The sequence below is a fragment of the bacterium 336/3 genome (genome assembly GCA_001281695.1).
Taxonomy (GTDB): Bacteria; Bacteroidota; Bacteroidia; order Cytophagales; family Thermonemataceae; genus Raineya.
In genome coordinates this window covers 2543651-2658993 of the sequence record LJIE01000001.1, presented here as the reverse complement: position 1 = coordinate 2658993, position 115343 = coordinate 2543651, and the positions used below count along the sequence as shown (strand labels likewise).

The window sequence follows — 115343 nt, the reverse complement described above, 5'->3', positions numbered from 1 at the left end:
GAACTAGCTCCTTTTACGAGTGCAGCATTGCCTCATGCAACTATTGCAGCTATTTTTCTGATGACATCGGGGCTAATAGCAGGTTATTACGATAACAAAGTAGTTTATGATGATATCCCTGAACGTTTAAGGCGTTACTCTTGGCTCAGAAAGATACTTCCTAAACGTGTATTTTTGAAGTTTGTAGATTATATTGAGAAAAATCTGGGAGCTTTAGCAGGAAACTTCTATTTGGGACTTTTTTTAGGCTTTATGGGGAATATTGGCAAAATATTGGGACTCAATCTGGATATTCGACATGTGACTTTTGCAGCAGGGAATTTTGCTTTGGCATTGTTTACGTTAAAAAATGATGTATCGGCAGAAGTTATTACCATTACAGTTTTAGGTATTTTGCTGATTGGATTGGTAAACGTTTCTGTTAGCTTCGGGCTTTCGGTTGTAGTGGCTCTCAAATCAAGAAATATTACATTTACGGAAACAAGAAAGCTAACTTTATTTATCCTGAAAACCTTTTGGAAAAATCCTTGGCAATTCTTTTTGCCACTTGAACATAAAAACATAGATAATAAATTATGAATACAAACAAGGTTTTAGACGCCTTGATAGGCATGGCAGTAGGAGATGCTTTGGGCGTTCCTGTGGAGTTTCTAAGCAGAGAGCTTCTTAGAAATAGTCCTGTTGTTGAAATGACAGGTTATGGTACACACAACCAGCCTGCTGGTACATGGTCTGATGATAGTTCATTGGCTTTTTGTCTTGCCGAATCGCTTTGTGAAGGTTATGACGTAGATAAAATTGCTAAAAACTTCTTGAAATGGTATCAGGAAAATCATTGGACACCACATGGAAAGGTGTTTGATATAGGTGTGGCTACTTCGCAGGCTTTGAGGCGGGTACGAGATGGCGTCAATCCTCTTGTGGCTGGTGGTGTAACAGAGTACGACAACGGAAACGGCTCACTCATGCGTATTTTACCTTTGGCTTTTTATATCCAAAATATGCCTATTGATGAGCGTTTTGAACTGATTGCAAAAACATCATCTATCACACATGGGCATATTCGTTCTATCAACAGTTGTTTTATTTACATAGAATACGTTTTAGAGCTTTTGAAGGGCATAAATAAAATGGATGCCTTTAAAAATATGCAAAAAACGGTGAATGCGTTTTATAAAGAGTATTCGATATGCTCAGAACATGAAATTAGTAAATTTCATAGAATACTTGAAAATCCTATTGGAGATTACAATATTTACCCAATTTACGAATATCCAGAAAATGAAATTAGGTCTTCGGGCTATGTATTGCATACTTTAGAAGCGAGTTTTTGGTGTTTTCTGAAATCTATGAATTATGCAGAAGCAGTACAAAAGGCTGTAAATTTGGGCGAAGATACCGATACAACTGGCTGTGTGACAGGTGGGTTGGCAGGAATTTATTATGGTATAGAAAGTATCCCTGCTCATTGGGTGGAAGCATTAGCAAGAAAGAATGATATATTTTCATTAGCTGAGAAATTGTCTAAAGCAACTCAAAAATGATGAAAGTCAAAATTCCCACAGGTTACCATATTGCTCAGTTTTCTAAAAATGGAAAAATGTTGAGTATTTGTGGTTATTTGGGGAAAGTAAGAATATTAGATATTAAAACAGGTAAAACCCTTTACATTATGACTGTAAAGGGAATAGGAACTGGTACAGCTACGATTCTGCATCAGGATTTTAGCTTTGATAATCAGTATTTTGCATTTTCTTGTAATAGAAAGGTGTATGTTTTTACATTTGAAGAAACTGGAAAATATACACAAGAAGAATTAAAAGAACAGGGCTTAGAGGTAAAGGAAAAAAGTGTTAATTTTTTGAAACTGCATAAAATTATTGAAGTCAGCAATTTAGAAAGGCGTTATACAGTCAATATGCTGTTTCATTCTACATTACCAATATTGATTGTGCCAAATGGTAAAGAATTACATTTCCATGATTTAGAAAAAGATAAAGAGTCTGTTTTGCCAACACCCGAAAAGAAAGATTACACCAAATATCTGACTATGAGTGCTGATGGAAAATACTTGGCTTATCAGGCAATGGAGAATAAAATTTATATTTATGAAATAGCTAAAAATATTGAAAAAAGCCAGTTAATCAATACTTTAGAAATACCATATCAATATTTTGCAGGGAGAAGCATGGACGAAAATGTCTTTAATTTCATAGAAAATACAGAGAAACTGGCTGTATTTCAGAAAAGTGAGGGTTTTAGCGTTTATAATTTTCTGACAGGAAAAGAAGAACAATCTATTCTATTTACACAAATAGGTTGCCGAACCATTTTTAATTTATTTTCAAGTAAAATATCATCAGATGGGAAGTATTTATTTTTCAAATCAGAAAACCCTAAAAACCAAAATATTAATGAGTGGAGTGTAGGAGATAAAGATTTGGAGTGGGTTTTATATGATATTGAAAATAAACAAATTATTTGGAAGAAAGAGGGCTCTTTTCCTCAGGGAAATATTGATTTTAAAAATAAAATAGTGGCTATCTTACAAAATACTTGGGCAGGAAGGACGATAGAAAGTTTCGTAGAGCTTTTGCCTTTTTAAAATAAAAACACAGTATAAACATCGTTTATACTGTGTCTAAAACACAAACAACATCTCTTACAAGATATTTACACTTAATATTTATTTATTATGAGAAAGATTTTTACTCTGAGATAATGAATCACAGTACTCTATATAAAGTATTGTAATCAGAGGCTTATGAGTGATAAATTTTAGAAACATATCAGTGGTATTCTCTAATTCGGGTTTCTTGAGAACATCTCTTTTATATTTTAAAAATTCAAAAAACACGCTTTTATTTAAGTATTTAGCATTATAAATAAAACTCTCGATTTGTTGGGTTTGCTCTCTTGATAATTCGCTTGAAAAGGATTCATGAGACAGAAAACATTTGATATTCTTAGCTTCCAAAATGCCTAAAACCTCATACAGTTCTTTGATGCGTATATCCGTTACCAAATTATGATGCTCATGTAACTCTTTGGCTGTTTGAGCGGAAACCCATAAATTTTCCTGATGGCTACGTCCTGAAAATCTGTTAACGACTAATTCCTGTATCTTAATTTTTATTTTTTCTAAAACTTCTTCTAACGTCATAAAAAATAGTTTTGTAGTATTTTACTAACAAAAGCTCTTAGTATGTAAGCTACTAAGAGCTTGATGGTTAAATAAATATAAGGAACACATTGTAACTTTATGCACTAACAACAATAGTCTTTATGAATGTAAAACCATTGGTGGTCATAACATCTTCGTTATCTTTCTTCTTACACGAATCTAGTAGTGTAGGAACAACAACAAAAGAGCTTAAACCCATAAATCCTTTTCTTAAAAAATCTTTTCTTTTCATAGTTGTAGAGTTTAGAAAAAAATTGTTTTTTTCTGATAACAAAGAAATCATAACATAAAGAGAAAAACAAAAAAGTGATATGGATAAAATATGGACAAGGCTATTATTAAAATATAGATTTTATATGGACAAACAAAATAGATTTTTATATAAAATGTTGATATATAAAATATTATATGGAGTTGTATAGGTATAATCATAAAAAAATAAAATTCGTTATATAGGATTTAGAAAGTCTTTAACCATCAGAAAAAAAGAAATTATATCTGCCAAAGAAAATATAATTTTTTTAATTAATACGATTTTTTAACTTTGTTAGGTAGTCAAAAATTGTACATTTCAAGTAATGAAGAAATACCTATTTTTTATTTTTAACTTTATTCTTATCCAATACGCAACAGCTCAAAATGCTTATAATCAATTAGAAACGAAATTATTTCTGTGCAGACACGATTCGGTTTCCATTATTTTATATGAGATTCATGCAGAAGTAAAGAAATATACCATTGATGATGCCAAAGCTGCTTGGAAAAAGCTTTTAGATAAATCAAAACAATCTGGAAATGTGTATCTTACTATTCAGGTGTATTTAGAAATTTATCATTACTTTTTTTCTATTAAACAATATCAAGACGGATTATTGGTATCAGGGGATATGACTGATTACATGAAATCTCACGAATTAGGAAAAACAAAAGGAGAAGTTTTTTTGAAGCTAGGGGAAACATGTCTATACAATCACCTCGATGACAAGGCATTAGGGTATTATTTGAAAGCTTTGGACATTTTTAAAAAATACGATGACAAGAAAAATATTTATGCAACCTATTATGGGATAGGTAATAGTTATTTGAGGGCAAATACCAAAAAATCAAGGGATTATATGATTCAAGCTATAAAGTATAAAAATTATAATCCTAATCCTACTAATTATATTAGTAGCCTCAATACCATAGCCCTGACTTATCAGTATGAAGCAGATACAACCAATGCTCTTCAATATTTTAATAAAGCACTCGAGACAGCCATTATCTATGAAAATCAGGAATGGGAGGGGATAATCAGTGGCAATATTAGTGCAATTTTTTCTAAAAAACGAGCTTATGAAAAAGCACTGACTTATCTCTATAAAGAACTCAATTTGGTAAAAGATAAAGAAAATGTGGCAGTTACTTATTTTTCCATTGCAAAAATCTATACTCAACTCAATAACTTACAAAAAGCTAAAATATGCTTAGATAGTGGCTTGACCATTTCAAAAGGAAATAAGAATGTCTTTTTGCTGAAAAATAAATATGATGCCCTCAAAAACTATTATCAAACAACAAAAGATTATAAAAATGCTTATGAAATTTCGGAAAAGCTCAATGCCATTGACGACTCAATAGCTCGTATCAAGCATATTGCCAAATTTGAAAAAATGGATATTCAGAACGAATTTGAGAAACAGGAAATCAAAATACTTCATTTAGAAGAAAAAAATAAACTCCAGTCTCAAAGTTTATCAAGGCTACAATGGCTAATTGTTATGGCTTTGGTTTCGGTGGTAGCTATGTCTGTATTTTTATACTTTTTGTACAAATACAACCAGAATATCAAAAAGCTCAATGAAACCTTAAAAAATAATCATTCAGAAATTTTAGAAAAAAATAACCAGTTACAAAAACAACAAACTGATTTGGCAAATCTGAATGCCATACTTGAGTCGGAGATACAATTTAAACAACAACTCATTGAAAGTAAAAATCAGGAATTGCTGAATTATGCCTTAATTATTGCTGAAAACAACGATTTTTTAGACGATTTGAAGAAAAATATAGCTGATACTTCCCTAAAACCACAAGAAACAAGGCAGTTGTTACAGAAAATAGATGTAACTCAAACTAAAGATAAAGACTGGCAAACTTTCAAACAAATGTTTGATGCTGTCAATCCTGAGTTTTTTAAATTACTAATAGCTGAATATCCTGATTTATCAGCTCAAGAACTCAAACTCTGTGCCTTGATAAAACTCAATATCTCATCCAAAGAAATTGCGTCTATTCTGAGGATAGCCCCTGAAAGTGTTTATAAGGCTCGCTATCGTATTCGTAAAAAAATGAATATGGATTCAGAAAATAAACTCAACGATTATTTGTTTAAAATATAGACTATCAAGTATTTATATCGCATATTGAAAAATGGCTACTTATTACCAAACTGCTACCACTAAACCTGAAGAGCTTACATTTTATTATGTAGGAAGTGAAAAAGAACTTATTTCTGCTGAACAGGCTCAAAAGCTTGTGAATCTCACAAGTTTTGAATTTGTGTTTTCAAATGATTATCTGGAAAAAAAAACAAATCCTTTTTGGGATGTTTTTGATACTATTTGTCAATTACCATCTCTTAAAAAAATAAAAGTAGCGGGTTTTGAATCAAATACACCATTTTTGAAGAGTCTGAAAAAAGCAAAAGACCTGCGACACCTCATTCTGACAAACTCTCATGGAACACATAAAAAAGCGTTTAGATTTGAAGAAGATATATTTAAAACGCTTTTAAAATTACAAATTGTTGATATTGCTACAACTGTTCTTTTTGAAGATTTACCAACTTCTCTATTTGAATTACCTTTTTTAGAATATTTAAACTTAAATCTTGATTTTCAAAATATCAATTCCGTTACTGAAATAGAAGGTATGCATAAAATATTTGGGCAATTATCACCTTACCTCAAAAAAATTTATGTCAATACACAAAATGATAAAAATGAAGTTTTACAAAATTACTTGATAGATATCATAACCCAGAATACTCATATAGAGCATATATCCATAGGACCACAAGGATATATGAAAGAAACGCTTCAAGACCATGAACTCCATAAATCTGAACACACAAAATCCTTGTCTATCTCAGAACTCAATATAACGAAGCTACCTAAACATGTGAACAAGGAATATATTGAAAAAATTTTTCTAATTAATAATAACTTATCTTCATTAGGAGGGAGGTTTTCAAATTTAAAAGTTTTATATATTAAGGGTAATAAAAATCTTGATTTGGAGGAAGTTTTGAATGAATTTGATTTAGAAAAATTAGAAGTTTTGGATTTGAGTAATTGTAAAATCAAACAAATTCCAATACAATTTACGAGATTAAGTAATTTAAAAGAGTTGTATATAAGTTATAATAAAATAGAAACATTGCCTGTAGATTTTTATAAACTCGAAAATCTTCAGATTTTTAATATAGGAGGCTCAAATCCTATTACTAAAAATACGGAAGTAAAAAAAGGAAATCCTTTACTAACACTCTTTAAAAATTTTAAAAAACTAAATTTAACAGATACCGAAAAACAGATTCAGACGGGTGTTTTTGTTAATAATCAAGAATTTATAAGTAATAAAACACATATCGAACTGGTAGAAGGCTGTTTAAAACCTGCTCATAAGAGCATCGAACGCAATCTGATTGCTTATCTGGAAAAGAAAATTAAAAATCCACTGCAAAAAACAACTCCAGAAAACATCAAAATTGCATTTTGGGGAGGATGGGAGAGTATCACACTCAAAGAATTGAAAGAGTTCTGTAAAAAATATAATGCGAAAGTGGTAGATATTGAAAGTAAGGATGTTACACATATTTGTATTGGTGAGAACTTCAAAAAAGCAGACATCAAAACGCTTCAAAAAGTAGCTTCATTGCCTTGGGTATTGCCTTCGCATATCAAGCAATGGATGGAACAACTGGAAACTCCTTTCTTGAAACAATTAGATGAGAGTGCTTTAGAGAATTTGGAGGGCTTTTTAAGAAGTTCGGACATCGAAAATCAAAAAATGGCTCTCGAAATGATGAAAACAGGAGGCATTCCTGATAATTTGTTGTATGCTGTTATTTTAATTTCTCTCAAAAAAACGCTTATTTCTTTGGAGGTTCATAAACTCTTACAAAAATATGTAGATGCGGAGTTATATACTATTCTTGCAAGAATACGTGTCAAATTTAACTGGGAGAGAATGATGAATAACCTGCTCAAAAATCCACTTATCAATCGTGTGGAGCTTGCCAAGGCTGTTATCAAATTTGAGGATAAAAATTTTCTATTAGCCAATAATATACTAATTACAGAAGAACCCGACTGGATTATCCAATACTTTACAAGCAATAGTGAGCTCGAATGGCAGACACAGAGATATGTAAGCATTGGTAAAATCCTGAAAACCAAAGCAGATTTGAGCAATATCACAATATTACACATAGATTGGGGAGATTTAAAAGCACATATCAGTAAATTGAAGAAAATGTCTAATCTTAAAACCATCTACATTTATACAAGGTCTTATCATAAGAATTCTAAAGGGTATGAAGCTTTTCAGAAAGAGTGTGAAGAAAAATACACTCAATATACGTTTATAGAAAAAATGATTTAAACATCAGCTTTTAAAAACTACGAGATATATAAATGCAATAGTGTTGCAATTTTAATAATGTTTATTATTTTTGCATCATTGTTGCATTCTTTAATTGTGTTATTTCAATGTTTTTAAGATTCATCTATATTAGCTTGATTTTTCTTGTTTTTTCAAGTACAAGTCATCCCATTAAGCTTACATCTTCTTTGTTCGAATACAAACAAGCTACAGGAGAACTTTCTTATGAATGCAAGGTATTTATTGATGATTTTGAAAACGCAATCAATAAAACGCTCTCCAAAAAAATAGCTATTCAAAAACCCACTCAAGAAGATATTGCGGGTATCAACAGACATTTTGGAAACCATGTTAAAATTTTTATCAATGGAAAGGTTTTACCAATGGTGTATAAATCTTCTGAGGTCATAAAGTCTGCAAATGTGTATATCATTCGGTTCAAAGATATTCCCATTAAACTCAAAAAAGGAGATAAAATACAAATATCAAATAGTCTGTTTTTTGAAGAGTTTGAATATGCCCAAACTAATTTTATACTTGTCAGAATACCTCCTTTTGTCAAAGAAGAAAATTATGATTTAAGTCTTGATAATCGTACAGTTAATTTTAGTCTATAAACTATGTTTTCTAAATTCTCAACTTTTTTTATGAGTGGTTGGCATCATATCGCAGATATCAATGCCTACGACCACCTTTTATTTGTTATGACTTTGTGTGCTACTTTTCAGCTTGTGCAATGGAAACAAATACTTGTCATTATTACAGCTTTTACGATTGGGCATAGCATAACGCTGGTTTTGAGTGCATTAGATTACATTCCTTCTAATGCCAAACTCATAGACACGCTGATTCCTGCGACCATTATGCTAACAGCCATCTCAAATATTCTCAATTATAATAAAGAAACAAAATTCTCCAAAACAAACATCAAATATGCTATTGCACTCATTTTTGGCTTGATTCATGGATTGGCGTTTGCAAGCAATTTTAAATTCATGATGTTTGGAGGAAGTATCCTTTTGCCTTTATTTGCATTTAATCTGGGTATAGAAGTAGGACAAATCTTCATTGTGATACTTTTTATGCTTGCTCTTTGGGCATATACCAAATTTATCAAGGGCGAGCATCTGAAATGGAACTTGTTTGTATCAGGAGCTGGTTTTGGTATCGCCATCACAATTCTACTCAAAACCCTAAACACAGAATAAAAAATACTTGGTATAAAATATATGCTCCTTCATAAAGCCAATAGAGTTATTGGATAAATAGCTTTGAAAATAAGCTTATAAAATATTTAATTTTGAGTTGTTCTATTTTACTTAAAATTAATGTTATGAAGAAAGTACATTTTTTAATTGTGTTTTTCTATTTGGTTTCTTTGGGTACTTTTGCTCAGTTCAATTTCTCTGATGAACCATTTAAACCAAAAAAGGGGGCTTTAAACCTCACAAAAGCAGGCGAGAAAGTACAAATGAAAGTAGGGCAGAATGCCTATTATGCTTGGATACGTACCAGTGATGCTGATGCCTTTATGGTCAGTGTAGATGAAGGAGCTAATTTGTTTGATAAAGAAGAAACACACATTTATAAAAATCCTAAAACTGAAAAACGAACCACCACTTGGCAATGGGTGGCTAAAAAAGCAGGAACTGCCAAAATGGAAATAGAAAATGAAAAAGGTGAAAAACGAACCATCACCATAGAAATTGTGGAGAAAAAGAAGTAAGGCAAAAAAGCTACCATAATATTTACAAAATACTATGGTAGCTTTCTTTAAATAAAAGATTGATAAATATCTAAAAAAGATGGATAAGAAGGAGTTGAATTGCGTATTAAAACTAGATTTACGTCAGAAAATAAATGAGGATTGATGATACTTGAATGATAAAAGTTATGTAATACTACCAAATATGTTTCTATATTATTTTCTGATAGGAATAAATTATAAACATTTAAAAAACTACAAACATCTAGATAGATATTATCAGATATCAGAAAATCTTCTTCGATACTTACAGCAAAGAAAGCATCATGAGTGTCTGGAAAAATATGAAAAGCTGTTTCTTGATATTTAAAATACTTTTTTGAGAAGAACAAACTCCAAGATTCTTCTATTTTTCTTAATGCTGTTTCTGCATTTTGAGCTGTAAAATACATTTGTAAATAGCCTCCAAAATGAATAGCCTTAAATTCTGGATTACTAATAGAATTGAAAGAAATATCAGATGCTTTTAACATCTTATATTTTTTTAATTGAGTCTTCGTGATTTTTAAAAAACTCCTGTTATCATAAGTTATGGATAAACTGTAAGATAATTGGTTGATTAAATTTGTAGTATAAGAGTCATATTCAACTAAATTATAAGAATTATCTTGAAGTAAAACATTCAAACTTGTGTCAAAGATATCATAAAAGTCTTTGTTATTACATGTAATCATACAATAGTAAAATAATTCTTGTTGATGAGTTTTGAAGGTAAGAGTTTTACCATCATTCTCTTTAAGATATTGAAATAATAGACTTCTATGTAATAATTCAGTATTATTCTCTCTAAACTCACTAAAATCGAATTTTATAGTTATTTTTACAATGTATTCGTCATCAAAAGATGCTTTCAAGGAATTCTCTTTGGTAGATTTAGGGTTGATTTGGAATAGATCTTTAGGTATATGATTCTCATAATCAATATTTCTCCATTTTGGTTTTAAACTGGTCTTGGCAGAGTCATAATTGTTATTTTCAATGATGACATCTCTTGCCACAATGTAAAACTTTTTGCCTTGACTTTCTAATACAAATATGTTTTCATGTATAACAAAATCATCATCATAAGTTTCGATACAACTTCTTTGTCTAAAATACTCAATATCATGCTTATCGCCTAGTTTACTAATAGTTATATCTTCAAAAATTGTATCAAGTTCCAAATAAGCTACACCAGCAAAAATAATATCAGTATTGAGAGGTTCTACCTTATCAAAATTAAAATCCGATTTTCTGAGGAGTAGTAGTTTATGAGTTACAGAAAAATCTATTAAGGTAAAAAAGCCTTTTAATTCTATTTTTTCCATAGTTCAAGTAATTTAAAACTAAACAAAGAAATAATTTTTCCATTTTCTGAAAATATATGCTAAAAAAGAAAAATTCTAAATATTATCTTCATTTAAAATAGGTTTTATATTATTTTATAATCTCTATTTGAATATAACAGTTTATCATATAGCGTTCAAATCATAACTTTACAGATAATGAAATTACATACAACAAATTATTTTGACACATTTATTGAAGTTGCAGACGACTGTCCAACTGAAATTGGTGAAATCCCTAAATCAAAAGGTGATAATAAAACTGTTGCAGAAATACAGTATGAACTTTTGATAAAGAATCCTTATAAATTTACTTCTGATGATATTTTTTTCCAAGTGTATGCTGACAAAAACGACTTAACAAAAACTGAATATAAAAAAGCAAGAGAACAATTTTTCTCAAAAGGACAACCTTGTTTTAGAGCTTCACCATTGACAAAACGTTATGGTTTTGGTGTTCATTCAAATAGTGATGGGAAAATTGCAATATTTGGACAAGAAACAAAGGAATATGAACAATTTGTAAATGACCCAAAAATAAAGAAAGTTAAAGCAATGAAAAGTTCAAAAAAATAGAATATGCAAACACATTTTAAAATCGAATACAAGGCAATTGTTAATGCACCCATAGAAAAAGTTTGGGACGCATTAACAAATCCTGAAATTGTAAAGCAATACTTTTTTGGTACTGTATTATTTTCTACTTGGAAAGTTGGAGAAGACATAGTTTTTGAAGGAGAATGGGAAGGGCAGAAATACAAAGACAAAGGAGAAATTCTTGAATATATCCATAATGAAAAAGTGGCTTATTCATATCTGAGTAGTTGGAGTGGTATGGAAGATAAACCAGAAAATTATTTGTGGGTTTGTTATGAAGTTAAACCAACAGATAATGTAACAGAATTAATAATTTCTCAAACAAACTATGACGAAGAACGAGCAAAACATTCTGAAGGAAATTGGGCTTCACTCATAGATGGAATGAAAAAAATAATAGAATAAAGTATTTATAGTAATTAAAAAACTGACATGTATATTTAAAAAAAGAACATATTTAAAATGAAAAAATTCTTATTTTATTTTGCATTAATAGGTTGGATATTGGGGTTATTAGTTCATATTCTTTCACTAGCTGACATTGATGTTACAAAAACAGTACCTTTTGTTTGGCTTTTACATGTTGGAATCTTTGTAGTTTGGCTTCCTGTTATTCTTGATTTGAGAAAGAATGAGGAACTTCAAGAATATCAACAATCAGGGATGCTGAACAGAATGAACCCAATTAAATTTTTCAAAATAATATTTAAAGAAACACCAACTTGGCTGGTAATTATTGTGGTAGCAGGATTTTTTTATGCAATTATAAACTTTATGCTATTCCTTGCCTCACAAGGTGGTACACCAAGCATTAAAGATGGACAATTCATTCTACAGAACCACGGACAACTAATTAAAACATTAACAGAACAAGAGTATAACCATTATAAAGCAAACGTAATAAGAGGGTTTTCTGGACATTGGATACTCTTTTATGGTGTTGCGACAGCAGTTTTATATAAGTTCAGTGGACTAACAAAAACACACGAATAAATAATATAAATGAAAAAAATATACATATACATAGGAATTATAATAACTATAATGGGCTGTAATAATTCAACTTTTACAGAACAAGGAGTTGTAGGGGGATGGCATCCAGATAATGGAAAAATAATTTATAAAGGAGAAAATGTACAATTTAAACTCAAAAAAAATGATAATACAGTAATATTTAATAATGATAACACATGTGAACTGCCTGCATTGGAATACACAAGTAAACGTGGTACATGGGAAATTATTGAAGATGATGCTGTATGTTGGTGTAAAATACATATTAAAGCAGCCAATCCTATTTTTAATGGAATACATAGTATATATTTTGATAAATATGAACAAGATGGGTTGTTATCATATAAAATTATTTTGAAATCAAATGATTTATATTTTAAAGGTTTTAAAATAATATTATATTCTTTTGATGCAGATATGAACAACATAAACAAACTTTTATCTCAATGTGGTTCAGAAAAAGAGTGTGCAAATAGCAATTTCTATTCCCCAAAACTGCCATAACTTTACTTTTTTGATTTCCCCTAATGCTGGTACAAACTTTTAACTTGTATCAATATTTTAAAACTTATAGGTCTATAAATAAGCCCAATAAAAAAGTACTTTCATGTTTTCAAGCAAAACATTCTAAAGGAAATTGGGCTTCACTCATAGATGATAAACCAAAAATGACGAAGGATGATAAGTAAAATTTAGGTTGATGGTTTGTGGAATACCAACCACAAGAGAAAAACTAAAAAAGTTGTAGTTTTAATTATTATAATCTAAATTTACATAAACGTTAACAAAGACTTAAATAATTGTAAAAACACCTATTTTACCTATGAATAAGCGTATCATTATTTCTTTTATCATTTATACAGTTGCTATGCCATTTGCTTTGTTTTCGCAATCAAATGGTATTCCCGTTCCCTTAATCACAGGAAGTATAGGTGGTTTTAACCCTGAGTCGAGTGCTATTGTTTGCGAAAGTGAACATCGTATTTTTATTGTCAATCCAAAAACAAAAGAAAAGAAAAAAATATCTACACTCACTTGGGATGCCACCCCAAAATGGAGTCCCGATGGTAAAACTATTGTTTTTCAAAGTTATGGAAAATTGAGTAGCAGTTCAACTTTTGCTATATGGATGGTCAATCCTGATGGTACAAACTTGCGTCAGGTTTCTCCACTCAACACCGAAGTTGCAGGGCAACATCCGTATTGGTCGCCCGATAGCAAAAAAATAGCTTGGACACAAGGGAAGCAACTCTGGATAGCCAATGCTGACGGGAAAAACGCAAAACCTCTCACTATTTCACCTGCTATAGAATATGAAAACATCTTGGATTGGTCGAAGGATGGAAAAACAATTTTGTATGCCCGTCGTGATGGTTATATGGTTGAAGATAAACTTCAACTATGGACAATTGACGTTGATACACAACAGCAAACAAAAATAAATGACATCAGTGATATGAACGCCGCAAAGTTTAGCGAAGATGGCACAACTATTTATTTCTTAAAAAACGACAACTACATAAACAGTTATAATACCAAAACTAAGCAGATAGCCAAGTTTTTAGAACTCAAATGCAAAAATGGTGTGAGCAATTTCCAATTTTCGGCAGATTTCAAAACTGTTCTTTTCGATGACGAAGGTCCTAACGTTGACTCACGGGTGTATATTTTGAAAGCAAAATAAAACAATAACAGGCTATTCGCTTTTAATTTATTAGCCAATACATTAAAAATAAATATCGAATATTAACAATAGTGATATATTTCCTAATATTGGTGCGAGCTAAAAGCTCGCACCAATATTTTAAACCTTATAGGCCTATAAATAAGCCCAATAAAAAATAGGTTTTATATCATTGTAGTCATCATATTCTGAATAAAACCTATAAGAGTTGAGTTATTTTATTATCTGCATAAGCTTATTTTGGGTATCAATCGTAATCAAATGACTTTTGAAAAATTCGTAGCCAAAATTGATAGCAAAGAAAAAATCACCTGTAACCAAACTAATTTTCGGATTTGAAATTTTATAGCTACCAATTTCTATATCACCATCTAGCTCAGCGTTAAAGATGTCAAAATCTCCCATCGGCGTTCGTCCTTTTGCAAAAGCAACAGGCTCTGATTTTAGCTTGTAGATAGTATCCCAACCTTTTGGAATAGAGATATAACCTGCTCCGCCACAATCAAAATGAGCCAAAACCTCTTTGCCATTTAGTTTCACTTTAGCTTCCAAAATATGGTCAAGATTGATGGGAATAACATTGGGTTGTTGTGATAAACTACCTTTTTTCAATATTATCTTACTATTTTTATAGTCTATCGTAATCATATAACCCATAAAAGTCTGCATACCAATAATTCCAACGGCTTGTTTAGAAAATATCATCTGTTGTGGCATTTTAGTAGCTTCTTTATTTTTTAAGGTTAGTCCTGCAAAGCTTATTTTGGGTAGGAGCACTTTTTCTAATGTGCCTGCAAATTCGCCTTGTGGAGTTATCATACTATCTGTACCCGAAATTTTATATTGCTTGGCAATGTTTTCCGAAAGCATAATGTTCTTAGTGCCTGTATCAAAAATGAAATGATGTGATACTTTGCCGATTTCAGCCTTGATAATAATCAAGTTTCTATCCATCGTAAACGGAATTTCAATTTGCTTGTCTTTTTGAGCAAAAACTACCATTGAAACTAAAAAGCTGGTAATAAGTAATAAATTCTTTTTCATGTTATTATTTACAGTTAAGGATTAATTTTTCTAATTGTGTTTTCAAAGTATTTATCTCTTCAGTTGTTAAACCTGTAAGAGCCTGCTTTCTATTTTCTATTACTATAGGATAAATATCTTCAATAATTTTATTGCCTTTTTCTGTGATTTTTAGTTCAAATTTTCGCCTATCAGTAGTGTTAATTTCCCTGTTTATATACTGTTTTTGTACCAATAACTCAATAATTCTCGTAACAGAAGCAATATCTTTAAATACCAATTCTGCAATTTGATTTTGTGAAAGACTTTTGTTCTCTTGTAAGGTTTTTAACACAAGCCATTGGTCTATGGTAATATCATAGCCATCTTTATCAATTTGATTTTGAGCAAATTTCCTATATACCTTCATAGATTTCTCTAAGGTATAAAACAGTATTTCGTCTAGTTTTTCCATCTTGTTTTTATTTGACACAAATATAATTGATATATCAATTATATTAAAATATTTTAACAAATAAATTTTTATAATTTAGTAAAATACACTGAAATAAGCTTAATGAAGTATTATTTATACAGATAGGAGGGGCTATCGTTTCTGAAAAAAATCAAAAATCTAGATCACTCATGCTGGTGTGAGCTTTTAGCTTGTACCAATATTTTTAAATTTTTTATGCGAGAGGAAATTTTTGTAGATACGCACTGCAGTGCGTATCTACTTTATAGATTATTTATTTTAAACTTTTCACAATTTCTCTAAATTGATTGCCACGGTCTTCATAGTTTTTAAACAAATCGAAGCTGGCACAAGCAGGTGAAAGTAACACAATATCGCCTTTTTTTGCAGTTCTGAAAGCCTTTTTGATTGCTTTTTCAATATCATCTGTTTCGTAATGTTCTACATCATTCTTAAAGAAATTGAGCAATTTGGTATTGTCTTTTCCTAAGGCTATCATGTAGCGTACTTTTTCTTTTACCAAATCGTGAATTTGGGTGTAATCATTGCCTTTATCGATGCCTCCTGCAATCCAGATCAGATTAGGCTTTTCAGATGTAAAACTACCCAATGCATAAAATACGGAGTCCACGTTGGTGGCTTTGGAATCGTTGACAAATTTCACACCTCTGATTTCAGCTACTTCTTCAAGTCTGTGAGGTACACCCTCAAATGTTGCTAAGCCTTCTCTGATTTTCTCTTCCGAAACACCCAAAGTTTGAGCCACCAAAGCTGCAGCTATCGAATTGAATACATTGTGCATACCTTTAAGGGCAAGTTCACTTTCTTGCATAACAATCTGATAAGGGCGATTATAAGGCATACGAAGTGTTATTCTGCCATCCTGATAATACGATACCTTGGAAACATTCTTCAAATCATCATCAGACGAAAGTGTAATAGGCAACTGCTGAACAGAAGGCTTCAGTTTTAAAATTCTATTGGTAATAGGCTCGCTATCAGCATTGTAAATAAAAAAATCTTCGTCATTCTGATTTCTGACAATACGCATTTTAGAATCTGCATAGTTATCAAAATTATAGTTGTATCTGTCCAAATGGTCAGGAGTAATGTTTAAAACAACAGAAATATAAGGTTTGAATAAAAAACAACCATCTAACTGAAAACTACTCGTTTCCAAGACAAAATAATCATATTTATTTTCAATAACCTGTTTGGCGAAGCTTTCACCTATATTTCCAGCTAAACCTACATTCAAACCAGCATTTTTGAGTAAATGATAGGTGAGTAGGGTAGTAGTGGTTTTTCCATTACTACCTGTGATGGCTATAATTTTGGCTTTGGTATTTCTAAACCCAAATTCAATTTCTGAAACGATAGAAATTTGTTTTTCAATGGCTTGAACCACAATTTCTGCTGTATCGGGAATCCCTGGGCTTTTTACAATTTCATTGGCGGACAAGATTTTTTCGGGAGTATGACACTCTTCTTCAAAATCAATCTGATTGTCTAATAAAATTTGTTTGTAATGGTCTGAAATTTTAGATTTGTCTGATACAAAAACTTCATAGCTTTTGGATTTTGCAAGCAGAGCAGCACCGACGCCACTTTCACCTGCTCCCAAAATAACTACCTTTTTCATAGAAAGAATTAAATAAAAGTCTGTTTAACTACCTGATATATTAACTTGTGTGATTTCGTTGTCCTTTTTGGTAAAAAATAATGTTTCTATTTGATTTCGCTCTTTTAAATATGTCTGGTACTCATTACTATAAGCTATTCGTTTTGAAATGGTGTCATCATATACATCCTCAATACCCAACACCAATTCACAAATTTCCCTAACAGCATGCTGTCCGCTCTCTGAGCCTGTAATATAGTCGCAAATTTGGTGTTTTTTTGCATAATTTAAAAATAAAGGGTTAGATTTTCTTTTCACTAAAAATCTTGCACCAACGACTTCTGCCAAAGAAACATCTAATATATCATCAAAACAAAACAAAACTTGTTCATTTTCAATAATATGTCTTTGTTTAAGATGGCTCAATGCTTCAATTTTATGATTCACATGAAAATAAACAGCATCAAAATGTTCTCTTTGAGCAAGCTGAAAAGCTGAAAGATTATTTTCACCTGTGATGATGGCAATTAAAGGCATCTGCTTATTTTTGAGCCAATAAGCAAATCTGAGCATATTGATACCCATTGAGTCCACCTCTGAATATAAACTGGTTTGTCCATGCCCTTTTGTACCAGTATTGAACACTCCATCCCAGTCAAACAAGAAAGCTCTCGTGATGTTTAATTTTTTATGTAATTCAAAAGCGGAGGTTACAAATTCTCCTCCCAAATCTTCAAAAATGCGTGTGTATAGTTCGTCATTCATAGAGTAGTAGTTCGTATTGAGAGTACAAGCAATAAAATACTTATTACTCTGTACTAATATCTAAAATTACTAAAATGCTTTGACAGTTTCCACAAAACACTTCACTTTCTCAGGGTTAATATCTGGATACAAACCATGCCCTAAATTAGCGATATAACGCTGTTTTCCAAAGGCTTGCAACATAGTTTTGGTTTCTTTTTCTACTTCCAAAATACTTCCGTACAAAGCACAAGGATCTAAATTTCCTTGCAGGGTTTTGCTGGGAATTAGGCTTCTGCTTTCCGCAATGGGCATATTCCAATCTAAGCCTACTACATTACAATTCAGATTGTTCATTTCGGCTCTTGCAAAAAATGCACCTTTCGCAAAAACAGTTACAGGTACTTCTGTGATGGCTGTACAAATTTTTTGAATGTACTTTAAAGAAAACTCATTGTATTGCTCAGGTGATAAAATACCAGCCCAAGAGTCAAAAACTTGTACTAAATCAGCACCTGCTTTTATTTGAGCTTTTAAGTAAGCAATGGTACTTTCTGTAATCTTATCAAGTAGTTGATGTGATAAAATAGGGTGGGTATAAAGCATTTTTTTTGCCTTAGAGAACGTTTTTGAACCACTTCCTTCTGTCATATAGCAGAAAATAGTAAAAGGAGCTCCAGCAAAGCCAATCAGTGGTACTCTGCCTGCTAAACCTTGTTTGGTAAGTTTGATAGCATCAGTAACATAACTCAAATCTTCTTCAGGGCTTGCAATACGCAGAAGTTCTACATCTTCAATGCTTTCAATGGTTCTTGGAAAATAGGGACCACGTTTTTCTACCATTTCATAAGGTAACCCCATTGCTTCGGGTATGACCAAAATATCAGAAAAAATAATGGCTGCGTCCACACCCAAAATATCAACGGGTTGTATAGTTACTTCGGCTGCTGCTGAAGGGTTTTTCACAAACTCAACAAAATTAGGGAATTTCTCGCGTATAGCTCTGTATTCAGGCAAAATCCTGCCTGCTTGTCGCATCAACCAAACAGGAACTCTTTCTACTTGTTCGCCTTTGGCTGCTCTTATCAATAAATCATTTTTTAACATAACTGGGTAATTTTTACCTGCGAATTTCCAAAAAAAATGGCACAAACAAGCATATTTTCGGTTTTTTTATGAAACTTCTAAAAAAATAAAAAATTAAACTTGCAGTTTAGTTTTTTATATCTACCTTTGTATATCAAACCATTAGCTTATGAAATCTCTCAAGAAACTCGGTTATCTGATGCCTTTTATTTTGCCTACATTGTGGTTAACTGGATATTATGGAGGAGGCATTTGGAATTATGCTACACTGATTTTTGCCTTTGTGCTGATACCCATTTTGGATGCTGGGGTAGGTGTGGACACTCAAAATCCCGAAAAAGAAGAAGAAAAAAGCCTTTCTGATGAGAAATTTTACAAAATAGTTACATTTTCGTGGGCATTTTTACAAGTAGGGCTTGTTATTTGGGCTTGTTATGTAGTTTCACTGCAAACTTTGCAAACCTATGAACTTGTGGGTTTTGTACTCAGCACTATGACAGTTACTGGAGGGGTAGGAATTACGGTTGCTCATGAATTGGGGCATAAGAATACTAGAATTGAGCAGTTTTTAGCCAAAGTAATTCTTGCAACAGTTTGTTACAGACACTTTTATATAGAACACAACAGAGGGCATCATGTAAATGTGGCTACACCTTTAGATCCTGCCACCAGCAGAAAAAACCAGACTTTTTATGCTTTTTGGTGGCAAACTGTGGTAGGGAGTATCCGTAGTGCTTGGGACTTGGAGAAACGCCGTCTTCAAAAACAGAATCTAAGTGTGTGGCATTTTTCTAACGAAATGTGGGCTTGTATTTTTCAACCCATCTTGTTTATTGGAGTTATTACGCTTTTAATCAGTTATTTACAAGGATATTTCGTGTGGCAAGTACCAGTTTTTTTCTTGGTACAGAGTATTTTGGGTTTTTCGCTGTTAGAGGCTGTAAATTATATAGAACACTACGGAATTAAAAGAAAACTCTTGCCTTCGGGCAAATACCAAAGAGTTGAACATCTACACTCTTGGAATGCAAGTCATTTAATCAGTAATTTCTTTTTGTTTCAGCTTCAACGCCACTCTGACCATCATGCATTTGCAAATCGCAGGTATCAGGTTTTGAGGCACTTTGAGGAAAGCCCCCAACTACCCGCAGGTTATCCAACGATGATACTTACAGCTCTTGTACCTCCGTTGTGGTTTGCCATTATGAACAAACGCTTAGAAGCATGGGAAAATGAAGTGTATTTGGCTGAAAATGCTTAAAATGAAGCTCTTATTAGATATAATAAGAGCTTTTTTATTAAAAATTTACTCAATTGTTTTTTTTATTTAGGAATCCTAACTATATTTGTATCGGCAATATAGCCTATCACTTCAAAATTTTTAAAATTATGTCAAAATCAGTGTTTTATCATGCAGGTTGTCCTGTATGTGTGAGTGCAGAGCAGGAAATCATCACACTTATTGGAAAAGAAAATGTGGAAATTGTGCATTTGGGCGAAAGTAAAAATCGTATCTCAGAAGCAGAAAACAAAGGTGTAAAATCTGTTCCTGCCTTGCTTACACCAACTGGAAATGTTTTACACATCAATTATGGGGCTTCTTTGGCTGATGTAAAAGGTTAAAATTTTTTTACACACAAAAGTTAGGAATCCTAATTTTTATATTTATTTTCACAACATAAAACCAATTTATTCGAAATGAAAAAAATAACAGTAATTATTGTAATAGCATTTTTAGGTTTTATAAATGCTAATGCTTGTGATAAATGTGGAAATTACAACAATAGTAATTTTAAAATTAAGTCAGCGTCAGTAAAACATAACAAAGATTTAGGGGTAACCATTTGGGAAATAAAGGTAGATGGACTGGCTGGGAATACTACTCCTAAACCTGCTGGACAACTGAATGGAGCACCTGTTTTGGGCTATGTTTTTCCTACAACTCTAAAACCCACTGATGTTGGTTTTAATCAAACAGATGGAATCGTAGCTTTGGCTTTAACATCCCATCCCGATTTTGATGATAGCCCACTTTGGGATGAAAATACAGATGGAAAATTTGATAATGATGGTATCATTTGGCATCCACATTGGGTAATTCTTACTGAAGACAAAAGAGTAGCAGGTGGACTTTCTGTAAAAGAATTTAAAAAAGATGATAAAACAGTAGTCCTTCCCAAAACTGCTCCCAATATGCCCATGTATATGGACAGTCCAGGTTTTAACGTAACAACAAAGGGTAACACCATTAAGGTTGTAGTTCCGGATTATCGTATTAATAACAAAATAGACTTCAAATTTGATGCTGTTACTTGTTTTATGGAAGTGAACACTGGTGAAGGTGGTACACACACGGAAAGTGGAGCAAAACCTATGCTGGGAGTTTATAAAGTATATTCAGTAGCAAGTGGTAATCTTTCATTACCTTATTCCGTAAAATAAAGTTAAAATAGTCAGATTGCTGAACTATATCAAGCAATCTGACTGTTTATTTCAAAAGATAAAATCTAAATTTATGAAAGTTGCAGTTTGGGATACCTATGTAAAGAAAAAAGACGGAAATGTGCTGCATTTTGATATTGTAGTATCTGAAGAACTAAAAAATACAGAAGCTATTTATGCTTTTGGAAAACAATATGTAAATATGAAAAATGAAACTGATGTACAGATTAATCTACAAGAGTGTCAGTTTTGCCATATCGAAGAACCTACAGAAAATATACTTGCTGATATTACAAAACAGGGTTTTCATATTATTGAAATGGAAGAAATTCCTCAAGATTTCCCTGAGAATCCCAGTCGTAGAGATTTAATTTTACATCTGAGAGGGCATTATGAAGCCTATCGTTTTGCAAATTTTAAAGAAAAGTCATTAGAAGATTTGTGGAACGTTCTGGCAGATGCAAAGAAAGCATATACACCTATTAGCTGTAATTATCATGATATGTTGCTTGCAAAGGCAACCCAAAAAGAGTATTGTAAAATTCAGTATTTTACAGAAATACGAGAATTTATCACAACCAATGCAATAATTAAAGATGTATTTACAAAAAATAAAGAAGAATTTATGCAACTTGCCACAGGCGAAATCATTCGTTTGGATAGAATTGTTTCAGTAAATGGTGAAAAGTTGCCAGCAGGCAAAGAAATAGGAGATTTTAGTTGTGATTGTTAATGGAAAAATCAGTTTTTTTACCCGAAATACAAGAAAAAGAATTAGAAAGCAAGATTATAGTAGCTTTAGAACGCATTTCTGAGGCTTTCAGGGTTTTGCTTTGGAATGAAAGTAAGGAGTTTGGATTGAGTCCTATTCAAATTCAAATCCTTATTTTTATTGATTTTCACGAAGAAAAACTTTGTAAAGGAAGCTATTTGGCTGAGGAATTTAAACTTACCAAAGCCACTATCAGCGATTCTATCAAGGTGCTTTTACAGAAAAATCTGATAGAAAAGATTATAGATGAGCAAGATACAAGAAGCTATTCTATCAGACTGACACAAGAGGGCAGGGAGGTAAGTAAAAAACTATCATTATTTGCCAATACACTTAAAAAACCTCTGAATACACTTTCAGAGGCTCAAAAAAAAGATTTTTGGAATAGTTTAGTGGTGATGATACAGTCTTTACAACAGGCAAATATTATCAGTTTGCAAAGAATGTGTTTTAGTTGCCAAAATTACCAAAAAGAAAATGGAACACATTTTTGTAAACTTTTAGGGCAGGAGCTAACCCATGAAGCCCTCAGAATAGATTGCCCTGAACATCAGGCTATTCAATAACTCTGAAAAACTCTCTATCAAAAATACCAAAATAGGTTTTAGCATCAAATTCATCGTAATAGGGGACAAATTTTCGCAGGTTTTTCCTTACATTTTCCTCATAAGCCATCAAATATTTCATTTTTGTTTCTGCTACTTCTGTAATATCAACCTGAACATTTGGTTCAGGCATACCATCTATTCCATACAAACGGTTTGCTATTTGGCTTGCGTCAGGGTGTCCCCACTCTTTCAGATTATTTCCCAGCCATTTATCTACAATTTCTATTTCCATGTGATTTGTATAAACAGACTGATAAATCTTTTGAATATGTATTTTCTTTTCTTTAAATAAATTTTTAACCAACTGACTGATAAAAATATGCTCTGGATGTCCATAACCACCTTTTTGGTCATCTAATGTAAAAATAACAGAAGGAGAAAATGCTTTAATTTTTATAATAAGAGCATTGGAGACTTTCTCTGTCAAAAATTGTTCTTGTATTTTCTGATAAGGAATGGGCAAATAAGGTGTTTTCATGGTATCCAGTCCTTTTCTGTAAAAACCATCTGAAAGAATCATTTCATTCCCTTGGCAAATAATATCAGCAGGGTTTTTACCTGTTTTAGTTAAAATATGGCTTTGGAGACTCAACTGTTTGATAACCCAGCCTTTTGCTGTTAGTTTGGCAATAGTACCTGACATAGCACAATCATCGTCATCGTGAGCAACAATCACAAGGGCTTTTTTATTGGAAATTGTGTCTAAAAAAGTATCGTAAGGGTAGGTCTCTGTAGCTGCAAACTTCTGTAGAACAGCCAAAGAGGGTTTTTCGGAGCAAGCGTTGCCCAAGAGCAATATAACTATTGCCAGCATTAAGAAAGATGATTTCATAATTGTAAAGATTAGTTAGGCTTTAATTTTTTTGTAGGCTTAATAAATGGTTTTCATTGGATAAAATTTGTAATTGTATTTGTGTAAGTTTTAGTAAAAAAGATATTTGATTAATTTCTTGAGCATGCAGATTTGTAAGTCTGTATTGATCAGATCCTTGAGGAAAAAATATAGAAATAAGATGATTGTATTCTGATATTTCATTGCTTAAAGAATATTCCTCCATAATGACTGTTGGATGCTTGGAAGAATCTGTAATCTGTTTTTTAATTTTTATAATTTTAGCACTCAAAAACATTGATTTCTCATGAAAAGTCTGTATTTCTGGATTTTTTTTGAGTGTTTTGTAAAGATGTTGATTTGTTTGCTGAATACTCTGACAGGTTTGCTCTAATTGAATATGAGAGGCTTGTATATCTTGTATTAAAATGTCTTTTTCTTTGGAATTAGATAAACTAAAGAGCATTCCTCCAAAAACCATCATCAGAACGGCATGAATAGTTGTATTAAATTTTAACTCTGCTTTTTTTGCTCTTAAAATGTAGTATAGAGGCAAATAAATACATAAAAACAAAATACTACTACCTTGTATCAATACATTTGCATACGGGAAATGCATCAGCTTGAAGCCTATACCCACAGAAGCAAGGAGAGCCAAAAAGAAACCAAAAGATAAAATCCACTTATCCTGAGTTCTATCTTCATCTTTAAACTTCAAAACAATCATTAAAGGAATAAACACCAATCCAAATAACCAAGCTCCTAAAGATATTATCAAATTTGCCTGTTCCCACTCCAAAAATCGACTGAAAAGACCAGCAATAATCATCAAAACAGCCATCAAACCTGATATTTTGAGCAATTTTTGAATAATGGTATAATATTTAAACTGAAGCAACTGACGGGTTTCTGTTTGGATTTCTTTCAGGTTCGTATTGAAAAATGTAGGAATAATCTTTTGATAAAAACCATAAAAACTCTCATTTTCAGGCATTTCATTTTCAATGATACAGCAAATATGATCTAAAAGATTGTATTGCAAATCTTCTATTTGTATCCCTTGTGCTTTGATATCATTGAGGATAAAATCTACTTCTTCATTACTGATTTTATACATTGCCTAATTTGGGGTCTAAATCTAGAAGAACTTTCATGGTATTGACAAAATCAGCAAATTCGCTAACACGTTGATTAACAGAAGCTAAACCCTGTTCAGTAAGTGTATAATATTTGCGAACACGTTTGCCAATGTGTTCTGTTTCTGTAATAACCTCTCCAGCATCTTCCAATGCATGAAGAGTAGGGTACAAGGCTCCTTCAGTTATCTGAATTTTACCTTTACTAAGTTCTTTTACACGTTGTGTAATCTCATAGCCATACATTTTCCCTTGCTCCTTGAGCAAATTCAAAACAATGGTCTTTAGTGTGCCTTTTATAAGTTCTGATGAATACATAAGACAAATATACATAGAAGTCTTATGTATTACAAATAAAAAAATATATTTTTGAAAAAGTCTACTTTAATGTATTGATTAATAAGATTTTATTTTTTAAAATTTCGCATAACATCATCCAATGACTCTACAAAAATAATATGTCCTTGTTTATTACTTTCAAAGATAAAATCTTTTAGACTTTTGCTGATGTATTGACTGAAATCGCCAATAATTGCCAATTGAACACGATAATTTGAAAACTTCTGTAATATTTCGCCTGCTATGCCTGTTTTTAAATCGAAAAAATCAGGTGTAATATTGTTCTGGTGTATGATGATTTTATCAAAGCCTTGAAAATACAAACTAGCCAATACATCTAAACCATCTTCTGTAGTGGCAATAATCATGGACTCTGAAACAATCTCTGCAATTTTTGTTTCATTGTGCTGGTGTTCCCTGATTTCCATAGATATATTTTTTACAAATATAAAAAAGCCATTCTAAATTTAGAATGGCTTCGATAATCATAATTTTGGTTAAGGTATTTTTTTGATTAATCTAGGTTATAATATTCTTCATCAGACATTTCGCCATTAGCAATTCTTCTAAGTTCTTCTGCGTGTTGTCTGATATAAGCATCCATTTCTTCACTAAAGCCTTCTGGTTTTGCTTGGCGATAAGTACCATCCAAAACGCCCTGATAGTAATAGAAAAAGTTAGAGTCAAAACTTGTAGCTGTTAAATTATATTGACCAAGTAAGAATCCCAAACGAACAGCAGAACGTCTTTGTGGAGGTGTTCCATGGTGTCCAGGGTTTGTAGTAGCATAATCTCCAATAGAAGCAGCAAAATCGTAAGCAGCCGCAATTTCAGAGAAACTTGTTGCACCCCAACCTGTAGGTTTTCTTAAATAATATCCAGCATATCCATCTGCTTCAAGCTCGTTGGGTCTTGCTGTACTTTCTCTTACAGAAGGTAAATTATAAGTGTACTGCAATTGATGACCAAATTCGTGAGCCAAAACCATGGCATTTACAATGTTGTTAGAACCTTTTGCTTTACCAGCGTTGTAAATGGCTTCTCCATAATAAATCTTTTTAGAGCTATAAGAAATAGCATTAAAAGTAGAGCTAGGGTTAGAAGGGTCTTTTACAAATCTTAAAGTTACAGCAGGTCTTCCCCAAACAGCTGCAATTTTAGAGTTTTGGGTATTCATGAAATTTGTTTCTGCTGTAGTGCCAATAGTAGTACTCAAAACAGCTGTAGAACTCCAATTGCCATCTACATATTTACAATCAATTTCTTGAGTAGATGCTTGCTCCGATTGAGCATATTCTAATACTACTTCATTTTTTTTGTCGCAAGAAAATAGCACACTCAATGCTAATCCTGCCAATAAGCAAGTTTGTTTTGTTAATTTGTTCATGTTGTAATGTTTTATTAAGTTGATGCGTAAAACTATAAAATTTTATTTTAAAAAAAATAAAAAAAACAAAATTTTTTATATTTTTTTTAAAAAATATACTGAATCGTATATTTTGTTTAAAACATTGAAATCCAAACTTAAACAAAAGATATTATTACTATTATTGTCGATAGTATAAGTTATTATTGATTTGTACTATTTATAAAAATAGTACAAATTTTGTATTTTGATAATGCAACATTTGTAATGTAAGTTTTATGACAGAATATTAAATTTTATTAATTTCCCATAAGACCATAGATTTATCTCTAAAAGCTCCATTGCTTTCTGTGCAGTTTTCGTTGATAATAAATACAGGAGAAGGGAAATTGAAAGGAGGGAGTTCAAAATTGAGTGTACGCCACTGACCTGTAACAATATTTGTATTGGTAGTATGTGCTGTAAAAGAGGTAGTTAGTAAATATTTTGAACCAGAGGCTTTGATATTGTTGATCGCTTTGAAGATATTTTCATAAGAAAAGTGTACAAAACAATCTCTTACAATCACAAGGTCTGCTTTGGGTAATGGGCTGGTAATGAGGTCGAGGGTTTGAAATTCAATAAAAGGTGATTTTTGGTGTTTTTGAGTGTTGTTTTCAATGAGTTTTTCTACAATATCTGCACCTGTGTAGATAATACCTTCTAAATCAATTTTTTGCATCCAATGGAAATCGCCACATGGAATATCAAGAATGGATTTGATTTCAAATTTTTTGAGTAATGAAGGCAGCTCTTGAATCAGTGTTTGCGTTTGCAAAAGGGTAGAACCAGTACCCGAAACTGTATCTTTGTTGCCCCAGTAATGCTCCTGATAGATTTTTGTAAAAACTTCTTTGGGTGTCATTTTGGCAAATGCAGCAGCTTGCTTCTGGACTTTTTGTTGTCTATACCAATTTAAAAAAGACACAGGAAGAAGTTTTTTGAGAAGGGTTTTCATAGATATTATACTTCCACAAAAAATTATCTAATAAAGCTGATTTCAGATGCTTTGAAGCCTTCTGTTGCTAGTTTACTTATTTGTATTTGATTGAAAATTTGAGCACTCAGATTGTTTTCGTGAGGTTTAAACTTAATAATGCCATCATTATGTTGCTCAGTGAGAGCTCTCTCCAAGAGAGATTCTTCTTCTGATTTATCAAATAATACTATGCCTGTTACATAAGAACCATAGTTTTTATATGCGTTGGAAGTGGTAATAAAGTGTATTTGAATAGACCTTGCTCTCAAACCATAATGAAAGAAAATGTATTCAATAGAAAATAAAAGTTTTTGAGAATTTAAAAAATTAATTCTCTCCTCAATTTTAGAAATCATATCACTGAAGTAAGCAATATCTTGCCTTAACTTAGAAATACGAATATCTGATACATTTGGTTGTTTTTGCAACTCATCTAAATGATGTTCATAGTCAGACTTTACATTTATAAAACTAATATGTAATGATTGAAGACCTTGTAGGTCATACGTAGATATGTCTATCATAAATATTTAATACTTTTAAATAACAAAATTACATTTTCTACCTCATAAAGTCAAAATTAAACTTCAAAAGTTCTACTTTTATCAATAAAAGCTATAAATACTAGAAAAACAATGAATTAAAATCTAATGCTTATGACCCAACAAATCTATGATAACAGAATAAGCAAAAACAGGTAAAACAGTGAAAATAAGTCCTAAAAGAGCAATTCCAATCACTCTCCACCAGCTATAAAAAACACCACCATTCTCAACATGTTTGTTCATCAAAGGCTTTTGAAAATACAATCCAGCAGAATAAGCAATAGATGTATAACTAAGTGGAATAACCACAGGAGGAATTTTTACATTTTCTGGAATAAGAAAAACACCTCCAAAAATAATGATAGTACCAATAATGGCAATTATCCAAGTTTTATTAGCTTTTGGAGTATCATTAAAAACTTTGAAATTTTCTGCAATGAAATAACCTGCCACCAAAGGACCTCCTATAAATGAGCCTGTCCAGAGAGCTCTATCACTATAAATTTTCTCTTTAGGGATTTCAATATCAAAATGTTCTGTCATGTTTATCAATCATTTTATCTAAATTTTTACAAAACTAAATCCAATAAGCCACAAAATATAGCGTTTTGTTAAGAAAAAAACATATCTTTGCGAAAAAATTAAATTCTATGGCACGTAGAGGCAAACTGCAAGACACTGAAGACAATATTGATAAAAAAAGAAAACTTAACAAAGACGGATTTCAAAAATTCCTTCAAATTTTTTCTTATACACGCCCTTATCAGACATATTTTTGGATAGGGACACTATTTTTGGTAGTTTCTACACTTACAACGCTAAGCTTTCCAACACTTTCAGGGAAAATTGCTGATGTAGCTTCTGGTGAAAAAGACTGGATACTCAAAAGTGTAAACGATGTGGCTTTGGTATTTTTCGGGATATTACTTTTACAGGCAGTAGCCTCATTTTTTAGAGTATATCTGTTTGCCAATGTTACAGAACGCACTATGGCAGATTTGCGTTCAGGGCTTTACAATAAAATTATAACACTTCCTATCAGCTTTTTTGAGAAAAACAGAGTAGGAGATTTAATTAGCCGTATCAATACAGATATTTCGCAATTGGAAACAATGCTTTCGTTTGGACTTGCGGAGCTTTTCAGACAAATAGCAGTTCTTTTGATAGGTGTAAGCATTTTGCTGGTTCGTTATACAGAACTTGCCCTTGTGATGCTTGCTACATTCCCACTGATGATTATTGCAGCCATTTTATTTGGAAGATTTATCAGAAAACTATCTAAAAAAGCACAAGAAGAGCTTGCTCAAGCCAATACAATTGTAGAAGAAACTTTTCAAGCCATTCAGGTGGTAAAAGTATTTACCAACGAGTTTTTAGAACAAAAACGTTATAGAGGTAAAATTGATAATTTAGTAAAAATAGCCCTCAAAACATCTGTTTTTAGAGGTTTCTTTGTATCATTCTTGATTTTTGCCTTGTTTGGGGGAATTGTATTAGTTCTTTGGTATGGAGCAAACATGATTTCGGCTGGAACGCTTAAAACAGGCGAATTGATAGAGTTTATTCTCTATACCATTTTTATTGGGGCTTCTGTGGCTGGTATGGGCGATTTGTACGCTCAGCTACAAAAAACATTGGGAGCTTCTGAACGTATTTTGGAAATCTTAGGTGAAGAATCGGAAGTGAATAGCAGAAATTTGGAAAATGTACCCAAATTAGAAGGAAACATACAAATTGAAAATTTACACTTTTCATATCCAACTCGCTCAGATGTGGGAGTTCTCAAGGGTGTTGATTTGGAAATAAAGCAAGGTGAAAAAATAGCTTTGGTAGGGCATAGTGGGGCTGGTAAATCTACCATTGCCCAACTAATTATGAAACTATATCCAACTACTCAGAACAGTATTTGGGTTGATGGAAAAGATATTAATGATTGGGATACACTTGCAGTAAGAGCAAATATGGCATTTGTACCACAAGAACTTATCTTATTTGGTGGAACTATCAGAGAGAATATTGCTTATGGCAAACCTACTGCCACAGATGGTGAAATTATAGCAGCAGCTAAAAAAGCCCATGCTTTTGAATTTATAGATAAATTCCCTGAAAAATTGGATACAGTAGTGGGTGAAAGAGGTGTAAAACTTTCAGGTGGGCAACGCCAACGTGTAGCCATTGCAAGAGCTATTTTAAAAGACCCCAGTATTTTGATATTGGATGAGGCAACAAGCTCTTTGGATGCAGAATCTGAAAAATTGGTACAAGATGCTTTAAATGAACTCATGGAGGGTAGAACAACCATTATCATTGCTCACCGATTAGCAACCATTCGTAATGCAGATAAGATTTATGTACTTCACGAAGGTAAAATTGCAGAAAAAGGGACTCACGAAGAGCTTTTATTGAATGCAGATGGTATATATAGTAATTTGATACGTTTGCAAATGGAGAAAAACGAAGTTTTGATAAAAGATTGATGTTTTTTTGACAAAGGAAAAAGGATAAAAGAAGAAACTTCTAAATCCTTTTTCTGTACTCTTTTTTCCAAAAATTACATATACCAAAAATTATAATTTTTCTTCCATTTTCTTTTTGTGTTTTTGGGCAACAATACCAGCATATATAGAAAGCATACAATACACTAAAAAGAAATAAAATCCTATGAGTGTATCACTTTTGGTACTGATACCTGTATTGAAATTATTAAAAGACATGAAAGATAAGAAAATAGCCACTACAAATACATCTGCCATAGACCATTTGCCTATTTTCTGAATCCAGTTATCTATTTTTTCCTTTTGATAATAACCTGAAACAGACAATCCTCCCAAAATAAGTTTACCAAAAGGAATGACAAGACTAAACAGAAAAATACAAATGCCTACCAAATAATTTCCTTTTTCAAACAAAACTCCAATTACATCCAAAATAGATTTATTTTGGTGATAAAAAATAATCTCACCTTTTATGGGTAAATCAACAAAACTCAAAGCTTCTATTTTCAAATCATCTTCGAAGGCTAAAATCTCTAAAATAGGTGTGCTAATGCCTATCAGCAGACAAATCAATGAAACACCAAAAATTCCATACCAAAGCGTTTGATAATAATTGGGTGTCTGAAAAAATAAACGAATAATAGAAATTAAAAACCCTAAAGAAATAAGCCCCAATGCTATTCCTCCATACAAAACAATATCGGAAGCACTTTGAGCAGTGCTGGAGTACTCATCTGCTTGTGAACGAAGTGAACTCTGTTTGGAGGTTACAAGCTGAATTAGGCTTGGGAGTTTCAGAAAACGCTCCTCAAAGCTCAAGATGCGAGCATATTCATTCTTGTTTTTCTGGGCTATAAGGCTTTGACTGATAATTAGGTACATCAAAGGAATAGCCACCACAAAATAGATTAAAAATAAAGCCCTCAGAGAAAGGGCTTTAAAATTGAATTTGCTTGCCATCAGAATATAATTGAAACTGTGCCTTTGTAAGTTATATTTTTGTAATCTAAAATATAATAATAGACTCCACTAGGTAGATTATCCCCACTCCAATTAAAGTCTTTATTTTGAGACTCGTATACTTTTTTACCCCAACGATTATAAATTTTGATGTTAGTAAAACGGTAATAACAGTTTTCTTGAGGCAAATTAGGGAGGGTAAAAAACTCATTCACGCCATCTCCATTGGGTGTGAAGGCATTGGCTGGAATAAAACCACTCACATCTACTTTGGTATCTTCTAATGAAAGCTTAAAAGTAGTTTTAGTAGAATCATTTTGACACTCATTGGTAATTTCTTTTAAAACAAAATCAATGGTATATTCCTGAATTTCACCATTTTCTTTAATAGTTCTACAGTCTGGAAGCCAATAAAATTTCGAAATGACCAATCCTGCCTGTTTTACAGAATCTTGGAATGTAAAACCTAATAAATCTACAGGTTTTCCATCAATAAGAGCTTCCAAAGCCAATTCGTCATTGTTTACATCTGTACCCTGAAAAATAATCTCAACGGGTTCATTAATTTTTGCACTGATGGTTTTGCTGTTCACATTGACGTTACTTGTGGTTTTCAGAATTTGTAAATTGGGTGGAGCATTAAATTTAGGCAAAACACGTAGCCTAACCCGCATGGTATCTGCTCCTTGAAAGGGGCAGGCATCATCTCTGACTACAATATCAAAAACAAATAAATCATTGCTATTTTGGCTATAAGTACATGGTATCCAGCAGAATTGTACAGTTGCATCTCCATTTTCATTCAAACGAATAGAACTTACATTGAAAGGCGTATTTCTAAATGTATAATTTCCACTTACTTTTCTTGCTACAATACTTGTAATATTTTCTCTGGGTGCATCTTTAATTTTTACATCAAAACATAAATTGTTTTTATTGGCATCAATGGTTAAAATATCACCTTCTTGGTAGTTGGTGGTTGGGTTTTCAGGATTTGGAATGCTTACCACAGGATTAAAATTTTCTTTACATTCTCTCACCAAAAACTGAAAATCTCTTCTCACTTCACCAATTTTATTACCATTTCTAAATTCTTCGCAACGAATGGAAAAAACAAAAAGCCCTGTTCTACTGGGATTTACAGTAAGTAAACCATTATTTGTATTGATAGCCAATGGGCTTCCTGTACTACTTGGAATGGCATTATTTGCTGAAAAGCCTGGAAGCCAACTAATATTAGGAGGAGGAAATGTATAACTGTTGGGAATCGTAGAGGCTACACTGAAAGGAGAAGGGTTACCAGCACTTGAAGTACCATTGAAGGGAGGAACCAAAGAATAAACCAATTGGTCACCATCGCTGTCAGTAGCAGCAAAATTGCTCGTTGTAAAATCTTTTCCTAAACACAAATAATCACCAGCAGGAATGCTGAAGTTAGGAGTAGAATTGCGAAAAGGATTTCCATTTTGAGAAATAGCAGGAAACCACAAATAAAAAGCATTACCTGCCCCCCCAGGGTTAACAATATTGCTAATGGTTCCATTTCTACAACATCTTTCCCAAATAGCATAATAACCTTCTGCTTCGTTATAAATCGATGGGTCTAATACTACTTCTGTTGAATAACGAATAAGGCGTGTACTCAAAAACTGTGATTGACACTCACTATTCTGATATTGAACTAATTGCTCAGAAGTTTTAGAAATTCCAAGCGTTCCAACCAACGTGTTGTTTCTTCTTCGATAAATCCCCAGAATAACTGAAGCATCTTCTGCACCTGCATTTCCATTGATTTGGTCAAAATACAAATTAAGCGTGAAACGATAGCGATTGCCATTATTGAGGTATTGCATCTGGATTTCTCCACCTACAATATGAGTTGCCATCAAATCATAGGATAAAATACATAAGAGTATAAAAATAATTTTTTTCATGGTCTTTCATGTTATAAATCCAAATATAATATTTTTTTTGATTGGATTATATTTTTGGTTGTTGAATATTAACAGGAAATTTATAGCTTCGTTTTACGGAAAGTACATTTATGTATAAAATTATTACAAAACTTCTATTTTTTTTATTCATTCATATTGGCTCTTGTTTTGCACAGGAACCAGTTTTTAAACATTATGATAGAAGTAGTGGGCTTACAAGTGATTATGTAAATGCTATTTTTCAAGATAATAAAGGTTTTGTTTGGGTTTCTTCAGATAAAGGTGTCACTCGTTATGATGGTAAAGATTTTCTACACTTTAATACAGATAACGGACTAGCAGCCAATATGGTATATAATATTTGGGAAGATACACAAGGTTTGATTTGGTTTGAAGTATATGAAAAAAATCTTTGTTATTGGGATGGGAAACAAATCCATATCAGCAATATCCCAAAAATGGATTATAAAGTCTTTAAGTCATCTCACAGATCTCTGAATATCAAACAAATAAAAAAGCATCCGATTGCTCATCTTATTAGAGAGCTTGATACCACCAAAAGAATTGAAATAGATACACTTACTGATTATGAAGGCAATCGTTGGGCTTCTGTGTTTGGAAAAGGTGTTTATCGTTCAATACCCTATTTAAAAAACTGGCAAACAAATGATGAAATTGTAAATTGGTATAAAGATTCTCAAAATCAGGTGTATTTGATAGGAAGAAAAGCTGTTTATATCTATCAAGACAATTTATTAATTCAAAAAATCAATATTCCAGATATGAGAGCCATAGCTGAAGATAAAAATAAGCAATTTTGGATAGGAGGGCTCTATGATTGGACAATTACACAGCATCTAACAGATGTTTCCAATAAAAATCATTGCTCAGGCATTTCTGATATCATCATAGATAAAGAAAAAGCATGGATTTCTACTTTTGGGTCGGGAGTTATTATCAAAAATAACAATAAAACAGATTCTCTGAATATCAAAAATGGCTTGGTTAGCAATACTATTGAACGATTGATACAAACGCCTTCTTATTTTTGGGCTACCACATATGGCAATGGAGTAAGCCGAATTGATAAAAATGGAATAATACAGAATTTTAATCAAAAAATGGGCTTGCTTTCTAATATTACTTATTATGTACACGAACAAAATGCAAAAACTTTTTGGATAGCTTCTGAAGGAGGAATCAGCATTTTTGAAGACCAAAAACTGATTCAAAATATTACTACTCCTGAAAAAATATTAGCTATAACACAATACAAAGATATATTTTATGCTGTTTCAGAGAAAAATCTGTATGAAATTCAAAATTATACATTAAGAAAATTGGGAGCTGTTTATTTGCTTCCACCCAATATCCAAGCAGGTATCAATAGAGTATTTATTGAAAATAGTATCATATACATAGCTCACACTCAGGGATTAAGCACGATTGATTTAAACAAACTAATAATTCATACATCGAAACCTCAAATACAAATTTTAGAAATAAAATCTAAAAGCCAATTTTTAAATGCTCATCAGATTGTTTTAAAGCATGATGATAATTTTTTGCGTATGAGAGTGGCTGTTTTGAGTTTCTTGAATGAAAATGAGAATAAAATCAGCTATAGATTAAAAGGAGAGAATACAGAATGGTCTGAACCTAAAAATATAAAGGAGATAACATTGAGTAATTTGAGTTATCAGAAACATACACTTGAAATAAAGGCACTGAATGCTAATGGGACAGAATCTGAAATTTTTTCTATTTCAGTAGAAGTTATTGTTCCATTTTGGAGAGAAACATGGTTTTTAATGCTTATTACATTAATCAGTTTGGGTTTATTTACATTGTTGGTTCGATATATTTCTTATCGGAGACTTCGTAATAAATTGAAAGTTTTGGAGTTACAACAAAAAATACAACAAGAAAGAGAGAGAATAGCCAGAGATTTACACGACAATGTGGGTTCGCAACTTACATACATTATTGCCAATTTGGAACACACAGCCGAAAATTTAGCTGAAAAACCGAAAAACCAATTAGAAGAACTTTCAGATTTTACAAGACAGACTATCAATCAGTTAAGAGAAACTATTTGGGCTATCAACCAAACTGCTATTACATTTGAAAGTTTTGAATCGAAGGTAAGAGACTTGATTTGGAACTATACCAAGCGTTTCAAAGAGCCTAAAATTACAGTTCAAATTCATTTAGACCAAAATATTACGCTAAACTCTGTGCAAGCTCTTAATTTGTACAGAATTGTACAAGAATCCTTAAATAATGCGTTCAAACATAGCAAAGCACAAGAAATTGTAGTCAAAATACAAACAATACATGGGTACTTTAAGATGAGTATCAAAGATAATGGTGTGGGTTTTGATAAAACACAACCCGAAATTTTTCAGAATTATGGACTTGTAAGCCTTGAAACAAGAGCTAAAGAAATAGAGGCAAGCCTAAACATTGAAGCAGAAATGAAAAAAGGGGTTGAAATAATATTAGAAATGAAATTGGATTAATGTTTTATGAAAGATAATTTTTCTACAGGTTCCGATTTGTACGCCAAATACAGACCTACATATCCTCAAGAGCTTTTTGATGCACTTTTGGCTCATATTTCAAATAAAAAACTTGCTTTGGATGTAGGTACAGGCAACGGGCAGGTAGCAGAACAATTAGCCAAATATTTTGAAAAAGTGTATGCCACAGATATCAGCAATGAGCAAATAAAACAAGCCCAACCCAACGAAAAAATAGAATATTCAGTTCAGTCTGCCGAGAAAACAAATTTTGAAAACAACACCTTCGATTTGATTGTGGTGGCTCAAGCTGTTCATTGGTTCGATTTTGAGTCTTTTTATACAGAAATTGATAGAATACTCAAAAAAAATGGTGTTTTTGCGATGTGGGGCTACGGACTTATCAGAACATTTCCAGAGTTAGATAAAATAATAGATGATTTTTACTATAACCAAATCGGAAAATACTGGGATGCCGAACGCAAACACATAGATGATGCTTATCAAAATATACCTTTTCCATTCAAGAAAGCTCAAGTATTTAATTTTGAAAAAAAAATACTTTGGAATTTAGAGTATTTGATAGGCTATCTAAATACATGGTCTGCTGTAAAACATTACGAAAAACAAAATGGCAAGAACCCTGTACAAGCCATTGAAAATGAACTCAAACAGGCAATTGCCCAAAAGGAAAGCTTCGAAGTTACTTTTCCTATTTTTATGAAGGTGGGAGAGATGCCTAAAAATTAAAAGGGGCATTTGCCCCTTTTTGCTAAATTTCAATGTTTTTTTGATTAAACTTGATAGTTAATACTCACCCTCACCAAGCCATTTAAGTTTCTGCACCAAGTGTAAAGCAAGGGTCATATACTGCTTAACTTGTTCCTCTGTTGGTAAGCCATCTTCATAATTCCAAATGGCTTGAAGAGTATCGCAACCTGAACAGCTACCATAATAAGTGTTTGTCATCACATAATCTCCTATGCTTGGCTGATAAGTGACTCTTGGTATGATGAATATCTGTGTACCTTGGTAATGTCCATCATCAATAACAGTCATTTTACTTAAATCAAAGCCACTATGTTCATCTGCTTTTGGCAAACATAATTCAAACACTTTTGTAACTATTTGCTGATAGCTTGTTGAGTACTCTCCTTGCTTTGTAGTTCTGAAATACTCTTCAAGTTTTAACTTATTTTCTTCCCATTGTTTTACTAATTCTTGTATCATAATGTTAAATTTTAATTATTTGTACTAGACCTAAAAGCGATTGCCTTTAAGTTTATCTGTAAATTGAAGTCTTATGCAAGAAGTAAATAGACACAAAGCTACCAAACGTTATAGAAATTTAAAAATACTATACTCTTTTTAATATTTTAAAAAACAGGTAACAAACGAAAAGTCAACTATGGGCATTGCTGCTCCTTGTATCTTACTTTTATAGACGACCACTCCATAGGCGGAGGGGCAGGATTTGCACCTGCTTCTCAAGGTTTGGAACGAAGTAAGACTTTTCTACGACACTGTTTATGTCTTAATTTTTTAATAAAAGAGGCAATAAACGAAAAGAGACTGTTATTTTTAAGACGAAGTAACTCTATTCTACGGCACTCTTTGGTGTAGGAGGCAGGGCTCGAACCTACTTTCTTCCAAACTCCTTCAAGAAAACTATGAGGTAAAAAGCAAAAGAGAAATCGGGGCTTGCATGCAGGATTCGAACCTGATGGCTTCGCAATATGTAGGTTGCCATGCCATTCCTCCCCTGTTTATGGCTGCGAAGTAACTCTTTTTAACGACACTCAAATTTTCTTTGATGATACAAAGCAAATACAGTAATGCGTAATGTATTTGCGTAGTTAAAAATATTTTAAAAAAAATTAAAAAGTATTCTAGAATAGATAAATTTTGCTTTTAAAGGAAATTCACTTATTTGCAACTTTTAAATTAATTTAGAAAAACAGCTTCTCATGGATAAATTTAGACATTTGATTCTTGTATGTTTAGTGTTTTTATTAAAAAATATTGTTTTAGCTCAAAACAACGAAGAAATTACAAATACATACTATTCTAGAATAAAATACCAAAATGATAGTGCCAAAATAGCTGAATTTGTGGCATTCATGCCCAAAGGAGGAGATATTCATCATCATTATACAGGAGCCATTCCAGTAGAAGTATATTTAGACTGGGCTAAAAAGATGGGTAAATTCTACAATACAGATCCACAAGTGAAAAGCTTGTTTGTCAATACACCTTGTAAAAACTGTATTTCAATTGATGAATTACGTAAAAATACGACAATACTACAAAGATGGTCTATTGAGGGCTTTCCAATACCCTACAATAAACCGTTAGATGTGAAACAATCAAGTCATTATTTCTTTACAGCTCCCAATTTTGGAGCGGGTTTAGAGTTACGCAACGAAAAAGATGGTTTTCTGTATCTTAAAGAGCAGGCTTTGAAAGAGAAAGTTCAATACATTGAAACCATTTATGAAGCTCCCTCAACCCAAGAGTTAAAAGTCAAATTCCCAGATTTTTATGAAGATTCTTTACTTTTGTACCAAAGTAAAAAAGATTCTGTCGGAGCAATTCGTTTACTGACTGCTATGCTCAAAAAAATGGAATCGGAAAAATCTTATATCAAACACATTCAGCAGTATATTTTGCAAACTAAAAAATATCATGAAGGCATTGATGATTCACAATTTACATTGAGGTTTCAGACGTATGTGTTTCGTTTACAACAAAATGTAAAAGTTTTTAAAGACTTGTATTCTTGTTTTAAAACAACAGAACTTGATAAGGCAGGCTTATTTGTGGGTGTAAACATTGTAGGACCTGAAAATAACGAAAACGCCCTCAAAAACTACTGGTTACACATGCAAATGTTTAAGTTACTCAAGCAAAAATATCCTCGTGTAAGGCTTGCTTTGCATGCAGGCGAATTGGTTCCAGCACTAGCAAATGGCGAGTATTTACAATCCAATATCAAAAATGCTATTGAAATAGCAGGTGCAGAAAGAATAGGGCATGGTATGGATATTGCCTACGAGAAAGACATGGCAAATACCCTTAAAACAATGAAAAACAAAAATATCCCTGTCGAAATTAACATTACCAGCAACGAATTTATTTTGGGAGTGGGTATGAACGGAAACAGCCACCCTGTTATGTTGTACCACAAAGCAGGAGTTCCTATCATTATTTCGTCAGATGACCCTGGAGTTTCCAGATCAAGCCTGACAAACGAATATTTTAAATTAATTACTAGATATTCATTGAGTTATAAAGAAATTAAACAGTTTGTTTACAACAGCATTCAGTATTCCTTTATGGATGAAAGTAGGAAAAAAGAGTGTCTGAAACGTTTAGATATGCAATTTTCTGAATTTGAGAGACAAATATCATTAAAATAAGTATTAGAAATAAGAAAACCTCACAATAGCTAAATCATCTGTTAAATTGTAAAGCCACTTTTGTTCAATGAATCTAAGTTTTTTCTCAAAAAAATTAGGCAAACTAAAATCTTTATTGTCTGAAAGTAAAAATTTTATAAAATCAGCTTCTGTTTTCTCTATAATGGACTCTTTTTGTTTTTGAAAAGAAAATATTCCATCTGTACAAATAGCAATATTTTGAATATCTTTAATGCGAATTTTCTGATTTTGAGATATATACCACTCTTCAAAATTTTTATGTAGATGATAACCCAAATAATCAGGCGTGTTATTTTGCTCATATTCATAGATCTTTTCATTACAATAAATACAACCATCACCAACAACCAAACACAAAGTTTCTTGATTTTTAATATCAATGATGCTGATTATCAAGGTAGAAAGTAGTTCTTCGGTTTCTAAAAGCAACCTGTTTTTTTGATGTTTTAATTCTTGAAATAACTCTTTTAAGATTTGTTGAAGTATGTTTTCCAAATTGTTAGAAATAGGTTGAATTAAATCTTGATAAAACATTGTTTTACAGATTTTTCTCAAGATTTTACCTGCAATCAAAGAAGCAAACATCGATTCTTTTCCCATAGTACACCCATCCATCACAGCTAAAACTTGTATGTTGGGACTGATGGGTTCATATATTAAAAAATCTTCACAAAAATTTGTATGAAAAGAGCCTATCTGGAGAATGGAATGTATTTGAAAGGAGTTATTTATCATTTTACAAAAATATAGATATTTTAGGTGAAACAAAACTTTGATAATCAAATAAAAGAATGCATTTTTTTTGGAAACCTTTGTCTCTAAATTTGCCAAATGTGTTTTTTATTGTATATTTAGAGCCTAAAAACTCATTAAAAACTAAATACTCAATTGTTGTATGCAAGAAATTTTATTTGATACCGTACCTTCTTTGGATTTAGCAGATTTTATTTCTGGAGATCCTGTAAAAAAGAAGACTTTTGTAGAAAAATTAGGTGAAGCCTATAATAATATTGGTTTTGTAGCTATCAAAAATCATGGTTTAAATGATGAACTGACAGCTAAATTATACGAAAATGTCATGACTTTCTTCAAACTGCCCGATGAAGTGAAAACTCGTTATGAAATTGCAGGTTTGGCAGGACAAAGAGGCTATACAGGTAAAAATAAAGAACATGCCAAAGGCAGAAATGTAGGCGATTTGAAAGAGTTTTATCATGTTGGTCAAGAAATAGCAAATATTCCTTCTTCTGACCCTGTAAAACAAGAATATCCTGAAAATGTATTCCCTCAGGAAGTGGCAGACTTTAAAAGCTATACCTTAGAGGCTTATAAAATCCTTGAAAATACAGGAAAACTCATGTTACAAGCCATTGCTTTGTATTTGAATTTAGATGAACATTATTTTGATGACAAGATAGCTTACGGAAACAGCATTCTGAGAGCTTTGCATTATTTCCCTATCGAAGACCCAGATTCAGTACCTGCTGATGCTGTAAGAGCTGCTGCTCATGGAGATATTAACCTCATTACCTTACTCATGGGAGCAAGTGCTGAAGGTTTACAAGTATTGCGTAGAGATGGGAAATGGATTCCTATTACGGCTCTTCCTGACCAAATTGTAGTAAATGTGGGAGACATGCTTGATAGACTTACCAACAACAAACTTAAATCGACGATTCATAGAGTGGTAAACCCTCCAAGAGAGAAAATGAATACTTCTCGTTATTCTATTCCGTTCTTTATGCACCCTCGTTCCGAAATGGATTTGACTTGCTTAGAAGCTTGTATTGATGAAGACCATCCAAAATTATATTCTGATATGAATGCGGGAGAATTTTTAAATGAACGTTTGATAGAATTAGGTCTAAAAAAATAAACAAATATATCATATAATTTGTACTTGATACGGGCTATATGCCCGTATCTTTCTAATTGAATATACCTTCATGGTTTCATACGAAAAATTTACACTTAAAAATGGCTTAGAAGTGCTTGTACATCAAGATACAAGTATACCTACTGTAGCTTTTAACCTACTTTACAATGTAGGTGCTAAAGACGAAAGTGAACATAAAACAGGTTTTGCTCACCTTTTTGAACATCTGATGTTTGGAGGCTCTAAAAATATACCTTCTTATGATACTCCTTTACAAATGGTAGGTGGTGAAAATAATGCCTTCACAAGCAACGACATCACCAATTATTATATAACCTTGCCCTCAGCCAATTTAGAAACGGCTTTTTGGCTTGAGTCAGATAGAATGCTTTCACTTTCTTTTGACCCACAAGTTCTTGAAGTTCAAAGAAGTGTAGTGATAGAGGAGTTTAAACAACGCTATCTCAATCAGCCTTATGGAGATGCTTGGCTCAAATTACGTCCTTTGGCGTATGAGGTTCATCCATATCGTTGGGCTACGATTGGTAAGGAAATCAGCCACATAGAGCAGGCTACCATGGATGATGTAAAGAGTTTTTTCTATAAATTTTATATTCCAAATAATGCTTATTTATGTGTAGCGGGCAATGTAACAGTAGAAGAAGTAAAAAGGCTTTGTGAAAAATGGTTTGAGCCAATACCTGCTGGAGAGCCATACAAACGCAATTTGCCCAAAGAACCAACGCAAGAAAAAGCAAGATTTACAGAAACTTACGCAGATGTACCTTTGGATGCCATTTATAAGGCTTATAAAATGCCATCTCGTGTTCATTCCGATTTTTTCGCTACCGATTTGCTTAGCGATGTACTTGGTAGAGGCAAATCTTCTCGTTTAAACGAAAAATTAGTCAGAGAACTTCAATTGTTCAATAGTATCAATGCTTACATTACAGATTCAGTAGATGATGGTTTGCTGGTAGTGCAAGGCAATGTTAATCAGCATGTTAGTATTGAAGAGGCACATATAGCCCTTGAAAATGAAATCAAAAAACTTTTGCAAGAAGGTATTGAAAGTAAAGAGTTGGAAAAAGTGAAAAATAAAGCTCTTTCTACATACTTATTTTCAGAAATGGAAGTTTTAAATAGAGCCATGAATTTGTGCTATTTTACTATGCTTGGCAATACAGATATGATAAATGACGTTGAAAATCAGATACTTTCTGTAAATGTAGAACAAGTAGAACAAGTAGCTCAAAAAGTGCTTTCAGAGAATAATTGTTCTACTTTATTTTATCGAAGAAACAAAAACTAAAAACAAAAACTTACTGTTATAATAAGAGTATTGAATAAAAACTATGAAATATATTATTTTAGATTTAGAAGCAACATGTTGGGAGGAAAAGAACGTACAACCCAATGAAATTATAGAGATAGGTGCTGTTTGTATAGATGATGATTTAGATGTTATTGATGAAATTACTCTGTTTGTAAAACCTTCTGTACATCCCGAGCTTTCGAATTTTTGTAAAAAACTTACTACTATTTCACAAAAAATGGTAGATGATGCCCCTTTGTTTCCAAAGGCTCTCAAAGAATTTCAAGATTGGATAAAGAGCTTTAATGATGATTATATTCTTTGTTCTTGGGGTTTTTATGATAAAACGCAGTTTAAAAATGATTGCAATTTGCATAATTTAGACACTCGTTGGCTCAAAAACCATATCAGTCTTAAACATCAATATGCTGACATAAAAGGAATTAAAGGTGTGGGAATGCCCACAGCTCTTAAGATGGAAGGTTTAACGATGGAAGGAACGCATCACAGAGGTATTGATGATGCCAAAAATATTGCAAAAATTTTTATCAGTTGTTTTAATGAATGGGAATTCCCTATTTAATCCATAATTCATAACTATTTTGTTTTTTATACATGATTAACCTTACACCCACAGTACGAATATTATTGATTTTAAATGTAATTGCGTTTATACTTAGATTAATGTATCCTAAATATGCAGAGGCATTTGCATTATGTTATATTAATAATCCACCAGAAGATCCATTTCAACCTTATCAGTTGCTCACATATATGTTTTTGCACGCTAATTGGATGCATATTTTTAGTAATATGTTGGGGCTTCTATTTTTTGGAAGTATTTTAGAACAAGTATTGGGGCAAAATCGCTTTTTATTGTTATATTTGATGTGTGGATTGGGTTCAGGAGTGCTATCTTTAATAGCAAATTATGAGAATATAGGAGCTATGGTAGGAGCATCGGGGGCTATTTTTGGTATTGTAACAAGTTTTGCTTTGATATTCCCAAATATGCCTTTGCAAATGTTATTTCCTCCTATTAGCTTGAAAGCCAAATACATGGTTTTGTTGTATATTGTTTTTGAGGTGGGATTTTTGATGCAAAATTTACCTGGGGATAATGTTGCTCATGGAGCTCATTTGGCAGGAATGTTGTTTGGATTTATTATGATAAAATTGATTTGGAGAATTCCTAAAAGATATTAATTATGACAGATGTTTTTTCTGAATTGAAAGATGCCTTTCGTCAACGAAACAATGGTTTAATGAAACTCATTGTCATCAATGTAGTGGTATTTTTATTTCTGGCAATTGTAAATGTAATTCTTTGGTTTGCAGGTAAACAGTCTATTATTATTGATATAATGGATTGGATTATGCTTAGCTCAAACCCTATAAAATTTATTACAAGACCTTGGACACTTGTAACTTATGGTTTTGCCCATAGCTTGAATGATATTTTTCATATTTTGTTCAATATGCTCAATTTGTATTTTATGGGGCGTTTGGTACAAGATTTTGTAGGAAGTAGAAGAGTTTTATCTATTTATTTGTTGGGTGTTGTAGTTGGAGGGTTATTTTTCATGGGTATTTATAACTTTGTCCCCAGCCTTCTGATATATAAAGGTGCTCCTTTAGTAGGAGCGTCAGGTGGGGTATATGCACTTATTGTTGCAGCAGCAACTTTAGCCCCTAATATGATAGTTTCTATATTTGGAATATTTCCTGTACGACTGAAATATATTGCTTGGTTTTTTGTTTTACTTTCATTTTTAGAATTAGCAAATCGTAATCCAGGTGGCAATGCAGCCCATTTAGGAGGAGCTTTACTGGGCTATTTGTTTATCATTCAACTTAGAAAGGGAAGAGACTTGGGTAAATATATCAATCAGTTTTTGGAATGGTGGGCAGGTTTATTCCAACCAAAACCTAAAATGAAAGTTACCTACATCAAAGAAAAAGCAAAAGTAACCAAGGGTGCTACTCAAGCCAAACAAGGAAAACCCGAACAAACTATAGCTTCTGGTACAGTTCCCTCACAAGAAGAGTTGGATAAGATTTTGGATAAAATTTCTGAAAAAGGTTACGATAGTCTTACCAAAGAAGAAAAACAAAAACTATTCAATGCAAGTAGAGAAGATTAAAACATTGTACAATGAAGATGTATCAATGTACAATATATTTTTATAACTTATAACTCATCATTACCTTGAATCCGCTTATCATTTATAACACTCTTACACGTAAAAAAGAAATATTTGAACCTCTTAATCCTCCTTTTGTAGGTATTTATTTATGTGGACCTACTGTATATGGCGATGCTCATATAGGAAATGGCAGACCTGCCGTAATTTTTGATGTTTTAAGAAGATACCTCAAGCATAAAGGCTACAAAGTTCGTTTTGTAAGAAATATTACAGATGTTGGACACCTTTTGGGCGATACCAATGAGGGAGAAGACCGTATCACCAAACAAGCCAAACTCGAACAACTCGAGCCTATGGAAATTGTTCAGCGTTATACAATTCGTTACCATGATGTGATAGGTAGACTGGGTGTAATGCGTCCAGATGTAGAACCTACAGCTACTGGGCATATTGTTGAGCAAATTGAAATAACCAAAAGAATATTGGAAGCAGGGTTGGCTTATGAAGTGAATGGCTCTATATATTTTGATGTGAATGCTTACCATCAGAAATATACTTATGGAGAACTTTCGGGAAGAGTGATAGAAGAGTTGATAGCAGGGGCAGGTGAAGAGCGTAGAACGCTTGAAGGGCAAGACGAAAAGAAAAACTCAGCAGATTTTGCACTTTGGAAAAAAGCTCAACCTGAACATATTATGCGTTGGAATTCACCTTGGGGCGAGGGATTCCCTGGTTGGCATATTGAATGTACTGCTATGAGTACCAAATATTTAGGGGAAACCTTTGATATACATGGTGGTGGAATGGACTTGTCTTTCCCACACCACGAATGCGAAATAGCTCAAGCCAAAGCTGCCAATCAAGGTAAACAACCTGTTCGCTACTGGATGCACAACAACATGGTTACAGTAAATGGGCAAAAAATGAGTAAATCATTGGGCAATGTGATAAATCTAGGCGATTTATTTGATGGAGATAATAAAGATTTGTTTGAAGGAGAAAACCCTATTCTTTCTCAAACATACAGCCCTATGATTATTCGTCTGTTTATTTTGCAAGTACAATATCGTAGTACCATAGATTTTTCAGATAAAGCCTTAAAAGATACCCAGAAAAACTATTTCAAATTTATCAATGCTCTCAAAGGCTTGAAAAAAATGGAATACACAGAGTTTGTTGCTGAAAAACATGATAAAAAGCTTGAAGAAGAAATATATTCTGATTTTGAAAAAGTATATGATGCCTTAGATGATGATTTGAATACATCTCTTGCTCTTTCTCAGCTTTTCAATATCACCAAGAAAATCAATACTTTCCAAAACAATCCAGATAAAATAAGTACGATTTCAAAAGAGGCTTTTGAAACACTTAAAAATAAATTTATCTTGTTTTTTGAAGAAATATTAGGAATCCAAGAAGATAAGCCTCATGCTTTTGATGAGCTTTCTGCTAGTTTACTTAAAAATTATCAGGAAGCTAAAGCCAACAAACAATATGACAAAGTAGATGCCATTCGTGCTGACTTCAAGAAAGTTGGTATTACACTCAAAGATACCAAATTTGGTGTAGATTGGGCATATACAGAAGAGTAAATAGTTAAATTCATATTGAAATATAAAACAAATAAACCTCTTAAGTCATTAGGAGGTTTTTTGTTGGAAAGTATATAACCCAAAGTCCAATATTTTTCTAAGAATATTTTAATTTTTATAGCAAAAAAAATAAAAATATCGTACATTTGCCGAAATTTTATTATTTTTTAATAAATTCTATACACAAAATATATGCAAGAAATTGGTAAGAAATCTTTGGTAAGTGGCTTGGAAGCACTTGGTATTCAGAAAGTAACAAAAGCATACTGGAATCTTTCACCTGCGGAGCTTGTAGAACATGCTCTTGCTAATAAAGAAGGAGTGCTAACTGATACAGGGGCTTTGATGTGTGATACTGGAAAATTCACAGGTCGTTCGCCCAAAGATAAATTCACTGTATTAGATGAAAAAACAAAAGATTCTGTATGGTGGGGAGATATAAACCAGCCTTTTGAGCCTGCTAAATTTGATGCTTTACATGCTAAAATGGTGGCTTTCCTTGCTGATAAAACAGTTTATGTACGTGATGCTTATGCAGGAGCAGACCCTGACTATCAATTAAAACTGCGTGTAGTAAATACACAGGCTTGGCATAATATGTTCTGTAACAACTTGTTTTTAAGACCTAAACAAGAAGAACTTTCAAGTTTTGTTCCAAATTTCACAATTATTAATATTCCTGAATTTCAAGCAGACCCTGCTGTAGATGGAACTCGTCAAGCAAACTTTGCAGTTATCAATTTCACGAAAAAAATGATTTTGATTGGTGGTACAGGTTATGCTGGTGAAATGAAAAAAGGTATATTTACAGTATTAAACTATATTTTACCTCATGAAAAAAATACACTTTCTATGCACTGCTCTGCCAACGTAGGCAAAGAAGGTGATGTAGCTGTGTTCTTTGGTCTTTCTGGTACAGGTAAAACAACCCTTTCTGCTGATGCTAACAGAGGCTTGATTGGAGATGATGAACATGGCTGGACAGACAAAGGCGTTTTCAATTTTGAAGGTGGTTGTTATGCAAAAGTAATCAATATTACTCATGAAAGTGAGCCTGAAATCTGGGATGCAATTAAATTTGGTTCAGTATTAGAAAATACTCGTTTTATTGCTGATACTCGTACCCCTGACTACACAAATACCTCTGTAACAGAAAATACTCGTGTAGGTTATCCTATCAATTTTATAGCCAATGCAGTAGAGCCTTCTATGGCTGGTACTCCTAAGAATATTTTCTTCTTGACAGCAGATGCTTTTGGTGTACTTCCTCCTATTTCTAAACTCAACACAGGACAAGCAATGTATCACTTTATTTCTGGCTATACTGCTAAAGTTGCAGGTACAGAAATGGGTGTAACAGAGCCTCAGACTACTTTTTCTGCTTGTTTCGGAGCTGCTTTCTTACCTTTGCACCCAACCAAATATGCTGAACTTTTAGGCAAAAAAATGACTGAAAATAAGGTAAATGTGTGGTTGATTAACACAGGTTGGACAGGTGGACCTTACGGTGTGGGTTCTCGTATGAAATTGCGTTATACAAGAGCTATGCTTACAGCAGCTATGGAAGGTAAATTGGATAATGTTACTTTTATAAATCATCCAGTATTTGGTGTGGCTGTACCTCAGACATGCCCAGATGTTCCTTCTGAAGTTTTGAATCCTCGTGATACTTGGACTGACAAAACACAATATGATTTGAAGGCAAACGAACTTGCTCAGGCATTTGTGAAAAACTTCCAAAAATATGCAGATTTTGCAAACGAAGAAATTCTAGCGGGTGCTCCCAAAGTAGCTTCACAAATAAATTAAAATAAAAAAGGGCAGACTTAAAACCTGCCCTTTTTTATTTTTTCTTTTTAAAACGAATAGTATCCTTTATGAGTATTTCATCTTCTTTATTGAAAGTAATAAGTTCTTGAATATAATTACGATTTGTAAGAATTAAATCTGCAATAATTTCATAAGCTATTTCACGAGTGACTTGTTTTACAACTCCTTTTTTGTATTCGTGTTTAAGTATCTCTAAAAAAGTTGATTGATGAGTATCACGAACTTCATTTTTATAGATAAATTGTATTTCTTTTGCTAATTTATCAGAATCAGTAATATTGGCAAAATAGTTATTGAGGCAATTATAGGCATCTTGATCTTGTTTCCAGCCCTCTAATAAAATATTTTGTCCGTTTAAAGGTAGATACATTTTGTCTTTATAAATTAAAGAAGCTTTTACATATTGATTATTAGCAACATATTCATCAATTACTTTTTGATAATATACAAATGCTTCATCTTTTTGATTCAGTTTTATATATAAATCTCCCACTTTTTCATTCATAATCAATTCTTTATAGAGTTCAATAGCTTCTAAAGTCATATTGCCTTTCTCATAACATTCTGCTGCTTTGGATTTATTTTGTAAGTGTTTCAAATAAACAGATGCAGCATCCTGATACAAGTATCCATCTTCAAGAGCTTTTGCAGCCAATGAGTAATCCTTTAAAAGCTTCATATAGATAAAAGCAGCTTTCTGAAACTCTTTTTTGTTAATGAACTCTTCAGCAGTTTTTTTATATCTGTTTTCTAATTCAAAAAAGTCTTCTTGTTCCAAACCAACTTTTTTTGATGAATTAGAAGAATTAGATTGATTTATAGAAAAATTATCCCATATTTTTCGAAGCACCCAATTGTTTGATGATAATGTTTCTCCTCGCTGAATACCTTTATTATCAATAGGTATAGCGTATTTTAGAGCTTCTAAGGGGTTCTTATCCAATAAATCTAGTAATTGCTTAAGTGCTGACTGATTTCTTTGGTTCAATTGTTCATAATCCTTTTGCCAATGATTTAAGAAATTTTCTGATTTTTTAGAGAATTTCTTAAATATCTTATCTAAAAATGTATGTAAGCTTTTCTTTTTATGGGGTTCGGATAAGTTTTCACCAAAAAATCTTTTATAAAAATTTAATTTTATTTTCTCCTGTTTGTTTAAAGGTTTTTGAGTGAAGTCTTTCTTAGGAAAAGTGTTTTCTTCAATTAAAAGGAGAGACTCTTCTATGTCCAAAGGTTTAATTCTAAAGCTCTTTATTTTTGATGGAATGAAGACTGAAGAAACAGGCTTCAAAATATTGATTAAATTATGAATAGGTTCTTGAATAATCTTCTCCCAGAGAATAGGCTCAGATAACTCTACTAACCCAAAAGCAGGATGTAAAATATGTTTTCTAGAAAAAAAGAGGCTTTGTAGTTCATTATCAGATATTTTTGGAAAAACAGATGTCTTTTCTGGAATGAACAAAACATTTCCTATTAATTGACAATAGATGTTTTTCTCTAAATCTACATTATGAAAAGGCATTTCCGAAACTACAAAACATCCCCAAATGCTATTAGGTGTTTGGTTTGGTATGGCATATACTTCCGAGAAAAACAAGGATATTTGCATTCTTTGTATTTCTGAAAGCCAATATTTTACAGAGCTTCCTTCTATCAGTATCCCTTTAAGAGTGTTTTTATTTGGGGAGATAGAAGAAGGGATAATTTTAAGTTCCATAGTTTTTAATATTTTCAATAAATCCAATTAAATAACTTGCTAGCTCTTGTTGTGTTATGAGTTTTTGTTGTAAATGATTGATTTTATAATATGGATTTCCTATAAAAAAAGTTTCAGAAGCAAAAGCCAAAGGTTGTTCAAGTACACTTGGGCAATGAAAAACAGGAATATTAGGGTTTGAACTCTCAAAAGTAAGCATTCCTCCTGTATTGATGGTAATTTTACTACCATCACCAAATCTAAAAAAATTGATATTTGTTCTTTTAGATATAATCTTAGGTTTTAGGTGTTGAGAAGGATTTAATTTCCAACCATCTTGATTTATGCACAATTCATGTTTTGAAAATATTAAACTGTTGTATTCATTGATAAAGATTGTATCAATATTTTTTAAAACATTCATGCTTTTTTTAGACTCAGTAATATCCATATTGTTTTCTGCTTTCTGTAGATAGAAGTTTCTTAAAGAATTTAATTCTTCATAAGATTTTTGAAACTGCTCAATTATCCAAACTTCATCTTTTTGTTTAATAATCCATTGATAAGAATAATTCGTGCATATAAATTGATAGTTAGTATCATCAAAGAAAAAATCAAGATGATAATTATAATTAGGGAAGTTCAGCACAGTTTGTTGATCTGTATTAATATCAATTATATAAACAGCTCTTTCATGGATATTAAACATAAGCAAAATACATTCTGATTTTTCTGTAAAACCTATACAGTTTTTTCCATCGTAGAATGGTAAATGATCATAAATAAGTAACCAGCCTTTATCTGGAGCATTTAATAAAAATAGCTTTTTGTCTTTTGTGATTCTAAAGATACGCCCTATAGAATCTTTTAGTAAAATTTTTGCCTTTAATTCATTGTTTGGAAATAATATAGGATAAGAAGAGCTAATTTGATAATATTTTTTTTGAGGTGAATCAAAATGAATATTTTTTTTGTCTGTTTTCCAAATACTTTTTAGTTGTAAGAAAATATTTTGAATGAATATTTTACCTCTGTTTTGTTTCTTGTAAACAGAAATATTTCCATCAATATTAGTATGAATCCAGTAATTAAAAAAATGATGATGTTCCTGTATAATTTTTTGTATATAAGGTGTTTGATAGGTTTCATCAGATGCAATAAGAAATAGCTCTGCATTTTTTAAGAGAGGATTTTCTTTGAAAAGTAATTCTATCCCACTCCCAGCATGTAAACAAGCGTCTAAATAATTAAGCCCTTCTATCACATCTTCTTTAGAATCAAATTTTAAAGGGAAATATTTCTGACCTACACCATAAACAAATGTATCCATCTTATTTTTAGGGTGATGAATAAGAGCAAGAGTTATTGCAAAAGCTAAAACATGAGGAGTTCCCCAATTTTTGAGAGATACATCTATTAAAATAACTCTTTGTTTATCATTGCTTTGAGGAGGGATTTCTCTCAGTATATACAAAGCTTCTTGATTTGCGATACGAGAAAGAAAAAGAGTTTCTTCGTATGCAAATTCTGAAGTTAAAAGTTTATCAAAAGAACCCTTATTCGTTAAATCTGAAAAACCACCCAAAGGTTGTTGACTGGGTAGTTTGTTCTGTAGAGGGATGTGTAAACCACTCCAAATATGTTTTACCAGAGATCCAACATAAAAAGTCTTTTCGTCTTCAATTAATAATGAGATAAAATCTTTTTTTTCAGATGTTTCTAAGGGTATTTCTATGGTTTCTTCAAGAGTAGGGATTGCATCTACAGCATCCAAAATATCCTGAACAGTCTTAAACTTAGAGGATAAGATAGCTATTACCCTGAAATCATGATAAATAATATCAATGCTTGGAGATATCTTTTTTTGTTCATCAGGTGTAATGGGTCTATCTAAGGCTTTATAGATTCTTAAAATTTTTTCTGCTTGTTTTTGAGAAAGATTGTTGTGAGCATCTTTAAAAATAGTTTGAAGTAAAATCAGTTTTTTCTGTCCCTTGTAATATTCTGGAGGTAATGATGAAAGTATTTTTAAAAATTCTAGAGCTTGCTCTACAATCTTCATATGAGCTCCATTTTTACTTAAATTTTGGGTAATGGACTCTAAATGAGCATTATTATTAGTTGCTATGAGAGCTAATAATAATGCTCCAAAACGTGGTATTCCTTGTGGAGCAAGATATTCTAATATTTCTAAAATATAAGCCTTATAAGCAATTGTTTCTCCGTTAGGAATGGCTATTACTTCGCCATTATCTTCCCACTGCCAAAAATAATCTTCGGATGCTTGAAAATAGTGTGAAGCGTTATTATTCATAATTTTGGATAGTTTTTCTAAAAGAAGATATTGAGAGAGGTTCGAAATCTTTCTTTAAAATTAAAGAATATGAGTCATCAATATTCCATAAAATCCAATATTTTTCATCAGGGTTTATGGTCTTTTCCCAAACAAGTGCTATTTCAGGGAATTCAAAGCTGTACCCAACAGGTATAAGCATGTTTTGATATTTCCAATATACATTGCCATTGAGTGGAAGAAGGGGGAGGTCTACAATCAATGCTTTTGATGAGTTTACAATTGTCCAAAGAAGATTCTCTAATCTTATTTTTGGGGCTTTTTCGACATAATTTCCAAGTATAGCTAAACTACATAAAATAGCAAATGCTGTTTTTTCTTCATCAGATGGAATTATATGAATACTGATTTTTTCATGTATTCCAAAAAAATTATGATTAAATGAAGGCAGTTGAATAGGAAGAGCCCTTTGGATGGGTGTCCAAAGGAGAGAAGGTATACGTCTATTTGGTAGGAGACTATCTTTTAGAAATAAGTTACCTTCTACACTGTAATAAATAGATTTATAAGGTAAAGATTTTATTTCAATACTGTGAATTTGCTCTTCTGTAAAACCTGTAATCCATACAAATTCATCATCAAAAGCTATTTTAAGATTATCCCAAATACGTAAAATAGCAAGACTGTCTTTTTCTTCTTTGGCAATGGCTACATAGTATATCAGATGGTTTGTAACATTTTCTGCCATAGCTTATCAATTTCTTGTTGAATATGTATTTTATGTTCCTGATTTTTGATCCAATGACTTCTGGTTTGGATATATCGTAGCTTGTCTTTAATAATATTTTTCTCTTCCAAAGATAAATCTTCTTGTTCCCATTTATTCTGTAAATACAAAACCTCTTTAATAACTTCTTCAGAATTAGGAGTTTTATTGAAAAATGCTTGTGGATGAACAAAATCTTTATTTTCTTCTTTTTCAATAATTTGGTCTATCATGCCTGCTAAAATTTCTATTTGTTCTTCTGTATCCCAAATGTATTTCATGACCCAGAAATCTGAAGTAATCGCTTGTTTCCTGCCACATATAACGGAACTAGCTGCAATTAAATTCTGAATTTTAACAGCTCTTCTATCAGAAACATTAATCCCAGAAGTTCTTAGAGAGTGAATTAGGTGAATATACGTTTTACGAATATCTGATAAATCAACATTTTTGGCTTCTTGTTGTAAATGAATAATTTCATCAGGAAGAATAGAAGGATAGGTTGTTTCATGTTGCTTTTCAAAAGCCCAGCCAGCAAGTAAAACTTCTTCTAATAAGTCTGTATCTACATAATCACATTTTACTCGAATCAAAAACCTATCTAATAATGCTGCTAAAGTATCATCTTCAGGTAGTAAATTGCTAGCCCCCACAAACATCAAGGCAGGTAATTTCTTTGTTTCTTTTCCTCGTCTAAATATTTTTTCGTTAAGAGCCATCAATAAACTATTGAGAATAGCACTATTGGCATTGAAGATTTCATCTAAAAAAATTAAAGAAGCTTCTGGCATCATACCTTCTGTATTGGTTACCAATTCACCTTCTTTTAATTTACGAATATCAAAAGGGCCAAATATTTCATTGGGTTCAGTAAATCGGGTTAATAAATACTCAAAGTTTTTTCCATTTTCAATACAAGTAGATAACTGTTTGACAATCGCACTTTTAGCTGTACCAGGAGGCCCTAACAGAAATGTATTTTCTCTGGCTACTAAACCAATGGCAAGCAGGTCAATAATCTCATTTTTTCCTACAAAACATTTTTTTAAGTAGGAGAGGACTTGGTTAAGTTTTTCAATTGTATTCATAGTTTTAAATCTTTCCAAAAATCTTGATGATATAAACCTAAACTAGACTTTATGTGATGAATGATGGCTGGATGACAAGCCACAGATTTATTTTTGAACCTTATAATCCTATCAACATACAATTGAAGAAGACATGGGTCTGATGTTATTACAGAAAAGTCTAAATTTTCACTATCCAAAGAAGTATATTCAAGTCCTGAATAGTGCCAAATATGCAAAATATTTTCTAATTTTTTCTTTAAAGGATCTTCTATATCTATCAAATTAAGCTCATAAATAATTTGAGGAATAAATCTTAAACAGATATCAGCTGATAAAACTGATTCTGCTGTTATTCTATTTTGAAATTGAGTAAATAGTATATCCAAATCTTTACTCTTGTGTTCTCTATAAAGAATTAATTGAGTAGCAAAATAAGTTACATACATACCCCATTGAGCAGCATATTTATCAAATGGAGGAGCTGGATAAGGATAATCAATTTTTTCTCTATTGTACTCATCAGCCAAATATTCTAGTACTTCCTGAACATATTGTTGTGGAATGTCCAATAAGTTATTATATAAAATAACTTCTTCTTTTTCTCTTAAAGTTTTTAGCATGAGAAGCAGAGCGTTTTCCTGCATAGTTTATAATTTTATTGAATATTCAAGTTCAATTTGCTCTTATGTTTGGGTTATTAACTACAAATAAACAGTTTTTTTATGTTTTATAAAATAAACAGGCTATTAGATATATAAGCGAGTATCTTACTTACAATCCAAAGGAATCTCTAAAGTACATAAACCAAGTTGGCACAATAGTTGTAAACTCAATCTTATAATCTAAATTCATCATTACACACCTCAAAATCATTATTCTATGAAATTAAGAATTTTACTAATCGCATGTTTATTTACATTTTTTCAGAAAGCAAATGCTCAAAAATTGGCTTATCAATGGAAAGAAGGGGTTATTTATCGTTTTGCCGCTACACAAACAGATGAAATTTCCAGTTCTGGTGGTGGAAACGTAGGTGGTGTAAACATAGGAGGTATGATGCAAAGTGCAATGCCTACCATGAAATTCACTACAAAATCTACTTTTGTACTCAAAATTAATTCCAAAACACCCAATGGTGGTGCAAAAGGTACTTTTTATTTAGAAAATTTTAATGTAGTGGATGACAAAAAAAGAATCGTTGCCTCAATCATCAATCTCCCAAAATCAAGCTTAGAAGCTGATTTTTTGGTGGATGATCAGGGTAACTTTACCTTTTTGGAAACACCTTTTTTGGTAGTACGTGAGAGTGGAAGCATTTTGGTAGAAGCTAAAGTAAAAGAAGGTGGAATAGCAGCTTCTGCTGAAGCTGATGGAGAAAAACTTTCAGTCATGGCAGAGTTTAATCCAAAGACAGGGCAACTCAAAGCTGGTTATACAGTAACTACTATCAATAAACCCAAGCCTAAAACAGTTGAAATAAAAGAAACAGACAATACCATAGACCTTATTCCAACAGATTTTATTGACCTTTTGCAATTACCCCAAAATACTACAGTAGGCGAAGAAAATAAAATGAGCATGATGGGAATGGAGGTTATACAGAAAGTCAATTCTTTTACCAATCAGCAAGCATCTATTAAATTGAATCTGAAATCTTCGATTGACGCTCAAAAAATTGAGAAAGATACCAAACTTGAAGAAGATGATAAAGAAATGCTAGCCCCACAAATGGGACAGACAATGGTAGCTGATTTTAACTACTTATTTGATAATAAAGTGGGTATGCTCAATAACATTGCAGGTAATATTACTACTAAACAAAATATGATGGGAATGGAAATAAAACACGTTGGAACACTCGATATGAAGTTTGTGAAATAGTATTGATCATAAAGAAAGTTATTAAAATGAAAACCTTATAGGAGTGCTTTAAAAGCCTATAAGGTTTCTGTTTTTTTGATTTCAGATATAATTTTTTTATAATTTTCTCATTAAATCTACCACCATTTTATCTTTCCAAGCTTTGAAAGTTCCTAATCTGATTTGTTCTTTCGCTTGAGCAACCAGCCACAAATAAAAACGTAAATTATGAATACTGGCTATTTGAGCAGCTAAAATTTCTTTACTAATCATCAAATGCCTTAAATAAGCTTTTGAGTAAAAGCCACTTACTTCACCACCCAAAGTTTCATCAATAGGTGTAAAATCAGTTTTCCATTTTTCATTTCTAATATTGATAATGCCTTGTGTGGTAAACAACATACCATTTCGAGCATTACGAGTGGGCATTACACAATCAAACATATCTATACCTAAAGCAATTCCTTCCAAAATATTGGCAGGTGTACCTACACCCATCAGATAACGAGGTTTATCTTTGGGAAGAATATCACAAACAAACTCTGTCATTTCATACATCATTTCAGCAGGTTCACCTACTGAAAGTCCTCCAATGGCATTGCCTTCTCTACCCATAGAAGCAATAAATTCAGCCGATTCCTTTCTCAAGTCTTTGAAAACACTACCTTGTACAATCGGGAAAAGCGTTTGACTATATCCGTACAAGCCTTCTGTTTCATCTACACGTTTGCAACAACGTTCTAACCATCTGTGTGTGAGATGCATCGATTTCTTGGCATATGTATAATCACAAGGGTAGGGAGGGCATTCATCAAAAGCCATCATAATATCAGCTCCAATGATTCTTTCAATATCCATCACACTTTCAGGTGAAAAGAAATGATATGAGCCATCAATATGAGATTTAAACTTTACACCTTCTTCTGTAATCTTTCTGTTTTCTGCAAGCGAATATACTTGATAACCACCACTATCTGTAAGAATGGGTTTGTTCCAACCATTGAATTTATGCAATCCACCTGCTTGTTTGAGGACATCAAGCCCTGGGCGTAGATACAAATGGTAAGTATTTCCCAAAATAATTTGGGCTTGAATATCATTATGTAATTCTCTTGTATGTACAGCCTTTACTGTACCTGCTGTACCCACAGGCATAAAAATAGGGGTTTCTATGACTCCATGATCTGTTTCTATTTTTCCCAAACGAGCTTTTGTTTGAGAATCAGTATGTAATAATTCAAATTTCATGAAAAAACTAATTAGAATGCAAAAAAACAGAATCCCATAACAACAAACAAACTATTTTTCTCTAAAATTATAAAAAGAAAATTTTATCTTATCTAAAAAAAATATAGTTTTGGTAAGCACCATTTTAAACTATAAAATTATGGCAAATAAATACTCATCTATTTCGTTTAGAGAAGCAAATAAAAATGATGTAAAAGATATTCATGAACTGAATGAAAAAATTTGGAGAAAAATATATCATAACCTTACCACAGAAGAACAAATGGAATATATGCTTGCCAATGTTCACTCTGAAAAGAATATCAAAGAGTTAATGGATAGGAACTATCACTTTTTTGTGGGTGTAAAAGAAGAAAAGATTGTAGCCTATTCTTGCACTTACACCACAGATGGAAAAATTTATGATTTAAGTAGATTTTATATAGATACAGATTATCATGGGAATGGAATAGGAGAAGGCTTTTTGAATTATTTAGAAGAAAAAAATACACCAGAAATAGTATATGTAGATGTAAATAGAAAAAACTTCAAAGCAATTAATTTTTATTTTAAGAGTGGTTTTATCATAGAAAAACTTGAAGATAAAGAATTTGGAGAAGGTTTTGAAATGCATACTTTTATGATGGTAAAAAAGTTTGTAAAATAAAAATATTATAAAAACACTATATCAAAACATGTTATTCTGAAAAAACATTTTTAAGAAAATATAATATTAGGAATCATATAAACTAAGATAAAAGTGTTTTAAGAAGTAAAATTTGTATAAAAGTTGCATCTAAAGGAATTTCATTGTAAAATTTGCCAAGTAACTTTTAATTTGTAATTTAGCAACCAAAACACACCCAAATAATCTTTAAACGCAACTAAATAATATGGCTTTAGTAGAATTGGTTATGCCCAAAATGGGCGAAAGTGTCATGGAAGGCACTATCTTGAACTGGCTCAAAAAAGTTGGTGATAAAATAGAACAAGATGAGTCTATTTTGGAAGTAGCCACTGATAAAGTGGATACAGAAATACCTTCTACGCATGCGGGTGTATTGAAAGAAGTTTTGGTAAAAGAAGGTGATGTTGTACAAGTAGGTAAAACAATAGCTGTTATTGATACAGGAGGAGGAGCAAGCCAACCACAAACTACACCAACACAAGAAGTTGTAAAAGAAGCTCAAAAAATAGAAGCTAAAATCGAAGAAGTAAAAACACTTTCAGAACCTATTGCTGGTCGTTTTTATTCTCCATTGGTGTTAAATATTGCAAAAGAAGAAGGTATTTCAATGAGTGAACTTGAAACTATTGCAGGAACAGGACAAGAGGGGAGAGTTACTAAAAATGATATATTAGCTTATGTAAAAGCTAAGCAATCAGGGGGAACAGTTATACAACAACCTAAAACTGTTGAACCTGTGATTGAAGTAAAACCAGTTGAGGAAATACAAGTAACACCAGTACAAGAGGTAAAAGTTGTTCAGCCTGAGAAAAAATCTACACCAGTACCTATATTTGCTGGTGATGAAGTGATTGAAATGGATAGAATGCGTAAGATGATTGCCCAAAGAATGGTAGAATCGAAGCATACAGCTCCACATGTTACTTCATTTGTAGAAGCAGACGTAACTAATTTGGTTTACTGGCGAAGAAAAGTAAAAGATGAAATGCTTCAAAAAGAAGGAGAAGCTCTTACTTTCATGCCTATGTTTATAGAAGCTATTTCCAAAGCTCTCAAAGACTACCCCATGATGAATATTTCTGTGGATGGTGATAAAATCATCAAACGCAAAAATATCAATATTGGAATGGCTGTTGCTTTGCCTAGTGGCAATTTGATTGTGCCTGTCATCCAAAATACAGACCAATTGAATTTAGTAGGTTTGACTAAAAAAATCAATGATATTGCTCGTAGAGCTAGAGAAAATAAATTGAAACCAGATGAACTCGTAGGTGGAACTTACACCGTTTCCAATGTAGGTTCTTTTGGAAATGTATTGGGTACACCCATCATCATGCAACCACAAGTAGGTATTTTGGCTTTGGGTGCTATCAGAAAACAGGCTTCTGTTATTGAAACCCCATTTGGAGATACAATAGGAGTAAGACATATGATGTACCTATCGCATTCTTACGACCACAGAGTAGTAGATGGAGCATTAGGAGGGATGTTTGTACGCCGTGTAGCTGACTACCTTGAAGAATTTGATTTAAGTAAAAGCTTATTTTAAAAACTAAAAGCCCCGATTTTTTTCGGGGCTTTTTTATGATTCTTGTGTAATGAAACAATTCTATAATTCCATCAAAGAAATTAGTTATAGTACGCCCTCAAATAAATCATAACTTATAATTTATTGCTACTTAATCTATCTAAAAGTACTTTCTAACTCTTTTTTCTCTTCTGAGGATAATTGAACATCATTTTGAAAAGTATTGATATCCGCTTTTTGCAAAAGTAAAAATACCAATCCAGCACTCGCTAAACCCAAAAATGCAATTTGTTTACTCATAAAAAATCCCATCACCAACATGACACTACCTCCTTCAATCATTGCCCAACGAACAATATAAGCAACTCGATATTGGTTTAGTTTGTCTAATAATTTTTGATCTTTTATTTTAGCTAAAAATTGTTTACTTAGAAAAATACCAGTAGCTCCTACTACTATAGCAAAAACAGGGAAAATATACACAAGCATTTTGTTATCTTGAGTGAGAAGAGGTTCTGGTTGATTTTTACTCAAAACATAAAAAATGACAATGATTGCCAAAGTACCAAAACTAATTGCTAAATGTAAAATTCTAAGTGTAGAAAAGAAGTTTTTGGGTATCATAAGTATAAAATTTTGTAAATTTGTGCATCTCAAATATATTAAATTCTTATAATAACCAAAGCTATCTGACCAAATATCTCATGTTAAAGGGCGAAATCATCAATGGATATAAAATTTTGCAAGATTTTACCACAGCAGGTGGAGGCTTGAGCAAGTGGACTTTTGCCCAAAAAGGCGATAAAGTATATTTTATGAAGGAGTTTCTTGCTCCTAAATACCCCACAGAAGGCTCACCAGGGAGCGTGGCTTCCAAAGAACGAAAAAGAAAAGAATGCGAACGCTTTGAAGTACATCATAAAGCTCTGATGGAGCAAATCAATGAAAAATGTGGAGTAGGCGGAAATTTGGTATTTACGTTAGATTTCTTCAGATGTGGAAGTACTTATTACAAAGTAACAGAAAAAATTGATGTAGCCTCGCTTTCAACAGATGAAGTATATTCTTTGCCATTACCTAACAAAATCCTGATTTTAAAGACAATAGCTCATAGTTTAAATATTTTGCACAAAGCAGGTATTGTACATGGCGATTTAAAACCCGATAATGTGCTTATCAAGCAAACAAGAACAAATTTTTACACAACAAAACTTATAGATTTTGACAATAGTTATTTTTCGTCAAAACCTCCTGAGTTGCAAGAAGAAGTAGTAGGAGATATGGTTTTCTATTCACCTGAACTAGCAAGATATGTGCAAGGAAAAGAAAAGTCTGAAAACCTTACTATAAAATCTGATATTTTTGCTTTAGGACTTTTGTATTGTATTTACTTACAAGGAGATTTACCCGAATTTCCTAAAAAATATGTGTATGCATGTCAGGCTACTAACGAAGGAAAAGAGTTGAAAATTGTGGATACACGCTTGCCCAATAAACTAAAACGCCTCATCGGTTCCATGATGAACCATGATGCATCTCAACGCCCAGATGCTGAAGAAATATTTGACTTTCTCAAAAACTTAGATTTAAAAAAAGAAGAAGAACTCACCAAACTCGAAAAAGAACCTCGAAAATCGTATGTAGAAAGCTATTGGGAATCTAAAAAAGAAGAAGATGAAACAAAAGGGAGTTTAAAAATTAGTTTTTCTAAAAAGGAAGAAACAAAAGAAGAAAAAACTACAAGTAAACTGAAAGGAAAAGGATTAATAATTATAAAAAAAGATTGAAAAATTCAAAAGAAAAGGCTAAAAAGCCTTTTCTTTATTTGAAACTACAATTTAATGAACTTGAGGATTTTATAATTTTCTTTGGTTTGTATATGCAAATAATAAGTTCCTTTTGGAAAATTAGCAAGAGAAATGCCAATTTGAGCGTTATAAGGAATATTTTTATAAAAAGTCTTTCCCCAAATATCATAAATGCTGATTTTTTCATTGTCTTCTAAACCTTTTATCCAAACAATATCAGAAGCAGGATTTGGATATATTTCTACGGAATTTTTTTCGGGATAAGGTGTAAAATAAATAGGCTTTGAATAAATAATATTGCTACCATTTTCTACGATTTTAAGACGATAATAACATTCTTTAACCTGAAAATCGTGGTAACTATACTCATGGACAGGCTGATGATGTATTTTAGTAATAGTTTGAAAATTAGATAAATGCATGTCAGATTTTTCAATTTCTATATAACTGATATCTGAAGAATAAAGAGTCCATAACAATTCAACATATTTAGACTTTAATTGAGCTTTAAAACTGCCTAATTTGACAGCTAAAGGGGCATCGGCAATTACATAGGCACTTTTATAATTTTCCATAGCATTGCTGGCTCCTTCGTGGCATAGAGTAGTATAATCTCCTGAATCCTCGTTATTAATTTGGGCAGGAGAAAACCCTAAAATTCCTAAATAATATTTGTAAAGTTGAGAACGCAAAACAACTTTTTGTGTAAAAGCAACACCAGAGGTATTTCTACACTCCAAGCCACCATTGATGATATTATTGGTATGGGCGAATCCTTTTTTATACATTTTGTTAGTAACATACTCTCCATTCTGAGGCAACCATTTGTCATGCATCACCTGATGACAAGAGGGCTTAGGCCATTGAGGCATCATCCAAAACCAAATAGCTGACTTAAAAGCTAATACACCATCTTGTTGAATAGCATCAGGGTTATTGAGCAAAACGGTTTTGTCCTCATATAAAAACTTACTAAACTGTCCATAATTATAATTCCATGACAACTGAATCGGGCCTCTTCCATAATAACATTTATTAGAAACGGGTGGATATTCAGAATGTGGAGATGTATAAGCATTATTACAATTACTACTTGTATAACCCAATTCGTGTACAAAATATAAACCCCAAAGTGTATAATCTCCATCTAATCCACTACCAATGGGTTGCCATCCTCCAGTAGTTTCTTTAGAAATATTAGCTAAAAAAGCTGCTAACTCTCTTTTATTATTGATTTCTGAGGCTGTATTTACAAAATCTGCAAAATTGATATTGATAATTACTTCTGGAGTAGTGTTATTGTGCCAAGAAATATCCACATCACTATAATTATAAGTATGATTGGTTGAAACTCTTGTAATAGTAATCAGTTCGCCCCATACATTAGGTTTTTTTCGGATGTGAACTCTGTAATCAGAAAGTTCTTGAATGGCTTGTTTAAAATTGGCAAATGAATAAAAATCTAAAGTATATCCTTGTGGATGAGTTCCATAAGTGCCAGCTCTTCTAGGAAACATGGCATTCCATTGAGCATTTGTCAGAAGGTCATCAATGGCACGATAAGCTTGATTTTCCTGACTGTAACTTTCTGATAAACAACCAATAGTTGCGAGTAATACAAATAGAAAAAATTTCATAAATTTAATAGTTTAATTGTTTAAGCGTTGTTTGTGTTGAAAATCAGAGTGGTTTTACCCAAAATCTTTCTGTAAAAATGAATACGTAAGCATCATAAAATAGGTTTTAAAATGATGAAATATCATTCCAAAAGATTTTATTCACCGAATAGAAAAAATAGAATAGGACTATGAAGACTGAAAAGCAAAAATGCTCTTCAGACAAGCTAGAAGAGCATTTTAATATCAAAGAATAATGAAGTGCAAATTTTCTAACTTATCTTTCTCGAAATATTCGAGTTGAATTTGGCACCTTTTCATTGCTGATGGTTGCCAAGACTTCACAGGGTCAATTCCCTCCATCTTTCTGGATAAGTATCTGATGTAAATGAACGATGTGCAAAAATAATATTTTTTATATAAATCCAAATATTATTTTGAATATTTTGTGAAAATGTGTTTTTTATTGTTTCTGAAGAGTTCTTAAAGCTTTTTTGATAATATAGGCTGTTTCTTTGGTAGAACTTTCTTTTTCCCACTTTTTACACAAATCTTTTACAAATTCAGATTGTGTTTTGCTGGCATCGTTAAGCCAGTTGCCTACACTGTCTTGTACATATTTAGCTTTATCCGATTTAAGAGGCTCTAAAATATCAAGTGCTAGGGCAGGGGTTTTCTTGAGAATCTCAATATGCTCGCACCAGACACCTCTGGGGCGTGTAGCTTCACTGGCAAAACGTCTGATATTTTCATCTTGAGAGACAGACCATTTAGACAAAATTTCAATGCTTTTATCCAAACTTTTTGCAATATCTGGACGAGTTGCTAGCCAACTCACTTCTCGTACTCCAAAATGACTATCTGCTGCAAAAAAAGCTATTTGAGAAAGTTTTTGAGCAATTTCTAAAGTCGAATTCTGTCCTATCATATAAGCAGCCCAACACCTAACCGAATCGGAAGTATGTTTAGATAAGAGGCTAAAAAAGTCTTTATCATTATTTTCAGTAGCTAACTGATAAAAACTCAAACCAATCGTTTCATTGACAGTATTAATCGTTTTCTTTTTTAGAGCATCAATATTGCTGAGTATTGTTTTTAGATAATCTTGCCTTTTTAATTGATTCAAAAGATTTTTCAGCAGTTCTGAAGTATCAATGGCAAGCCACTCCATCAAATTGGCTGTTTCTATTTCTCCCAAATTGAGTTTTTTTAGAATATCCTGTGGAATATCTTTGATGGAGCGAGCCCCTTTACGTTTAGTTTGAGTTGTCATACCTGATTTTTTGATAACCCAATGTATGCAAAAATTATTTGCTTTTCAACAGATTTAAAGCCTGTACAAGCCAATCTTCATTATTATTGGCTCTTACTTGTGGAGGGATGCCAGTTTTTTCATAAATAAATCTATTGGGTGTTTTTTGAGTAGCTGTTTGCAAATTTAGTTTCAATTCAGGCGTAGGAATGGTCATCACATTGCCAAAAGTGATATATCCACCTGAATTTTCTCCAAAGGTTATTACTTTTTTACTATGCATCGCATCCAAAATAATCCCTTCGGCTGCACTACCACTATTCCGATTATACATCAATATAATCTTTTTAGGAGTAGGCTCAATTTGTTTCTGTTTTCGGTATTTGTTTTTTCCTTTGTACTTTCCTGCTAGCACAAATGTATTGAGAGGAGCTTTTTTCATCAAAGTAACTCTTTCTTTTGCCCATTTAATCATATCATCACCATAATCTTTTTGATTTTTCTGCATTTTTTCAAGTATTTCCTCATAGCGTTTAATAGTTTCGGTAGTGCAGAAAACATAGGTCTTATCATATTCGTAGGGAGTAGTATAAGCCAATTGTGCCAAAGGCTTCCAGTTATTATCACTACCACCACCATTGTCTCTAATATCAATGATCAGATAAGGCTTGGTTTTAATGACAGGAATGATTTGTTTGTAAACAGAATCAAATTTAGTTTGCAAAGCTCCATCAAAAGTTTTGATATGTACATAATGAGTGCTATCATTGAGAGCCTTGAACTGAAACCATTCACCTTCTGGTGCAACACTGAATTTTTGTTTTACAATTTCTTTAGACTCCTGTTTTGGGAAATTTTTTTGTACACCTCCAAAAATTTCAAAAATAGGAGATTCTGATGTAATATTCTGGATGTTCATGCTATGATTTCGCATATACACAATAGATTGGAAATAATTGCCATTTATCCGTTTTAAATCTAATTTTATTTGTCCTCTTTCCCAAAGAGAAGTGGTGCTTCTAATCATCACAGCATAATAATCCCTTAAACTATTCTGATTTTTTAGAACAGCAAATTCATAAACACTTGTTTTATAAATACCCTCAATAGGATCTTGACTTTTAGACAAATACTGATAAACACTCATAGAATCATATTGAATGCGTTCTCTATTTTTAAAAACATCACTTTCTTTGAATTTAGCAATAGATTCTGGTTTGTTTTCGTCCACATCTATGCTACTGCCCCAAATTTGTAAATGGTTATCCTTAAAAAATGCAAGGTATCTTTTCATAAATGCCAAACAAACCATATCAGGTGTTTGATGAGCCTGAATATCAGCCAAAATATCTTGTTTGAGCTTGTTATATTGTTCTTTATTGGCATCTATTACATTATCCTGAAAGCCAGAATAATGATTCTCAAGATAATTGATAGTATAATTAAAATCTTGCTCACATTTGCAAGGAGCTTTGGAATTTTGTCCCAATAAAATATTAAATGCCGAACAAAATACCATTAAAATAACGAGAGAACCTGATAGTTTCATAAAAGTAATGATTAAGATACATAACTTATATAAAAGATGCAGATTCTCTCAAAAGGTTGCATCAGAAACAGAAAAATTATGAATGAGCTTGATAAAAGATTTCTAATTCTTTTAAATGCTTTTGTTTTTCTGTTTCGGGTAGTAGCGAATACTGAAATGAGTTACGGACAAATTCATAAATATCAGATTCTCCTAAGTTTAAATTTTCTGCAATGGCTTCAAAATTTTTAGTGAGTTGTCCGCCAAAATAAGCAGGGTCATCAGAGTTTACAGTAACTTTTAAACCCAAATCAAGCATTTCTCTGATAGGATGCTGTTTTAAATCTTCAACTACTTTGAGTTCCAAATTAGATAAAGGACAAATTGTAAGAGCTATATCGTTTTTGATAATGTAATCTAAAAGTGTTTTGTCTTCTAAGCATCTATTTCCATGGTCAATACGATGAATTTTGAGAAGTTTTAATGCTTCCCACACATATTCGGCAGAACCTTCCTCACCTGCATGAGCAAGTGGAATATAACCTTCTTGAATGGAGGCAGCAAAAACTCTTTCAAATTTAGAAGGAGGATTATCTTTTTCAGAAGAATCAAGCCCTACAGCCTTGATATGCTCTTTAAAAGGTAAAGACTGTTTCAGTGTTTCAAAAGCAGATTCTTCTGATAAATGCCTTAAATATGACATAATTAAAAGAGATGAAATATTATATTTGCTCTGAGCTTCTTTTCGGGCTTTATTGATACCTGTGATAACAGTTTCAAAACTCACGCCTCTATCTGTATGGCTTTGTGGGTCAAACATGATTTCAGTATGGCGGATATTCTGTTCATGGCATTTTTCAAAATAAGCCATTGTCAAATCATAAAAGTCTTCTTCCTTGAGTAGTACGTTTGTACCTGTGTAATAAATATCCAAAAAATCTTGCAAACAAGAAAACTGATATGCTTTTCTGAGTTCCTCCACAGATTTATAAGGTAAATCTACTTTATTTCTTTGAGCAATAGCAAACATGAGTTCTGGCTCAAAAGTGCCTTCAATATGCAAGTGTAATTCTGCTTTAGGAATATTCTGAATAAAATTTTGAAGCGTTGTATCCATGATATGTTGGTTTATAATTCTAAGTAAATTATTTCGGAATGAACATGCAAGAATACTACAAAAAAATGTTAAATTTGTTGGTTTAGCACCTTACTACTATGTTTCAACTGACCAGTGAATTTAAGCCCACAGGCGACCAGCCACAAGCCATTATCAAATTGGTGGAAGGTTTACAAAATGGAGAGCAACACCAAACTCTTTTAGGTGTAACAGGTTCAGGAAAAACATTTACGATGGCAAATGTTATCCAAGAAGTTCAGAAACCAACCCTGATTCTAAGCCATAATAAAACGCTTGCTGCACAGCTTTATGGAGAATTTCAACAATTTTTTCCAAATAATGCTGTAGAGTACTTTATTTCGTATTACGACTACTATCAACCCGAAGCCTTCATCCCCAGCACCAATACCTATATCGAAAAGGATTTGGCAATCAATGATGAAATTGAAAAACTGCGTTTGAGAGCTACATCTGCATTGCTTTCAGGTAGAAGAGATGTTGTTGTTGTAGCTTCTGTTTCGTGTATTTATGGTATTGCCAATCCACAAGAGTTTGGTAAAAATGTACTACACCTCAAAATAGGGCAAAGGATTACAAGAAATCAGTTTTTATATGCTCTGACAAATATTTTATACAGCCGAACTGAAGTAGATTTCCAAAGAGGAAATTTCAGAGTAAAAGGCGATACAGTGGATGTATTTGTGGCGTATGCCGATTTCGCATACAGAATTTACTTTTTTGATGATGAAATCGAAAATATTCAAATCATTGACCCACCCACAGGCAAAAAACAGTCAGATGAGCAACAAATTGCTATTTATCCTGCCAATTTATTTGTAACAGGTCAAGAAACGCTCCATAGAGCCATTCAGGAAATTCAAGATGATTTGGTAGAGCAAATCAAACTTTTTGAACGAGAAGGTAAATCCGAAGAAGCCATGAGACTCAAAGAACGTACCGAATTCGATTTGGAAATGATGCGAGAATTGGGGTATTGTTCAGGTATTGAAAACTATTCTCGTTATTTTGATAACAGAAAAGTAGGGCAACGTCCTTTTTGTTTGTTGGATTATTTTCCTGAAGATTTTTTACTTATTATTGATGAAAGCCATGTAACCATTCCACAAATCAGGGCAATGTACGCTGGCGACCGTTCTCGTAAAACTTCGCTTGTAGAATATGGTTTCCGTCTGCCTGCTGCTTTGGATAACCGTCCACTGAAATTTGAAGAATTTGAGAGCCTTATCAATCAAATAGTATATGTAAGTGCTACACCTCAAAAATATGAGCTTCAAAATTCAGAAGGTGTTATCATAGAGCAAGTAATACGTCCTACGGGACTTTTAGACCCTGAAATTATCATCAGACCCAGTTTGCACCAAATTGATGATTTGTTGGATGAAATAGATAAAACTACCCAAAGAGGAGGGAGAGTACTTGTTACTACACTTACCAAACGTATGGCAGAAGAGCTTTCTAAGTATTTGGATAAAGTAGGTGTGAAGGGCAGATACATTCATTCGGAAGTAAAAACATTGGATAGAGTTGAGATTTTGAGAGAATTGCGTTTGGGCATTTTTGATGTATTGGTGGGTGTAAATTTGCTCCGAGAAGGACTCGATTTGCCAGAAGTATCATTAGTTGCTATTATGGATGCAGATAAAGAAGGCTTTTTGAGAGATGAGCGTTCTCTCATTCAAACAATTGGAAGGGCTGCTCGTAACTCTGAAGGGCGTGTGATTATGTACGCAGATAAAATCACAAACTCTATGGAGAAAGCCATCAACGAAACGCAACGCAGAAGAAAACTCCAAACCTTGTACAACGAAGCCAATGGCATTACGCCAACAACTGTTTTCAAGTCGAGAGAAGCAATTATGGAGCAAACCAAAATGGCAAATGCCAAGAAAACTGTTAAAAATTATTATGTAGAACCTGAAGAAGTAGATATTTTCGCTGACCCTGTGGTAAATAATATGAAAGAGCAAGATTTAGAAAAATTACTCAAAGAAACCCAAAAAGCGATGGAAAAAGCAGCTAAAGATTTAGATTTTGTCGAGGCAGCCCGATTACGTGATGAACTGAACTCTATCAAAAAGAAATTGGGAAAATAGGTTTTAGACTTGAGAAACGAGACATAAGATATTAGACTTTTCAAAGGGCTGGAAATTTCCAGCCCTTTGATTGTTTTAGAAGGAGTTCAAGTTTTTTAATTTAAGTGATAGAATTGGCAAACATTTTGAAAGGTAGTAAAGTTATAAGTCAAGATAGTAAAACTTTGAAAATATTTAAAATCATGAAAAGTCTCTTATTTATTTTTGTATGGTTGGTAGCATTCGAGGGTATTTTTGCTCAGAAAAAAGAGCCTTCATGGGTGCAGAGCCGTCCTAATAGCTCTCTGCATTATATTGGAGTAGCCTCTGCCACCAAACGAAATACGGATTATCAGAAAGTTGCTAAAAAAAACGCCCTGCAAGACCTATTGAGTGAAATTAGAGTTACGATTCAGAGTGTTTCTATTCTGAACCAGATGGATAAAAATGGTACATTTAGAGAAGAATATCAATCTACTATCAAATCGACAGTTGCTGATGAAATAGAAAATTTAGAACTAGTTGATACTTATGAAGATGAACAAAATTATTGGATTTATTACCGAATCCTAAAGTCTGAATATGCCAGCCAAAAACAAAGAAATTTGGAAAATGCTCGAAAAATGGCATTGCAATTCTATGAAAAGGCTCAAAATGCAGAAAAATTAAAATCTTATACCACAGCTATTGATTTTTATTTGCAATCTTTATTGGCTATAAAAGCATATTGGGGCGAAAACATAGAAACTACTTATCAAGGGAAATCAATCAATTTAGCTATAGAGGCATACACCAATATCCAAGAACTTTTAGATAAATTGAATATCATTACCAATGTATCCTCTTTGGCGTTTTCATCACGAAATGAGTCTAAAAGTCTTACCATTAAAGTAACAGATTTGAATAATCTGATTGTCCCCAAAATTCCATTACAAATAAGCTTTTTACCACAAAAAATCAATCAGAATAATTATTTTACCAATCAGAAAGGTGAGGCTTTGGTAGCAATTTCACCCTCCAATAACCCCGAAATGAAGCAAATAGAAGTAAAATTAGATTTGAAAAATTTCTCAAAAGGTAGCTCAGACGATCAATATTATAAATATTTGATGCAAAGCCTTCGTTGCCCAACACAAAGAATAGATGTTCAACTCAGTTTTAACACAAGTTCCAGTACAAATAATGCAGATACTGGTTTATTCCCTTTTAACTTGGAATATGTTACAGTAGATTTCAGCAATGCCAATCGTTATACGTATAAAAATTTAAGATTGATTCCTGTAAGAGCCAATAGTAACTTTAAACAAGTGGCGGGCAATATGGGCTATTATCTCACATTGCAAGAAGCCATTAATACAGATAAAGTTGTAATTAATGAAGTAAACAAGAGTGGTTCAGTGAATACACTACTCATACGCAACCTCTCAAACGATACCTTATTTGTGATGTCTGGTGAAGTTTTGATAGGTGGAAAGCAGGACAGAGTCATAGCCAGTGATATGCTCATTGCACCCAATAGTGGACAAGTAAAACTACCTGTTTTTTGTGTTGAAAAAGGACGTTGGCAATACAAAGGAGATGGAAGAAACGAGAAATTTCAAGAATATTATGGAATGGCTAATGAACATTTAAGAGATATTGTTGACCACAAAAAAGGTCAACAAGCTGTTTGGAATGAAGTTTCCAAAACCAACAAAAAAGACAATATTTATAGCAATACAGATGCTTACACAGCCCATGCTGAAAATAGAGAGTTTAGAAAACAAGAACAAGAATACATGAATTTCTTTGAGAAGGTTTTTCAGGGACAAGATGATATTGTAGGTGTGATAGCAGTAACAGGAAACCAAATAGAAGGAGCAGATTTGTTTATATCTAATAATCTTTTCAGACAAGAATATCAGAAAATTATATACTCGTATTTGGATGATGCCATCACTTATGGAGCACCTGTAAATGTAGAAAAAAGAACCATTGATAATTATATCAATCAACTTTTAGACCCCAATCAGCAAGTAAATTTTGTGAAAGAAAAAGGACAAGCTTTTACAAAGGATAACAGAGTGATTCATATTGCTGTTTATTAAAAATACAAAAGCCTGATAGCAATATCAGGCTTTTGATAAAAGATTACTAAATTATTTTACAGTCCAAAGGCATAGAAAAACGTACCAGACATATCTTCATAGACTCCCTCAATCATGACGCCATCTTGAGCGTTTTCTAAGATTTTTTGCAATTCAGCAACATTCTTTACAGGTTTTCTATCTACTTTGGTAATGATACATCCCTCACGCATGTTGGTATTTTTACTGAGTTTTCCATCACCCAATTCTACTACCTTCACACCACCAGTTATACCCAGTTTACGAGCAGTAGAGGCATCTATATCTTCAAATTTCGCTCCTAAAAGATTGGCTACATCTTTTGCAGAAGGTTTTGTAACTTTGTCAGTTCCACCACTTTGGTTTCTTAAAACTACTTTTAATTCTTTTTCAGTACCTTTTCTATTTATTTTTATTTTTATTTCATCACCAGGGCGTTTTCTTCCTATCATTTCTTGCACTTCCGAAACAGAGTTGGTTTTTTTACCCTCTACTTCTATAATGACATCATCTTCTTGGATACCAGCTTTCTGAGCAGCACTATTTTCATTGATTTTCGCTATCAAAGCACCAGCTGTCACCTTTAAACCTCTATCATTAGCTACATTACCATCTACATTTTGTAGTTGTACACCCAAGAAACCTCTTTGTACAACACCATGTTCTAATAAATCTTCAATGATTTTAGTTACAATATTAGAAGGGACTGCAAATCCATAACCAGAATAAGCACCCGTAGGGCTTGCAATAGCTGTATTGATACCAATTAAATCACCATTAAGGTTTACCAAAGCTCCACCACTATTGCCAGGGTTGATGGCTGCATCTGTTTGAATAAATGATTCAATGGCAAAATTTTCACGAACAATATTAATATTACGAGCTTTTGCACTCACAATACCTGCTGTAACTGTTGAATTCAAATTAAATGGATTGCCCACAGCAAGCACCCATTCACCCACTTTCACTTGGTCTGAGTTTACAAATTTCAAAAAGGGTAGGTCAGATGCTTCTATCTTGATAACAGCTAAATCTGTATTAGGGTCAGTGCCTATTACTTTGGCTTTGAAAGTTCTACCATCAGTCAATCCTACTTCTACTACATCAGCACCATTAATTACATGGTTATTCGTTACAATATGTCCTTTAGAATCTATAATTACACCTGAACCAGTTCCTACACTAGGTTGGTTTCGTCTGCGTCCACTTCCATCTCCAAAAAATTCTTCCAGCATATCCATCTCTCTGTTACCTCTAACTGTAGAATTTGTACTAGTAGATTTAATGAAGACAACAGCTTTGGTTACTTTTTCGGAGGTAATTGTAAAATCGATAGGAATTAAATTGCCTTCTGCATCTTTGGTATAAATAGCTGGTTTTGCAATGTTACCATTAGTAGTCTCTATACGGGTAACAGAAGCAGGCTTTTCAAATATTTTAACAATGCCCGCAGAAACGCCACCACCCAATAAAGCAGCTAAGGTTAATTTTTTTAAATCATTCATAGTAAAAAAAGTTTTTAGTTTGATGATAAAACGTGATTCTTTGAAAAATATTTTACAAAAAAAATGCCAATGACAAAATGACATTTTTTGATGCACCATTATCAAACAATTTTATAAGCATTCTAACTTGTAGCCTATGCCGTGACTATTGACAATTTTAATTTTTTCATCAAAAACAAGCTTCTTTCTCAAGCGAGATACCAACACATCCAGATTTTTTGGAACAACTACTATACCATTCTTACCCCATAATTCTTCAATAAGATGATCTTTACTTTGAACATCATTTATGTTTTTTAAAAATATGGACAATAAAAGTGTCTCTTTTTCTGTCAGTTCTACATTCTGAGAAAGGTGATAGAGTATTCTTTTTTGTTCGCAGAACTGATAATCACCTATTTGAATAAAATCGGCTTGGTTAATATCTTTTTGAATTTTAGTATTTTCTTTCTTTTTTAAAAAATAATACATGGCAATACTTAGAGGCAATATGAGGATACTTAACCATAACCACTTCACATTCTTTTTTTCTTGTAAAGTAATTTCAAGAGTATAACAATTTATAGGGAGTTCCCTGCCTGTACAGGGTGTCATAGAGTCTGTGGGAGAGTGTAAAAACGAAGCAAAAACTTTCTTAGAGTTACAATCTTTCAATTCAGCTACAAAATCAAATTCTCCATTTTTTTGTAATTCTTGGATTACTATCTTGTATAAAGAATCAGATACTATACTGAGTTTTTTTTCAAATGAAATGATGTAAGTATTGTCATTTTTCTTTTCTATGGGCAATACTCTTGAAGTAGAATCTCCCGAAAGCCATAAAATTCTGTTACCAATCTGTCTAAAAATAACTTGTTTTTCTTTTTCAGAAATATCATCATTCTTGGCAAATAGGTACAAAGGCAAACTTATAATACCTATCCAAAGTGTAATTAGTTTGATATTCATTCGAATAAATTTATCTCTAAAAATAAGTAATAATCATGTATTTACCATTTTTTACCTTCTTTTTACCACAAAAATAATCCAAGATATATGGTTGATGTTAATTTTGTTTAGTTATAAAGTTTACAAAAATAGCAAAACAAATATGAAGTGCCAAACCATTAATTTTATAAAAAAATGAATTTAAAAAATAAAAGGATATTTATTCAACTTACTTGGCTGACAATCTTGTTGAATCTATTTTCTTCTTGCAACAGACAAGTTAAAAAAGATTTGCCAAAAGAAAAGGAAGATCCAAAACTTATGAAAACTATAAGTGACCCCCAATTTGGCAACGTTCGATGTAGTTTACAAGACAATGAAGGTAATCTTTGGTTTGGAACAACTGAAAAAGGGCTTTATAAGTATGACGGAAAATCGTTCAACCAATTTACAGTAAAAGATGGGTTAGATTGTAATAATATTTATTGCATTTTGGAAGATAAAGATGGAAAATTGTGGATAGGTACTGAAAAGGGACTTTGTCTTTACAATGGTAAAACATTTGACAAAATCCAGATTCCTTTACCCAAAAACCTGCCTCCCAACAAAAATACCTACTATCAAAACCATTGGGTTTACAGTATGTTGCAAGCAAAAAGCGGAAAATTATGGTTTGTAACGATTGATGGTGTCTATATTTATGATGGCAAATCTTTTACACATTTTCCAATGAATGAAGTCCCAAATGGCTTTTTGACCAGTAATGATAAAGTGGAACGCATTTTAGAAGATAATGCAGGTAACATTTGGTTAGGTGGACGAACCAATAAAGGTGTTTTTCGTTACGATGGTAAATCTATAACCAATTTTAAACTACAAGAATTAATCCAAGGACAAAATGGATCAAGACCAAAACCTCATAGTTGGGGATGGCCTCAATTGCAGGACAAAAATGGGAATCTTTGGTTCAGCAATTGGGGTGGAGCTTACCGTTATGATGGAAAAACATTTACAAGCTTTTCAGCAAAAGAGGGTTTAACCGTTACAATGATTGCTAGAATTATCGAAGACAAAAAGGGAAACTTTTGGTTTTGTGGTGATGGACTTTTTCGTTACGATGGAAAATCTATTGCTCCTTTTACAACAAAAGATGGATTAGCCAATTTAGGTGGTTGGTCAATTTTGGAAGATGCAATTGGAAATCTTTGGGTGAGTACGAAAGAAAATGGTCTCTTCATTTTCGATGGAAAAGAATTTATTACTTATTCAGAATATAAACAATAACCTCCACGAACTTTAACTAAGACAACAATTCTTCGGCTATGAAGTGTCAAACCATTAATTTTTATAACAAAATGAATTTCAAAAATCAAATATTTATTCAATTAGCGTGGCTGATATTTTTTTTGACCTGAAACATAGCAAGAGTTTGGACAATGAATGAAGACAACGAAGGCAATCTTTTGATAGGAACAATTGATGCAGTATGGAAATTTGATAGAGTAAATTTAACGAATTACACTACTCAAGATGGGCTAACAGGAAATGCTATTTGGACAATTTATAAAGACAATAAAAATGAGTTATGGTTTGTAATCAACGGAGAAGCCATTTGTAAATTCAATGGGAAACAATTTGTAAAGTACACTTTTCATTAACAATAATCATAAATAATATGAAAAAATCTATTTGTCTAATACTTTTAACAACCATTTTTTTTGCTTCCTGTGATGGACAAGTAAAAAAGAAAACCTCAACTACTTATTCATTTTCTTGTGATGTACAGATAAATATGTTCAATCCGTTTCAGGTTCAAGCAATGAAAATGCCCATAGGTACACCAAAACTTAAAAAATTTGATGGAGCAACAATTCATAGCCATATTCTTTGCTCTTTAAAAGACAAAAACGGGCATCTTTGGTTTGGCTCAACAGGTGGAGGTGTTTATAGATATGATGGAAAAGAATTTTTGCAATTTACAACTCAAGAAGGATTAAGCCATAATGATGTTCTGTCTTTATGTGAGGACAAAAATGGACTTTTGTGGATTGGAACATCTGACGGAGTTTCTGTATGGAATGGCACTTCATTTAAAAATATTTCTATCACAACTATTAGAGGTAAAAATGCTATTCCATACAAACCACCATACAAAAACCCTGATTTTGGTACTGTAAGTTTAGATAATACCATAGACGAAATTATACAGGATTCAAAAGGAAACCTTTGGTTTGGAGGTGGAAAAGGGCTATTTCGTTATGATGGAAAAATATTTACAAATTTTACGATAAATGACGGTATTCCTAATAATACTGGCATAGAAATAAGCTGGGTGGAGAAAATTGTGGAAGACACAGAAGGCAATATTTGGTTTGGTGGTAGAATTATGAAAGGCTTATTCAAATATGATGGGAAAACATTAATCAATATCAAACCTAATAAAGAAGAATGGCTAAGGCCCTTATTGAGAGATGAAAACGGTATGATGTGGTTTGGAAATTGGGGAAGAATTTACAAATCTGACGGAAAAACATTTACACAAAGTATAGAGAAAGAAAATGCTTGTTTTTATAGTGTTTTTCAGGCTTTTAAAGACGGGAAAGGCAATATTTGGGTGGGAGGTGATAGCAAAGGAAATGAAAAAAGTGTATGCTTCTATGATGGCAAAACATTCAAATATATTCCAATTACTGAAGATAAAGGAAAAAGATTTATTGGTTCTATTACAGAAGATAATAAAGGGAATATTTGGATAACAAGTGGTCTTGAACTGTATCGTTATGATGGAAAAGAACTTATTAAATTCTCAGAATAAATTTTAATGAGAAAAAGTAGTTACAGATAGATATACAAAGCATCATGATAATTAGGATAAATATTTTAGATTTGCCTAATTATCATGAACATATTAAAAATGGATATACAAGAACAACTCCAGCATAAAATAAATTTTAAAACAAAACCTTTAGGAGCATTAGGTAAATTAGAAAAAATAGCCTTACAAATAGGAAAAATACAAAACACTCTTAGCCCGAGCCTTCAAAAGCCAACGATTGTCATATTTGCAGCAGATCATGGAATTGCTCATGAGGGTGTAAGTGCATATCCACAAGAAGTTACTTATCAGATGGTAATGAATTTTTTGGCAGGAGGGGCAGCCATCAATGTTTTTTCAAAACAAAATAACATTGATTTGAAAATTGTGGATGCAGGCGTTAATTTTGATTTTGAACCACATCCAAGTCTGATAAATGCTAAAATAGCCAAGCAAACACAAAGCTTTTTGCACACTCAAGCCATGACAGAAAACCAACTTAAAGAGTGTTTTCTGAAAGGTGAAGAAATTGTAGAAAAATTACATGAAGAAGGCTCAAATATCATTGGTTTTGGAGAAATGGGCATAGCCAATACTTCATCAGCGACTATGCTGATGAGTGTACTATGCGATTTGCCTATCTCAAAATGTGTAGGAAGAGGAACAGGGCTCAATGATGAACAATTCAATCATAAAATAGCAATTTTGGAAGAAGCCAAAGCTAAACATCAAATAGAAAACCCTATGGATGTTTTGCGAACATTTGGAGGCTTTGAGATAGCCCAAATGTGTGGTGCCATGATTACAGCCTTCAAAAAGAATATGATTATCTTGGTAGATGGTTTTATTGCTTCTAGTGCTTTTTTGGTGGCATATTCTATCAATCAAGAAATTTTAAACAATGCTATATTCTGCCATCTTTCTGATGAATACGGACATAAAAATATGCTTGACTTTATGGAAGTAGAGCCTTTGCTAAATCTACAAATGCGATTGGGAGAGGGAACAGGCTGTGCTGTGGCATATCCTATTATACAAAGTGCAGTGAATTTTTTAAATGAAATGGCAAGTTTTGAAAGTGCAGGCGTGAGCCAAAAAGAATCATGATTCGTAGAGAAATAACATATTTTTTGACAGCATTGATGTTTTTCACAAGAATACCATGTCCAAAAGGATTAGAATATTCAGACAAAAACATGCAAAAATCTCGAAAATACTTCCCATTCATTGGTTGGATAGTAGGAGCAATAGCTGTTTTGGTGTATTGGGGAGCATCTTATGTGTTTTCACCTGTTATTAGCATTATCTTATCTATGATAGCAAGTGTACTGACTACTGGAGCTTTTCATGAAGATGGTTTTACAGATGTCTGTGATGGATTTGGAGGTGGATGGGGAAAAGAAAAAATCCTAACCATCATGAAAGATAGTAGAATAGGAGCTTATGGTGGTATAGGAATTATCTTGCTTCTAGGCTTAAAATTCGCTGTATTGTACGAGTTAGATAAGAATAACAAGTGGTTGATGATGTTTACGCTTTTCAATGCTCACATCACCAGTCGATTTATAGCCTCTACAATGGTGCAAACCCACGAATATGTACAAGATATAGATCAAAGTAAATCGAAACCACTGGCTTCTCAGAAACTCTCGGGGCTAGAAATGATATATAGCTCATTATTTATGCTTATACCACTTGCTATATTTCAAAATCTATGGATTTTATTAGTTTTACCAACTACTTATCTATCCAAAATGTATTTGGGCTATTATTTTAAAAAGCATATTGGAGGTTACACAGGCGATTGTCTAGGAACTACCCAACAAATCAGTGAAATGGTGTTTTACTTAACAGTATTGGGAATATGGAAGTTTATATCGTAAGGCATACACAAGTAAACGTCCCTAAAAACATTTGTTATGGACAAACAGATATAGGTTTGGCAGATACTTTTTTGGAAGAAGCCAAAAATTTAAAGCTAAAACTACCTAAAAACATTGAATACATTTATACAAGCCCACTTTCAAGATGTAAGCAACTGGCTGAATACCTACACCCAAATTTAATTTTAGACGAAAATTTAATGGAAATGCATTTTGGTGATTGGGAAATGAAGACTTGGGATGAAATCAATGGAGAAGAATTAAACACTTGGATGAACGATTTTGTAAATATTTCTGCTCCAAATGGCGAAAATCTTCTACAATTGCATAAAAGAACAATCCTTTTTTTAGATGATTTGCGTAATAAACAGCATGAAAATGTACTTCTGGTAACACATGGAGGAGTAATACGTTGTATATGGGCATATGTACTTGAAATACCTCTCCAAAATATTTTCAAAATGCCTGTTCATTTTGGAGAAGTATTCAAACTCAAATTAGGAAAAGAGAAAAACAGAGATTCTATTCAGAAGATTTACTGATGCAAGGGTATGAAAAAAATAGAAAAGACAGTGAAAAAATCTTTCTTCTTTTCTCTATGTTCTTTTTTCTAAAAAATCAACCTCTATATACTTCAGAAAGCTTTTGAAGATATTTCCCAATCATATCAAATTCCAAATTTACTCTTGAGCCTACTTGCAACTGATGAAAATTTGTGTGTTCGTATGTATAAGGAATAATTGCCACAGAAAAACTATTTTTTTGAGAATTGACAACCGTTAAACTTGTTCCATTGATAGCAACAGAACCTTTTTCGATGGTGATATTTTTAGAATCAGAATTGTACTCAAATGTAAAAATCCAGCTTCCATTTTCATCTTTGATACTCACACAAGTACCAATCTCATCTACATGCCCCTGTACAATATGCCCATCCAAACGAGCATTCATTTGCATGGCTCTTTCCAAATTGACTTTATCTCCAATTTTCCAATCTGATAAATTTGTTTTTCGGAGAGTTTCTTGAATGGCTGTTACCTGATGAATAGAGTTTTTATCAGAATAGGTTATAGTTAAACATACACCATTATGCGATAGACTTTGGTCTATTTTTAGTTCAGGAGCTAATGAACTTTCTATGGTAAAAACAACATTAGATGCTTGATTTTCGATATTTTTGATAGTTCCTATCTGTTCTACAATGCCTGTAAACATAAAGATTTTGGAAGGTTAAAGGTTTTGATTGTAATTTTTTGTTATTTTGCAAAAATAAACAAAAAATAGAGATTATTGTGTTAGAAGATAATTTCCAACATAAAGGTTTACGCAAAAAACTCATAGAAGAGATACGTAAAAAAGGAATTCAAGACGAAAGTGTGCTGAAGGCGATTCAGGCAGTGCCTCGTCATTGGTTTTTAGATTCTGTATTTCTACAACATGCTTATCAGGATAAGGCTTTTCCTATTGATGAAGGGCAAACTATTTCACAGCCTTACACAGTTGCTTTTCAGACTGAATTATTAGAAATACAATCTTATCAATCTGTTTTAGAAATAGGTACAGGCTCTGCTTATCAGGCTTGTGTCCTTGCTGAAATGGGTGCAAAAGTCTATACCATAGAGTACAACGAAATATTACACCGAAAAGCCAAACGCATGATAGATATTTTGCGTTATGATAGAAAAATTCAATGTTTTTTGGGAGATGGCTCACAAGGACTCAAACAATTTGCCCCTTATGATGGTATTTTGGTAACTGCAGGAGCTCCTGCAGTACCCGAATCACTTTTATTTCAACTAAAAATAGGTGGAAAGCTGGTAATTCCTGTTGGTAACAACGATACTCAGAAAATGATGCGTATTACTCGAAAAGAAGAAAAGCATTTCACACAAGAAGAATTTGATAATTTTAGCTTTGTTCCACTTTTGGGCAAAAATGGTTGGAAAAATTAAGAAAAAATTAAGATTAAAATTATATTAAAAACTCAAAATCAATTTGTTAGTATATGAAAAAGAATCTAAGTTTCCTCATTACTTTAGGTTTCATTTTATCAATATTTGGTTGTACAACAAAAAAAGAATCCAGTATTGTGGGTATCTTAAAAGATACAACTATCAAAGGAAAAGTATATTTGGGAATAGCAGGAAAGCATAATTTGTACTTTTTAGACCCAATGACTAAAATAGATAGTGCAGAAGTAAAGGATGGCAAATTTAGCTTCCAATTAAAAGGGCAAGAACCTGATATTTACAGAATAACTTTTGCAAATAATGCTGATTTTAATATTTATGTAGTAGCTGGAGAAGGCACACTTACAGTCAAAGATATTACCCTTGACATCTCTAAAAAGCCTTATCAGTTGGAAGGAGGAAACCCTACAGATGTAAAACTCAATCACATGTTCTTGGACTTTTTGGATAAATATAACTCTGAACTGAAAAATAACCAAGAAATTGCAAATCTTGAAGGGCAGATTCATAATGCCAGAGAAGCATTTGAAATTTCTCAAAAACCAAATGATAAACAAAAATTAGATTCTCTTGAAACACTCTACACTCAAAAAGTAACAATATTTTTAAAGGCTCTGAATCAAACTATTTATAAGACTATTGAGGAAAATATGCCTTCTGTGGGCTCTATTTTACTTGCTGAGCAACTTGATGTACAACGTGATTATCTCTTTTTGAAAGATTTTGCTGATAAAGTAGCCCAACAAATGCCTAATTCGACACCCGCAAAGCACTTTGTAGAATTTATGAGTCGTGTGAAAAATGACGACCTTGATAAAAATCGAAAAGATAATAAATCTGCAAACACATCTGAAAATAGTGGGGGTAGTGTAGTAGGTTTGAATATTGGCAACACAGCACCTGATTTTACACTCAATACTCCTGAAGGAAAGCCCGTAAGCCTTGCCTCTTTGCGTGGAAAAGTCTTATTGATAGACTTTTGGGCTGCATGGTGTGGACCTTGCCGAAGAGAAAACCCAAATGTTGTAAGAGCCTATAATACATATAAATCAAAAGGTTTTGATATATTGGGAGTTTCTTTGGATGAAGAAAAAGATGCATGGTTGAAAGCTATCCAAAGAGATAAACTTACTTGGACACAGGTCTCAGACTTGAAAGGCTGGATATCTGATGTGGTTCCCTTGTATCGAGTAGAAGGTATTCCTATGAATTTCCTTTTGGATAAAGACGGAAAAATTATTGCAAAAAACTTGCGAGGCGAACAGTTAGAACAAGCGTTAGCTTCTGTACTCAAATAAAAGAAATTTATAAAGACTGCAAATTTTAGGAAGATTTTTATTTTACCGAGAAAAACAGGTATTTCAACGAGAAAGAATGAAAAATTCAGTTACTTTTTTGTTCAAATATATATAAATCTTAAAATAAAAAACTTAATTACCTAAAATTTAATGGCTCTACGTGTAATCTTATTTTCAGCAATATTTTTGTTGTCTTATTTAACTATTTTTGGTCAAACAACCATCAATGGTTATGCTCGTGTTACAACTTATATAGGAACAACACTCACTATTTCTGCAATTGAACAGTCAGAAGTTCCAACAACAGGGACCTTTACCAATGGTAGTAATATTATTATCATGCAAATGCAGGATAATGTAATAGGTACAAATACCAATGATGATGTTAATTTTGGAAATTTAGCAAATATTGAATCAGCAGGTTTGTATGAAGTAGCACAGATTTCGGCAGTTACGAGAGATGGTGGAGGAAGAGTTATTTCTATTACACTAACTTCTGTTTTATCTAATACCTACAACACAGGTGCTAATAGTACTTTGCAGATCATTACTTATCCAACTTTAGGTTCACCAAATTTTACAACAACTGATAACTTAACTGCTAGAGCTTGGGATGGTAATATTGGTGGTGTTTTAGCTTTTAATGTTAATGGGACACTCACTCTTCAACACAATCTCAATGTAGACAATAGGGGTTTTAGGGGTGGAAATAGAAGTAACAATTTTTATGATGGAACAACTACTTGTAAACCTAATGTTTTTGCATCCTCATCAACAAATTTAGGTTTCAAAGGAGAAGGTATTTATAGAGTAACATCTGCTACATATACCAATGCAAGAGGAAAAATCTTGAATGGAGGTGGAGGTGGAAATGAAATCAATGCTGGAGGTGGAGGTGGTGGAAATTTCTCGTTAGGTGGAGAAGGAGGAGTAGGTTGGAATAGCTCTGCTGTTGGATGTAGCCCAACAGCAGGAGGTCTTGGAGGTATTGCCCTTGCAGGTTCTATTAGTGCAAACAGAGTATTTATGGGAGGAGGAGGTGGTGGTGGCCAACAAAATAACTCTGGTGGGACTAATGGTGGAAATGGTGGTGGAATTATACTTGTTAGAGCAAATGAGCTTCGTACAACAGGAACTTGTGGTGGCATAAATATTTCAGCGAATGGTGCTGCTTCAAGTTTAGCAGGAAACGACGGTGGAGGAGGTGGTGGAGCAGGTGGAAGTATTATATTGCAAGTGATATCTTGGAATATCATAAGTAGTTGTCCTATTATAGTGGCTTCTAATGGTGGAAACGGTGCTAATGTAAATGCTGGAACCCACGGTGGAGGAGGCGGAGGTGGCCAAGGTGCTATTTTTTATTCTATCAATGAACCAACTTCCAATACAACTACTACTACAAATTTTGGTTCTGGTGGTTGTAATAATAATTCAAGCCCTTGCAACTCCCAAGCTCCCAGTGGAGGTGGACCTAATAATAGTGGTATATTTGATGATGCTAATACACCTTTACCTGTAAGATTAATTTATTTTTATGCTCAGAAACAAGATGATAATCAAATCAATGTACTATGGGCTATTGAAAGAGATGAGGTTGCTAAATTTGAATTAGAAAAATCAGTGGGAAATATTTTAAATTTCCAAACTATAGAAAAAATACCATCTCAAAATCAAAGACATTATCAGACAACAGATAATCATTTTACTAAAAATACAACCTATTATAGGCTAAAAATTTATTTTATAGACGGTAGGGTAGATTATTCAAAAATAATTTCCTTAAACAATCAAAATTCTTCATTTAATAATGATTTTATAACTTATCCTAACCCCTTTGAAAAAGAATTTTGGATACAAAATAATGAAAATACTGAAGCAATTATTGTTCAAGATTTATGGGGAAGGCAACTTTTAGAAATTAAAAACCCAAGTCAAAAACAAAATATTAACTTAGATAAATATCCAAAAGGTACATATATCATATTGATAATGAGTAAAGAAAGCACTTTGATTAAAAAGGTAATGAAATTATAAGATAGATAAAAAAAGAACTGTAAGATTATTTGAAACTTACAGTTCTTTTTTTGAAAAATAAATAATTTTATTCTTTTAGATTAGAACTATTTTATTTATATATTTTCAACATAATCATACTGTTATGAATGAAGAAAATAATATAGATGATTTTGTAAAAAAAGTCCTAGAAATACAAGAGGAGAATAAAACCTCTAAATTGAGCCACAAAGACCTTCATGCCATAGCTCAAGAGTTAGGTGTAAGTATTGAAACCTTAGAAGCAGAAATCAAAAAGCATCAACAAAGAGGAGAGGGATTCTTGAAGTTTAACAATATAGATGACGCTTTGAAGGCTTTGGAGCATGCGTATACCCTTAATCCTGAGAATCTAGATACACTCAAAATGCTCTCAAAGGCACATTTCTTAGGTTGGAAACAAAATAAAGAGACAACGTTTAAAACAAAAGTACTTGAAAAAGCTGAGGAAATCCTTGATTTGGATACCAGCAACGATTTTGCTTTTGCAATAATCTCCCATATCAAGAAAATTGATAAAAATCCAGCTTTGATAAACCAAGATGATAGTTTTTTGTGGAGTAGTACAGCAAAAGAAAATAAGCAAAATGAAGAAAAAGAAGAGTTAAAAGATCTTGATAAAGTAAAAGTAAAATACTCCAATCAATCATCTAAGAAAATTGAAAAAGCCAAATATGAAGAGGGTGGAAAAGGAAAATATAATGATTACGAGGTCATTATTTTAGAAAATAATGGAAAAGGAAAGTGCAAAATTAGATATGTAGGTTGGGGTAATACTTGGGATGAGTGGGTAAATGAAAAAGATATTCATTAAAATAGCAAAACAATGGATGAGGATAAAAATATAGAGGAATTTGTTAAAAAAATTCTCTCAATTAAAAATGAGCAAGAAAAAACACGCTTAAATCAAGATGATTTGAACGAAATTGCTCAAGAATTGGGTATAGACCAAGCTTCTCTTGAAAAAGAAGTTATAAAATATCAAGAAAGAGGAGAGGGTTTTTTAACTCATCAGAATTATGAAGATGCTATTGTGGCTTTGGAGCACGCATATATTTTAAATGCGGAAAATGTAGAAACACTTAAAATGCTTCTACAAGCTTATTTTGAAGCATGGAAGCAAGAAAAAAACGCAAATTACAAAGAAAAAGCTCTTTCTAAAGCTGAAGAAATATTAGAGCATATTCCTGATTATGAAAAGTCGTTTGAGGCGATTTCTGTTATCAAACAAAGTAATCAAGAGAAAAAAACTTTATCTCAAGTAAATATATCTTTAAAGAAAAGCAGAAAAGTTGGAGATACTATAAAAGTTCTTTGGAATGATAAAATATATGATGCGACTATCATTGATATAGAAGGGTTTCAGTATAAAATCCGTTATAAAGGGTATAGTGACTATTGGAATGAGTGGATTACAGAAAAAAGAATACCCTCTGAGGAGAAAATAAATATCCTAAAAACTCAAACTAAAAGAAATGTACTAAAAGTAGGAATTGCAATAACTATTTTAGGAGCGATTATTTTAATACTATTATTAAAAAAAAGTACAAATACTTATAAACCCTCAGATATAGAACCTATACAAAAAACAAACTCAAGTTATGGTACCGAAGACTCAAAAACCAATCTATTACCAACAGACTATAAAATAGGAGATAAGGTGCAAGTAAATTGGAAAGGATCTTATTATAAGGCCTCTATTATAGATAAAAGTGGCTCTCAATACAAAATATCATATGATGGTTATGGAAGCCAGTGGGATGAATGGGTAAATATAGAAAAAATAAAGCCTCTTTAAAAAATATTGTAAAAATATTTGGTTATATATTAAAAAAAAGCTAATATTGCAACCTGAAAATATAATAACACTAAAAGAATAAAAGAAATGCATCTTTCAAGCCAAGACAAAAAAGAAATATTCGCAAAATATAGCTTTTCTAAGAATGCAACAGATACAGGCTCTCCTGAATCTCAAATTGCTTTGTTTACAGATAGAATTAACTATTTGACACAGCACTTAAAAAGCAATAAGAAAGACCACTCTTCTCGCTTGGGTCTTTTGAAATTAGTTGGTAAGCGTAAAAGCTTATTAGGCTATTTACAAAAAACAAACTTAGAGCGTTATCGCCAAGTTTTGAATGACCTAAATTTGAGAAAGTAATTTTACTTTTCCTCTTGAAGAGCCTGCCTTTCAAGGCAGGTTTTTTCATTTTATTGAAAAAAGTCTTATATTTGCTTGGGTTTTAAAATTTTAAACTTTATGATTCAACGTATTCAGAGTGTTTTTTTAGGGTTGATAGCCATCCTGATGACACTTTTCTTGTTCTTGCCCATTTGGAAGAAAATAGATGCCCAAGCTGGAGAACATGTTCTCATCAACGCATTTGGTACAAGCCATATGAAAGGAGAAATAATGATTTCTGAAAAAGGAGCAGTTTATATCTTTATTTTGGCATTTTTCTCTGTGATTATCAGTGTGATTTCTTTACTCAATTACAGAAATCGTCCTCGCCAAATATTACTTAATCTTATAAATTCTCTTTTGATAGCTATTTCGGTAGTGGCTTCAGCATTACTAATTTCTGATGCAGAAAAAATCTTACTTCCTGCTCAAAAAGGAAATTTTCAAGTAGGATTGTTTTTGCCAGTCATTGCTCTTGTGTGTAATATGTTAGCCAACAGGTTTATCAGAAAAGACGAAAACTTGGTGCGTTCGGCAGATAGAATCCGATAATTATTCACAAACATAAAAATATTGTTCGGCTTTCCACTCACCCAAAGTGGCAGCCAAATGTAAATCTTGGCAAATAGTCTGTCTATCTGCCAAGATTTCAAATTTTATAAGAGCTCTCCAAAAATACAAACTTGCATCTCGGTATCCCTTTTTCTCTAAAACAGAAAATTCTTTCAATACTTCAGGTGCAATAATCTGCTTGGTCTGATAACGACACACCAATTCCCAGAATATGTATTCAGATTCATTTGTATGAGTGCTGTAATGTAGTTTTTTATAAGCCAAATCATATTTCCCTTGCTCAATGAGTATTTTTATAGATAATAGGTAGTATTTTTCATTTGTTGGCTTCTTATTGAGCAAAATATGTATAATAGAGTCCGATTTTTTTAATTGTTTGTTTTTATAATGTAATAGGGCATTTTGATATAAAATATTTCGTTCTCGAATATCTAAAAAGTTGATTATAACAACAAATATAGCAAAAAGCACCACAAATATCCCTATCCAGAAGTTTGCTTTCTTAACTGTTTGTTGTACTTCTATTTGTTTGGCTTGTCTTTCAGCTTTAAATTTTTTTATAAACTCTTGAAAAACAGCTTTTTTGACTTCTCTTTCTTCTTGTTCTTTTTTCTGATAGGTTTTATAATAATGAAAAGCATCTATATTTTGGCGTATGCCAATCTTCGCATCATAAAATTGTCGTTTACTGGAGTCAGAGAGGGTATGATAAGCTTCATTAATCAACTTAAAAGTTTCTTCGGCTTTTTTATCATTTAGATTTTGATCAGGGTGATATTTCCAAGCCAATTTTTTAAAAGCAAGTTTTATTTCTTTTTCTGTTGCTTGTGTAGATATGTTTAAAATTTCATAGTAATTCATAGTCAGTATCAACGAATAAACAATTTAGTTTTAAGATTAAATCTTTTACCAGGCAAGGCATTGATAAAATCCTGCATTTCTAAATTAAGCAAAATTACTGCCATTTGATTTAGTGGTATGTTTAATAGCAAACACATTTCGTCTAAGCTTGCTTCTTCTTTTTCAAATAGATATTTGATAACAGAAATTTCAGATTCAGAAAGTTCTAAATTATTTAAACTTAAAATCTTTTTTGAAGGAGTATCAGATATTTTTTCCCAATTCATGATATAAGCAATATCTTCAGCAGAAGTTATCAAATGAGCTTGATGAGTTTTGATGAGATGATTGCAACCTTCTGAAGTGGTCAGACCAATATTACCAGGTAGAGCAAAAACTTCTCGATTGTAGTCATTGGCATATTGAGCTGTAATCATTGCTCCACCTTTTTTCATAGATTCCACGACAATCACTACATCCGACAAGGCTGCTGTAATTCTATTTCTTGCAGGAAATCGGGGAGCATCTGGGCGTGTACCCAAAGGAAACTCTGAAATCAAAGATCCTTGATGAATCACCATTTGTTCGGCTGTATTTTGGTGAGAAGATGGATACATGGTATCCAAACCATTTGCCAAAACGCCCACAGTAGCCAATTCATTTTTAAGAGATTCTTTATGAGCAATGATGTCTATTCCATAAGCCATTCCACTGATAATGATGGGTTTATAGGCTTTGAGTTCAAGTAATAATTGCTCTATAAAGTTTTTACCATATTGAGTAGATTGCCGAGTACCCACGATGGCAATGGTTTTATCTTGATTGAGGTCAGTATTACCTTTTTTGTATAGAAGGATAGGAGCATCATCAATATACTTGAGGCGTTTGGGATAAGCTTCATCCGAAAAAAATAAAATTTGGATACCATTTTTTTCAGCATCCTTTATTTCTTTTTCAGCTTTTTCAAATAATTGACTTTGATTTTCTGTAATAGATTGACTTACTTTTGAACCGATTCCTTGTAATTGGAGGAGTTGATGCTTTTTTGCCTTAAAAATATTTTCTGCTGAACCAAAATGAATTAGTAAATTTCGAGCGGTTACTCCTCCAACACCTTCTATCAAATGTAACGCCATTTCGTATATATTTACACGAACAAATGAACTCATAAAAAACAATTTAGCTTTGCGAAGATACTAAGTTTGCGTTTATAAAGGAAGTTCATTTTTGAGCATTTGTAAAAAATCTTTGAGTCTGTACAAAGATTGTAATGTTTCTATTTTTTGTTTTACTTCTTTAGAGCGTTGCCTCATAATTTCTTTTGCTGCCTCTAATTTATATCCTTTCTCTTTCACTAAATGATAAATCGCTTTCAAATCCTCAATATCTTCTTGTGTGAATCTTCTGTCTCCTTTTTTATTTTTTTGAAAATGGAGCATATCAAATTCACTTTCCCAAAATCGTATGAGTGAAGTTGTAACATTCATCATTTCTGCGACTTCTCCTATAGTGTAGTACAATTTTGTACTTTTCTCATAAGTCGTCTCCATAAGCATCATTTTTTTTGAGATATAAAATGTCAATTTTCAATTTTTGATGAGATAAATTTAAAAAATAAAAAACTAAAAGTCAATAGTTTATGTGAAAAATATTAATAAAATTTTATGAAAAAATAATTTCAATTTTTTTGAAAAACTTGAAATTTACTTAAGTTCGATTTGTATTTTTTTTCTTTTGCTAACTCATATTTATAAATAGTTTGTCCTAACATTTTTAAGAAAGGCATTCCTTCAGTGGCATATTCATAAAGGTTATCGTTGAGTACACCATCCCGATTGGTATAAATGGCAGCCGTAAGAAAAAACTCAATATTGTTTTCAAAATCAACTATGTAAGCAGAATCAATCGCAAAACCATAAGCTAATCCTACGATATTAAAAATTCGGATATTCGGATTGATTTGTGCATTGGGGTCTTGCCCATAAAATAAATATTTTTTGTAAGTATCAAAATGACCTGTTTGGATAGAATATGCAGTTTTTATTCCTTCTCTGGGATAAGCCCCCATCAAACGCCATAAGAAAGTGTAGTCCTCTGCTGTTAGATTGAAACGTAATTTCTTCTCTAAGGTTTCAGGTAAAATTGTAGCAATGGTAATTTTATGCAATTGACTTAAAGCAAAAAAGTTATTGGTTGTGAAATCAAGTGGAAAATTCTGAAATCTACCAAAACCATCTAAATGAGTCTTACCCACTTCTATTTTTGAAAAAATGGGTTGAGGGAGAGAGTCATTGCAGATTTCATCCTGTTTATAAACCATTTGTAATTGATTATTATGAAACATCACAGGATTGGTACAAGCATTTTGTTGATCTGTATAGCAAAGACTTCCACCCAAACGCCTGACAATACGAATGCTGTCATAACCTTTCCCCTGTAAAGTTTCATGAATATAACGTTGCCCCAAAAATTCGTACAAACGAGCAAAAGAAGGATTATCACTGACAAGCAACATCCTTTCTGCGTACTGGGCTATACAAGGAGGGTTGGTATCTTGGGGTATAGTTGCCAAAACGCCTTCAGGACAAATGCTACTTGCCAAAGTACTCATACGAGTATTTTTGGTTAAAACAATTTCTTCTTTTAATTCGTTGATTTTGTTAACTTTTTCTAAAGATAGTAAAATTACAGGAAGTTTTACTGTGCTGGCAGGATAAATATAGTTACGATTATCTATGTTATAAGTATATGTTTTTAAACTGGGCTTATTATTCTTATCTCTCAGAACTTGAGTGTATAATATCTGGATATTGTAAGCGTCTTTGTTGTCAAGATAGGGTTTGAATTGGTCGTATTGCAAATACAGAATTTTTTCTAAAACGTTGTTTTCTTTACCCTGACTTTTTAGTACATGAGGTAAAATATACAAAACAAAAATATATAAAATTCTGATTTTCATGATTATAGAAGTGTTTATCAAAACTAAGCCTATAAGCGTGGGAGGCTTATAGGCTTAAAATTTAATTAAATAATTGAGTATTATTTATTATTTTTTTTTGAATCGTCTTTTTTAACCTCTTCTTTTGTTTCTTTTTTTGCAGGTTTAGTTTCTAAGTCTGCATCTGTTACTTCTCCAACTTTTTTAGCGAGCATCAAGTTAGAAGAACCTTCTCTAAATTGATAACCAATTCCGAAAGGAAGAGCACGAACTTGGTCTTTATTTTTGAAAGCTTCTCTCATGTCTGTCTGATAACGACCAGAGAATAAACTAATAGGACCTGCATACACCCCAAAAAAAGTTTTTTGCCATTTGCTATCATCAGCAAAGTTTTTCAAAGGCATTCCTGAATCGTCTTGTAAAACAAATTTGCTATTCTTTAAGATAACATGTTTCACTGTACTAAACACTTCATTATACATCAAATACGAAGCAGCTTTCAAATAAGTAGCTGTTGGACGAAGACTCTGTAAGTAAGCTTTGAATTCAGGTGTTTCTTTTTCTAAAGCCATGTTAATAATATTGACACTAAAATATGTCAATGACCTTACTTTGTTATCTCCTTTTTTCTTGAAATATATTTTATTTCCATAAACTACTTTCTTTTTGTTGCTATCATCAACTTTGTAATCGTTGGCAAGTACAACTTTCCCTTCTTTATTGATGGCTACTTTTTCGTAGTATGTAATTTCGTTATCCAATTGAGCCATGTATAACATAATCAAGTGAATAGTTCCATCAACCTCTATGGAGCGTTGCCCAGTCAAATCCACAGCCATATCAATCGTTCTGAAAAAGCTAAATTCAGCTAAAAAATAACCTGCTTTATTGAGAGCATTGAAATAATTGGTTTGTTTCTTTTCTACTTTTTCAAGATCTAAGGGTGTACCAATGGGTTCAAGCCCAATCATAACAATGTCATCTGCATTGGGGAAAAATGTTTGAGCATGCATAAAATCTGCTCCACTGAAAGGATAGAACAATAATCCACCTTGTGCATTGGGTTCTTTAAGCTCTTGCTCACCCCAAGTACGCATTTTGGCTATTTTTCCATCTTTTAATTTCTTCCATTTTGCTTCACTTTCTTTTGAATAACTTTTCCAAGCACCAGACTCTTCATATTTTTTAAGCTCATCACTTTCTACTTGAGGTAAACCAGCAATAAAGCGAGCAATTTGATTGAATTTTTTGTCTTGTGGAACTTGGCGATCTGAAGTTTCCTCTTTTTTCTGTGTAGAATCTTTTTTGACAGAGGTTGTATCTTTCTTGCCATTGTCTTTGGTATTTTCGCCACCCTTGCAAGATTCTAAAAAGGTGATAGTTGCAACTAATAAGAGTAGTTGACTAAGTTTTGATTTCATAAGAAACAGGTTGATAAATAAAACTATTATTTTTTAAGCTTTTGATTCTTTGATATTTTTACTGATAAAGTAAACAATTGTACCAGACACAAGCATTCCTAAAGTGATAAAAGAAGGCATGGTTTGTTGTAAATAACTTGATTCAGGGTTTAAGCCAACACCAAAAATGGCTTTGGTAGCAGGCAAAATACGTTCTTTAAACAAATACCACATGGTCCAACCTGTTGCAGCCAAGAATATAAGTGATGTAATAGGGAATCCCCATGCTTTATATTTTCTTTCTTCTTGTGGTTTTCTAATTCTTAAAACAATCACACCCAACACTGTAGAGAATGTAAATACATCTAAGATAAAGGCTATTGCATATAAAATTGAATCAAAAGAAGATGTTAAAATTAGAATCACTGAAATAACAGATTGTACGATAATGGCTGTACTGGGAACGCCTTTCGCATTTAATTTTGCAAAACTTTTGAACATAGGGAAATCTTCACCAATCATCTGAGTTACTCTAGGGCCAGCAAATACCATTGAACTAATAGAAGAAACAAGCAACAAAGCAATCAATGTTGCCATTACTTTACCACCAATTTGTCCAAAAATCACACCTGCTGATAAATAACCCACTTCTAAGGGTTTACTAAAGTCTTTTGCTTGTTCTGCCGATAAGGTAGAAACTGGAATGGTATAAAGAAATACAAAATTGAGTAGAATATAAGCAAACATTACCACAAGTGTACCCATCAGAAGCGATTTCGGTACATTTTTCTGAGGATTCTCAATTTCATTTGCTAAATAAGCTGAAGCATTCCAACCTGAATAAGCGAAAGAAACAAAAGCTAAAGAAACTGCAAAAGTGCTTTTTACAATTTCATCCCAATCGCCTGCTTTGGGTAAAATACTGATACTTTGGGGTTCATTGGTAAGAAATAAGCCTGAAAGAATAAACAACAAAATCAAACCTACTTTTACAGCCGTAGAATAACGCTGAAAACTTCCTCCAGCTTTTACATCTGTTGCATGAATTGCCGTAACAATCAAAACTACAATAATTCCAATAATTTTGGCATCTATACCAACCACATTGGAGGCATAAGTCCCTAAGGCCACAGCAGCCAAAGCTACAGGAGCAGCAAAACCAATGGTAGCTGAAATCCAGCCTGAAAGGAATCCGAATAGTGGATGATAGATTTGAGATAAAAAATTATACTCACCACCAGAACGAGGCATTAAGGAAGCTAATTCTCCGTAATTTAAAGCTCCACAAAGAGCAACAATTCCTCCAATCAACCATAATGCAAGTAAAGGGAAAATGTGGGGCGTACCCACTGCCTGATAGCCCAAACTGGTAAAAACGCCAGCACCTATCATGTTGGCAATAACAATCGCAATTGCTGTGTTGAAACTAATTTTTTGAGATGACATGTAAAATTTGAATAACTTAGTGTATATAATAGAGGCGAAAATAAAGGTTTTTTCGTAAAAAAAGTTCTAAAAAGAAATTTTTTTAGAACTTTTAATTACTTAACATAATAAAAATTATTCTTGTATCTTGATGTTTCTAGAATCCACAGCTCCCAAAGAACGATTTTCACGAGAAGCCAATTCTAAAATCTTGTCGTATTGTTCAGGAGAGAGGTCGTTATAGAAATAATAAACAGGATTTACTTTTTCGCCTTTATGAATCACCTCGTAGTGTAAGTGTGGGGCAGTAGAGAAACCTGTACTTCCTACATAACCGATACACTCGCCACGTTTTACTTTTTGTCCTTTTTGTATTTTGAAACCAGAAAGGTGAGCATAAAGCGTAGTATAGTCTTCGCTGTGTTTAATCTGAATTTCATTGCCATAACCACCAAAATTATTTTGAGCCACAGTAACCACACCATCAGCAGTCGCATAAATAGGCGTACCATGTGGAGCAGCAAAATCTATACCTGGGTGGAATTGAGCTCCTCCAAAAATAGGGTGGAAGCGTGTACCAAAACCAGAAGAAAGTCGTGTTAGTTCTTTGTTTGAGAGGGGTTGAATGGCTGGAATACTTGCTAATCTATCTTCTTTACTTTTAGCCATTTGCATGATATCATCATAAGATTTTGTTTGTACATACATCTTACGTTTTAATCTGTCTATTTTTTGAAGGGCATTTAATACTAAATCTTCGCTTTTTAATCCTTTTTTGAGTAAGTCGGCATATTTCTCTGTTCCGCCTGAGCCTGCGATACGAGCAGACATGGGTACTGGGTCTGATGCAAATATTACTCTATATACTTTATCGTCTCTTTCTTGTAGTGAAGTAAGCACTTTGTCAGATTCCTCTAACTTCTTGTTTATGAGCTGATAATAACTCTTTAATTCTTCAACTTCTTTGGCTAATTCAGCCTCTTTATCAGATTTATGAAATTTGGTATAAATAAATGTAAATCCTAAACCAAACAATGCTGCAAAAATTAAAAGACCTGCAATATTAAAGGCTATATCCCATTTGTTTACCTGTACACGCTCATATCGGCACGATTCGGTATCGTAGTAATACTTGATTTTCGCCATAGAAGATAGTTTGAGGTTTGTTTACTGTACTAAAAATTGAAACGCCAAAATTAAGTATTTATTCTAAACCTACCAAATAAATTTCACAAAACACTGAAAAGCAGAATTTTAAACACTGTTAAATCAATAAATACTTGAATAAAATAGCACATAGCTTTTACGAAATTAAAAATAAAAAGTTCTATTTATTTAGTAAATTACTTTGATATTCAAAGTAAAATAAACAGATAATAATTGGAATTAAAAACAAAGTCGTGTTCAAGCAACAAAAAACAGAAGCCTTTTGGAGCTTCTGTCAGAGGATAAAATATGTGTGGGAAATCTTTATTTTATAGGAACGTTAAGAATAGGGTTGTAAATTTTGCTGAAAACATATTCACCTTTGGAATTTTTCCTTTTTACAGTTGTTGTTCTGATAGAAACTATATCATCTTTTTCTGTTTTTTGGAGAATATCATCCAATAAACTACCAAAAGCTACATTTTCTTTCGTGAAAATAGTTTTTCCATTTCGTTTAATAATAACAGAAACTTCTGCTGTATACTGACTTTCTTCTTTTGTTTCGGTAGAAGGGATAATTTGAATAGATAAATTTTCAATATTTTTCTCAATTCCATTAGAAACATCAAGAGGTTTGCCATCTTTTACAAAATGTACTGTTGCAAGAGGCAACTGTATAACTTTGAATTCCTTGGTATCGACAACTTTTCCTTGAGAAAGAACTGTTAATTTTACAGTTTCTGCATCTATTTTGGGAATGAGTTTGATAGTATTGGAGTTTTCGCTTGCCAAAACTTCAGCGTTGGAAGCCTGAAAAGTTGGATTTTTGACACCATTGATGACAATCGTATTGCCATAACCCTCATAGATTGTGCTGATAGGGGCGGTGTAGGTGATTTGAGAAAACACCGAGATAGAAGATAATGCAAAAATACCTGATAAAAACACTTTTTTTGTGGACATAAAAGTAGTAGTTTGGTCTTTATATGAAACAAAGATGTTTTCTAAAAAATTTCCATTTTTCTTGAAATATTTAGGAACCCCTTCGGTGCTTGCGAAATGCTTGGATAAGCTGGTATATAAAATAAGAATTGATAATACGAGAACCTCCGTCAATGAATCTTGTCCAGCCATTTATTTTTGAATTTAACCCTAAACTTTCAGCAATGTAGTCTGCTTTATGAAACGGATTGATAAATTCTATAAAATAACTCATGTACTCACCAAAGTTTTCCCATTTGTCCCATGTGGGAAAAGCAGGGTAGATACTCAAACTCAAACAATATAACCAGTAAAAAAAGCCTGCAAAACCTACAGTAACCCACAAGGCACGTCCCCAACTTGTACCGTGATTTGAAGATATTTTATTGAAAAATAAATTGATTTTTTCTCTTGAAAACCTCCACAACCATTTAATTGGGTTTTTCCAAAAAGGAACATCTGACCATTTTGTCTGGTCATACAATACATTCATTTCCCTTGCAAAATACTCGTTGGCTGTAACTGTATCGCCTCGGTTGTCGTAGATTTTTTTGAGTTGCCCATAACCCAAACGTTTTTGTTCGTTGTCATCAGTTGTAATATCTTTGGGCATTTTTGTACCTGCGAGAAATACCTCCGTAATTTTACTACTCTTGAAATCTAATTCCATGCCTTCAAAATCGCAGTCTATAAAAGTAGTTTTGCCTAAATCTGAATTGTGGATTTTGAGGGTAGGAGAAATGCCTTCTAGTTTCTTACTTTTTACACCACTGAAAATGATGTTACCTGCATTTACACAGTTATCAAAAATAATTCTATGGATGTAAATATCGTCTATTTTTATTAAAATGCCATTATTTATATTTACTCTAATAAATTGTAAAACATTCAAAGTATTCCAAACATATCCTCCATATATAGATATATTCTTTGCTTTTGGGAGATTAAAACCAATGGTATCTATAAACATTTTATCAGAAAGCCAAATAGATATATTTTCTGATTTTAATTCTTCCACCATTATATATTTATATTTTCCATATCTAAGTTTACAAGAATTAAAAACTGTTGTGCCACTCAATCTTATATACTCTTTTGATTCTAAACCATCAAAAGAAATATTATCACAAGTTCCCCCAGTAAGTATAATCCTATTTGTTTTTAATGGGATTTCTTCAATATAATAATCACCAAATTGAATGTTTCTGAACACCCCATTTGTTAGGAAAAAATCTTCGATACTGCCTTCCAATACCCATATATCTTGAAATTTACCTCCACTAATTAAAATATCTTGAAATGTTCCATTGTTGATATTAAACTTACCTTCAAATAGACACTCTTCTATGTGAAAAAGACCAAAAATTCCTCCTTTAATAAAAAAATATTCAAAGAATCCAGAATAAATATTGAGACTATTAAAAGTTCCGCCTTCAATTTCAATTGCTCTTGCCTTTTTATAATTTCTGATTTTAGGTTTCTTTAACTCATCAGACATAATCTCTGCAACATCTTCATACTCATCTTTGTAAAAAACCTCCGTAAAATTAATTTCTTCAAAAAATCCAGATGTAAATTTGAGATCAAAATTTAGTAATTCGGTGTCTATATATATAGGCTGTTTAACTTTTAGATTATTGATATTGATAAATGTTTGTGGTGGAAAACGAGAGCTATCAACAGTAACATATTCTAACTTCTCTCCTCGCAAGATAGCCTTAAACTCCTCTCCTGAAATTTCTGTGTAGTTTTCTGTATTTTCTTCCATAGTGGTAATAGGGTAGTGGTGTATTCAAAAATACCAAAACTTATGAAAAAACAAAACATTTGTTTTTTTTATGGGGAATCATTACTTTAGTATCATAAAACCCTAAACCTATTAACTTTATGAAAAAGAAACTACTTATTGGAATTAGTATTTTTTACTTTTTGCCCTTGATGTTAACAATTTTGCAAGGGTGCACTTGTGGTAGTAGTAGAAAACAGACTTATTTTGAGGTTACTAAGATGTATTTGGTAACAAAAGTAGGTGGCAGTATTTATGATGATACAGAAATCCCTGTTTCATCTATCAGTCAAGTATCCTTGTGGTTGAGAACAGATGTAAGGTACTATAGTTCTACCAAACCGTTTTCATCGGGTTTTTCTGCAATGGCTTTAAGTTGTGAGGAAGTTTTTACATCTAAAGAAACCATAGAAAGTATAGAAGTTTATAGTAATAAAGATTTTGAGGGTTATCCTGCGGGTACGAACTTAACAGATATTATGAGACTCCGTGATACACAGGGAGGAAATTTTTTAGATATTTCAAAACGATTTATAGCAAAAGAAAGCTATGAATTACTTTTTAAAGAAAACGTAACAATTACCCCAAATAATCATTTGTTTAGAGTTATTCTTAAGGATTCAAAAGGTAAAGTTTTTGATATGATTAAAGAAGTGAAATTCAAGTAATAAAAATCATGAAAAAGAAACTATTGATTAGTAGTAGCATACTTTTCTTTTTGCCTTTGGCTCTTACACTTTTACAAAGCTGTATTTGTGGAGGGAAATCTGATAAATATTTTGAGATTACAAAGTTGTATCTTGAAACGCTACATTATAAAGCTCCTTATCAATATGAGTTAACTTCTGTTCGTGATATAAGTTTCTGGGTAAAAGGAGAAATAAGATATTATAGCTTTATGAATCATGAAAATGTAGGTTTTAGCTTAATGGCTTGTAGCCCCAAAGAGCCTGTGATGAAAGAAACCATTACAAACATAGAAATTTTTAGTGACAAAGATTTTGAAGGCTTTTCTGCTGGGACAAATTTAGCTCCACTTTTAGGTATTGAAACCCCTTATGAAGGAGGTGGGCGTAGAAATCTTACGGAGTATCTTGCTACAAAACCAAAATCGCAAAAAAGTTTTTATTTGTATTTTTCACAACAAGCTCAACCCACATCAGGACTACATCTATTTAAAATAGTTTATACAGACTCCAAAAATAGAGTTTTTGAAATGAACACTCATTTTATACATTTTAGATAAATCATGAAAAAGAAGATTTTTATCGGAATCAGCATTTTCTATTTCCTGCCCTTAATATTGACGATTTTACAGGGGTGTATTCCATCTTGTGGGAATACAAAACAATCTTATTTTGAGGTTACTAATATGTATTTGGTAACAAAATATGGTGGAGGAATTTATGATGATATAGAAATCCCTGTTTCATCTATCAATCAAGTTGCTTTTTGGTTAAGAACAGATGTAAGGTATTATGGTTCTATTAATCTGTTTTCAGGAGGTTTTTCAGCTATGGCTTTAGATTGTGTAAGTATTTCCGAATCTAAGGAAACCATAGAAAGCTTAGAAGTTTATAGTGATAAAGATTTTGAAGGTTATCCTGCTGGGACAAATTTAGCTCCAATCATGTATATAAGAAATATGCGTAGTAATTTTGCAGGTATTTCAGAGTTTATAGCTCTAAGACTTAAGGTAGATGAAGGCTATGAATTAATTTTTAAAGAAAATACAAAAATAAGTCCAAGTAATCATGTATTTAGGGTTGTTTTTAAGGACTCAAAAGGGAAGATTTTTGAAATGAGTAAAGAAGTAAAATTTAAGTAATCACAATTTTTAATTTGTATGAAAAAAATATTTGTTGGTATTGCATTTTTATATTTTTTACCTGTACTTTTTACTATTCTACAAAGTTGCAACTCTTGTCCTGAACAAAAACAAACTTATTTTGAAACAACAAATATGTATTTTCTCATAAATTTTGGTAATAAAGTTTATGATGAAAGAGAAATCCCTGTTTCATCTATTAATCAAATATCATTTTGGTTAAGAATGGATGTGAGATATTATGGTTCTATTAATCTGTTTTCAGGAGGTTTTTCAGCTATGGCATGTATTCCCCCAAAACCAGCATCTCAAAAAACTGTTACAAGTATCGCTATTTACAGCAATAAAGATTTTGAGGGATATCCTGCTGGTACAAATTTAGTTTGGTTGCTTTATATGAAAGATAACAACCAGAATGAAGGTTATTTAGCCAGTTATCTCTCAAGAATGCCTAAAGAAGCTGAAGGTTACAATATAACTTTTAAAGAAAATGCTCGTCCTGTATCAGGTGTCCATCAATTTAAAATTATTTATGAAAACTCAGCAGGGAAAAGATTTGAAGCAAATCGAGAAATTGATTTTGAGTAATTTTGTAATATATATCTAAGACATGATAAGCCCTTTGGGGCTTTTTTTCTTTTATTTTGCTTTTTCAGTACAAAACCTTACTTTTGCCCTCTAAAATACTGAATACTCATTACTAAATATTAAAAGACAGCGATGACTTCCCACGAAATACGTCAGCAATTTCTCGATTTTTTCAAGGAAAAAGGGCATTTGATTGTACCCTCAGCACCACTTGTGCTTAAAAACGACCCAACCCTGATGTTTGTAAACTCAGGAATGGCACAGTTTAAAGATTTCTTTTTGGGAACAAAGCCCGCCACATCGCCTCGTATAGCCGATACACAAAAATGCCTTCGTGTTACAGGTAAACACAACGATTTGGAAGATGTAGGACACGATACCTACCACCACACACTTTTTGAAATGCTTGGAAACTGGTCATTTGGTGACTATTTCAAGAAAGAAGCCATTGACTGGTCTTGGGAGCTACTCACAGAGGTTTATAAATTGCCCAAAGATAGATTGTATGCGACTGTATTTGAAGGAGATGCAAAAGAAAATCTTCCTGCGGATATGGAGGCTTTTGAACTTTGGAAACAATACTTGCCAGAATCTCAGATTTTATTCGGAAACAAAAAAGATAATTTCTGGGAGATGGGAGAGGTAGGACCTTGTGGACCTTGCTCAGAAATTCATATAGACCTGCGTGATGAAGCAGAAGTTGCCAAAATAGGAGGTAGAGAGTTTGTAAACCAAGACAATCCGCAAGTGATTGAAATTTGGAACAACGTATTCATGCAGTTTGAGCGTAAAGCAGATAAATCGCTTGTACCTCTTCCAGCACAACACGTAGATACAGGAATGGGCTTTGAAAGGCTTTGTGTAGCGATTCAGGGCAAAAAATCGAATTACGATACAGATATTTTCCAACCTCTGATTCAATTTGTAGGTGGAAAAGCTGGTGTAACCTATGGAAATGACAAACAAACAGATATTGCCTTGCGTGTAATCGCTGACCATATCAGGGCTGTGGCATTTACCATTGCAGATGGACAGTTACCTTCAGCAACAGGAGCAGGCTATGTGATTCGTAGAATTTTAAGAAGAGCTGTTCGTTATGGTTATTCTTATTTAGGTTTTAAAGAACCATTTTTCAATGAAATTGTGCCTTTGCTTGCAACTCAATTTGAAAATGTATTTCCTGAACTCAAAGCACAAGAAAAATTTGTACAAAATGTAATTTTGGAAGAAGAACGCTCTTTCTTGCGTACTTTAGATAAAGGGATAGAGAAACTAGAAGAGTATATATCAAAAAAAGAAAAAGAATTTGAAAAAGTAGGGAGTGTTGAAGGTAGTAAAAAAGGTGATTTCATTATTGATGGTAAATTTGTTTTTGAATTATACAATCAGGATGGATTTCCTATAGACTTAACTGCACTAATAGCAAAAGAAAGAAGCTTTCTTATTGATGAAGAAGGTTTTAAAATAGAATTAGAACTTCTAAGAGAACTTTCTCGCAAAGACCAAAAACAAGAAGCTGGTGATTGGGTAATTGTGAATGAAAGTAATTTTGATGTAGAGTTTATTGGCTACGATTACACAGAATCCGTGTCAAATATCCTGCGTTATAGAAAAGTAAAAGAGAAAAATAAAACCTTGTATCATTTTGTATTGGATAGAACGCCTTTCTATGCCGAAAGTGGCGGACAGGTAGGTGATACAGGTACTTTTGAAATACATACTCTGGATATTGTAAATCATCAAAATGAGGCTTTCAAAGTTTTCATCTCAGATACCAAGAAAGAAAATGATTTGATTATCCATATTTCTGAGGATAAAAACGCTGAAAAATTGATAGAGGCATTAAGTAATCTCAATACTTCTATTACAGCTAAAATCAATGTTCAGAAGAGAGTTTTAACCAAAAATAACCATACAGCCACACACTTGTTGCAGGCTGCTCTCAGAGAGGTTTTGGGTAATCATATTGCTCAGAAAGGTTCTCTAGTAAATGATACGCTTTTACGTTTTGACTTTTCGCATTTTGCTAAACTGACAGATGAGGAAATAGTGAAAATAGAAAATATTGTCAATCAGAAAGTAAGAGAAAATATTTCTTTGGATGAACGCAGAAACGTTCCCATCCAAGAAGCTACCGAAAAATTGGGTGCTACAGCTCTTTTTGGTGAAAAATATGGGGATTTTGTTCGTGTAATTACCTTTGATGAGCATTTTTCGAGAGAATTGTGTGGTGGTACTCACGTAAAATCTACAGGCGAAATCGGATTTTTCAAGATTATTTCAGAAAGTTCTATTGCGGCAGGCGTGAGACGTATCGAAGCTGTAACAGCCATAGAAGCTGAAAAGGTTTTACATGATGAACTCAAAACTTTTGCTGAAGTAAAAGAGGTGCTGAAAAATCCTAAAGATATTGTAAAGTCTATTCAGACACTTTTGGATGAAAAAAATGCCCTACAAAAGCAATTAGAGCGTTTTGAGCAAGCTCAGGCACAAGCAGAAAAACAGCGTTTACTTTCTGAGAACCTTTCAAAAGTAGGAAATATCAATACAATTATTGGCAAAGTGAATGTTAATAATTTTGATTATGTTAAGCAGATTGCTTTTGACCTTCGTAATCAACAAGAAAATCTGTTTGCTGTGCTGATAGGTGTGGTAAATGAAAAACCACAAATTACGGTGATGATTTCTGAAAATTTGGTCACAGAAAAAGGCTTGGATGCTTCTAAAATCGTGAAAGAATTGGCGAAGGAAATCAAAGGTGGCGGAGGTGGACAGAATTTCTATGCTACAGCAGGCGGAAGTGATGTAAACGGAGTAGAAAAAGTCCTAAAAAATGCCAAAGAGATACTAAATTCTTAAAAATACGAACTTATGAATTTAAAAGATAAATATGAATTAGTGATTGGTTTGGAAGTACATGCTCAACTCAGAACGGAGGCGAAAGCTTTTGCTCCTGAAGTCAATAGCTATGGCGATTTACCCAATACCAATATCAGTGTGGTTACGCTGGCTCACCCTGGTGTACTTCCAAGAGCCAATAAAAAGACGTTTGATTATGCCATTCGTATGGGTTTGGCGTTGGGTTCAAAGATTACAAGAGAAACTTTTTTTGCTCGTAAAAACTATTTTTATCCCGATTTACCCAAAGGTTATCAGATTACACAAGATAAAACGCCTATTTGTACAGGTGGCGGGGTTTTGATTCAAGTAAAAGAAGAAAATAACAGAGAGAAATATATCAATCTTACTCGTATGCACTTAGAAGAAGATGCAGGGAAATCTATGCACATAGATGGTGAGGAGGAGAGTTATATCGATTTGAACAGAGCAGGCGTTCCTTTGATTGAAATTGTTTCTGAACCTGAACTTCGCAGTCCAGAAGAAGCCTATTGGTATTTATACGAAGTCAGAAAGCTTGTAAGATATTTGGATGTGTGTGATGGAAATATGGAAGAAGGTTCACTTCGTTGTGATGTAAACGTTTCGGTACGCATCAAAGGTGCTGAAAAATTTGGAACAAGAGTAGAGGTGAAAAATATCAACTCTTTCACCAACGTAAAAAGAGCTATCGAACACGAGTTTGAACGCCAAACGGCACTTATCGAAGAAGGGAAAACGTTTCCACAGGAAACACGTATGTTTGATGCCACTACAGGCAAAACTTACAGCCTTCGTACGAAAGAAAGTTTGAATGACTATCGCTATTTCCCTGAACCTGATTTAACGCCAGTTATTGTTGATGAAGCATGGATTGAGCGTATCAAGGCTCAGATGCCTGCGTTACCTCGTGAATTATACGATAAATTCACTAAACAATATGGTTTAAGCGATTATGATGCCTCTCAACTTACAGACGATAAGACAATGGCTTTGTATTTTGAAGATGCCTGCAAAGAAACAAAAAATCAGAAAGGAGTTGCTAATTGGCTTTTGGGTGCAGTAAGAGCTTATCTTAATGAATTGACGAAGGACATTTCAGAGTTTGAAGTATCTGCAAGCCATTTGGCTGGACTTGTAAACCTGATTGATGAAGGAAAAATCAATAACAATATAGGAAAACAAGTATTTGCTAAAATGCTTGAGAACCCGAAGAAAACAGCCCTTCAAATTGCCCAAGAAGAAAATTTGGTGGTAGAAAGTAATTCAGACGAACTTTTGGAACTCATTAAAAGTGTTCTTGCCAAATACCCAGATAAGGTGGCAGAGTATAAAAATGGCAAAAAAGGGCTTCAAGGCTTATTTGTGGGCGAAATTATGAAAGCCACAGGTGGTAAAGCAGACCCTAAACTTACCAATCAGCTTTTGATGGAAGAACTCTCAAAATAACAAAAAACGCCTCTTTAAGAGGCGTTTTTCTTTTCATATTACTTGTTTAGGTTTTCAATAGGGATATAAGTTCCATATTTCAAGCTTTGGCTTACACCTTTTGTATACCAATTACCTTTGAAGTCTTTTCCATCATGATCTTGAATGATTGAGCCTACAAATCTCATACAAATACCTTCAGGATGATTAGGATGAGACTCTGCAATCACTACATTGAAATAACGATATAAAATAACACCTGTATTTTTATTTCTATTAATTACCCAATCATCAGAAACCACTACCACTTGCTGAATAGTTCCACCATCTTTAGCCAAATAATTTGATAAGATTTCTTTGGCTTTTGCTGCATTTTCTTTGTTATGCATTTTAGCAGGAGCAGGCATTTTTTCATTGGCATATTGAGCTCTTACAGCAACCCCTTCTTCAGCACTTACTTTAGACATTACCTTACTTTCAAACTCACTGATTTTTGCTTGTGCTTGTTCTGCCCAAGACTTCACAATAGCATCATCTTTTGCCAAAACAATCTTAAATTCAGGCTTTTTGATAGCAGAAGCTCCACCACTTGAAGACTTGACATCTCCCTGATAAACCAAATAAACATTGGGTTCGATTTCTACCAAACGAGCTCCAGATGATAAACTTTTGGTTTGCTTTTCGTATTGAAAGCCCGAACGCAGTTTATATACTTTTGAACCTGCAAGAGCTGTTGTTTTTTCATCAAATTCAAAAATACCAATTGTTAAGGATTTGGCAAGTCCCTTTGCTGGTTGTAAACTCAATACTTTTTTACCGCCATCTTCCTTCTCTTTCAAAGATACCTCGGGCGATTCTTTTACACCTTGTGCAAAAGTAGTATTAGATACATAAATGTTATCTTTCTTTTGAGCAAAGGAAGCTGTAACAGCCATGACACACAATGCTATTATACTTGAAAATAAGTTTAAATTTTTCATGCAATTTTTGTTTAATGATGTTTCAAAGTAAAGTCAAAATAAGTTATTTTGAGAAACTTGTTTTATGAGTACCAGTTTTAAGTATATGAAAGAAACAGTTTATTTGATAAACGAATATGTTTACAAAAGCTGAAGAGAGTAATGAATCTCACTTATAAAAAATATCAGTATATGGATAAAATTGAGCATTTTTAAAATATTTTTTAAAATTTTATATAAAAAATTTGGATTAGATTTAAAAATGTTCCTACATTTGTGCATCGTTCATTTACATAAGATACTTATCCAGAAAGACAGAGGGAATTGACCCTATGAAGTCTTGACAACCTCCACATACCACGTGTATGTGAAAGGTGCCAAATTCAACTCAAAGTAATTTGAGGAAGATAAGTTAGAAAATAGCACTTTAATCATTCGCGATACATTAAATGCTCTTCTGACTTGTCTGAAGAGCATTTTTTTATGCCCTTCAGCAAGAAAGTACTCTACCTGCTCTGGATAAGATATTTTGTAAAAACAACAAATATGTATCACCCCAAAAACGTCTAGAGCAATGCAAGAGCAAACTAAAATATTACATCATATCCCTGTTGATAAATTAACTGGTGCGATTTCTGTACCTATCTATCAAACATCTACATTTGTCCAAGAAGAGCCTGGTGTGCATAAAGGTTTTGATTATGCACGAAGCAATAATCCAACACGTAAAGCTCTTGAAGATTTAATTGCCGTTTTAGAGCATGGAAGTAATGGATACGCCTTTGCTAGCGGACTTGCAGCCATTGATGCTGTTGTGAAACTTCTAAAATCAGGTGATGAAATACTCGCTGTGGATGATATCTATGGAGGGGCTTTTAGACTCTTTACACATATTTATCAAAAATTTGGTATCAAAGTCAATTATGTAGATACTTCGAATATCAAAAAAGTAGAGGAAGCCATTACACCACAAACCAAACTCATTTGGTTAGAAAGCCCTACCAATCCTACGCTTAAAATCTCCGATATAGAAGCCATTGCAAAGATAGCAAAATCTAAACATTGTTTACTCTGTGTAGATAACACGTTTGCTTCGCCTGCTTCTCAAAAACCTCTCGAATTGGGGGCTGATATTGTGGTACACAGTGCTACCAAATATCTTTCTGGGCACAGCGATTTAATTGCAGGACTTGTGGTAACCAAAACAACAGAACTAGGCGAAAAAATTAAATTCATCCAAAATGCATCAGGAGCTATTTTAGCACCTTTCGATAGCTGGCTTGTGATTAGAGGTATAGAAACTCTGCAATTGCGTGTACGTCAGCATTCAGAAAATGCCCAAGCCATTGCCGAATTTTTATTAAAACAAGATATCGTACAAAATGTTTATTATCCAGGGCTTGTTTCGCATCATAATCATGCTGTAGCTAAAAAACAACAAAAGTATTTTGGTGGGGTAGTAGCCTTCGATTTGACTATTGATGATAAAGAAATTGCTTCTAAAATTGTTTCTTCTACCACCTATTTTAAGCTTGCTGAAAGTCTTGGAGGTGTGAAAAGTTTGATTTGTTTGCCTTGTGAAATGACACATAAATCTATTCCTTCAGAAATTCGTTATCAGGCAGGTGTAAAGGATAGTCTGATACGCCTTTCAGTAGGTTTAGAAGACGCAGAAGATCTTATCACAGATTTAGGACAAGTCTTAGGAGCTATTAAAACAAGTTTTATTCATACAGTTTAACCTTAAACCCAAACAAAAAAATCATCATGAGTAGAAAAACATTGAATATCGGATTATTTGGTTTTGGCTGTGTAGGATACGGTTTACACCAAGTTTTAGAACAAACCAAGGGCTTAAAAGCTCATGTTAAAACAATTTGTGTAAAAAATAAAGATAAAAAGAGACAAATTGATGAAGAAAACTTCACCTATGATAAAAATGATATACTCAATGACCCCAGTATCAATGTTGTTGTAGAACTGATTGATGATGCTAATGCTGCGTTTGAGATTGTAAAAGAAGCTCTTCAAAAAAAGAAAGCAGTTGTGACAGCCAATAAAAAAATGATTGCAGAGCATTTCACAGAATTGTTGGAGTTACAGAGAAAATATGAAGTTCCATTGTTATATGAAGCGGCTTGCTGTGCAAGTATTCCAATTATCAGAAATTTGGAAGAATATTATGATAATGACTTATTAGAATCATTTGAAGGAATTGTGAATGGTTCAACAAATTATATTCTTACCCAAACCTCTGTAAAAAATATCTCTTATGCAGAAGCTCTTAAAGAAGCTCAGGAAAAGGGATATGCAGAAAGTGACCCTACACTTGATACGGGAGGTTTTGATGCTAAATACAAGTTATTAATTCTGATTGTTCATGCCTTTGGGATAGTGGTGAAACCTGCTGATATTTTTAATTTGGGGATAGATCATATCAGTGATATTGAGCTTGCTTATGCTCGAGAGAAAAGTCTTAAAATTAAATTGGTGGCTCAGGCATTCAAAAATGCCCAAGGTGAAGTATCTTGTTTTGTGATACCTAAATTTGTAGATACTCAAAGCAGATTATACAATGTAGATGATGTTTACAATGGTGTAATTACTAAAACGACATTTGCAGATACACATTTCTTTTTAGGAAAAGGGGCAGGGGCATATCCTACAGCATCTGCTGTACTTTCTGATATTTCTGCTCTTACTTATGATTACCAGTATGAGTATAAAAAACTAAATCAACATGAAGATTTAAAATTAAATCAAGATATTTTATTAAAAGTTCTTCTCAGACATACCAAAGAAGATACACAAGTATATCCTCCATATTTTGAGGAAATATCAGAATCTTATCTCAATCAACATTCTGGATTTATTATAGGAATCATTTCTCTAAATAATCTAAAAACTATATCAGAGAAAAAATTCTTAAAACATTCTTTTATCTTATTTGAACCCGTTACAGAAGAAATCAAACAGATTGCTCCTATAGAGTTAGCAATCTTGTCATAAAGAAGGCTAATTTTAGTCTTTTTTATGACAAATAAGGGATTTTTAAAAATCCCTATCATTTTTTATCAAAATATATTACTTTTGATACGTCATAAAATCTATACATAATTTTTATTATGTTAAGTGTAAAAATATAAATATGTCAAAATTCAAATTTGCTAAAGATTCTTTTACCACCATGACAGAAATGGTGCTTCCCAACGATACGAATACACTTAGTAATCTGATGGGTGGTCGTTTGATGTATTTTATGGATGTCGTATCAGCTATTGCTGCTCTTAAGCATTGTAATAGGGTAGTTGTAACAGCTTCTGTTGACAATATTTCTTTTAGAGAGCCTATCCCTTTGGGAAGTGTTGTAACGCTACAAGCCAAAGTTACAAGGGCTTTCAACTCTTCGATGGAGGTGCATATTGAAGTATTTGCAGAAAATCCTGTCAAACAAACCAAGATTAAAACCAACAGTGCTTTTTTTACTTTTGTAGCCGTTGATCAAGTAGGGAATCCCATCAATGTTCCTGAACTTATGCCTGAAACGGAAGAAGAAAAATCCATGTATGAAGGAGCTATGAGAAGAAGGCAACTACGACTGATTCTATCTGGAAAAATGAAACCAGAAGAAGCTGGCGAATTGAAAGCCTTGTTTACAACTGAATCTATTGAAAGTAAAGAACTCAAAAATAAAAAATAGAAAAAGCCTCACAACACTTGTGAGGCTTTTTTGTTTATGATTAAAAAGGATAACCAATGCCTAAATTTAAGACGGCAGCATTTTCGCCTCCAAATAGATTTTTAAGCCTTACCTCATCCAAAACAAATCTTTCATTTTTTGGTTTAGCGGGGTCTAGAACTCTTAACCCTAAATCCAAACGAATTAAGAGGAATGAAAAGTCGAATCTAAAACCAGCACCTGTAGCCACTGCAAATTGTTCATAAAACTTATTTGAGAACCCTCCATCTTTAAAGTTCTTATCTTCAAGTGTCCAAATATTTCCAGCATCTACAAAAAATCCCATATTGAGTACACTCCAAACCTTAAATCTGAATTCAGTATTTGCTTCAAGAATGATATTTCCCTGTTTTTCCACATTAGCCAAGGAATCGGGTGTTTGGAAACCTCCAGGTCCGAGTCTTCTTTGTATCCAGCCACGCATGGTGTTTCCTCCAGAAAAAAAGAATTTTTCATAAGGCAATATTTCTGATGTCCCATAAGGTAAAGCCAAACCTGTAAATAGGCGATATGCCATTTTAGTGCTCTTACTCTTAGATAAAGGCTGGTAAAATCTAAATTCATTGGAAAATCGCATGAATTTAAAATATTGTAAACCTAATATTTTATCATCCTTTAAACTCTTATTAAACAAATTCAGTAGTGTACCACCAAATTCTATGGAGGGTCTCCAGTATTTCTGAATGGTATTTTTTCTGTTATCAATATCGTTGTATTCATAATAAAAAGAAGAACTTGTAATCAGAGCATTTCTAAAACTCAATGTCAAATTATTGCCTTGTAGAGCAAAATCATCTAATAATTTTTTGAATTTATCATCTAAACGATAAGTATTGATGATATTGACATCAATGGGTGAAAATCCAAAATTTTTGAATGGAGGCTTATGCCAATTGTAAGTCATGGCTAAACGGAAATTTCTTCTGCCGTATTCAGGACGAGAAACAAAAGAAACACTAGCACTAATTCGTGTACTTGGATTTAACGCATTGATACTGGGTTTAAACTTGAATTTTCCAGGAAAAAAAAGGATAGGAGTGATGTATGTAGAACCAAACGTAAATTGCGTGGTTCTATAGACTTGCCCTAAATCTATAAAACTGGCTTGTCCATCAATAGAGAAAAGAAAATTAGTTTCTAAAATACCACAGCCACTAAAAATATTTCTAATTCCCAAAGAAGAATTTAAAAATGGACCAGGTACGTTTTGAGAAACAGTCATACCTATATCATTATTTAAAGCATATTTCTCGTAGGGTGTGGCAATAATAGATATATCTAAATCGCCTTGTTTGTTATCACGAGTCTGAATGCTTCTGAATTTAAAAAGGTTTAAACCTGCAAAATTTTGATTCGTTTTATCAAATTTGCTTTTTTGATAGGACATTCCTGAATGAAATAAAATTTTGTTGTACAAAATCTTTTGAGAATATCTACGCTCACCCATGAAAAATCTGACTTGTTCAGATTTATTGATTGGATAAATACTGTAACGAGCGTTGGTATCTACATTTTGGATATCTTCCTCTTTGATGATAAAAGAAACGCTCTTGATTTGATACTGAATATGTTCACCTCGTATGTTATCTAAATAAATTTGTGTGTTGGGGCTACCTATTCCATTTTGACTTTTAGTTGTGTCTTTCTTTTGTGGATTATTAATGATAAAACGAACATGAGATATATTACTACTCTTGATTTGTACATCTGCATCTTGAGTAGATCCTACGGATATAATTTCTGATTTTCTGATATTGGTATCTACTTGTATAATGATGTATTGCTTGTCAAAATGATAATAACCATTTTCTAAAAGTAACAACTCAATTCTATTTCGTTCCTCATCTATTTTGGAGCGTTCTAAAATTTGCCCAACTTTAATTTTACTCTCTGTATTTCTGATAAGAGAATCTATAACAAGATTTGTGGTTACATAATAAACACTATCTATTCTATGAGGCAACCCTTCTTTTATTTTGTATAGTACATTGACAGTCTTTACAGGCTTTTTACCAATTTTAAGTTGCACAGAATCTACTTCCACAGATACTTTGTTAGAAAGATATCCTTTAAAGAAAAGATACTTTTCCATTTCTCTTCTTGTTTTTTCTGTATTTTCCGAATCATAAATACTAAAAGGCTCACCTACTACACGCATCCAAAAATTACCTTTTTCCTTTTCTCTTTCTAAATTACTTATTTTCTTATCTCTTTTTTTTCTGATTTTATAATATTTTTTCTCTTCCTTCTTATTGTAAGTTCTCTGGAGTAGGGTATCATAATAGACCTTCGACTGATACAGTCTATAATCTATATACCCAATTTTATGAAGCTTTTTATTCAATTCTTTCTGTAATAAAAGCGAATCAGCAGGTTTTTCTTTGATGAGTTTTGTATATTCGAGCCTTGTTAAAGAATCTTGTAACTTTTGTTTCTCTAATTTCTGCTTACTTTTTTCATAAATAGAAGCATAAGGCATAAATTTGTAAAACTTTCTGTTTACACGTTGTCTATATAAAGCTTCGAGTTCGGCTACATCTATATTGTCATTTCCTTTGATAGTTTGTTTGTACAAAATATTTTTGTTAGGAATAAGTGATGAGCAAGAAGGTGCTAACGAAGCAGAAGCAACAAGTATTAGAATTTTAAATAAATAATTTGTTTTAAAACTCATAAAGGATGATTTCTAAAAAATGGCAAAAACTTGTAAAATCTTTGCAATATAAAAAATATCGTAAAGAAGAAGGTTTATTTTTTGTTGAAGGGGCAAAAAGTGTGCTGGAATTACTCCATTCCGATTTTAAAGTTGAAATACTTTTTGCAACAACTCATTTTCTAGAAAGAAACAAAATACCCTCCAATATACTCACTGAAATTGCAACAGAACAAGAACTTGTAGATATCGGAACGCTACAAAGCAACCAAGATTGTCTTGCGGTAGCACATCAAAAGGAAAATAAATTCATATTTCCTGAAAAAGAAGAATTATTGCTGATGCTCGATAATATTCAAGACCCTGGCAATATGGGTACCATTATCAGGATTTGTGATTGGTATGGTGTAAAAAAAGTTGTTGCAAGCAACCAAACAGTTGATTTATACAACCCTAAAGTGATAAATTCTTCGATGGGTAGTTTTTTAAGAGTCAGTATTTTTTATACAGATTTGAAAGAATACTTATCTAAACAACAAAATACTCCCATTTATGGCACATTACTTGAAGGAGAAAATATTCATACGACACCTTTATCTAAAAATGGTATTTTGATAGTGGGCAATGAAGCAAATGGAATAAGCGAAGAGCTTATCCCATTTATCAAACAAAAAATTACAATTCCTAGATTTGGCGGAGCGGAGTCTTTGAATGTTGCCATAGCCACAGCAGTTGCATTAGACAACTTTATGAGAAAATAATTTCAATCTACTTGATGACCTGCTTCTCGTACTAATCTTTCTGAAAAATCTTTTCCTAAATATTTTTGAATTGCACCATGAATCATATATAGTAATGGAATCATGATAATGGCAATTACAAATTTATAAATATAGTTCATAATACCAACAGATACAATTTCGGCAATAGACCATGGAGGATAGAAAGCTATAATCAAAACGATAAAACTATCTATCAACTGGGAAACCAAGGTAGAAGTTGTAGCTCTCAACCAAATATTTTTACTACCCGTAATCTTACGAAGCTTTTGAAACACATAAGCATCTAAAATTTGTGCTACTAAAAATGCTACCAGTGAGCCAATAATAATCCTCTCACTTTGGCTAAATATTTTTTGAAATGCAAAATTGACATTGAAAACTTGGTTGTTATTATCAACAGCATTATATTTTAACCAAGAATCAGCAGGAGCTAGATAAATAGAAATGGCAATAGTTATAAATGAATACAATATAAGACCTGCTGTAATGAAGCTAATTTTTCTAACACCTTTGATTCCAAAATATTCGTTGATAATATCAGAACATACAAACACTACAGGCCATAAAATGACTCCAGCTGTCAAATTGAAATCTAATAAAAAATCTGCGAACAAACGTATTTGAGCAGGAGCAAAGCCTACAGTTTTTTCTAAAGAAAAGATTTTTGTTCCAATCATTTCTGCAACCAAAGCGTTGGTAATCACAACTGCCCCTAAAAAGAAATATAAATTTTGTTTTTTTCGATGATATAAAGTTTCAATGTTCATAAATCATTAAATATAGTTTATAGTATCAACTTTTTATTTGATATTAAATAATTTGAAATAAAAAACCTGACTGATAAAGTCAGTCAGGAAATAACTATTGTTATAAATAAAATGTTTGATTTATTCAACTATTTCATCATCAGTACCAAATTCTTTCTCCAATTCTTTCATAAATATAGCATCAATGGCTTCTTCTTCAGTAGGGAGTAGGTCAAGAATTTTATCTAATTGGGAAATCTTTACAAGTTTCATTACATGTTCACTTGTACCACAAAGAATCATAATGCCATTTGATTCCAAAGAAACCTTATGAGCAACTAAAATAGCACTTAGTCCTGAAGAGTCAATGTATTTTACTTCGCTAATATTGAGAATAAGGTTTTTAGGATACTCTGGGTGATCTTTGAATGATAGAAACATTTGTTTCAATTCTAAAGCATTGGAGGCATCTATTTTGTTTACTAATATTTTTAGTAATATGTATTTATCCTCTTGTTTCAACTCAAATAAGTTATTTTTCATTGTGCTTCTATTTTTATGTTAAATATTTTAGTAAAGCTTCTTTAATACTGTTTTCTGTATTCTGAGACAATGATGTAAATGATTTTCCTGTAATTTTTTCGTATAATTCTATATATCTTTTGGAAATTCCATTTACGACTTCTTCTGTCATTTCAGGTATTATTTGTCCATCTTTACCCTGAAAACCATTTTCAATGAGCCATTGTCTTACAAATTCTTTAGATAATTGACGTTGAGGTAAGCCTTTATTCTGATTTTCCTGATAGTTTTCTCCATAGAAGTATCGAGAGGAGTCAGGTGTATGAATTTCGTCTATCAAATATATTTTACCTTCATATAAGCCAAACTCATACTTGGTATCTACAAGTATCAATCCACGTTCTTTTGCCATTTCTGAGCCTTTTTTGTACAAGGCATGGGTATATTGCTCTAATTGCTCATAAAGTTCTTTAGAAACGATTCCTTTGGCTATGATGTCTTCTCTACTGATGTCTTCATCATGTCCCTCTTTGGCTTTGGTTGTAGGGGTAATGATAGGCGTAGGGAATGGGTCATTTTCTTTCATATTTTCAGGCATCAAAACGCCACAAAGCATTCTTTTGCCTTGAGCATATTCTCTGTAAGCATGCCCAGTCAGATAGCCTCTAATCACCATTTCTACTGCAAATGGCTGACATTGTTTGCCAATTGTAATATTGGGGTGTGGACTGTCTTCTGCCCAATTGGGAATGATATCTTGAGTAGCTTGTAAAAAATGCCAAGCAATTTGATTAAGAATTTGTCCTTTGTGGGGGATTGGTTCAGGTAAAATCACATCAAATGCTGAAATACGGTCAGTAACTACTACTGCCATCTTATTACCTTCTAAATAATATACATCTCTGACTTTTCCTTTATAAAAGCCTGTTTGTTTGGGTAAATTGAAATGAGTTCCTTGTATAGCCATTATTGCGAAGTATTTTTGCCCAAATCTAAAACTTTTTTATTTCTTCTTTGCCGTTTTCATCATAAAAATACCAATTTCCTACTCTATTACCTTCTTTATAGTTTCCTTTTGCTTTTATTTTACCATTTTCGTAGTATGTTTCCGATTTTCCATCCAAAACACCTTTTTTGTAGGAATCTACACTTCTTACTATTTTCTTAGGGAGATAGAAGGTTTTGCTTGTACCATCTTTCTTACCACTCTTATAATAGGTTTCATCCCAATAAATTTCTCGACCTTTTGGAATGCTTTTTACAAGACCTTCAAGTTGATTATTAATAAAATTAGCCTCATAAAGAATTTCTCCTGACTCACTGTAACCTACAATAGTTCTATTACGTTCTTGATTGCTATATGTTGTAGTTTTAGCCACTTTTTTATTGGAGGAATCATGATATTCTGTTTCTGTGTTTATTCTATAGCCTTTATCGTAGGTGGCTTGATAAATAAGTTCTTTGGTATCTTTATTCCATTGTTTGGCTGCACCATTGAGCATCCCATTCATATAATAAACTTCTTTGATTAAAACACCATTTTCTGCAAAGATTTGCTCTTTACCATCCTTGGCATTGTTCTTCATGGAATAAATGGTTTTAACAGGCAGGGAAGGGGCATCATAGTATTCTTTGGTAAGACCAGCCTGAACGCCCTTGGCGTAGGTTTCTTCAGACATTAAGTTTCCATTTTCGTAATAGGTTTTGATAATTCCTTCTGGCTGACCTTCTTTGAAAAATGCTTCTTTGTATAACTGTCCAGAAATATAATACTCTTTTACTATGCCATCTAAATTTCCGTTTATAAAATTACCTGAACGGTGGAGTTTACCATTGGGATGATAGATGAGGAGTGAACCTATCAATTCATCATTTTTGAATGTGGCTTTTTGTAGTGTGTCGCCTTTGATTCCGAAGGCAAACATTTGACCATTTTTTACATTATTTTCATAAAAAACTTGCGATTTGATACATTTTTTACCTGTAATTAAAGTATCGTAATATTCTCTAAACCAGTCATTTTTCTTGTTTTCTTTATACAAACCCTCTAAGGCAAGTCTGCCAGAAGGGTAAAAGCTTTTATAGATCCCATTTTTCTCCCAACCAGAATCTCCCAAGTCCATCATGTATTCTTCTCGCAACTTTTTTTCTTGTTCGTCATAGAAAGTTTTCATGATTTTTCCTTGGGTAAAACCTGATAAACCTGAGATACAAAATATGAGACTCAAAGATAATTTTTGAAGGAGTTTCATGTTGATAGGGAAGTAATTTAAAATACTACTTAACATAATATATATTATATAACTTTTGTTATTTTATTAAAAATGAATTATTTAGATAATTATAGAATTTTTTAAACTTCTTTTTTACCACTTAAAAGATTCAAATGTTTCAAAAGTTTTATCTGTATAAAACACCACAATTTTCTCAATATCTTTTTTTACGTTCTTCTTATTTTCTTTATCAAAAGTTGTGCTGTTTTCAGAATCTTCTTCAATTTCTTGTTCGCTCTTAGAGTTGTTCCAATTCAGTAACGG

96 protein-coding genes and 11 pseudogenes (2 of these 107 running past the window's edge) are annotated in these 115343 nt (G+C 32.5%); 58 read left to right on the top strand and 49 right to left on the bottom strand.

Going from position 1 to position 115343, the window contains the following annotated elements; all coding sequences use genetic code 11:
• The 3 genes in view from AD998_12310 to AD998_12300 are tightly spaced (each overlapping or abutting the next) and all read left to right on the top strand, a layout consistent with a single transcriptional unit that may run on beyond the window.
• Positions 1-579: the end of a hypothetical protein gene (locus AD998_12310; protein ID KOY86821.1), read on the top strand. It extends 1440 nt beyond the left edge of the window; the window shows 579 of its 2019 coding nt (coding positions 1441-2019); the start codon falls outside the window, past its left edge; its stop codon occupies positions 577-579.
• Positions 576-1544 (top strand): hypothetical protein, encoded by a 969-nt coding sequence (locus tag AD998_12305; protein KOY86820.1) that lies wholly within the window; start codon positions 576-578, stop codon positions 1542-1544. Before AD998_12310 ends, AD998_12305 begins: the two co-directional genes overlap by 4 nt.
• Positions 1544-2605, top strand: a complete 1062-nt coding sequence (locus AD998_12300; protein KOY86819.1) for a hypothetical protein — start codon at positions 1544-1546, stop codon at positions 2603-2605. The genes AD998_12305 and AD998_12300 overlap by 1 nt, the downstream gene beginning before the upstream one ends.
• Positions 2606-2686: 81 nt before the next feature.
• Here the strand turns inward: AD998_12300 and AD998_12295 are convergent, their stop codons facing one another.
• Entirely contained in the window at positions 2687-3163 is a 477-nt protein-coding gene (locus AD998_12295; protein ID KOY86818.1) for a hypothetical protein, read from the bottom strand.
• Between the two features lie 599 nt (positions 3164-3762).
• On the opposite strand from AD998_12295, the gene AD998_12290 reads away from it, so the two are divergent.
• The 5 genes from AD998_12290 (at position 3763) to AD998_12270 (ending at position 9557) form a co-directional block, all read left to right on the top strand.
• Entirely contained in the window at positions 3763-5565 is a 1803-nt protein-coding gene (locus AD998_12290; GenBank protein ID KOY86817.1) for a hypothetical protein, read from the top strand.
• A gap of 31 nt (positions 5566-5596) precedes the next feature.
• Entirely contained in the window at positions 5597-7831 is a 2235-nt protein-coding gene (locus tag AD998_12285; protein KOY86816.1) for a hypothetical protein, read from the top strand.
• A 107-nt stretch (positions 7832-7938) separates the two neighbouring features.
• On the top strand, positions 7939-8448 hold the full coding sequence (locus AD998_12280) for a hypothetical protein (GenBank protein KOY86815.1): 510 nt from the start codon (positions 7939-7941) through the stop codon (positions 8446-8448).
• A 3-nt stretch (positions 8449-8451) separates the two neighbouring features.
• The gene (locus tag AD998_12275; GenBank protein KOY86814.1) at positions 8452-9039 is read left to right on the top strand and encodes a hypothetical protein; all 588 of its coding nucleotides are present in this window, start codon (positions 8452-8454) and stop codon (positions 9037-9039) included.
• A gap of 125 nt (positions 9040-9164) precedes the next feature.
• Positions 9165-9557 carry a hypothetical protein gene (locus AD998_12270; GenBank protein ID KOY86813.1) on the top strand — a complete coding sequence of 131 codons (393 nt, stop codon included), beginning with the start codon at positions 9165-9167 and terminating at the stop codon, positions 9555-9557.
• A 47-nt stretch (positions 9558-9604) separates the two neighbouring features.
• On the opposite strand, the gene AD998_12265 is transcribed toward AD998_12270, so the two are convergent.
• Positions 9605-10903, bottom strand: a complete 1299-nt coding sequence (locus tag AD998_12265; GenBank protein KOY86812.1) for a hypothetical protein — start codon at positions 10901-10903, stop codon at positions 9605-9607.
• Positions 10904-11080: 177 nt separating this feature from the next.
• On the opposite strand from AD998_12265, the gene AD998_12260 reads away from it, so the two are divergent.
• The 5 genes from AD998_12260 (at position 11081) to AD998_12240 (ending at position 14216) form a co-directional block, all read left to right on the top strand.
• Positions 11081-11497 (top strand): hypothetical protein, encoded by a 417-nt coding sequence (locus AD998_12260; GenBank protein KOY86811.1) that lies wholly within the window; start codon positions 11081-11083, stop codon positions 11495-11497.
• A gap of 3 nt (positions 11498-11500) precedes the next feature.
• The gene (locus AD998_12255; GenBank protein KOY86810.1) at positions 11501-11923 is read left to right on the top strand and encodes a hypothetical protein; all 423 of its coding nucleotides are present in this window, start codon (positions 11501-11503) and stop codon (positions 11921-11923) included.
• Between the two features lie 57 nt (positions 11924-11980).
• Entirely contained in the window at positions 11981-12511 is a 531-nt protein-coding gene (locus tag AD998_12250; protein KOY86809.1) for a hypothetical protein, read from the top strand.
• Between the two features lie 51 nt (positions 12512-12562).
• Entirely contained in the window at positions 12563-13036 is a 474-nt protein-coding gene (locus AD998_12245) for a hypothetical protein (GenBank protein KOY86808.1), read from the top strand.
• A 319-nt stretch (positions 13037-13355) separates the two neighbouring features.
• On the top strand, positions 13356-14216 hold the full coding sequence (locus AD998_12240; GenBank protein ID KOY86807.1) for a hypothetical protein: 861 nt from the start codon (positions 13356-13358) through the stop codon (positions 14214-14216).
• A gap of 213 nt (positions 14217-14429) precedes the next feature.
• Here AD998_12240 and AD998_12235 read toward each other — a convergent pair whose 3' ends face one another.
• The 5 genes from AD998_12235 to hemE all read right to left on the bottom strand — a co-directional run bounded on the left by AD998_12235 (position 14430) and on the right by hemE (position 19165).
• On the bottom strand, positions 14430-15260 hold the full coding sequence (locus AD998_12235) for a hypothetical protein (protein KOY86806.1): 831 nt from the start codon (positions 15258-15260) through the stop codon (positions 14430-14432).
• Positions 15261-15264: 4 nt separating this feature from the next.
• Positions 15265-15648, bottom strand: coding sequence for a hypothetical protein (locus AD998_12230; GenBank protein KOY88180.1), 384 nt, complete (start codon positions 15646-15648; stop codon positions 15265-15267).
• A 319-nt stretch (positions 15649-15967) separates the two neighbouring features.
• Positions 15968-17335 carry a UDP-N-acetylmuramoylalanine--D-glutamate ligase gene (locus AD998_12225; protein ID KOY86805.1) on the bottom strand — a complete coding sequence of 456 codons (1368 nt, stop codon included), beginning with the start codon at positions 17333-17335 and terminating at the stop codon, positions 15968-15970.
• A gap of 24 nt (positions 17336-17359) precedes the next feature.
• Positions 17360-18079: a hypothetical protein gene (locus AD998_12220; protein KOY86804.1), complete on the bottom strand. Its 720-nt coding sequence runs from the start codon at positions 18077-18079 to the stop codon at positions 17360-17362.
• Positions 18080-18148: 69 nt separating this feature from the next.
• Positions 18149-19165, bottom strand: a complete 1017-nt coding sequence (gene hemE / locus AD998_12215; GenBank protein ID KOY86803.1) for a uroporphyrinogen decarboxylase — start codon at positions 19163-19165, stop codon at positions 18149-18151.
• A gap of 148 nt (positions 19166-19313) precedes the next feature.
• Here hemE and AD998_12210 point away from each other — a divergent pair, with 148 nt between their 5' ends.
• The 5 genes and pseudogenes from AD998_12210 to AD998_12190 all read left to right on the top strand — a co-directional run bounded on the left by AD998_12210 (position 19314) and on the right by AD998_12190 (position 22924).
• Positions 19314-20405 (top strand): alkane 1-monooxygenase, encoded by a 1092-nt coding sequence (locus AD998_12210; protein ID KOY86802.1) that lies wholly within the window; start codon positions 19314-19316, stop codon positions 20403-20405.
• A gap of 128 nt (positions 20406-20533) precedes the next feature.
• The gene (locus AD998_12205) at positions 20534-20767 is read left to right on the top strand and encodes a thioredoxin (protein ID KOY86801.1); all 234 of its coding nucleotides are present in this window, start codon (positions 20534-20536) and stop codon (positions 20765-20767) included.
• A gap of 75 nt (positions 20768-20842) precedes the next feature.
• A complete protein-coding gene (locus AD998_12200) occupies positions 20843-21586 on the top strand; it encodes a hypothetical protein (GenBank protein KOY86800.1) in 744 nt (247 codons plus the stop codon).
• 73 nt (positions 21587-21659) lie between these two features.
• Positions 21660-21911 (top strand): annotated as a pseudogene (locus AD998_12195) (hypothetical protein).
• Positions 21912-22318: 407 nt separating this feature from the next.
• Positions 22319-22924, top strand: coding sequence for a MarR family transcriptional regulator (locus AD998_12190; protein KOY86799.1), 606 nt, complete (start codon positions 22319-22321; stop codon positions 22922-22924).
• On the opposite strand, the gene AD998_12185 is transcribed toward AD998_12190, so the two are convergent.
• From AD998_12185 to AD998_12150, 8 genes and pseudogenes are all read right to left on the bottom strand, one after another.
• Positions 22914-23798 (bottom strand): hypothetical protein, encoded by an 885-nt coding sequence (locus AD998_12185; protein KOY86798.1) that lies wholly within the window; start codon positions 23796-23798, stop codon positions 22914-22916. The genes AD998_12190 and AD998_12185 overlap by 11 nt on opposite strands.
• Before the next feature lie 22 nt (positions 23799-23820).
• Positions 23821-24915, bottom strand: coding sequence for a hypothetical protein (locus tag AD998_12180; protein KOY86797.1), 1095 nt, complete (start codon positions 24913-24915; stop codon positions 23821-23823).
• On the bottom strand, positions 24908-25252 hold the full coding sequence (locus AD998_12175; protein ID KOY88179.1) for a PadR family transcriptional regulator: 345 nt from the start codon (positions 25250-25252) through the stop codon (positions 24908-24910). The genes AD998_12180 and AD998_12175 overlap by 8 nt, the downstream gene beginning before the upstream one ends.
• Before the next feature lie 89 nt (positions 25253-25341).
• On the bottom strand, positions 25342-25701 hold the full coding sequence (locus AD998_12170) for an alpha/beta hydrolase (protein KOY86796.1): 360 nt from the start codon (positions 25699-25701) through the stop codon (positions 25342-25344).
• An 86-nt stretch (positions 25702-25787) separates the two neighbouring features.
• Positions 25788-26660 carry a metalloprotease gene (locus tag AD998_12165; GenBank protein KOY86795.1) on the bottom strand — a complete coding sequence of 291 codons (873 nt, stop codon included), beginning with the start codon at positions 26658-26660 and terminating at the stop codon, positions 25788-25790.
• A 268-nt stretch (positions 26661-26928) separates the two neighbouring features.
• Entirely contained in the window at positions 26929-27642 is a 714-nt protein-coding gene (locus AD998_12160) for a hypothetical protein (GenBank protein KOY86794.1), read from the bottom strand.
• A gap of 17 nt (positions 27643-27659) precedes the next feature.
• Complete coding sequence (locus tag AD998_12155; protein ID KOY86793.1) at positions 27660-28181, bottom strand: hypothetical protein; 522 nt, start codon at positions 28179-28181, stop codon at positions 27660-27662.
• A gap of 144 nt (positions 28182-28325) precedes the next feature.
• Positions 28326-28745: pseudogene (locus AD998_12150) on the bottom strand (hypothetical protein).
• 107 nt (positions 28746-28852) lie between these two features.
• On the opposite strand from AD998_12150, the gene AD998_12145 reads away from it, so the two are divergent.
• Positions 28853-30679 carry a multidrug ABC transporter ATP-binding protein gene (locus AD998_12145; GenBank protein KOY86792.1) on the top strand — a complete coding sequence of 609 codons (1827 nt, stop codon included), beginning with the start codon at positions 28853-28855 and terminating at the stop codon, positions 30677-30679.
• Positions 30680-30769: 90 nt separating this feature from the next.
• Here AD998_12145 and AD998_12140 read toward each other — a convergent pair whose 3' ends face one another.
• Positions 30770-31657, bottom strand: coding sequence for a hypothetical protein (locus AD998_12140; GenBank protein ID KOY86791.1), 888 nt, complete (start codon positions 31655-31657; stop codon positions 30770-30772).
• 956 nt (positions 31658-32613) lie between these two features.
• Positions 32614-33591, bottom strand: a pseudogene (locus AD998_12135) (hypothetical protein).
• Between the two features lie 110 nt (positions 33592-33701).
• Between AD998_12135 and AD998_12130 the strand changes: the two are divergent.
• Positions 33702-36113, top strand: a complete 2412-nt coding sequence (locus tag AD998_12130) for a hypothetical protein (GenBank protein KOY86790.1) — start codon at positions 33702-33704, stop codon at positions 36111-36113.
• Positions 36114-36119: 6 nt separating this feature from the next.
• Entirely contained in the window at positions 36120-36863 is a 744-nt protein-coding gene (locus AD998_12125) for an SAM-dependent methyltransferase (GenBank protein KOY86789.1), read from the top strand.
• A 57-nt stretch (positions 36864-36920) separates the two neighbouring features.
• Here the strand turns inward: AD998_12125 and AD998_12120 are convergent, their stop codons facing one another.
• Positions 36921-37343 (bottom strand): hypothetical protein, encoded by a 423-nt coding sequence (locus tag AD998_12120; protein ID KOY86788.1) that lies wholly within the window; start codon positions 37341-37343, stop codon positions 36921-36923.
• A gap of 818 nt (positions 37344-38161) precedes the next feature.
• Here AD998_12120 and AD998_12115 point away from each other — a divergent pair.
• Entirely contained in the window at positions 38162-39532 is a 1371-nt protein-coding gene (locus AD998_12115) for a hypothetical protein (protein KOY88178.1), read from the top strand.
• 3 nt (positions 39533-39535) lie between these two features.
• Here the strand turns inward: AD998_12115 and AD998_12110 are convergent, their stop codons facing one another.
• Positions 39536-40288, bottom strand: coding sequence for a hypothetical protein (locus AD998_12110; GenBank protein KOY86787.1), 753 nt, complete (start codon positions 40286-40288; stop codon positions 39536-39538).
• Positions 40289-40448: 160 nt separating this feature from the next.
• Between AD998_12110 and AD998_12105 the strand changes: the two genes are divergently transcribed.
• From AD998_12105 to AD998_12075, 7 genes are all read left to right on the top strand, one after another.
• On the top strand, positions 40449-41429 hold the full coding sequence (locus AD998_12105) for a flavonol synthase (protein ID KOY86786.1): 981 nt from the start codon (positions 40449-40451) through the stop codon (positions 41427-41429).
• A 70-nt stretch (positions 41430-41499) separates the two neighbouring features.
• The gene (locus AD998_12100; GenBank protein KOY86785.1) at positions 41500-42741 is read left to right on the top strand and encodes a peptidase M16; all 1242 of its coding nucleotides are present in this window, start codon (positions 41500-41502) and stop codon (positions 42739-42741) included.
• A gap of 43 nt (positions 42742-42784) precedes the next feature.
• The gene (locus AD998_12095; protein KOY86784.1) at positions 42785-43327 is read left to right on the top strand and encodes a 3'-5' exonuclease; all 543 of its coding nucleotides are present in this window, start codon (positions 42785-42787) and stop codon (positions 43325-43327) included.
• A gap of 32 nt (positions 43328-43359) precedes the next feature.
• Positions 43360-43950, top strand: coding sequence for a hypothetical protein (locus AD998_12090; GenBank protein ID KOY86783.1), 591 nt, complete (start codon positions 43360-43362; stop codon positions 43948-43950).
• A gap of 2 nt (positions 43951-43952) precedes the next feature.
• The gene (locus AD998_12085) at positions 43953-44888 is read left to right on the top strand and encodes a hypothetical protein (protein ID KOY86782.1); all 936 of its coding nucleotides are present in this window, start codon (positions 43953-43955) and stop codon (positions 44886-44888) included.
• Between the two features lie 59 nt (positions 44889-44947).
• The gene (locus AD998_12080; GenBank protein ID KOY86781.1) at positions 44948-46483 is read left to right on the top strand and encodes a cysteinyl-tRNA synthetase; all 1536 of its coding nucleotides are present in this window, start codon (positions 44948-44950) and stop codon (positions 46481-46483) included.
• A gap of 192 nt (positions 46484-46675) precedes the next feature.
• A complete protein-coding gene (locus AD998_12075) occupies positions 46676-48292 on the top strand; it encodes a phosphoenolpyruvate carboxykinase (GenBank protein ID KOY86780.1) in 1617 nt (538 codons plus the stop codon).
• 34 nt (positions 48293-48326) lie between these two features.
• On the opposite strand, the pseudogene AD998_12070 reads toward AD998_12075, so the two are convergent.
• The 5 genes and pseudogenes from AD998_12070 to AD998_12050 all read right to left on the bottom strand — a co-directional run bounded on the left by AD998_12070 (position 48327) and on the right by AD998_12050 (position 54761).
• Positions 48327-49067: pseudogene (locus AD998_12070) on the bottom strand (hypothetical protein).
• 955 nt (positions 49068-50022) lie between these two features.
• On the bottom strand, positions 50023-52326 hold the full coding sequence (locus tag AD998_12065) for a hypothetical protein (protein ID KOY86779.1): 2304 nt from the start codon (positions 52324-52326) through the stop codon (positions 50023-50025).
• On the bottom strand, positions 52319-53053 hold the full coding sequence (locus tag AD998_12060; protein ID KOY86778.1) for a hypothetical protein: 735 nt from the start codon (positions 53051-53053) through the stop codon (positions 52319-52321). Before AD998_12060 ends, AD998_12065 begins: the two co-directional genes overlap by 8 nt.
• On the bottom strand, positions 53026-54159 hold the full coding sequence (locus tag AD998_12055) for an ATPase (GenBank protein KOY86777.1): 1134 nt from the start codon (positions 54157-54159) through the stop codon (positions 53026-53028). The genes AD998_12060 and AD998_12055 overlap by 28 nt, the downstream gene beginning before the upstream one ends.
• Complete coding sequence (locus AD998_12050) at positions 54156-54761, bottom strand: hypothetical protein (protein KOY86776.1); 606 nt, start codon at positions 54759-54761, stop codon at positions 54156-54158. The genes AD998_12055 and AD998_12050 overlap by 4 nt, the downstream gene beginning before the upstream one ends.
• 259 nt (positions 54762-55020) lie before the next feature.
• Between AD998_12050 and AD998_12045 the strand changes: the two genes are divergently transcribed.
• A complete protein-coding gene (locus AD998_12045; protein KOY86775.1) occupies positions 55021-56022 on the top strand; it encodes a hypothetical protein in 1002 nt (333 codons plus the stop codon).
• A gap of 96 nt (positions 56023-56118) precedes the next feature.
• On the opposite strand, the gene tgt is transcribed toward AD998_12045, so the two are convergent.
• Positions 56119-57249: a queuine tRNA-ribosyltransferase gene (gene tgt / locus AD998_12040; GenBank protein KOY86774.1), complete on the bottom strand. Its 1131-nt coding sequence runs from the start codon at positions 57247-57249 to the stop codon at positions 56119-56121.
• A 139-nt stretch (positions 57250-57388) separates the two neighbouring features.
• Between tgt and AD998_12035 the strand changes: the two genes are divergently transcribed.
• Both AD998_12035 and AD998_12030 read left to right on the top strand, forming a co-directional pair.
• The gene (locus AD998_12035; GenBank protein ID KOY86773.1) at positions 57389-57895 is read left to right on the top strand and encodes a hypothetical protein; all 507 of its coding nucleotides are present in this window, start codon (positions 57389-57391) and stop codon (positions 57893-57895) included.
• Between the two features lie 226 nt (positions 57896-58121).
• Positions 58122-59465: a 2-oxoglutarate dehydrogenase gene (locus tag AD998_12030; protein ID KOY86772.1), complete on the top strand. Its 1344-nt coding sequence runs from the start codon at positions 58122-58124 to the stop codon at positions 59463-59465.
• Positions 59466-59600: 135 nt separating this feature from the next.
• On the opposite strand, the gene AD998_12025 is transcribed toward AD998_12030, so the two are convergent.
• Positions 59601-60068, bottom strand: coding sequence for a hypothetical protein (locus tag AD998_12025; GenBank protein ID KOY86771.1), 468 nt, complete (start codon positions 60066-60068; stop codon positions 59601-59603).
• Between the two features lie 80 nt (positions 60069-60148).
• Between AD998_12025 and AD998_12020 the strand changes: the two are divergent.
• Positions 60149-60931 (top strand): annotated as a pseudogene (locus tag AD998_12020) (hypothetical protein).
• Positions 60932-61884: 953 nt separating this feature from the next.
• On the opposite strand, the pseudogene AD998_12015 reads toward AD998_12020, so the two are convergent.
• From AD998_12015 to AD998_12000, 4 genes and pseudogenes are all read right to left on the bottom strand, one after another.
• A pseudogene (locus AD998_12015) lies at positions 61885-62520 on the bottom strand (hypothetical protein).
• Between the two features lie 811 nt (positions 62521-63331).
• The gene (locus tag AD998_12010; protein KOY86770.1) at positions 63332-64141 is read right to left on the bottom strand and encodes a DNA alkylation repair protein; all 810 of its coding nucleotides are present in this window, start codon (positions 64139-64141) and stop codon (positions 63332-63334) included.
• 34 nt (positions 64142-64175) lie between these two features.
• Entirely contained in the window at positions 64176-65639 is a 1464-nt protein-coding gene (locus tag AD998_12005) for a hypothetical protein (GenBank protein KOY86769.1), read from the bottom strand.
• A gap of 106 nt (positions 65640-65745) precedes the next feature.
• On the bottom strand, positions 65746-66765 hold the full coding sequence (locus AD998_12000) for an adenosine deaminase (protein ID KOY86768.1): 1020 nt from the start codon (positions 66763-66765) through the stop codon (positions 65746-65748).
• Between the two features lie 98 nt (positions 66766-66863).
• Between AD998_12000 and AD998_11995 the strand changes: the two genes are divergently transcribed.
• Both AD998_11995 and AD998_11990 read left to right on the top strand, forming a co-directional pair.
• A complete protein-coding gene (locus AD998_11995; protein KOY86767.1) occupies positions 66864-68879 on the top strand; it encodes an excinuclease ABC subunit B in 2016 nt (671 codons plus the stop codon).
• Positions 68880-69004: 125 nt separating this feature from the next.
• Positions 69005-70945, top strand: a complete 1941-nt coding sequence (locus AD998_11990) for a hypothetical protein (protein ID KOY86766.1) — start codon at positions 69005-69007, stop codon at positions 70943-70945.
• Between the two features lie 56 nt (positions 70946-71001).
• Here the strand turns inward: AD998_11990 and AD998_11985 are convergent, their stop codons facing one another.
• Both AD998_11985 and AD998_11980 read right to left on the bottom strand, forming a co-directional pair.
• The gene (locus tag AD998_11985) at positions 71002-72468 is read right to left on the bottom strand and encodes a hypothetical protein (protein ID KOY88177.1); all 1467 of its coding nucleotides are present in this window, start codon (positions 72466-72468) and stop codon (positions 71002-71004) included.
• A gap of 111 nt (positions 72469-72579) precedes the next feature.
• Positions 72580-72966: pseudogene (locus AD998_11980) on the bottom strand (hypothetical protein).
• Between the two features lie 624 nt (positions 72967-73590).
• On the opposite strand from AD998_11980, the gene AD998_11975 reads away from it, so the two are divergent.
• The 6 genes and pseudogenes from AD998_11975 to AD998_11950 all read left to right on the top strand — a co-directional run bounded on the left by AD998_11975 (position 73591) and on the right by AD998_11950 (position 78635).
• Positions 73591-74679, top strand: coding sequence for a hypothetical protein (locus AD998_11975; GenBank protein KOY86765.1), 1089 nt, complete (start codon positions 73591-73593; stop codon positions 74677-74679).
• A 152-nt stretch (positions 74680-74831) separates the two neighbouring features.
• Positions 74832-75053, top strand: a complete 222-nt coding sequence (locus tag AD998_11970) for a hypothetical protein (protein KOY86764.1) — start codon at positions 74832-74834, stop codon at positions 75051-75053.
• Positions 75054-75289: 236 nt separating this feature from the next.
• Positions 75290-75808: pseudogene (locus AD998_11965) on the top strand (hypothetical protein).
• A gap of 501 nt (positions 75809-76309) precedes the next feature.
• On the top strand, positions 76310-77317 hold the full coding sequence (locus tag AD998_11960; protein KOY86763.1) for a nicotinate-nucleotide--dimethylbenzimidazole phosphoribosyltransferase: 1008 nt from the start codon (positions 76310-76312) through the stop codon (positions 77315-77317).
• On the top strand, positions 77317-78093 hold the full coding sequence (locus tag AD998_11955; GenBank protein ID KOY88176.1) for a hypothetical protein: 777 nt from the start codon (positions 77317-77319) through the stop codon (positions 78091-78093). The genes AD998_11960 and AD998_11955 overlap by 1 nt, the downstream gene beginning before the upstream one ends.
• Positions 78075-78635 carry a hypothetical protein gene (locus tag AD998_11950; protein ID KOY86762.1) on the top strand — a complete coding sequence of 187 codons (561 nt, stop codon included), beginning with the start codon at positions 78075-78077 and terminating at the stop codon, positions 78633-78635. Before AD998_11955 ends, AD998_11950 begins: the two co-directional genes overlap by 19 nt.
• Before the next feature lie 76 nt (positions 78636-78711).
• On the opposite strand, the gene AD998_11945 is transcribed toward AD998_11950, so the two are convergent.
• Entirely contained in the window at positions 78712-79308 is a 597-nt protein-coding gene (locus AD998_11945) for a riboflavin synthase subunit alpha (protein ID KOY86761.1), read from the bottom strand.
• 71 nt (positions 79309-79379) lie between these two features.
• Here AD998_11945 and AD998_11940 point away from each other — a divergent pair, with 71 nt between their 5' ends.
• From AD998_11940 to AD998_11910, 7 genes and pseudogenes are all read left to right on the top strand, one after another.
• The gene (locus tag AD998_11940; protein KOY88175.1) at positions 79380-80045 is read left to right on the top strand and encodes a protein-L-isoaspartate O-methyltransferase; all 666 of its coding nucleotides are present in this window, start codon (positions 79380-79382) and stop codon (positions 80043-80045) included.
• A gap of 743 nt (positions 80046-80788) precedes the next feature.
• Positions 80789-81361, top strand: a pseudogene (locus AD998_11935) (hypothetical protein).
• Positions 81362-81511: 150 nt separating this feature from the next.
• Positions 81512-83395 carry a hypothetical protein gene (locus AD998_11930; protein KOY86760.1) on the top strand — a complete coding sequence of 628 codons (1884 nt, stop codon included), beginning with the start codon at positions 81512-81514 and terminating at the stop codon, positions 83393-83395.
• A gap of 124 nt (positions 83396-83519) precedes the next feature.
• The gene (locus AD998_11925; GenBank protein KOY86759.1) at positions 83520-84227 is read left to right on the top strand and encodes a hypothetical protein; all 708 of its coding nucleotides are present in this window, start codon (positions 83520-83522) and stop codon (positions 84225-84227) included.
• A gap of 12 nt (positions 84228-84239) precedes the next feature.
• A complete protein-coding gene (locus AD998_11920; protein KOY86758.1) occupies positions 84240-85211 on the top strand; it encodes a hypothetical protein in 972 nt (323 codons plus the stop codon).
• A gap of 87 nt (positions 85212-85298) precedes the next feature.
• Positions 85299-85574, top strand: a complete 276-nt coding sequence (locus AD998_11915) for a 30S ribosomal protein S15 (protein ID KOY86757.1) — start codon at positions 85299-85301, stop codon at positions 85572-85574.
• Positions 85575-85673: 99 nt separating this feature from the next.
• A complete protein-coding gene (locus AD998_11910) occupies positions 85674-86147 on the top strand; it encodes a hypothetical protein (protein ID KOY86756.1) in 474 nt (157 codons plus the stop codon).
• A gap of 681 nt (positions 86148-86828) precedes the next feature.
• Here the strand turns inward: AD998_11910 and AD998_11905 are convergent.
• From AD998_11905 to AD998_11865, 9 genes and pseudogenes are all read right to left on the bottom strand, one after another.
• Positions 86829-87029, bottom strand: a pseudogene (locus AD998_11905) (hypothetical protein).
• An 8-nt stretch (positions 87030-87037) separates the two neighbouring features.
• The gene (locus AD998_11900) at positions 87038-88177 is read right to left on the bottom strand and encodes a hypothetical protein (protein ID KOY86755.1); all 1140 of its coding nucleotides are present in this window, start codon (positions 88175-88177) and stop codon (positions 87038-87040) included.
• A gap of 39 nt (positions 88178-88216) precedes the next feature.
• The gene (locus tag AD998_11895; GenBank protein KOY88174.1) at positions 88217-88558 is read right to left on the bottom strand and encodes a MerR family transcriptional regulator; all 342 of its coding nucleotides are present in this window, start codon (positions 88556-88558) and stop codon (positions 88217-88219) included.
• A gap of 128 nt (positions 88559-88686) precedes the next feature.
• Positions 88687-89955, bottom strand: a complete 1269-nt coding sequence (locus AD998_11890) for a hypothetical protein (protein ID KOY88173.1) — start codon at positions 89953-89955, stop codon at positions 88687-88689.
• Between the two features lie 194 nt (positions 89956-90149).
• Positions 90150-91076, bottom strand: a pseudogene (locus AD998_11885) (hypothetical protein).
• A gap of 324 nt (positions 91077-91400) precedes the next feature.
• Entirely contained in the window at positions 91401-92792 is a 1392-nt protein-coding gene (locus AD998_11880) for an amino acid permease (protein ID KOY86754.1), read from the bottom strand.
• Between the two features lie 114 nt (positions 92793-92906).
• Positions 92907-93917, bottom strand: a complete 1011-nt coding sequence (locus AD998_11875; GenBank protein ID KOY86753.1) for a peptidase M23 — start codon at positions 93915-93917, stop codon at positions 92907-92909.
• A 324-nt stretch (positions 93918-94241) separates the two neighbouring features.
• The gene (locus tag AD998_11870) at positions 94242-94880 is read right to left on the bottom strand and encodes a hypothetical protein (protein KOY86752.1); all 639 of its coding nucleotides are present in this window, start codon (positions 94878-94880) and stop codon (positions 94242-94244) included.
• A gap of 70 nt (positions 94881-94950) precedes the next feature.
• Entirely contained in the window at positions 94951-96666 is a 1716-nt protein-coding gene (locus AD998_11865; protein ID KOY86751.1) for a hypothetical protein, read from the bottom strand.
• A gap of 119 nt (positions 96667-96785) precedes the next feature.
• Here AD998_11865 and AD998_11860 point away from each other — a divergent pair, with 119 nt between their 5' ends.
• From AD998_11860 to gatB, 6 genes are all read left to right on the top strand, one after another.
• On the top strand, positions 96786-97352 hold the full coding sequence (locus AD998_11860; GenBank protein KOY86750.1) for a hypothetical protein: 567 nt from the start codon (positions 96786-96788) through the stop codon (positions 97350-97352).
• A gap of 8 nt (positions 97353-97360) precedes the next feature.
• Positions 97361-97930 carry a hypothetical protein gene (locus AD998_11855; protein KOY86749.1) on the top strand — a complete coding sequence of 190 codons (570 nt, stop codon included), beginning with the start codon at positions 97361-97363 and terminating at the stop codon, positions 97928-97930.
• 126 nt (positions 97931-98056) lie between these two features.
• Positions 98057-98512 (top strand): hypothetical protein, encoded by a 456-nt coding sequence (locus AD998_11850; GenBank protein KOY86748.1) that lies wholly within the window; start codon positions 98057-98059, stop codon positions 98510-98512.
• Positions 98513-98530: 18 nt separating this feature from the next.
• On the top strand, positions 98531-99100 hold the full coding sequence (locus tag AD998_11845) for a hypothetical protein (protein ID KOY86747.1): 570 nt from the start codon (positions 98531-98533) through the stop codon (positions 99098-99100).
• A 132-nt stretch (positions 99101-99232) separates the two neighbouring features.
• Positions 99233-101959: an alanyl-tRNA synthetase gene (locus AD998_11840; protein KOY86746.1), complete on the top strand. Its 2727-nt coding sequence runs from the start codon at positions 99233-99235 to the stop codon at positions 101957-101959.
• Positions 101960-101971: 12 nt separating this feature from the next.
• Positions 101972-103426 carry a glutamyl-tRNA amidotransferase gene (gene gatB / locus AD998_11835; GenBank protein KOY86745.1) on the top strand — a complete coding sequence of 485 codons (1455 nt, stop codon included), beginning with the start codon at positions 101972-101974 and terminating at the stop codon, positions 103424-103426.
• 38 nt (positions 103427-103464) lie between these two features.
• Here gatB and AD998_11830 read toward each other — a convergent pair whose 3' ends face one another.
• Positions 103465-104385, bottom strand: a complete 921-nt coding sequence (locus AD998_11830; protein KOY86744.1) for a hypothetical protein — start codon at positions 104383-104385, stop codon at positions 103465-103467.
• Positions 104386-104938: 553 nt separating this feature from the next.
• Here AD998_11830 and AD998_11825 point away from each other — a divergent pair.
• The 3 genes from AD998_11825 to AD998_11815 all read left to right on the top strand — a co-directional run bounded on the left by AD998_11825 (position 104939) and on the right by AD998_11815 (position 108064).
• A complete protein-coding gene (locus AD998_11825) occupies positions 104939-106105 on the top strand; it encodes a cystathionine beta-lyase (GenBank protein ID KOY86743.1) in 1167 nt (388 codons plus the stop codon).
• A gap of 26 nt (positions 106106-106131) precedes the next feature.
• Positions 106132-107373: a homoserine dehydrogenase gene (locus AD998_11820; GenBank protein ID KOY86742.1), complete on the top strand. Its 1242-nt coding sequence runs from the start codon at positions 106132-106134 to the stop codon at positions 107371-107373.
• Positions 107374-107512: 139 nt separating this feature from the next.
• Positions 107513-108064 carry a thioesterase gene (locus tag AD998_11815; GenBank protein KOY86741.1) on the top strand — a complete coding sequence of 184 codons (552 nt, stop codon included), beginning with the start codon at positions 107513-107515 and terminating at the stop codon, positions 108062-108064.
• 40 nt (positions 108065-108104) lie between these two features.
• On the opposite strand, the gene AD998_11810 is transcribed toward AD998_11815, so the two are convergent.
• On the bottom strand, positions 108105-110777 hold the full coding sequence (locus tag AD998_11810) for a hypothetical protein (GenBank protein ID KOY86740.1): 2673 nt from the start codon (positions 110775-110777) through the stop codon (positions 108105-108107).
• Positions 110778-110782: 5 nt separating this feature from the next.
• Between AD998_11810 and AD998_11805 the strand changes: the two genes are divergently transcribed.
• A complete protein-coding gene (locus AD998_11805; protein ID KOY86739.1) occupies positions 110783-111517 on the top strand; it encodes an RNA methyltransferase in 735 nt (244 codons plus the stop codon).
• 2 nt (positions 111518-111519) lie between these two features.
• Here the strand turns inward: AD998_11805 and AD998_11800 are convergent, their stop codons facing one another.
• The 5 genes from AD998_11800 to AD998_11780 all read right to left on the bottom strand — a co-directional run.
• Positions 111520-112305 (bottom strand): hypothetical protein, encoded by a 786-nt coding sequence (locus AD998_11800; GenBank protein KOY86738.1) that lies wholly within the window; start codon positions 112303-112305, stop codon positions 111520-111522.
• 120 nt (positions 112306-112425) lie between these two features.
• Positions 112426-112827, bottom strand: coding sequence for a hypothetical protein (locus AD998_11795; protein ID KOY86737.1), 402 nt, complete (start codon positions 112825-112827; stop codon positions 112426-112428).
• Between the two features lie 13 nt (positions 112828-112840).
• Entirely contained in the window at positions 112841-113773 is a 933-nt protein-coding gene (locus AD998_11790) for a phosphoribosylaminoimidazole-succinocarboxamide synthase (protein ID KOY86736.1), read from the bottom strand.
• Between the two features lie 25 nt (positions 113774-113798).
• Entirely contained in the window at positions 113799-115094 is a 1296-nt protein-coding gene (locus tag AD998_11785; protein KOY86735.1) for a hypothetical protein, read from the bottom strand.
• Between the two features lie 78 nt (positions 115095-115172).
• Positions 115173-115343 carry the 3' portion of a hypothetical protein gene (locus tag AD998_11780; GenBank protein ID KOY86734.1) on the bottom strand. It continues 255 nt past the right edge of the window, so only the last 171 of its 426 coding nucleotides appear in the window; its start codon lies beyond the right edge, outside the window; the stop codon is at positions 115173-115175.

Coding starts and splice junctions, on each gene's coding strand:
- AD998_12265 (KOY86812.1), bottom strand. CDS start 10,903: ATGGAAAAAATAGAATTAAAAGGCTTTTTTACCTTAATAGATTTTTCT.
- AD998_11880 (KOY86754.1), bottom strand. CDS start 92,792: ATGTCATCTCAAAAAATTAGTTTCAACACAGCAATTGCGATTGTTATT.
- AD998_11975 (KOY86765.1), top strand. CDS start 73,591: ATGAATTTAAAAAATAAAAGGATATTTATTCAACTTACTTGGCTGACA.
- AD998_12155 (KOY86793.1), bottom strand. CDS start 28,181: ATGATAGACATATCTACGTATGACCTACAAGGTCTTCAATCATTACAT.
- AD998_12085 (KOY86782.1), top strand. CDS start 43,953: ATGACAGATGTTTTTTCTGAATTGAAAGATGCCTTTCGTCAACGAAAC.
- AD998_12055 (KOY86777.1), bottom strand. CDS start 54,159: ATGAATACAATTGAAAAACTTAACCAAGTCCTCTCCTACTTAAAAAAA.
- AD998_12300 (KOY86819.1), top strand. CDS start 1,544: ATGAAAGTCAAAATTCCCACAGGTTACCATATTGCTCAGTTTTCTAAA.
- AD998_11945 (KOY86761.1), bottom strand. CDS start 79,308: ATGTTTACAGGCATTGTAGAACAGATAGGAACTATCAAAAATATCGAA.
- AD998_11960 (KOY86763.1), top strand. CDS start 76,310: ATGGATATACAAGAACAACTCCAGCATAAAATAAATTTTAAAACAAAA.
- AD998_12005 (KOY86769.1), bottom strand. CDS start 65,639: ATGGTATTTTGTTCGGCATTTAATATTTTATTGGGACAAAATTCCAAA.
- AD998_12180 (KOY86797.1), bottom strand. CDS start 24,915: ATGTATAAAATCAGTAATGAAGAAGTAGATTTTATCCTCAATGATATC.
- AD998_12305 (KOY86820.1), top strand. CDS start 576: ATGAATACAAACAAGGTTTTAGACGCCTTGATAGGCATGGCAGTAGGA.
- AD998_12045 (KOY86775.1), top strand. CDS start 55,021: ATGAAATTAAGAATTTTACTAATCGCATGTTTATTTACATTTTTTCAG.
- AD998_11915 (KOY86757.1), top strand. CDS start 85,299: ATGCATCTTTCAAGCCAAGACAAAAAAGAAATATTCGCAAAATATAGC.
- AD998_12065 (KOY86779.1), bottom strand. CDS start 52,326: ATGAATAATAACGCTTCACACTATTTTCAAGCATCCGAAGATTATTTT.
- AD998_12235 (KOY86806.1), bottom strand. CDS start 15,260: ATGAAAAAGAATTTATTACTTATTACCAGCTTTTTAGTTTCAATGGTA.
- gatB (KOY86745.1), top strand. CDS start 101,972: ATGAATTTAAAAGATAAATATGAATTAGTGATTGGTTTGGAAGTACAT.
- AD998_12290 (KOY86817.1), top strand. CDS start 3,763: ATGAAGAAATACCTATTTTTTATTTTTAACTTTATTCTTATCCAATAC.
- AD998_12270 (KOY86813.1), top strand. CDS start 9,165: ATGAAGAAAGTACATTTTTTAATTGTGTTTTTCTATTTGGTTTCTTTG.
- AD998_12200 (KOY86800.1), top strand. CDS start 20,843: ATGAAAAAAATAACAGTAATTATTGTAATAGCATTTTTAGGTTTTATA.
- AD998_12240 (KOY86807.1), top strand. CDS start 13,356: ATGAATAAGCGTATCATTATTTCTTTTATCATTTATACAGTTGCTATG.
- AD998_12275 (KOY86814.1), top strand. CDS start 8,452: ATGTTTTCTAAATTCTCAACTTTTTTTATGAGTGGTTGGCATCATATC.
- AD998_12260 (KOY86811.1), top strand. CDS start 11,081: ATGAAATTACATACAACAAATTATTTTGACACATTTATTGAAGTTGCA.
- AD998_11850 (KOY86748.1), top strand. CDS start 98,057: ATGTATTTGGTAACAAAATATGGTGGAGGAATTTATGATGATATAGAA.
- AD998_11970 (KOY86764.1), top strand. CDS start 74,832: ATGAATGAAGACAACGAAGGCAATCTTTTGATAGGAACAATTGATGCA.
- AD998_12210 (KOY86802.1), top strand. CDS start 19,314: ATGAAATCTCTCAAGAAACTCGGTTATCTGATGCCTTTTATTTTGCCT.
- AD998_12025 (KOY86771.1), bottom strand. CDS start 60,068: ATGATACCCAAAAACTTCTTTTCTACACTTAGAATTTTACATTTAGCA.
- AD998_12105 (KOY86786.1), top strand. CDS start 40,449: ATGCAAGAAATTTTATTTGATACCGTACCTTCTTTGGATTTAGCAGAT.
- AD998_11790 (KOY86736.1), bottom strand. CDS start 113,773: ATGGCTATACAAGGAACTCATTTCAATTTACCCAAACAAACAGGCTTT.
- AD998_11925 (KOY86759.1), top strand. CDS start 83,520: ATGAATGAAGAAAATAATATAGATGATTTTGTAAAAAAAGTCCTAGAA.
- AD998_11845 (KOY86747.1), top strand. CDS start 98,531: ATGAAAAAAATATTTGTTGGTATTGCATTTTTATATTTTTTACCTGTA.
- AD998_12280 (KOY86815.1), top strand. CDS start 7,939: ATGTTTTTAAGATTCATCTATATTAGCTTGATTTTTCTTGTTTTTTCA.
- AD998_12285 (KOY86816.1), top strand. CDS start 5,597: ATGGCTACTTATTACCAAACTGCTACCACTAAACCTGAAGAGCTTACA.
- AD998_12230 (KOY88180.1), bottom strand. CDS start 15,648: ATGAAGGTATATAGGAAATTTGCTCAAAATCAAATTGATAAAGATGGC.
- AD998_12295 (KOY86818.1), bottom strand. CDS start 3,163: ATGACGTTAGAAGAAGTTTTAGAAAAAATAAAAATTAAGATACAGGAA.
- AD998_12165 (KOY86795.1), bottom strand. CDS start 26,660: ATGAACAAATTAACAAAACAAACTTGCTTATTGGCAGGATTAGCATTG.
- AD998_12050 (KOY86776.1), bottom strand. CDS start 54,761: ATGCTAAAAACTTTAAGAGAAAAAGAAGAAGTTATTTTATATAATAAC.
- AD998_12010 (KOY86770.1), bottom strand. CDS start 64,141: ATGACAACTCAAACTAAACGTAAAGGGGCTCGCTCCATCAAAGATATT.
- AD998_12095 (KOY86784.1), top strand. CDS start 42,785: ATGAAATATATTATTTTAGATTTAGAAGCAACATGTTGGGAGGAAAAG.
- AD998_12145 (KOY86792.1), top strand. CDS start 28,853: ATGGCACGTAGAGGCAAACTGCAAGACACTGAAGACAATATTGATAAA.
- AD998_11900 (KOY86755.1), bottom strand. CDS start 88,177: ATGAGTTCATTTGTTCGTGTAAATATATACGAAATGGCGTTACATTTG.
- AD998_12030 (KOY86772.1), top strand. CDS start 58,122: ATGGCTTTAGTAGAATTGGTTATGCCCAAAATGGGCGAAAGTGTCATG.
- AD998_11995 (KOY86767.1), top strand. CDS start 66,864: ATGTTTCAACTGACCAGTGAATTTAAGCCCACAGGCGACCAGCCACAA.
- AD998_12140 (KOY86791.1), bottom strand. CDS start 31,657: ATGGCAAGCAAATTCAATTTTAAAGCCCTTTCTCTGAGGGCTTTATTT.
- AD998_12255 (KOY86810.1), top strand. CDS start 11,501: ATGCAAACACATTTTAAAATCGAATACAAGGCAATTGTTAATGCACCC.
- AD998_12250 (KOY86809.1), top strand. CDS start 11,981: ATGAAAAAATTCTTATTTTATTTTGCATTAATAGGTTGGATATTGGGG.
- AD998_12205 (KOY86801.1), top strand. CDS start 20,534: ATGTCAAAATCAGTGTTTTATCATGCAGGTTGTCCTGTATGTGTGAGT.
- AD998_12035 (KOY86773.1), top strand. CDS start 57,389: ATGGCAAATAAATACTCATCTATTTCGTTTAGAGAAGCAAATAAAAAT.
- AD998_12100 (KOY86785.1), top strand. CDS start 41,500: ATGGTTTCATACGAAAAATTTACACTTAAAAATGGCTTAGAAGTGCTT.
- AD998_11950 (KOY86762.1), top strand. CDS start 78,075: ATGGAAGTTTATATCGTAAGGCATACACAAGTAAACGTCCCTAAAAAC.
- AD998_11840 (KOY86746.1), top strand. CDS start 99,233: ATGACTTCCCACGAAATACGTCAGCAATTTCTCGATTTTTTCAAGGAA.
- AD998_11860 (KOY86750.1), top strand. CDS start 96,786: ATGAAAAAGAAACTACTTATTGGAATTAGTATTTTTTACTTTTTGCCC.
- AD998_12175 (KOY88179.1), bottom strand. CDS start 25,252: ATGTATTCATCAGAACTTATAAAAGGCACACTAAAGACCATTGTTTTG.
- hemE (KOY86803.1), bottom strand. CDS start 19,165: ATGTTAAAAAATGATTTATTGATAAGAGCAGCCAAAGGCGAACAAGTA.
- AD998_12130 (KOY86790.1), top strand. CDS start 33,702: ATGTATAAAATTATTACAAAACTTCTATTTTTTTTATTCATTCATATT.
- AD998_11920 (KOY86758.1), top strand. CDS start 84,240: ATGGATGAGGATAAAAATATAGAGGAATTTGTTAAAAAAATTCTCTCA.
- AD998_12185 (KOY86798.1), bottom strand. CDS start 23,798: ATGAAATCATCTTTCTTAATGCTGGCAATAGTTATATTGCTCTTGGGC.
- AD998_11800 (KOY86738.1), bottom strand. CDS start 112,305: ATGAACATTGAAACTTTATATCATCGAAAAAAACAAAATTTATATTTC.
- AD998_12075 (KOY86780.1), top strand. CDS start 46,676: ATGCAAGAAATTGGTAAGAAATCTTTGGTAAGTGGCTTGGAAGCACTT.
- AD998_11855 (KOY86749.1), top strand. CDS start 97,361: ATGAAAAAGAAACTATTGATTAGTAGTAGCATACTTTTCTTTTTGCCT.
- AD998_11865 (KOY86751.1), bottom strand. CDS start 96,666: ATGGAAGAAAATACAGAAAACTACACAGAAATTTCAGGAGAGGAGTTT.
- AD998_11985 (KOY88177.1), bottom strand. CDS start 72,468: ATGAATGATTTAAAAAAATTAACCTTAGCTGCTTTATTGGGTGGTGGC.
- AD998_12245 (KOY86808.1), top strand. CDS start 12,563: ATGGGCTGTAATAATTCAACTTTTACAGAACAAGGAGTTGTAGGGGGA.
- AD998_11820 (KOY86742.1), top strand. CDS start 106,132: ATGAGTAGAAAAACATTGAATATCGGATTATTTGGTTTTGGCTGTGTA.
- AD998_12125 (KOY86789.1), top strand. CDS start 36,120: ATGAAAGATAATTTTTCTACAGGTTCCGATTTGTACGCCAAATACAGA.
- AD998_11875 (KOY86753.1), bottom strand. CDS start 93,917: ATGGCGAAAATCAAGTATTACTACGATACCGAATCGTGCCGATATGAG.
- AD998_12110 (KOY86787.1), bottom strand. CDS start 40,288: ATGATAAATAACTCCTTTCAAATACATTCCATTCTCCAGATAGGCTCT.
- AD998_11830 (KOY86744.1), bottom strand. CDS start 104,385: ATGAAAAATTTAAACTTATTTTCAAGTATAATAGCATTGTGTGTCATG.
- AD998_11910 (KOY86756.1), top strand. CDS start 85,674: ATGATTCAACGTATTCAGAGTGTTTTTTTAGGGTTGATAGCCATCCTG.
- AD998_12090 (KOY86783.1), top strand. CDS start 43,360: ATGATTAACCTTACACCCACAGTACGAATATTATTGATTTTAAATGTA.
- AD998_11870 (KOY86752.1), bottom strand. CDS start 94,880: ATGTCCACAAAAAAAGTGTTTTTATCAGGTATTTTTGCATTATCTTCT.
- AD998_11810 (KOY86740.1), bottom strand. CDS start 110,777: ATGAGTTTTAAAACAAATTATTTATTTAAAATTCTAATACTTGTTGCT.
- AD998_11815 (KOY86741.1), top strand. CDS start 107,513: ATGTCAAAATTCAAATTTGCTAAAGATTCTTTTACCACCATGACAGAA.
- AD998_11805 (KOY86739.1), top strand. CDS start 110,783: ATGATTTCTAAAAAATGGCAAAAACTTGTAAAATCTTTGCAATATAAA.
- AD998_11785 (KOY86735.1), bottom strand. CDS start 115,094: ATGTTAAGTAGTATTTTAAATTACTTCCCTATCAACATGAAACTCCTT.
- AD998_12000 (KOY86768.1), bottom strand. CDS start 66,765: ATGGATACAACGCTTCAAAATTTTATTCAGAATATTCCTAAAGCAGAA.
- AD998_12120 (KOY86788.1), bottom strand. CDS start 37,343: ATGATACAAGAATTAGTAAAACAATGGGAAGAAAATAAGTTAAAACTT.
- AD998_12170 (KOY86796.1), bottom strand. CDS start 25,701: ATGGAAATCAGGGAACACCAGCACAATGAAACAAAAATTGCAGAGATT.
- AD998_11930 (KOY86760.1), top strand. CDS start 81,512: ATGGCTCTACGTGTAATCTTATTTTCAGCAATATTTTTGTTGTCTTAT.
- tgt (KOY86774.1), bottom strand. CDS start 57,249: ATGAAATTTGAATTATTACATACTGATTCTCAAACAAAAGCTCGTTTG.
- AD998_12190 (KOY86799.1), top strand. CDS start 22,319: ATGGAAAAATCAGTTTTTTTACCCGAAATACAAGAAAAAGAATTAGAA.
- AD998_11825 (KOY86743.1), top strand. CDS start 104,939: ATGCAAGAGCAAACTAAAATATTACATCATATCCCTGTTGATAAATTA.
- AD998_12220 (KOY86804.1), bottom strand. CDS start 18,079: ATGAATGACGAACTATACACACGCATTTTTGAAGATTTGGGAGGAGAA.
- AD998_12060 (KOY86778.1), bottom strand. CDS start 53,053: ATGGCAGAAAATGTTACAAACCATCTGATATACTATGTAGCCATTGCC.
- AD998_12225 (KOY86805.1), bottom strand. CDS start 17,335: ATGAAAAAGGTAGTTATTTTGGGAGCAGGTGAAAGTGGCGTCGGTGCT.
- AD998_11795 (KOY86737.1), bottom strand. CDS start 112,827: ATGAAAAATAACTTATTTGAGTTGAAACAAGAGGATAAATACATATTA.
- AD998_11895 (KOY88174.1), bottom strand. CDS start 88,558: ATGGAGACGACTTATGAGAAAAGTACAAAATTGTACTACACTATAGGA.